This window comes from Hephaestia sp. MAHUQ-44 (genome assembly GCF_023806085.1).
Taxonomy (GTDB): domain Bacteria; phylum Pseudomonadota; class Alphaproteobacteria; order Sphingomonadales; family Sphingomonadaceae; genus Sphingomonas.
Map to the genome: position 1 here is coordinate 1 of NZ_JAMSLX010000013.1, position 90,989 is coordinate 90,989.

Consider the following 90,989-nt stretch of genomic DNA (forward strand, 5'->3'; position numbering starts at 1 on the left):
GTCGGGCCAGTTGGGCAGGCCTTCGTACATCAGCGTCGTCGCGCCGTTGGCGAGCGGGCCGTAGACGATATAGCTGTGCCCGGTGACCCAGCCGATATCGGCGCCGCACCAATAGACCTGCCCCGGCCGGTAATCGAACACCACTTCATGCGTGAGCGCGCACCACAGCAGATAGCCGCCGGTGGTGTGGAGCACGCCCTTGGGCTTGCCGGTCGAGCCCGAGGTATAGAGGATGAACAGCGGGTCTTCGGCGTTCATCGGCTCGGGCGGGCAATCGGCCGATACGCTGGCGGCGGCGTCATGATACCAGATGTCGCGCCCCGGCTGCATCGCGATCTCGCCGCCGGTCGCCTTGACGACGATCATCTTCCGGAGCGCGGGGGCATGATCGGCGGCGGCATCGGCATTGGCCTTCAAGGCGACGCGCTTGCCGCCACGGCGGCCCTCGTCGGCGGTGATCAGCACGCTCGAATCGCAATCGGTGATGCGCCCGGCCAGCGCCTCGGGCGAGAAGCCGCCGAACACCACCGAATGGATCGCCCCGATCCGCGCGCACGCGAGCAGCGCGAAGGTCGCCTCGGGGATCATCGGCAGATAGATCGTGACCCGATCGCCTTTCTTGACGCCCTCGGCCTTGAGCACGTTGGCGAAGCGGCACACTTCGGCATGAAGCTGGGCATAGGTGAAGCGGCGCGGTGCGTCGGCGGGGTCGTCGGGCTCCCAGATCAGCGCGATCGTGTCGCCATTCTTCTCCAGATGGCGGTCGAGGCAGTTGGCGGCGACGTTGAGCACGCCGTCGCGAAACCACGAAATCCGGAAATCCTGCTCGTCGAACGACCAGTCGCCCGCAATCTCGGGGCGCTTGATCCAGTCGAGCCGCTTCGCCTGCTCGAGCCAGAAACTCCCCGGATCAGCCAGGCTGCGCCCGTACATCTGTTCATAGCGTTCCGCATCGACGCGCGCGCCCTTCGCCCAATCAGCAGGAATCGGGAAAAAATCGGCGTCGGTCATGCAGGCTCTCCTCTTTTGCGGGCTCTTGTGCCCAAACACGGCGGCGATGCCAAGCCAACCAATCTTGAGCCGGCTACATCACTTCATAGGGCACGATCGCGCGGATCGCGGGATCGACGCGGATCGCGCGATCGGCGGGGGGGAAGGCGCGCTGGTCGCAGTCGCTGCGCGGGCACAGGCGGCACGAAATCCCGATCGGGGTGGGCGGCGCGGCGCGATCGATCGCATCGGCATAGACGAAATCGCGCGCCTGATCGGCCTCGCAGCCCAAGACGACGGCATAACGCCGCGGCGCACGCGTGAAACTGCCCGAGGGTTTGACCAGTCCCTTGGCCATCGAGACATAGCGCACGCCATCGGGGGTCTCGGCGTGCTGGACGAGGATGCGATCGGGGATCGCCACCGCCTCGTGGACCATCCACAGCGGGCAGGCGCCGCCGAAGCGCGCGAATTGCAGTCGCGTCGCCGAATGGCGCTTGGTGATGTTGCCCGCCATGTCGACCCGGCAGAAATAGAAGGGCACGCCCGCCGCGCCCGGGCGTTGCAGCGTCGAGAGGCGGTGGCATGCCTGCTCGAAACTGACCCCGAAGCGGCGCGACAGCCGGTCGATATCGTGGCGCAGGGCGCGGGCGGCGGCGCGGAAGCGCGTGTAGGGCATCATCAGCGCCCCCGCGGCATAATTGGCGAGGCCGACGCCGAGCAAGGTCCGTGCGGCGTCGCTGCCGACCTCCGCCCCCACAATGATCGCGGCGATCTGGTTGGCGAACACCGTCGCGGTCAATTGATGCGCGATCAGGAAGCGGCGGCTTTCGGCGGGGAGCGTGGCGTTGATCGTCAACAGCCCGCGCGCCGCATCGAAATCGCGCATCGGCGCTGCCTCGTCGGTGCTTTCGGCGATCGAGATGCCCTCGGCTGCGAGCCGGCGGGCGAGCGCGGCCTCGCTCACCGCCTCGGTGCCGGCGATCTCCCCGGCGAGCGCCTCGGCGGCACGATCGAGCGGATCGACATAATTGCCCGCCGCGTGAAACCAGTCGCGCACCGCTTCCCACGGCATCCGCGCGCCGACGCCCGAGGCAAGCACTTCCTCGACCATCTGGACGCGCGCATCGGCATCGCGCAGCGCGGCGTGGAGCGCGATCACGCGGTCGGCGACGTCGGGGCGCTCGGTCGCGAGCCGTGCAATGCCGTCGGGATCGAGCGGCGCATCGAGTACCGGATCGGTCAGCGCGTCGGTGAGCGCGCCCATCCGGCGCGCCGGCGCCTCGCCGTCGATCGCCGCGATCAGCGCCGGATAATGGCGGGTGAGCGCCGCGATCACCGCCGCCGTTAGCGGCCGCGCGTCGTTTTCGAGCTGCGACAGATAGCTGACCGACAGCCCGAGTCGTGCCGCCATCGCCGGCTGGCCGAGCCCGAGCCCGCGGCGCAGCGCACGCAGCCGTTCGCCGGCGTAAAGGCGGGTATGGACCATGGCGGCGTGGTACTTTGCAAGGTTCGTATTCGCAACTTTGCAAATTCACATTTGCAATCGGTGCGCCGAGGCTGAACAGAAGACCTGCGCCCAGGGAGAGAGTGATGCTGTCGACGATCGAGGAACTTGAACGCCGCCGCGCCGAGGCGCGCGCGGGCGGTGGCGAGAAGCGGGTCGCCGCGCAGCATTCCAAGGGCAAGCTGACCGCGCGCGAGCGGCTCGACGTGCTGCTCGACGAGGGCAGTTTCGAAGAACTCGATATGTTCGTCGAGCATAATTGCGTCGATTTCGGGATGCCCGACCAGATCGTGCCGGGCGACGGCGTCGTCACCGGATCGGGGACGATCAACGGTCGGCTGGTGTTCGTGTTCAGCCAGGATTTCACGGTGTTCGGCGGCTCACTGTCGGAGCGCCACGCGCAGAAGATCTGCAAGATCATGGATATGGCGCTGAAGGTCGGCGCGCCGGTGATCGGGCTGAACGATTCGGGCGGCGCGCGCATCCAGGAGGGTGTGGCCTCGCTCGGCGGCTATGCCGAAGTGTTCCAGCGCAACGTGCTGGCATCGGGCGTGGTGCCGCAATTGAGCCTCATCATGGGGCCGTGCGCGGGCGGCGCGGTCTATTCACCGGCGATGACGGACTTCATCTTCATGGTGAAGGATTCGTCCTATATGTTTGTAACCGGGCCCGATGTCGTCAAGACCGTCACCAACGAGGTGGTGACGCAGGAAGAGCTAGGCGGCGCAATCACGCACACCACCAAATCATCGGTCGCCGATATCGCGTTCGAGAACGACATCGAGGCATTGCTCGCGGCGCGCGATTTCATCGATTTCCTGCCCGCATCGAACCGCGCCGAGCTGCCCGAACGCCCGACCGCCGATCCGTGGGACCGGATCGAGCCGAGCCTCGATACGCTGATCCCGCCCTCGGCCAACCAGCCCTATGACATGCACGAAGCCGTGCGCAAGGTGCTCGACGAGAGCGATTTTTTCGAGGTCCAGCCCGCGCACGCGGGCAATATCCTGATCGGTTTCGGCCGGATCGAGGGGCGCACGGTGGGCGTGGTCGCGAACCAGCCGATGGTGCTCGCAGGGTGCCTCGACATCAATTCGTCGAAAAAAGGCGCGCGCTTCGTGCGCTTCTGCGATGCATTCGACATCCCGATCGTGACCTTCGTCGACGTGCCGGGCTTCCTGCCGGGGGTGGGGCAGGAGCATAACGGCATCATCAAGCACGGCGCCAAGCTGCTGTTCGCCTATGCCGAAGCGACCGTCCCCAAGATCACCATCATCACGCGCAAGGCCTATGGCGGTGCGTATGACGTGATGGCGTCGAAGCATCTGCGCGGCGATCTCAACTATGCCTGGCCGACCGCCGAGATCGCGGTGATGGGCGCGAAGGGCGCGGTCGAGATCATTTTCCGTGGCAAGACACCTGAGGAAATCGCTGAACGCACGGCGGAATATGAAGCGCGTTTCGCCAACCCGTTCGTCGCCGCGAGCAAGGGCTTTATCGACGAGGTGATCCAGCCGCATTCGACCCGCCGCCGCATCGCGCTGGGCCTGCGCAAATTGCGCGGCAAGGCGCTGGAGAATCCGTGGAAGAAACATGACAATATTCCGCTGTGAGCGCGCCGGGTCATGACTGACGCCCGGCCCCATCGTCTCGGCACGCTGATCGTGATCGCGCTGGGCGTGCTCGTCGTCATCGGCGTGATCGCGTGGGCGGTGTTCGGGCGTGCGACGCCGGGCGGGCCGGCGCCGGTCGTGCGCGCGTCGCCGGTGCCGCTGGTCTCGGCGAGCCCGCCGTCGCCGAGCGTCGCCTCGCCCGAGCAACTGGCCGCCGCGGTCAAGGCCGTATGGCCCGCCGGCACGACGCTGCAAGACGAAGATAGCAGCCGCTATGCGTTCGACACCCAAAAGCTGGTGCTGGCACCGTTCGGGCCGGTGCTGGTGAGCGAGGGGCAGGCGGATGATGCCCCGCACGCCGCCGCCGGGCGGCTCGACATTGCCTATCTGACGCCCGAAGACGACGGCTTTGCCGTGGCGCAGCGTTTCCCCAGGGCGATCGAGATCGGCAGCTTCGGCCACATGACCGACTGGTCGATCTCCGATGCGTTCGCCGACACCCCCGTGATCGTCGCCGAGGGCGGCTTTACCGGGCAGGGCTATACCTGCGGGGCCACGATCCTGACCCAGCTCACCGCTGCCGGGCCGGTCGAACTGGCGCAGGTGCGGATGGTCTATGACGATACCGGCGCGCGCGGTGAGGAAGGCCAGTCGTTCACGGGCCGTATCACGCAGATCGAGCGCGGGCAGGGCTTCACCGTCCATTACACCGGCGCGGCCAGCTTCGACGATCGCTATGTGATGAAGGACGGTGCCTATGTACTCGAAGGCGCCTCGCGGCTGCCGCAATGCTGAGGATGCGATGACACTGGGACGACTCAACCATATCGGCATCGCCACGCCGTCGATTCCGGCGGCGGTGGCGCGCTATCGCGATCTGCTCGGGGCCGAGGCGATCGGCGAGGCGTTCGATCTGCCCGCGCAGAAGGTGCGCGTGTGCTTCGTCGATGCGCCCAACAGCCAGATCGAGCTGCTCGAGCCGCTGGGGGAGGATTCGCCGATCGCGGCGTTCCTTGCGAAGAACCCGGCGGGCGGGCAGCACCATCTCTGCTTCGAGGTGCCCGACATCGACGCCGCCGCCGCCGCGCTGACCGCGAAGGGCGCGCGCGTGCTCGGCGAACCGCGGATCGGCGCGCATGGCACGCCGGTGGTGTTCGTCCACCCCAGGGACATGGGCGGCGTGTTGATCGAGCTGATGGAAACGCCTGAGGGTGGGCATTGATTCCTCTCGCACGACGAGAGGAAAGGAGATCAAATGGCTGATTATAAGCATATCCTGACCGAGCGACACGGCGATGTGCTGGTCGTGACGCTCAACCGGCCCGATCGGCTCAACGCCGCACTGCCCGCGATGTTCGACGAAATCGGCGTGGCGGTCGAGGCGCTCGAGGGCGCGCGGGCGGTGCTGATGACGGGGGCCGGCCGCGGCTTCTGTTCGGGTGCCGATGTCGCGGGCGGTGCGCGGAGCAGCGACGATCCCGGTCAGCAATTCTTCATCGGCCTCACCGAACATTATCACCCGCTGATCGCCAAGTTGGCGGCGCTTGCGGTGCCGGTCGTGTCGGCGGTGCGCGGGCCGGCGGCGGGGATCGGGTGCAGTCTCGCGCTCGCCGCCGATTTCTGCGTCGCGAGCGAGGCCGCCTATTTCCTCCAGGCGTTCGTCAATATCGGGCTGGTCCCCGATGGCGGTGCGAGCTGGATGCTGCCGCGGCTGGTGGGGCGCGCGCGCGCCGCCGAGATGATGATGCTGGGCGAGCGGATTCCGGCGGCCAAGGCGTTCGACTGGGGGCTGATCCACAAGGTCGTCGCCGACGACGCGCTCGATGCCGACGCGCTGGCGCTCGCCGCGCGGCTGGCGGCGGGGCCGACGGTGGCGCTCGGGCTGATCCGCCAGCAGATGCAGCAGGGCCTGCACGACGATTACGTCGCGGCGATGTGGCGCGAGGCGGAAAACCAGCGCCGCGCCGGTCGTACCGCAGATGCGATGGAGGGCGGCATGGCCTTTCTCCAGAAGCGCAAAGCCGCGTTCCGGGGGGCGTGATCCTGTCCTTCCGCCGCTTTCCCAACTGGACCCCGGCCTTCGCCGGTGACGTGAGTTCGTAAGATGACCGACAAGCCGACCCTGTCCGATTGGCAGGCCCTCGCCGACAAGGAGGTGAAGGGCGCCGACCTTGCGTGGCACACGCCCGAGGGGATCGCGGTCAAGCCGCTCTATACCGGCGCCGATGCGGATGCGGCCGATGCCTGGCCGGGCCTGCCGGGTTTCGCGCCCTATACGCGCGGCGTGAAGGCGACGATGTACGCAGGGCGGCCGTGGACGATCCGGCAATATGCGGGCTTTTCCACCGCCGAGGAATCGAACGCTTTCTACCGCCGCAACCTCGCGGCGGGGCAGAAGGGGCTGTCGGTCGCGTTCGATCTGGCGACCCACCGCGGCTATGACAGCGATCATCCGCGCGTCGCCGGCGATGTCGGCAAGGCGGGTGTCGCGATCGACACGATCGACGACATGAAGATCCTGTTCGACGGCATTCCGCTCGGCGAGATGAGCGTGTCGATGACGATGAACGGCGCGGTGCTGCCGTGCCTCGCTTTCTATATCGTCGCGGCCGAGGAACAGGGGGTGGCGCAGGATCGGCTGTCAGGCACGATCCAGAACGACATCCTCAAGGAGTTCATGGTCCGCAACACGTACATCTATCCGCCCGAGCCATCGATGCGGATCGTCGCGGACATCATCGCCTATACGTCCGAACACATGCCGCGCTTCAACAGCATCTCGATCAGCGGCTATCACATGCACGAAGCCGGGGCGACGGCGGTGCAGGAACTGGCTTTCACGCTTGCCGACGGCATGGCCTATGTCCGCGCCGCGCTGGATCGCGGACTTGAAGTGGATGCCTTCGCGGGAAGACTCAGTTTCTTCTTCGGCATCGGCATGAACTTCTTCATGGAAGTCGCCAAGCTGCGCGCGGCACGCACCCTCTGGTCGCGGATCATCGCCGGTTTCGGCGGCAATGCGCGCAGCCAGATGCTGCGCACGCATTGCCAGACCTCGGGCGTGTCGCTGACCGAACAGGACCCGTATAACAACGTCGTGCGCACCACGATCGAGGCGATGGCGGCGACCTTTGGCGGCACGCAGTCGCTCCACACCAACAGCCTCGATGAAGCGGTGGCGCTGCCGACCGATTTTTCGGCCCGGATCGCGCGCAACACCCAGCTCATCCTCCAGGAAGAAACCGGGATGACGCATGTCGTCGATCCGCTGGGCGGCAGCTATTATGTCGAGGCGCTGACCCGCGAGTTGGCCGACAAGGCCTGGGCGCTGATCGAGGAAGTCGAAGCCGCCGGCGGGATGACCCATGCCGTCGAACAGGGGCTCCCCAAGCAGCATATCGAGCGCGCCGCGGCGGCCCGGCAGGCGCGGATCGACAAGGGCGAGGACGTCATCGTCGGCGTCAACAAATACCGGCTCGCCGAGCAGGCCGAGATCGATATCCTCGATATCGACAATGCCAAGGTCCGCGCCGACCAGATCGGGCGGATCGCGCAGGTCAAAGCCGGGCGTGACGAAGATGCCGCGCAGGCGGCGCAGGCGGCGCTGCGCGCGGGCGCGGCTGGCGATGCCAATTTGCTCGCCTTGTGCGTTGCGGCCGCGCGCGCGCGCTGCACGCTGGGCGAGATGTCGGCGGCGATGGAGGAGGCGTTCGGGCGCCACGCCGTGGGGGTTACCCCGATCAAGGGCGTGTATGGCACCGCGTATCAGGATGATGCGGGCTGGTGCCGCGCGGTCGAGGGGATCGCCGCGGTCGGCCGGCGGATGGGCAGGAAGCCCCGCATCCTCGTCGCCAAGATGGGGCAGGACGGCCATGATCGCGGCGCCAATGTCGTCGCCTCCGCGTTCGTCGACATGGGATTCGAGGTGATTTCAGGCCCGTTGTTCCAGACGCCGGCCGAAGCGCGCGACCTCGCGCTGGCCGAAGACGTCGATGTCGTCGGCGCGTCGAGCCTTGCCGCCGGGCACAAAACGCTGATCCCCGAATTGATCGCGCTCTTGAAGGAATCGGGCCGGGCGGACATCAAGGTGGTCGCGGGGGGTGTGATTCCGCCGCAGGACTATGATTTTTTACGCAACGCAGGCGTGCAGGCCATTTTCGGCCCGGGCACCAATCTGGTCGACGCAGCGGGCGAGGTGCTCCGGCTGCTCGGCCATAACCTGCCGCCGATCGAGGAGAATGACGAGTGACGACGCAGAAGATTGACACGCTGGCGGTTCATGCAGGCACCGAAGCCGATCCGACCACCAAGGCGCGGGTCACGCCGATCTATCAGACGACGTCGTTCGTGTTCGACGATGTCGATCACGCCGCCGGGCTGTTCGATCTCGAAATTCCGGGGAATATCTACACCCGGCTGATGAACCCGACCAACGGCGCGCTCGAAGGCAAGATGGCCGCGCTCGAAGGTGGCGTGGCCGCGCTGGCGACCGCTTCGGGGCACGCCGCGCAGTTCCTCGCCTTTCACACGCTGATGGAGCCCGGCTGCCATATCGTCGCGTCGACGCGGCTCTATGGCGGGTCGCTCAACCAGATCGGCCACAGCTTCCGCAAGATGGATTGGCATGCGAGCTTCGTCGATACCGACGATCCCGCCAATGTCGCCGCCGCGATCACCGACAAGACGCGCTGCGTGTTCGTCGAAAGCCTCGCCAATCCCGGCGGCGTGGTGTCCGATCTCGCCGCGATCGCGAAGATCGCGCATGATGCGGGCGTGCCGCTGATCGTCGATAACACGCTGGCCAGCCCGGTCTTGTGCCGCCCGATCGAGCACGGCGCCGACATCGTCGTCCAGTCGACCACCAAATTCCTCAACGGCCACGGCAATTCGGTGGGCGGCGTGATCGTCGATTCGGGGAAGTTCGATTGGGCCAAGGCGGGCAAATATCCGTATCTCAGCGAGCCCAACCCCTCGTATCACGGTAAGGTCTTCACCGAGGCGTTCGGCAATCTCGCCTTCATTCTCGGCTGCCGGGCGCTGGGGATGCGCGATCTCGGCCCGCAGATGGCGCCGATGAACGCTTTCCTGACGCTCACCGGCATGGAAACGCTGCATCTGCGCATGGAGCGGCATTGTGCCAACGCGCTCGCGCTCGCCGAGTGGTTGCAGAAGCATCCCAAGGTCGAATGGGTGTCCTATGCGGGGCTGCCCGGCGATCGCTATCACGCGCTGGCCGAGCGCTATCTGGGCGGCAAGGGCGGCGCGGTGTTCACCTTCGGGCTCAAGGGCGGCTATGACGCCGGCGTCCGGCTGGTGAGCGCGGTCAAGCTGTTCAGCCACGTTGCCAATATGGGCGATACGCGCTCGCTCATCATTCATCCCAGCTCGACCACGCACCGCCAATTGTCGCTCGACGAACAGGAACTGGCGGGTGCCGGGCCCAAGGTCGTGCGCGTCTCGGTCGGCATCGAGCATATCGACGACATCATCGCCGATATCGCGCAGGCGCTCGACGCAGCATGAGTGTCGAGCCCCGCACCGACTGGACCCGCGACGAGATCGCCGCGCTGTTCGATCTGCCGTTTACCGAATTGGTGTTTCGCGCGGGCGAGGTCCACCGTGCCCACCATGCGGCGGGCGAGGTGCAATTGTGCACCTTGCTCTCGATCAAGACCGGCGGCTGCCCCGAGGATTGCGGCTATTGCTCGCAATCCGCGAGCGCCGACAGCGGGGTCAAGGCGACCAGGCTGATGGACGTGCGCAGCGTGCTGCAATCGGCCGCGCAGGCCAAGGACGCCGGCTCGCAGCGGTTCTGCATGGGCGCGGCGTGGCGCAATCCCAAGGACCGCGACATGCCCGCGATCGTCGAGATCGTGCAGGGCGTCGCGGCGATGGGGATGGAAACCTGCATGACGCTGGGGATGCTCACACCCGACCAGGCGGCGCAGCTCAAGGCGGCGGGGCTCGATTACTACAACCACAATATCGATACCGCGCCCGAGAATTACGGCAACGTCATCACCACGCGGACCTTCGAGGAGCGGATCGACACGCTTGCCCACGTCCGCGAGGCGGGGATCAACGTGTGTTCGGGCGGGATCGTCGGGATGGGCGAGACGCGCGCGCATCGCGTCGGCTTCGTCCATGCGCTGGCGACGCTGCCACGCCATCCCGAAAGCGTGCCGGTCAACGCGCTGGTGCCGGTCAAGGGCACGCCGCTCGGCGACATGCTCGCCGACACGCCGATGGCCAAGATCGACGATATCGAGTTCGTGCGCACCGTGGCGGTGGCGCGGATCACGATGCCGCGCTCGATGGTCCGCCTGTCGGCGGGCCGCGAGAGCATGTCGGAGGCGACGCAGGCGCTGTGCTTCCTCGCGGGCGCCAATTCGATCTTCACCGGCGACAAGCTCCTCACCGCCGCCAATGCCGGTGACGACAAGGACGCGGCGCTGTTCGCCAAGCTCGGTCTGACGCCGCTGTCGGGCGAGGAGCCGATGCGGGTGTGTGAGGCGGTGGCGTGAACTTCGCCCATCCTTGTCACCCCGGCCTTGAGCGGGGGGCTCACTTCTTCTTCGACGGTGGCGAAGGCAGCGGGATGCCGGATCAAGCCCGGCATGACGAAAGTTTTACAAGAGCGGTGACGGAGTGAACTGGCGCCGCGCCTTTGGTTTGGCCGTTGCCGTGCTTATCCTTCTTTTGGTGGCGATGTTCTATTTCGGCATGTTCATGCACGGCGACCCATAGTCCCCCTCCCGCTTGCGGGAGGGGTTAGGGGAGGGCCTGTCCCTCCAACGTGATCGAACGCTTGCGGACAGGCCCTCCCCCGGCCCCTCCCGCAGGCGGGAGGGGAGAAGAAGGTGTTCAAGAAAATCCTGGTCGCCAATCGTGGCGAGATCGCGTGTCGGGTGATGCGCACCGCCAAGAAGATGGGGATCGCCACCGTCGCGGTCTATTCGGATGCCGATGCGCGCAGCCCGCATGTGCGACAAGCCGACGAGAGCGTCCGGCTCGGCCCGCCGCCCGCCGCCGAGAGCTATCTGCTGGCCGATCTGATCCTCGCCGCCGCGAAGGAGACCGGCGCCGACGCGATCCATCCCGGCTATGGCTTCCTGTCCGAGCGTGAGAGCTTTGCACGCGCCTGTGCCGAGGCGGGGATCGCGTTCATCGGGCCTCCCCCGAAAGCCATCGCCGCGATGGGCGACAAGATCGAATCGAAGAAGCTCGCGAAGCAAGCGGGGGTCAACGTCGTGCCGGGGTATCTTGGCGAGATCGCCGATACCGACGAGGCGGTGAAGATTGCCGGCGACATCGGCTATCCGGTGATGATGAAGGCCTCGGCGGGCGGCGGCGGCAAGGGGATGCGGCTGGCCTGGTCCGAGGCCGATGTGCGCGAGGGCTTCGAGGCCACCAAGCGCGAAGGGCTCGCCAGCTTCGGCGATGACCGCGTGTTCATCGAGAAGTTCATCGAACACCCGCGCCATATCGAAATTCAGGTGCTCGGCGACCAGCATGGCAATGTCGTGTATCTCGGCGAGCGCGAATGCTCGATCCAGCGGCGTCACCAGAAAGTGGTCGAGGAAGCGCCGTCGCCGTTCGTGACGCCGGCGATGCGCAAGGCGATGGGCGAGCAGGCGGTCGCGCTGGCACAGGCGGTGGGCTATTATTCGGCCGGCACGGTCGAACTGATCGTCTCGGGCGCCGATCCCACCGGCGAGAGCTTCTACTTCCTCGAAATGAACACCCGGCTTCAGGTCGAGCATCCGGTGACCGAGGAGATCACCGGGCTCGATCTGGTCGAGCAGATGATCCGCGTCGCCGCGGGCGAAAAACTGGCGTTCGCGCAGGCCGACGTGGCGCTCGACGGCTGGGCGATCGAAACGCGCGTTTATGCCGAAGACCCCTATCGCGGCTTCCTGCCCAGCATCGGGCGTCTGGTGCGGTATAATCCGCCCATCGCGTCCCCCTCCCGCTTGCGGGAGGGGCTAGGGGAGGGCGTGTCGCAGAGCGCCTCCTCCGAAACAAGTCCTCCCCCGGCCCCTCCCGCAAGCGGGAGGGGAGTAGTGGTCCGCGTCGATGACGGCGTGGCCGAGGGCGGCGAGGTCAGCATGTTCTACGATCCGATGATCGCCAAGCTGATCACCTGGGCGCCGACGCGTGAGGCGGCGACCGACGCGCAGGTCGCCGCGCTCGATGCGTTCGAGATCGAGGGGCCGGGGCACAATATCGACTTCCTCTCGGCGCTGATGCAGCACCCGCGTTTCCGCGAGGGTGCGCTCACCACCGGGTTCATCGCCGAGGAATATGCCGACGGCTTCACCGGTGCGCCCGCCGCGCCCGAATTGCTGCGCACGCTCGGCGCGGTCGCGGCGTTTGCCGCCACCGCCGAGGCCGATCGCGCGCGCCGGATCGACGGCCAGCTCGGCCGCCGGCTGCGCCCGCCCGCCGATTGGTCGGTGACGATCGGGGGTGTCGACCACGCCGTCCGCGTCTCGGCCGATGGCATCGCGGTCGACGGCGTGGATCTGCCGCTGGCGATGGAATATACGCCCGGCGATCGGATGATCGAGGTCGAGCAGGGTGGGGAAACCCTGACCCTCCGCATCGCCCCGGTCCGCGCGGGCTTCCGCCTCACGACGCGCGGCGCCAGCCATGTCGTGCGCGTGCTGCCGGCACGCATCGCACCTTATGCCGCGCATATGATCGAGAAGGTGGCGCCCGACCTCTCGCGCTTCCTGCTCTGCCCGATGCCGGGGCTGCTGGTGCGGCTCGATGTCGATGCGGGCGACCGTGTCGAGCCGGGGCAGCCGCTCGCGGTGGTCGAGGCGATGAAGATGGAGAATATCCTGCGCGCCACCAAAGCGGGGACGGTCCGGCAGGTCAACGCCAAGGCGGGGGACAGTCTGGCGGTCGATGCGGTCATTCTGGAACTGGAATAACCGGCGATCGTTCGACGGCTCGTGGTCGAACCGTTACAAATTGCGACAATAAATCGGTGGACGCCTGACGACACGGCGGTCATCTGATTGGCATGGCTCGATTGCGCTCCCTGTTGCTGATGGTGCCGGCGGCGAGCCTTGCCGCCTGCGCGGTCGGCCCGAACTATCGCCCCGCCTCGCCGGGCGCGCTCGGCGTGCCCGATCGCTTCTCGGTCGCCGCCGATGCCCGCGCGCAGGAGGATCTGTCGGCATGGTGGACGCGCTTCGACGATCCGCTGCTCACCCGGCTGGTCGAACAGGCACGCGCCGGCAACCTTTCGGTCGCGCAGGCGGTGTCGCGGCTGCGGCAGGCGCATGAAGGGCTGATCCAGTCACGCGCGCAATGGCTGCCGCAGGTGTCGGGATCGGGCGGCTATTCGCGCTCGTTCGATATCGCCGGTGCCAGCACGGTGACATTGCCCGACGGCACCGTCACCACGATCTCGCGCACCGCCGGCGACAGTTTTTCGGTCGGCGGCAATGTGTCGTACCAACTCGGGCTGTTCGGCGAGGTGGGTCGCGGCGTTGCCGCCAGCCGCGCGCAATATGAAGGCGCGGGCTATGATTACGCGACCGTGCTGATTTCGACCGAGGCGGAGATCGCGCGCAATTACGTGCTTGCACGGGGTTATCAGGCGCAGCTTGCCAATGCCCGCCAGTCGCTTGCGATCCAGGACGACAATCTCGAGATCACGGGCTTCCGCGTGCAGGCCGGGCTGGTCTCGTCGCTCGATCAGGAACAGGCGCGCGCCGCCCGCGCGCAGACCGCCGCGTCGGTCCCGTCGATCGAGCAATCCTATAGTCAGGCGGTAGCGCGGCTCGGCGTGCTGACGGGGCAGGCCCCCGGCGCGCTGCGTGGCGAGATGGAAGCGGTCAAGCCGATCCCGGTGGCCGATGCGGCGGTCGCGATCGGCATTCCCGCCGATACGCTGCGCCAGCGGCCCGATGTGCGTGCCGCCGAACGCGCGCTCGCCGCGTCGGTCGAACAGATCGGCATCGCCGAGGCGCAACTCTATCCGGGGCTGTCGATCGGCGGCAGCGTGTCGACCAATGCGACCGCGATCGGCAATCTGTTCGACATCATCAGCGGGCAGATGTTCGCCAACCTCGCGCAGACGATCTTCGACGGCGGGCGGCGGCGGTCGCAGGTGCGCGCGAACGAGGCCGCGGCAGAGGCCGCGTTCGCCGCGTACAAAGGTACCGTGCTGACCAGCCTGGAGGATATCGAGAACGCCGTCGTCGCGATGAACACCGCCAGGGAGCGCGCGGCGCAATATGGAATCGCGCTCGATGCCGCCAACAATTCGGCGATCCTCGCGCGCGTGCAATATCGCGCCGGGCTGACCGATTTCACCACGCTCAACACCGCCGAAGGCCAGTTGCTGTCGGCCCGTAACGGGCTGACGCAGGCCAAGGCCGATCAGGCGACCGCGCTCGTCCAGCTCTATCTGGCGCTGGGTGGCGGCTGGGACAGCCAACAGGTGCCCGTCGCCCCCGATACGCCCGCAACCTTCCAGCCCGCCGAGGAACCGTGATGGCCGATCAGGCTTTTTCCCCCGCCGATGACATCGAGGATTTCCTTGGCGCCAAGCCGCAGCCGGCGTGGCGGCGGCGCGTGCTGTGGGCGGTGCTCGGGCTCGGTGCGATCCTGCTGGTGGTGCTCGCCGCGCACTTCCTCAAAAAGAGCGAGGGGCCGTCGTTCGCGACGCAGGACGTGACCCGCGGGGCGTTGACGACCAGCGTGTCGGCGACGGGCAAGCTCGCGCCGGTCAATCAGGTCACGGTGGGCTCGCAGCTTTCGGGGCTGGTCACGCAGGTACTGGTCGACGTCAACGATCGCGTCACCAAGGGGCAGGCGCTCGCGCAGATCGACCCCGAGCAGATCGACGACCAGATCCGCGCCGGCCGGGCGCAACTCGCCGCGAGCAATGCCTCGGTGGTGCAGGCGCGCGCGACGCTGGCGCAGGCCAACGCCACGCTCGCGCGCTATCAGGAGGTCAGCCGCCTGTCGGCCGGCCGCGTGCCCGCCAAAACCGAGATGGATAGCGCGATCGCCGATCGTGACCGCGCTGCGGGCGCGCTCAAGGTCGCCGAGGCCAATGTCACCGCGGCCGAGGCCAGCCTCGCGCAGAACCAGACCCAGCGGAACCGCGCGATCATCCGGTCGCCGGTGACGGGCGTGGTGCTCGCGCGGCAGGTCGATCCGGGCCAGACGGTCGCCGCGTCGTTCAACACCCCGACGCTGTTCGTGATCGCGGAAGATCTGTCCAAGATGAAGCTCGAGGTTTCGGTCGACGAAGCCGATGTCGGCCAGATCAAGCAAGGCCAGCGCGCGACCTTCACCGTCGATGCTTTTCCGGGCAAGACCTTCCCGGCTGAAATCACGCGCGTCGATCTCGGCTCCAACCTGACGGTGCAGGACGCGTCGTCGACGACCAGTTCGACGGCGAGTTCGACCGGGCAGGTGGTGTCCTATGCCGCCGATCTGTCGGTCAGCAACCCGACGCTCGAATTGCGCCCCGGGATGACGGCCACTGCCGATATCATCACCTCCGAACAGAAAGACGCATTGCTCGTCCCCAACGCCGCGCTGCGCTTTACCCCGCCGGTTGCCGCGACGCCTGCCGCGAGCGAGAGCGGCGGCATCACCAGCGCGCTGGTGCCGAACCGGCGCCGCCGTACCGTCGGCAACGGCGCGGGCGAAAGCCCGACCAATGCGGGCAAGGCGACCGTCTATGTGAAGGGCGACGACGGCACGCCGCGGCCGGTGCGGATCACGATCGGCAAGAGCAACGGTTCGCTGACGGTGGTGACGGGCGGCGATCTCAAGCCCGGCATGGCGGTGATCGTCGGCCAGCTTTCGGGCGAGGAAGGCGTGTCGGGCGGCGGCGCGCGGCGCGGCAATCGCGGCGCGGCGGGCGGGCGCTGATCCGCTGATGGCGACCGAGCCGATCATTCGCCTCAGCGGCGTCACCAAGGTCTACGGCACCGGGCCGACCGCGTTCGAGGCGCTGAAGGGCGTCGATCTCGATATCGATCAGGGCGATTTCGTCGCGGTGATGGGGCCGTCGGGCTCGGGCAAGTCGACGACGATGAACATCCTCGGCTGCCTCGACGTGCCCACCGCGGGCGAATTCCTGTTCCGCGGGCATCATATCGAACGGCTCGATCGCGATCAGCGCGCGCTGCTCCGGCGCAAGTACCTCGGTTTCGTGTTTCAGGGCTTCAACCTGCTGGCGCGTACCAGCGCGCTTGAAAATGTCGAACTGCCCTTGCTCTATCGCGGTGAGGCGCGCGCCGCGCGGCGCGATCTCGCGATGGCCGCGCTCGACAAGGTGGGGTTGAAGGATTGGTGGGATCATACCCCCGCCGAGCTGTCGGGCGGTCAGCAGCAACGCGTGGCGATCGCGCGCGCGATCGTCACCCATCCCGATGTGCTGCTCGCCGACGAGCCGACCGGCAATCTCGATTCGGAACGCTCGGTCGAGATCATGGAATTGCTCACCGATCTCAACCAGTCGAGCGGGATCACCGTGCTGATGGTGACCCATGAGCCCGACATGGCCGCGTTCGCGCGCACGATCGTCAATTTCAAGGACGGGCTGGTCGAAAGCATCGACACCCGCCACCGGCAGGGCGATCGGGTAAGGATGCACTGATGCTCGGCACCACCTTCGTCCTCGCGCTGCGCTCGATCCGCCGCCATCTGCTGCGCTCGTTCCTGACCATCCTCGGCATCGTCATCGGCGTCGGCGCGGTGGTGACGATGGTGACGCTCGGCAATGCGACCACGGCGGCGGTGCAGAAGCAGATCGCGAGCCTGGGCACCAACATCCTGCAGGTCCGGCCCGGTCAGGGGTTCGGTCGCGGCGGCGGCGGCCCGCGCCCGCCCGAGTTCAAGCCCGAAGATGTCGAGGCGATCGAAAAGCAGGTGACGGGGGTGACCAAGGTCGCCCCGCAGGCGCAGACCAGCGTCACCGCGATCTACAACGGCAACAATTGGTCGACGACGATCAACGGCACCACCGATGCCTATTTCGATGTCCAGCCGTGGCCGCTTGAGGAAGGGCGCCGCTTCACCCGGGCCGAAGAGGAAGCCGGCAAGGCGGTGTGCATCATCGGCGGCACGGTCGCGACCAATCTGTTCAAGGGTGCCGATCCGGTCGGCACGCGGATTCGCGTCGGCGATGTATCGTGCGACGTGATCGGGCTGCTCACCATCAAGGGGCAGGCGGGTTTCGGCGGCGATCAGGACGATGTCGTCATCATGCCGATCAAATCGGTCCAGCGCCGCTTCACCGGCAATCGCGATATCCGGCTGATGCTGGTCGGCACCGATCAGGCCTATGAGACCGCGCAGGTCCAGGCGTCGCTCACCAGCCTGCTGCGCGAACGCCGCAATCTGCAACCCGGGCAGGACGACAATTTCAACATCTTCGACACCAAACAGATATCAGACACGCTAACCGGCACGACGACCCTCCTCACCGGCATCGTCACCGCGGTGGCGGCGATCAGCCTTGTCGTCGGCGGGATCGGAATCATGAACATCATGCTGGTGTCGGTTACCGAGCGCACCCGCGAGATCGGCATCCGGCTCGCGATCGGTGCGGTCGCGCGCGAAGTGTTGATGCAATTCCTCGTCGAGGCGATCGTGCTGTCATGCCTTGGCGGACTCGTCGGGCTGGTGATCGCGCAGGCCGCGATCGCGGCGCTGGCGCCGGTGATGAAGGTCGATTGGGTCTTCTATCCGGGGATCAACCTGATCGCCTTTGCGATTTCCGCGGTGATCGGGGTGGTGTTCGGCTATTTCCCCGCCCGCCGCGCCGCCGCGCTCAACCCGATCGACGCGTTGCGGCACGAATAGGAGAGCGGGCCGGCGCCGCTTCGACAAAGGTAGCCTCACACCATCGCGCGCAGCGTCGCCAGATCTTCGGGCGTGTCGACGTCGAACAATTCGTTGGCGGCGGCAATGACGTGGTGCGCTTTGAGGATCATCTCGCGCGCGCCGCGATCGCCGGTGAGGCTCATCAGCCAGTCGAAGCGGTTTTTGCCGAACAGCGCCGGCGGACGTGGGCGCACGCCGTCGCTCGAGGCGAGGATCGTATCGAGGCCATCGGCATAATCGAGCAGGCGATAGATGTGCGTCGCGGTGACGCGCGGCATATCGGCAAGCGCGATCAGCACGGCTTCGGCATCGCGCGCGCGGGCCGCCGCGACCCCGAGCTTGATCGAACGCGACAGCCCTTCGGTCGGGGCCTCGTTTTCGATCACTTCATAGCCGCGCGCGGCGAAATCGAGCCGCGTGCCCGACACGATCGCGACGCGTTTGCGGAACGGCACGCCCTCCAGCGCGGTGACGACATGGAAAGCGAGCGGATGGCCCAGATATTCCTGTTCAAGCTTGTCGGCATCGCCGAACCGTTGCGACCGGCCGGCGGCAAGCATCAGCAGCACGGTATTCTGGGCCATGATCATGCGCTAACCTTCCTCCAGGGGATGATTGCCAACCATGCGTCACCTATCGACATTTCTGGCCGCGGTCATGGTGCCATGGCTGGTATCGGGCTGCGCGACGGGGCAGACTGACGCGATGACCACGCCCCGGCCGTCGCTCGATCCGCCTATCGTCATCGCGCACCGCGGCGCGAGCGGGCTCCGGCCCGAACATACGCTTGCGGCCTATGAACTGGCGATCGCGCAGGGTGCCGACGTGATCGAGCCCGATCTGGTGCCGACCAAGGACGACGTGCTCGTCGCGCGGCACGAGAATGACATTTCGGACACTACCGACGTTGTCGATCACCCCGAATTCGCGGGCCGCCGGACCACCAAGACGATCGACGGCAAGCGGATCACCGGCTGGTTCACCGAGGATTTCACGCTCGCCGAGCTCAAGACGCTGCGCGCCAGGGAACGCGTGCCGCTGCTCCGGCCTGACAACACCGCCTATAATGGCCGGTTCGAGGTGCCGACGCTGGGCGAGATCATCGCGCTTGCCAAGCGCGAGAGCATCGCGCGTGGGCGCAGAATCGCGATCTACCCCGAAACCAAACACTCGAGCTATTTCGCCGCAATCGGCCACCCGATCGAGGAACGGCTGGTCGCCGAACTGAAGCAGGCGGGGTGGGATTCGGCCGAGGCGCCGGTGTTCATCCAGTCGTTCGAGGTCGATAATCTGAAGGCGCTCCACGCGCTAACGGCGGTCCGGCTGATCCAGTTGCTCGACAAGGAGGGCGGTCCTGCCGATGGCGCGGTCGCGCGCTATGCCGCGATGACGACCCCCGCGGGGCTCAGGGCGGTCGCCGCTTATGCCTGGGGGATTGGCCCCAACAAGGCGATGGTGGTGGATAGGGGGACGCCGACCGATCTCGTTCGAGATGCCCATGCGGCGGGACTGCGTGTCCATCCCTGGACCTTCCGCGCGGAGAATTATTTCCTGCCCTCAGCGTATCGCAAGGGGATCAATCCACGCGGCCACGGCGATGTCGCGGCCGAGATTCGCGACCAGTTGCACGCCGGAATCGATGGATTTTTCACCGATTTTCCGGCGATCGGTGTACAGGAACGCGATGCAGCCCGCGCCGCTGCGCCCGCAAGGAGTGCCGAGTGATGCGGAAGATCCTGATCGTGCCGATCGCGCTGTTGCCGCTTTTCGCGGGCGGCTGCCTCGTCAAGACCGCCGCCAATGTCGTGACCGCGCCGGTGCGCGCAGGCAGCCAGGTGGTCGACTGGACGACGACGAGCCAGGACGAGGCCGACCGCAATTACGGCCGTGAGATGCGCAAGCAGGAGGCCAAGGAAGGCCGCGCGCGCAAGCAGCGCGAGAAGCAATGCCGCAAACGCCCCGAGACGTGTCAGGGCCCGTATGACGGCTATCGCGCCGGGTCTGGCGATTAGCGCGCCGCTGGCGCGCCCCCGGCCTTGCTGACCCGCCAGATCGCGTTGCCGACGTCGTCGGCGACCAGCAGGCCGCTGTCGCCCTCGATCACGCCGACCGGACGGCCATAAGCCTTGCTTTCGTCGGGGCTGAGGAAACCGGTGAGCACGTCGACCGGCTTGGCGTCCTTGGTCGGGAAGCCGTTATCGTCGAACGGGATGAAGATCAGCTTGTAGCCCGATTTGGGCTTGCGGTTCCACGAACCGTGCTGGCCGATGAACACCCCGCGCGCGAAATGATCGCCGAGCAGCGGCGCGCGAGCGAAGGCCAGCCCGAGGGCAGCGGTGTGGGCGCCCAGCGCGTAATCGGGGCGCTTCGAATATTCCTGCATCGCGGGATTTTGCGGCTCGACGCGGTTGTCGGGATAGCCGCCCCAATAGAACCACGGCCAGCCGAAGAAATCACCCGGCGACACCGTCGTCAGATAATCGGGCGGCAGATCCGAGCCCATCATGTCGCGTTCGTTGACGACCGCCCACATCTGCCCCGTGGCGGGATCGAAATCGACCCCGTTGGGGTTGCGCAATCCGGTCGCGTAGAGGCGCCAGTCTTTGCTCTCGGGATTGACCTCGATGATCGCGGCGCGGTTCTGTTCGGCGTCGAGGCCGTTCTCGGCGATATTGCTCGACGATCCGACCGTCACATAGAGGTGCTTGCCGTCGGGCGCGGCGACGACGTTGCGCGCCCAATGGTTGCCGCCGCCGGGCAGCGCCATGATCTTTTCGGGCTTGGCGGTAATGCGCGTCTGCCCTGCCTGATAGGGGAAGCGCAGCAAGGCGTCGGTATTGGCGACGTACAGGCTGTCGCCGACCAGCGTCATGCCGAACGGTGAGTTGAGGCCGGAGAGAAATACCGATCGTGCCTCGGCGACGCCATCGCCATCAGCATCGCGCAGCAACGTGATCCGGTTGGCCGACGGTACGCCCGCGCCGGCCTTGCCCATCAGATATTTCATCACCGTACCGGCGACCCCGCCGCCCTTACGTGGGGGCGAATTGGTTTCGGCGACCAGCACGTCGCCATTGGGCAGCCGATAGAGCCAGCGCGGATGATCGAGCCCGGTGGCGAAGGCGTTGACCGCGAGCCCCGGTGCGGCCGCCGGGGTTTTCCCGTCCTGCCAGCCGATCGCGGTGGCGACGTTCGCGGTCGGAACCCACTGATCGCGCGGCGCGGTGATGTCGGGCCGCGCGCCCATGACGGCGGCCTCGGTCACGCGCGCGACATCGGGGCGGCTGATCCAGAACCAGAAGCCTGCGGCCACGACCACGATCAGCGCGAGGACGATCAGGATATGTTTGCGCATGTTACGCCTCTTCCTCTTCCGCCTGTCGTATCGGCGGGTGCAGTCTCAGCCGCGTCACACGGCGCGGATCGGCTTCGATGATTTCGAGCATCCAGCCCGATTCGTGCGCGAGGCATTCGCCCGCCTGCGGCACATGGCCGGCAAGTGTTGCCGCCAACCCGCCGATCGTCTCGATATCGTCCTCGGTCTCGGCGAGGCGCGGATCGATCGTCGCGCCCACATCTTCCAGTTCGGCGCGCGCATCGGCTTCCCAGCCCCCGCCCTCGATCGGGATCATCAGCGCGGTCGGCGCCGCGTCATGTTCGTCCTCGATGTCGCCGACGATCTCTTCAACCAGATCCTCGATCGTCACCAGCCCTTCGGTACCCGAATATTCGTCGAGCACGACCGCGAGGTGGACACGGCGTTGGCGCATGTCGGCGAGCAGATCGAGCACACCGCGCGACTGCGGGACATAGACCGGCTCGCGGATCAGTGCGGCAATCGTCGGCGGAGGCGGCGCCCCGTTGGCGAGGATGTCGAACACGTCCTTGATGTGGACCATGCCGATGATAGTATCGAGCGCGTCGCGATAGACCGGCAGCCGGCTATGACCGGCGCGCGCGAAGGTTTTGACCAGATCGTCGAAGGCGATGTCTTCTTCGACCGCGATGATGTCGGCGCGCGGCACCCCGACATCGCCGGCGTCGCGTTGCCCGAAGTGCAGCAGATTGCGCACCATCTGGCGTTCGAGCGGCGTCAGATCGCCCTTGGCGTCAGGGCCGGGCTCGTCCTCATGCTCGTCGATCACTTCCTCGATCCGGGCCCGGAGCGTCGCGTCGGCCTCGTCGCCGAACAGGAGCGCGCGCAGGCCTCGCCATATCCCGCCGCTATCGGCGGGCGTCATACTCGAATCGTCGGGCATGGGTCGTCGTCATTTCCTTGTGTTGCACCCGCCATATAGGGCCGCGGCGGCGCTTTCGTTAAGAGGGTTTGGCGCCTGGCCTTAACCCTCGCGGACGAGATAGGGGTCGGCGAGGCCGAGATCGGCCATCGCCTGGCGTTCGATCTCCTCCATATCCTCCGCTTCCGCGTCGTCGATATGGTCGTAGCCCAGCAGGTGCAGCGTGCCGTGAACGATCAGATGGGTCGCGTGATCGGCGGTCGAAAGACCCTTCTCCGCGGCCTCGCGCGAGCACACCCCGAAAGCGAGCACGATGTCGCCGAGCAGCACCTCGCCATCGTCCGAATTCTCGCTGATCGCCTCGATCAGATCGGGCTGGACCATCGGAAAGGAGAGGACGTTGGTCGGCTTGTCCTTGCCGCGATAGGCACGGTTGAGCTCGCGGACTTCCTCGTCCGAGGTCAGCCGCACCGAAATCTCGATATGCGCTGGGGTGTCGACCAGCGGGCCGTCGGGGGTGCGCCGCACCGCCGCGATCGCCGCGCGGGTGGCCAGCGCGGTCCAGTCGGTGTCGGGCCAGGGGGCCTCGCGCGACAGTTCGATCGCGATCACGGTTCGATGCCCTCATAGGCTTCGACGATCCGGCCGACGATCGGGTGACGGACGATGTCGGCGGCGGTGAAGCGGACCATCGCGATGCTTTCGATCCCCTCGAGTCGGGCGGTGGCATCGGCGAGGCCCGATGCCGCGACACCGCCGGGCAGATCGACCTGACGCGGATCGCCGCAGATCACCATCCGGCTGTTCTGGCCGAAGCGGGTGAGAAACATCTTCATCTGCCCCGGCGTGGTATTCTGTGCTTCGTCGAGGATGACGAAGGCATCGGCCAGCGTGCGGCCGCGCATGAAGGCGATCGGCGCGATCTCGATCTCGCCCGATGCGATGCGGCGCTCGACCTGTTCGGGCGGCATGCAATCGTAGAGCGCGTCGTAGAGCGGGCGCAGATAGGGATCGACCTTTTCCTTCATGTCGCCGGGCAGGAAGCCGAGCCGTTCTCCAGCCTCGACCGCGGGGCGCGAGAGGATCAACCGCTGGACGCTGCCGGTCATCAACTGCGCCACCGCCTGCGCGACCGCGAGATAGGTCTTGCCCGTGCCCGCGGGGCCGAGCGCGAAGATCATGTCGTTGGCGACGAGCTCGTGCATGTAGCGCGCCTGCATCGGCGTGCGCGGGACGATCGTCTTCTTGCGCGTGCGGATCATGATCGATGGCGCGCGATCGCCCGCTTCGGCACGGACGATGCCGTCGAGTTCGGGTTCGGACGCCATCGCGATCGACGCGTCGACGAGCCCGATATCAATCTCTTCGCCGCGCTGGATGCGCTTGTAGAGGTCGCTCAGCACATCGCGCGCCAAGGCGACATTCTCGGCCGCGCCTTCGAGGCCGATGCGGTTGCCGCGCGCGGTAATATAGACCCCGAGCCGATTTTCGAGCGCGACGAGATTCTGGTCATATTGGCCGAAGAGCACGCTGAGCAGTTGCGGCTTGTCGAACGCCAGTTCGAGGCGGGAGCGATCGCCCGGCTGGGCGGGGACAGGCTTACGACTCATGCGGTCCTTTCAAGGCCGAAGTTGACAAAGTTGACGCGCTGGAGGGGGTATAGCACCGCCGCCGAACGGCTGCGACGGAAGCGGGTTCCGTTAGGACAGGGGAAGGGAATGACGAGACTCATCCGAAGCCGAGTGTGGCAGAGCGCGCGCGTGTAGGACAGGGGGTATGTATGTGATCGGGTCACGCTTTGGGTCGAAGCGTGGCGCGGGTGTCGCGGCAAGACCCGATCGATAACGGTGGATGGGTATGCGAGACGTCTGGGGTTCGCCCCGGCAAACCCATCCACCGGAAACACAACTCAAAGGGGGAGCCTTAGGGCTCTCTGAGGCGACCCTTCTCAGAGGCGTGTCTCTGCGCCTGACCTAAGCATTTGACTATTCCCGTCAAGTCCGGGCGAGACGAGTTGATACCGCGACGCAATTGAGCGCATACCCGCCACGCCCCACCGTACCGCTTCAAGGAAATCCGCGAAGTCGCTGATTAACAATTTCATTTTTCATATTGGCTGACAGCGCTGTCGGTGATCGATTCGTCGAGCGCGGCGATCGATTTTTTTTATTGTTGTGGCGCAAACGGAGATGCCGGCGGGCCGACCATGCCGAATCGGAGAAAGGGCGCGCCGCCGCCTGATCGTCGCGCCCTTCAGCGCGGCGACGATCAGGCAGCGGCGTGGCGCCGCGCGATGCCGCCGAGCGAATTGGGGCCGGCGCTGTCGAGCGTGACCTCGATCATGTCGCCGATCGCGGCGTCGGTGAGGAGATGCACCGATTGCAGCCAGGGCGATTTGCCGAGCATCTGGCCCGGCAATTTGCCTTTGCGTTCGATCAGGATCGGGCAGTGGCGCCCGAGGGTTGCCTGGTTGAACGCGAGTTGATCGCGGTTGACCGCGGCCTGAAGCGCCTGAAGGCGCTCGTCCATGATCTCCGGCGCGATCTGACCGGCCATATCGGCGGCGGGGGTGCCGGGCCGGGGCGAATATTTGAAGCTGAAGGCCTGCGCATAGCCGACCTCGCCGATCAGGCGCAGCGTGTCGTCGAAATCGGCGTCGGTTTCGCCGGGGAAGCCGACGATGAAATCGCCCGACAGCGCGATATCGGGGCGCGCGGCGCGCACCCTGTCGAGCACGCGCAGGTACGAATCGCGGCTGTGGCTGCGGTTCATCGCCTTGAGGATACGAGAACTGCCCGATTGCACCGGCAGATGGAGAAAGGGCATCAGCTTTTCGACGTCGCGGTGTGCGTCGATCAACCCCTGCGTCATGTCGTTGGGGTGGCTGGTGGTGTAACGGATGCGGTGCAGCCCCGCGATCCGATCGAGCGTGCGGATCAGATGATCGAGCCCGCGCCCGTCCTCGTCGGTCCACGCGTTGACGTTCTGCCCGAGCAGCGTGATTTCCTTCGCGCCCGCATCGACCAGCGCCTTCGCCTCGTCGACGATCGCGGCGAAGGCGCGCGATACCTCGGCGCCGCGGGTGTAGGGCACCACGCAATAGGTGCAGAATTTGTCGCAGCCTTCCTGCACCGTCAGGAACGCGCTGGGGCCGACCTTGCGCCGCGCGGGGAGCGCGCCGAATTTGGTCGCGACGGGCATGTCGGTATCGAGCGCGGGGCGGCCCGCGGCGGCCTCTGCCACGAGCCGGGGCAAATTATGATACGCCTGCGGGCCGACGACCACATCGACCGGCGCGCGCGCGAAAATCTCCTCGCCTTCGGCCTGCGCGACGCAGCCCGCGACCGCGATCATCGGATCGCCGTGCTTCCTGAGGCGGCCGATATCCGAATAGACCTTTTCGGTGGCGCGTTCGCGGATGTGGCAGGTGTTGAGCACGACGAGATCGGCCTCGGCGGCGTCGGCCGGCGTCATGCCCTGAGCCGTCATCAATTCGGCCATCCGTTCGCCGTCATAGACGTTCATCTGGCAGCCGAACGACTTGACGGCGAAGGTCTTTGGGGCGGGCTTTGACATGGGGGCGGCCTATACGCGCGTGTGGGCGCGGGGGCTAGGGTGGCGGTTAATTGTGGCTAGCCGCCGCTTGCGGGAAGCTCCATCGCTTCGACGATCCGGCGGCGCGCTTCGGCGGCGATGCCCTTGCGGTTGGTGTGATCGGCGGGGTCGAACGGGGTCAGATAGGTGACTCGCCCCTCGAAGCTGCCGCGGCGCGCGAGGATCTTGAGCGCGTTGGCGAGGCCGGGCTCGTCGCCCAGCCACGCAATGTCGTCACCCGCCGCGCCGTAATCGAGCAGCACGGGTTGCACCATTACCCTCGGCGGGGGCGGTTCGAGCACCGCGAGCAGCGCGCCTTTGAAGGGGAGCACCTCGTCGGGGCCGCTCGTCGTCCCTTCGGGGAACAGCGCGACCGGCCATGAGTGCGCGAGCGCATCGCGCAACTCGGCGACCTGGGCGGCGATCCCCATCCGGTCGGCACGCGCGACGAAGATCGTGTGGTTGAGCGTGCACAGCCAGCCGATGAGCGGCACTTGCTGCAGCTCCGCCTTGGCGACGAAGGCGGTGCCGGTGCCGCCGGCGAGCACGAGGATGTCGAGCCAGCTCGTATGGTTGGCGAGGAAGATGACGTCGCGCTTGATCGGTCGGCCGATATCGCGTCGCCGCGCCCCGCAGATGTGTCCGGCACTGCCGAGAAACCAGCGCGGCCAGCGCGAGGGCAGGCGAAACAGCCGCCACAGGCCATGCCCGGCAAGACAGACGACGAGAGCGAGGACGAGCCCCGCGACCCTGAGGCCGATCCGTAGCCGGCCGGCGAGGTTAATTTTTGCGGTCGAGCGCGACGCCGTAAAGCTCCATGCGGTGATCGACGAGGCGGAAGCCCAGCCGTTCGGCGATCTGCTTCTGGAGCTGCTCGAGCTCGGGGTCGACGAATTCGAGGACCTTGCCGGTCTCGACGTCGATCAGATGATCGTGATGCGATTCGGGCGCAGGTTCGTAGCGCGAGCGGCCGTCGCCGAAATCGTGGCGATCGAGGATGCCGGCCTCTTCGAACAGCCGCACCGTGCGATAGACGGTCGCGATCGAAATCCCCGGATCGATCGCCGCGGCGCGTTCATACACCTTTTCGACATCGGGATGGTCGTCGGCGTCAGAGAGCACGCGCGCGATGACGCGGCGCTGCTCGGTGATACGGAGGCCCTTCTCGTTGCAGAGGGCTTCAAGGTCGATCCTGCGAGGCATAGCCCCGATGTAGTGCCATATCGCGCGGGGGCCAAGACCCAGACACGCCCGATAACGCTATTAAGCGCGTTCTTCTTGCCAATTGACGGTACCAGCCCACATTCGCACGTATCGCGGCTCCGAAAATCCGGAGCCGCTTGGGGCGGGGCGTGGGCTGGCGCCGTGAAAATCAGCGCGTCTTGCGCCGCTTCGTCTTGGTGCCGAGGCCGATTTTCTTCGCGAGCGCGCGGCGCTGCTCCGCATAGCTCGGCGCGACCATCGGATAATCTGCGGGCAGATTCCACTTCTGGCGATACTGGTCGGGCGTCATCTGATAATGCGTCATCAGGTGGCGCTTGAGCATCTTGAGCTTTTTGCCGTCTTCAAGACAGACGATGAAATCGGGCTTCACCGAAGAACGGATCGAAACGGCAGGTTCCTGCTTCACCACGGGCTCTTCGGCAGGTTTGCCAAGCGCCGAGAGCGCCCCGTGGACGTTTTGAATGATCAGTGGAAGGTCGGAAACCGCGACGCTGTTGTTGCTGACGTGAGCGGCAACAATATCCGCGGTCAGCGTTATCAGTGTTTCTTCCATTTCGTTAACGGTATCCATTTCGTTCCTTTCAACCCGTATTGCGGCCGTCAAGGGGAACAGGCGCATGGGGCTCTATCGAGCGAACCCGCGCTCAGTGCAAGCGAAGTTTCGTCCTGAAATACCGAGTCAGCGCAGCATTCGCATAAACGTATGAGCGTCGAACAACTTGCCATTGTTACCACGGTAATAATCACGGCGTTCACCGATCTTCACGAATCCAGCTTGCTGATAGAGCGCGATCGCCCCGTTGTTTGACCGGACTTCGAGATGAATTTTGGCAATATGTTTTGCTTCACCATCGGCGATCGCCGCGCGAAGCAGCGCGCGGCCAATCCCGCGCCGCCGCCGCGCGGGATCGACCGCGAGCAGCAATAGCTCCGCTTCGTCCATGATCGTGCGGGTGATCGCAAAACCTGCGGGCCGGCCGTCGAGTTCGGCGATCGTCAGCGCGACGCCGGGCATCGCCATCACCCCCGCGCACTGGCTGCGCGTCCACGCCTCGCCATAGCGCGGGTCGAATGCCGCCTGCATGATCGGCTCGACGATCGCGAGATCGTCGATGCCGCCGCCGCGGAGCGTGACCTGAGTGAAGGTCGTGCTCATGCGCGCGGCGATTGCGGTACCGCGTCGGGAGGGCGGCCGTAGATCGGGGTCGGCGGCAGCGCGCGCAATTCTGGCGGCAGCAGCATCGCGTCGGCGGCGCGGGGCAGGGCGGGGCGGGCATCGGCGAGATCGCCCAGCCAGGCCGTGCCGCTGCCGATCGCGCGGCGCCCGTCGAGCAGCGCCCGCGCCGCCGCCGGGGCGCGCGACGACAGGGCCGTATCGGCGGCAAGCGGGCGCGAGAAGGACTGCATGAAGACCTCGCCATGCCCGCCCTCGAGCACGACCGCAAGCCGATCGAGCACGGGATCGCGCGCAAATTCGGTGGCTGCGAGGAGCGTGGTCGAGGCATAGCCCGCCACTGGCACCCCCCAGCCGATCGCGAGCCCGCGCGCCGCAGCGATGCCGACCCGCGTACCGGTGAAGCTCCCCGGCCCGACATCGACCAGGATGGCGGCGGCGCGTCCGCCGCCGGGCAGGTCGGCGATCATTGGCAGCAATCGTTCGGCATGACCGCGCCCGACGATCTCGTGGCGCTCGGCAACGGCGCGGCCGTCGTCGATCAGCGCAACCGAGCAGGCCGCGGTGGCAGTATCGATGACGAGGGTGAGGACCATGATCGTCATGCCAGCGAAGGCTGGCATCTCCAGTTGTCGAAAGACTCCAGCCTTCGCTGGAGTGGCGGATTGCGTCAATCGATGCGGTTGAATCGGTCGAAATCGGGCCGTGGGCTGCGGCCGAAGATCGTCGACGGATCGCCGTGGCCCAGCGTGGCGATGAAATTGGTCGTCACGTGCGGCTGATCGGCGAAAAAGGCCTTGTTCACCGCTTGCGCGTCGAACCCCGACATCGGGCCGGTATCGAGCCCGATCGCGCGCGCGGCGATCAGCAGATAGGCACCCTGAAGCGACGAATTGCGGAAGGCGTGGTCGTGGCGCATCGCGGCTTTGTCGTCGCCCGCGAACCAGCTTCTGGCGTCGGTATGCGGGAACAGAAACGGCAGATGCTCGTGGAAATGCGCGTCCATGCCGATCACGACCGCGGCGGGCGCTTTCCTGATCTTGTCGGGATTGGTGCCGGTCGCACAATCGGCGAGCTTGTCTTTCGCCGCCTGCGACAGCAACCACACGAACCGCGCGGGCTGCTGGTTGGCGGAGGTCGGGCCCATCTTGAGCAGATCGTAAATCTGCCGGATCTGCGCCTCGGTCACCGGCGCGTCGGTATAGCCGTTATAGGTGCGCGCGGTACGGAAAATCGTATCGAGCGCGGAATCGGAAAGCGTCTCGCCCATCGTCAGGTCTCTGTCGTGATTGGCAGGGAGGGGATTAGATCGAGCGGACTTCGGTGACTTCGGGCACGTAATATTTGAGCAGTTGTTCGATGCCGTTCTTCAGCGTTGCCGTCGAGGACGGGCAGCCCGAACAGGCGCCTTGCATCTGGAGAAACACCTTCCCCTTGTCGAAGCCGCGATAGATGATATCGCCGCCGTCATTGGCGACCGCGGGGCGCACGCGCGTGTTGATCAATTCCCGAATCTGATCGACGATGTCGGCATCGGCGGGATCGTCGCCATAGCTGACGTCGTCGCCGGGCACGCTGATCGCGGCAGCCGAACCCGGCTTGAACAGCGGCATATTGGCCGAAAAATGATCGAGCAGCAGCGCGAGCACATCGGGTTTGAGCTCAGGCCAGCTCACGCCTGGCGCGGCGGTGACCGACACGAAATCCTTGCCGAAGAACACGCCCGTCACGTCGCCAAGGCCGAACAGCGCCTCGGCGAGCGGCGAGGCTTCGCTTTCTTCGGGGCTCGCGAAATCGCGGGTGCCAGCCTCCATGACATTGCGGCCGGGGAGGAATTTCAGCGTCGCCGGATTCGGCGTGGTCTCGGTCTCGATCAGCATATATGCCATGTGGCTCCGGCAGCGCCGCGGATCAAGGGCGGAACCTGACCCCGGTCTCACGCGTCACCGTGCAGAGGGCTCGTAGCGAGCCCGACAGGAGGAAGATCATGGCAGAGGCGAAGAAACCCGGCGCGAAGAAATCCGGTGCAACGGGCCCCCGCGCAACGGGCAGGGCGAGCGCGACCGACCCCAGCGGCATCGCGGACAAGGTGCGTGCGGCAGGCGAGAAGATGCGCGCCTCGGGCGAACGGATCGCGGGGCACGGCAACGAACTGGGCATGAAGCTGCTCGATCAGGCCGAGCAGAACACACGCGAGGCATTCGAGGCGATGCGTCGCGCCGCCAAGGCGCACGATCTGTCCGAGGTGATGCACGTCCAGGGCGAATATCTGCGCGAACAGGGCAGTCGATCGCTGGCGCAGGCGCGCGAGATAGGCGAAATGATCGCCAATTTCGGCCGCGACGCGATCAACCGGGTCGCCGGGCGCGACGACACCAAATAGCCCGTTTTGCTTGATTTCGCTGACCGACGGGAGAAATTTTCTCAGCTATTCCTCTGCCGATCGGGTGTGATAGCAAGATGCATCACATTGATAAGAGAGGAATTGCGATGCGCATTCGGTTTTGGGAGGCGACGCTCGCTGCCGTGCTTGCCGGTGCGGGCACGGGGCTTGCGCTCGCGCAGCAGGCGCCGGCAAATACGCCGCAGGTGCCCGCCGACATCTGGCCGCCCAAGGGCGACATCCCTGAAAAATTCACGCCCCCCACCGACGCGCGCGATTATATCAAGCGCGAGGTGATGATGCCGATGCGCGACGGGGTGAAGCTGTACACCGTCATCGTCATCCCCAAGGGTGCCACCAACGCGCCGATCGTCCTCACCCGCACGCCGTATAACGCGGCGGGGCGCGCCGAGCGGATGGATTCGCCCTCGATGCTCTCGACCTTGCCGCTCGCCGACGAGGCCTTCGTCAAGGCGGGCTATATCCGCGTCTATCAGGACGTGCGCGGCAAATACGGGTCCGAAGGCGTCTATGTCGTCACGCGCCCGGTGAAGGGGCCGCTCAACCCGACCGACACCGATCATACGACCGATGCCTATGACACGATCGACTGGCTGGTGAACAAGGCCAATCTGCCGCAATCGAACGGCAAGGTCGGGATGATCGGATCGTCCTACGAAGGCTTCACCGTGGTGATGGCCTTGCTCCATCCGCACCCGGCGTTGAAGGCGGCGGTGCCCGAAAGCCCGATGATCGATGGCTGGATGGGGGACGACTGGTTCCATTACGGCGCCTTCCGGCTCGCCAATATCGGCTGGATCGGCGGCCAGACCGGCTACAAGGGGCCGGGTAAGGCGCCGCCCTCGGGTGGTTATGACGATTATGACAATTTCCGCGCGATCGGCTCGGCCGGCGCCTGGGCCAGGAAATCGGGCTACGATCAATTGCCTTTCTGGCAGCGCACCAGCGAGCACGCCGCCTATGACGAATATTGGCAAGGGCAGGCGCTCGACAAGCTGATCGCCGCCAACCCGTCCAACGTCCCCACGATCTGGGAACAGGGTCTGTGGGATCAGGAGGACATGTACGGCGCGATCACGAGCTGGGAGGCGCTCAAGGCCGCGGGGCATCTCGGCAACAACCATCTCGTCATGGGGCCGTGGCGGCACAGCCAGATCAACCGCGAGGGCAAGAGCCTTGGCCCGTTCATGTGGAATGGCGACACCGCCGCGCAATTCCGCGAGGAGATGGTGCTGCCCTTCTTCAACCAGTATCTGAACGACGGGCCCGCGGTGACGCTGCCCGCGGCGGCGATCTATAATACCGGCGAAAACCATTGGGACCGGTTCCGCGATTGGCCGCTCGCTTGCCTGCACGGCTGCGCAAACCCGCTCAAGCCGATTTACCTTCAGGCCGATGGCGGGCTTGGTTTCGATGTCGCGGCGGCGGGAGGCGACAGCTATGTCTCCGATCCCGCCAAGCCGGTGCCGCATCTGCCGCGCCCGATCAATTTCGGCGACGGGCGCTGGCCCGACTGGCTGGTGCAGGACCAGCGCAGCGTCGACGGGCGCACCGACGTGATGACTTATCAGACACCGGTGCTGACTGAGGCGGTGCGTGTCTCGGGCGCGCCGATCGCCGATCTGTTCGCCAGGACGACGGGCACCGACGGCGATTTCGTCGTCAAGGTGATCGATGTTTTCCCGGCCGAGAATGCCACCGATCCGAAGATGGGGGGGTATCAACTCGCGATCAGCCTCGACATCTTCCGCGGCCGCTATCGCAAGAGTTTTGCAAAACCCTCCGCGATTCCCGCCAATCGGGTGCAGGAATATAAATTCCGCCTGCCGACGGTGAACCATGTGTTCCAGCCGGGGCACCGGATCATGGTGCAGGTCCAGTCGAGCCTGTTTCCGCTCTACGATCGCAACCCGCAGAAATACGTGCCCAACATCTTCTTCGCCGAAAAAGGCGATTACCAGAAGGCGACGGTGACGCTGATGCGCGGCGGTGACGAGGGCAGCAAGGTGTGGTTGCCGGTGGTGCCGCTCGATCAAACGGCGGCGATGGCGCCGGCGACGCCCTGACCAACGGACGACCGTGTACGCCCGGCACGCGGCCTTGCTCTGCCTGACGCAGGGCTGAACGTTGCGTTCATGCAACCTTCTCATCCGCTCCAGCATTCAGGGCAGGTCATTTTGGAAGGAACGATGTCATGAAGAAGGCTTTGATCGCATTCGTCGCGCTGGCGGTGGCCGCGCCCGTTGCGATGCCCGCGCCGGCGGCGGCGCAGCATCACCAGCGCGATCGCCATAAGCAGCAGCGCGATTATCGCTGGCAGGGCGATCGCAACCAGAACTGGAATCCGTCCAAGAACTACAAGGCCCGCAGCAAGCGCTATGAGCGCCGTATGAACCGCAACGACCGCATCTATCGCGGCAATGACGGGCGCTATTATTGCAAGCGCGACGACGGCACGACGGGGCTCGTCATCGGTGCGGTCGCGGGCGGCGTGCTCGGCAATCTGTTCGGCGGCGACGTGGGGACGGGCAAGACGCTCGGCACCTTGCTGGGTGCCGGCGGTGGCGCGCTGCTGGGCCGCGAACTCGACCGTGGCGACATCAAGTGCCGCTGATCGGGGAGAATGTTTTTCTGTTTCAGTTGCACTGAAACAGAGGCCGCACCGGCGATCGACGAAAAAGCAAAAAGGGCGGCCCCCGCGTGGGAGCCGCCCTTTCTGTTGCTCCCGAAGCGCGGCGCGGGGCCGCGATCGGGCAAGCCTTGCGGCTTACTTGAGCTCGACGGTCGCGCCGGCGGCTTCGAGCTGGGCCTTGATCTTCTCGGCCTCGTCCTTCGAAACGCCTTCCTTGACGGCCTTCGGCGCGCCTTCGACCAGCGCCTTCGCTTCGGTCAGGCCGAGCTGCGTGATCGCGCGGACTTCCTTGATGACGTTGATCTTCTTGCCACCGTCGCCGGTGAGGATCACGTCGAACTCGGTCTGCGCTTCTTCGGCAGCGGCGCCAGCGCCACCAGCGGCAGGGCCGGCAACCGCAACCGCAGCGGCGGCCGAAACGCCCCACTTCTCTTCGAGCAGCTTGGCGAGGTCAGCAGCTTCGAGGACGGTCAGTTCCGAAAGCTGGTCGACGATCTTGTTAAGGTCAGCCATTTTAAATCTCCATGCGGGGGGAAAAGACCCCCTTGGTTCAGGTCGTTAAAGTCGATGTAAGCCTGCGATCGTTCAGGCGGCGTCCTTGTCGCCATAGGCGGCGAACACGCGCGCGAGCTTCGCTGCCGGAGCGTTCGTGAGCTGGGCCAGCTTGGTCGCGGGCGCCTGGACGAGGCCCACGATCTTGGCCCGCAGCTCGTCGAGCGACGGCAGCGCGGCGAGTGCGTTCACACCCTTGACGTCGAGGATCGTCGCCCCCATCGCCCCGCCGACGATTTCCAACTTGTCGTTGGTCTTCGCGAAATCGGCGACCACCTTGGCGGCGGCAACCGGATCGGCAGAGGTGGCAAGGCCGATCGGGCCGGTCAGCAGGTCGCTGATCCCGACATAATCGGTGTCCTTGAGCGCGATCTTGGCAAGCTTGTTCTTCGAGACCTTATAGGTCGCGCCAGCTTCACGCATCTTGTTACGAAGCTCGGTCGATTGCCCGACGGTGAGCCCGAGATTGCGGGTGACAACCACCACGCCGACCTCGTTGAAGGTGCGGTTCAGCTCGGCAACGGCCTCGGTCTTTTGAGCACGATCCATGCCATTCTCCACGTTTGGACATCCCGAAGGATGCCCGGTTACACGCCGGGCGAGGGCGAACCCGCACCCGGTTTTGTCCTGGCGATGGGGAAGGGCGCCGCATCGCTGCGGCAGATCGGCGCTTGAGCGACCGAACCGAAATCCATTTCCCCGTCTCGGCGGGAGATTAAGGGCCGAGGCCCACCCGCTGTCTCGGACGGCGACCGGGCCGAAGCCCGATCAAGCGCCGCGCTCTAGCGTGTCTGGCGCGAGAGTCAATTGCCGGGGGGGCGTGGGCCGCCGCCGCTTCCGAAACCGCGAACCAGTAGCGCTGATCCTGCCCCGTTCGCCCTGAGCTTGTCGAAGGGCCGTTCTTTGTCTCGACGCCGCCGCAAGAAGGGCGGTGCTTCGACAAGCTCAGCACGAACGGGCCATGGGGGGTAATCGTTCTTAGCGCTTGAGCCGCACCAGCGCGGTATCGAGCGCTTGCAGGAAGCGCGAGCGATCGGCCTTGGTGAAGGGCGCGGGGCCGCCGATCACGTCGCCGCCTGCGCGCAGATCGGCCATGATCGCGCGGGTCGCGATCGCGCTGCCGATCGAATTGGCGGTGAAGGGCTTGCCGGTCGGCGCGATCACGGTGGCACCCGCCTTCAAACACCGATCGGCGAGCAGGATGTCGGCGGTGACGACGATCGCGGTGGCATCGCTGCGCTCGGCGATCCAGTCGTCCGCCGCGTCGAACGCGTCGCCCACCACCACGCCGGCGATCAGCGGATGATCGGGCACGCGCAGGCGGCTGTTGCTGATGATCGACACGGGCACGCCGTGGCGCCACGCCACTTTGTAGATCTCGTCCTTGACCGGGCAGGCATCGGCATCGACGAGGATGCGCAGGCTCATTTGCGAGGACCGCCCCGATGTCCAGGGCCGCGATCGGCGGGTTTGCGGAACGGCTTGCCGCCCCGGCCGGGGCCGCCCGGACCGGCACCGTTCGGACGCGCCCGATATGGCGCCGCGCCGCTATGTGGTCGCGGACCGTGGGCGCGATGGGAGCGCGGGCTTTCGTGCGGGCCGGTTTCCGATGGCGCGATATGGATCGGCGCGTCGCCGTCTTCGGAGCCGATCGTCCGGGCGATCGCGGCGTTGAACTTGCCGGCGACCCCGCGCGGAATCTGGAAATAGGTCTCGTTTGCGTCGATCCGGATCGCCCCGACCTCGTTCTTGGTGATGTGTCCGCGACGGCACAGCAGCGGCAGCAGCCAGCGCGGATCGGCATTCTGGCGGCGGCCGATATCCATGCGGAACCACACCGTATCGTCGAACCCCGGGCGGTGGCGTTCCGCTTGCGCGGCGCGGCGAGCATCGGGGCTGTTGCCGATCAATTCTTCGGGGTGCGGCATCTGGGCGCGGTGCGCGCGCACCAGCGCGGCAGCGATGTCGGCGGCCGGGCGCTCGGCCATCAACCGCTCGGCGAGTGCGCGATCCTCGTCGTCGAAGGTCGCGGGTTCGAGCAGCGTTGCGATCAGGCGTTCGCGGTCCTGCTTGCGGATCGCCTCGGGGGTCGGGGCCTCGATCCACTCGGCGTTGACCTTTGCCGCGCGCAGCAGCGATTCGACGCGCCGGCGCCGCTGATAGGGGACGACGAGCACCGCCGTCCCCTTCTTGCCCGCGCGCCCGGTGCGGCCCGAGCGATGTTGCAGCGCTTCGGGATCGCGCGGGATTTCGACATGGATGACGAGCCCGAGGCTGGGCAGATCGATGCCGCGCGCGGCGACATCGGTGGCAACGCAAATCCGTGCGCGCCGATCGCGCAGCGCCTGGAGCGCGTGGTTGCGTTCGGATTGCGAATGTTCGCCCGACAGCGCGACGGCGGAGAAGCCGCGTTCCTGCAAGGTCGCGTGGAAGCGGCGGACGTTGTCGCGCGTCGCGCAGAACAGCAGCGCGGTTTCGGCTTCGTGGAAGCGCAGCAGGTTGATCACCGCGGCTTCGGTTTCGGACGGTGAAATCGTGACCGCCTGATAGGTGATGTCGCCATGCCCGCGCTCGTCGCTGACGGTCGAGATGCGCAGCGCGTCGCGCTGATAGCGTTTGGCGAGCGCGACGATCGGGCGCGGCATCGTCGCGGAGAACAGCAAGGTGCGGCGCCCGTCGGGGGTGGCATCGAGGATCTGCTCGAGATCCTCGCGGAAGCCCATGTCGAGCATCTCATCGGCTTCGTCGAGCACGGCGGCCTTGAGCGCCGACAGATCGAGCGCGCCGCGTTCGAGATGGTCGCGCAGCCGCCCCGGCGTGCCGACGACGACATGCGCGCCGCCGCGCAGCGACCGGCGTTCCTTCGAGGCGTCCATCCCGCCGACGCAGGTCGCGATCCGCGCGCCGGCCTTGCCGTACAGCCAGGCGAGTTCGCGGCTGACCTGAAGCGCCAGTTCGCGCGTCGGCGCGATCACCAGCGCGCGGGGGCTGTCCGCCGGGATCAGCGTGCCGTCGGCGTCGAGCAGATCGGTGGCAAGTGCGAGGCCGAACGCCACGGTCTTGCCCGACCCCGTCTGCGCGGAGACGACGAGATCACGCCCCGGTGCGTCGGGGGTGAGGACAGCCGCCTGGACGGGGGTGGGGGCGGCGTAACCGCGCTCGGTGAGCGCGTCGACAAGGATGGGGGCGAGATCGGAAAAGGGCATGGGACTCACGGGATTGGCCAGCCGCAGCGGCGACAGGCGGAACATTGGTCGGTTAGCGTTGCTGCCCACTCGCGGTGAGGGCACGGGCCGGGTTCGGCCTCGCGCGCTTTGCTCGCGGGTTTCGATGGCCGCCTATAATGCGGCCGTCGGACGGGACGCCATTTTTCCCCAATGCTTCTGAATCGACCGTTCGCGGTTCTTGGTCATCGCACGCTTAGCCGATAAGCATCTGGATCAAAGGCGGGCGGATAGTTGGTTCATGACGATCGATCAAGTCGCCATCATTGTTCTGCTGGTCGCGATGTTCATTGCCTATGCGCTCGACCGGTTTCGGATCGAACTGGTGGCGTTGGTCGGATTGGCGGCCGCATTCGCGCTCGGGCTGGTGCCTGCAATCGCCTTGTTCGACGGCTTTTCGAGCCCGGCGGTGGTCACCGTCGTCGAAATTCTGCTGATCGTTTCGGTGCTGGCACGGACCCGCGCGGTGGAATCGTTCGCGCGGCTGATCGTCGAACGGGCAGGCGGCGAACGCACCGCGCTGGCGGTGTTATGTGCAGCGGCGGCGTTCGTTTCAGTGTTCATGAATAATATCGGCGCGCTCGCGCTGATCTTCCCGGTGGCGCTGTCGGTGTGCACGCGGCTGGGGATCGCGCCCGCGCGGATGCTGATGCCGCTGTCGTTCGCGACGCTGATGGGCGGGATGTGCTCGCTCACCGGCACGCCCGCCAATCTGATCGTCAACGATTGGAAAGTGGCGCAGACCGGGGGTGGATTCGATTATTTCGCGCTCGGATCGGTCGGGGTGCCGATCGTGGTGCTGGGGATCGGCTGGATGGTCCTTGTCGCGCCGCGCCTGTTTCGCCGGTTCGAGCCTGATGCGACCGCGCCGCTCGGGGCGCCGGCTGCGTTCGTCACCGAACTGCGCGCGGCGGCCGGCTCGGGGTTGATCGGCCTGTCGGCGGCCGCGATCGAGCGCGACCATGCGGTGACGCTGCACGGCATCGTCCGCGACGGGCGCCACGTGTTCGCGCGCCGCGATGCGATGGTCGTCGCGCCGCAGGACGTGCTGCTGATCGAGGCGGGGATCGACGCGCTTGACGCGATCGACCGCCCGACCGGGCCGGGCGAGCGGATCGAGGTGGTCGTTACCCCCGACAGCTATCTGGTCGGATCGCGGATCGGCGCGCTCGACACGCTGGCCGAGCGCGGGGTGCGCGTGATCGGCATCGCCAGCCGGCGGCGGCGGATCGAGGGCGGGTTCGGCGATCTCCAGATCGGCCTGGGCGACGTGCTGCTGCTCGCGGGCGATCGCGAGGCGTTGCGCGAGGCGATCGTCGAGGCGGGGCTGCTCGCGCTGATGCCGCAAGCCCCGGCGGCGGCGCGGCCCGACGCGTTCCTGTCGGTGGCGGTGTTCGCGATCGGGGTGGTGGCAACCGCACTCGGGCTGGTGCCGCCCGAAATCGCGTTCGGCGGCGTCGTGCTGGCGATGGCGCTGACCGGATCGTTGCGGTTGCGCAGCGGGTTGCAGGACATCAACTGGACGATCGTGATCCTGCTCGCGTGCATGATCCCGCTGGGCATGGCGGTCGAGCAGACCGGCGCGGCGCGCGTCATCGCCGATGCGATCGTCGGGCATCTGCCGACGACCGAGCCGATCGTCGTCGTCGCCGCGACGCTGGGGCTGGCGGCGCTGCTCACGCCGTTTGTCGACAACGTCTCGGTCGCGGCAGTACTGAGCCCGGTCGCCGCCGGGGTCGCGACGCGATCGGGGATGCCGATCGAGCCGTTGCTGGTGGCGGTGGCGATCGGGGCGTCGCTCGACTTCCTGACGCCGTTCGGCCACCACAACAATGCCGTGGTGATGGGCGCGGCCGGCTATCGCTTTCGCGATTTTCCCAGGCTGGGGCTGCCCTTGCTGGCGGGGAGCCTGATCGTGGCGTTGCTGGCGATCCGATTGTTCTGGATATGACAGTACGACGAAACCTTGCTATATACCCTATGACTGCACTAGGATTTGTTTCATGATCTCCAACAAGGCTCGCTATGCGTTTCGGGCGCTGCTCGCGATTGCCGAGATGCCCGATGGCCAGCCGTTGGCGAGTGCCGAGATCGCGACGCGCCACGCCATTCCACACAAATTCCTCGAACAGATCCTCGTCGATCTCAGAAATGCCGGGCTGCTCGAAAGCCGGCGCGGGAAGCATGGCGGCTATGTGATGCTGCGCCCTGCCGATACGATCAGTTTCGGTGAAGTTCTGCGGTTGTTCGAGGGGCCGCTGGCGCCGTTGCCGTGCCTGTCGCGCCAGGCCTATCGGCGGTGCGAGGATTGCGTGAACGAGCAGGCGTGCGACATCCGGCGCGAATTCGGCCGCGCCTATGACGCGTATCGGTCGATTCTCGACAGCCGCACGCTCGGCGACGCACTGGGGCATGGCGAGGACCAGCGCCAGGACGATAGAAGCGCAAGCCGAAGCGGTTGAAAGCGAAACTTCAGTTGCTTTAGCCTACTACACAGGTAGGCTATAAGGGCTTTGTAGCTCTGGAGGCACTGATGACCGATCGCGACCACCGCCTTTCGACCGATACGGCGATATTGGGACGGCGCTGGTTCGGTGCGGCGCTGGGGGCGATCGCCCTCGTCGCGGTGGCCGGGTGCGGCTCGGGGACGGCGCCGCAAAACGCCGCGGGGGCCGCTGCCACGGTCGCATTGCTCAACGTGTCGTACGATCCCACGCGCGAGCTTTACAAGGACATCAATGCCGCCTTTGCCGCGCGGTGGAAGGCCGAGCACGATCAGGACGTGACGATCAACATGAGCCACGGCGGCTCGGGCAAGCAATCGCGCGCGGTGATCGACGGGCTCGAGGCCGATGTCGTCACGCTGGCGCTGGCCTATGATGTTGATGCGATCGCCCAGCACGGCAATGTGCTTGCCAGGGATTGGGAACAGCGCCTGCCCGACAGCAGCGCGCCCTACACCTCGACGATCGTGTTCCTCGTCCGCAAGGGCAATCCCAAGGGCATCCGTGACTGGGGCGATCTGGTGAAGCCCGGCGTGCAGGTCATCACCCCCAATCCCAAGACGAGCGGCGGCGCGCGCTGGAATTTCCTCGCGGCCTGGGCTTACGGCCGCAAGGCGGGCGGGTCGGACGCGGCGGCGCAGAAATATGTCAGCGATCTCTTTGCCCATGTGCCGGTGCTCGATTCGGGCGCGCGCGGATCGACCACGACCTTCGTCGAGCGCGGCATCGGCGACGTGCTGCTGGCCTGGGAGAATGAGGCGTTTCTGGCGCAGAAGGAGTTGGGCGCGGGCAAGTTCGACATCGTCGTGCCCTCGATCTCGATCCTTGCCGAGCCGTCGGTCGCGCTGGTCGACGCCAATACGACCAAGCACGGCACGACCGCGGTTGCGCAAGCCTATCTCAAATTCCTCTACACCCCCGAAGCACAGGAACTGATCGCCAAAAACTATTATCGTCCGCGCAACCCGGACGTCGCGGCCAAATATGCCGGCACCTTCCCGAAGCTCGATCTGGTGACGATCAAGGATTTCGGCGGCTGGCAGCAGGCCCAGACGATTTATTTCGCGGACGGCGGGGTGTTCGATCGTATCTTCTCCGGCATCAAGCGTTGAGCTCCCATGCAGGTGGCGGAGATGGCGATCGGCATGGGTGACGAGCGGCTTTGGCGGCGCTCGTCACCCAAACCCAGAATGCGCCGCGTGATCCCCGGCTTCGGGATCACGCTGGGGTTCACGATGATCTGGCTGTCGCTGATCGTCCTGATTCCGTTGAGCGCGATCTTCATCCGGGCTGCGGGGCTGGGATGGGACGATTTCGTGGCGGTCGGGCTCTCGACGCGCGCGCTCAAGGCGTATCAATTGAGCTTTGGTGCGGCGCTGGCGGCGGCGGCGATCAATGCCGTGTTCGGGATGCTCGTCGCCTGGGTGCTGGTGCGGCAGGATTTTCCCGGCAAGCGCATCGTCAACGCGCTGGTCGATCTGCCGTTCGCGCTGCCGACCGCGGTCGCCGGGATCGCGCTGACCGCGCTTTATGCCGAGAGCGGCTGGTTCGGCGGGCTGCTCGCGCCGCTCGGGATCAAGGTGGCGTTCACGCCCGTAGGCGTGGTGGTGGCGTTGATCTTCATCGGGTTGCCGTTCGTGGTGCGCTCGGTCGAGCCGGTGCTGGCGGACCTCGGCCACGATGTCGAGGAAGCCGCCGCAACGTTGGGCGCGAGCGGGTGGCAGACCTTCCACCGCATCATCCTGCCCGCGATCGGCCCCGCGCTGCTCACCGGCTTCGCGCTCGCCTTCGCGCGCGGGGTGGGCGAATATGGCTCGCTGATCTTCATCGCGGGCAACATGCCATATCGCAGCGAGATCGCGCCGCTGCTGATCGTCACCCAACTCGAACAGTTCGATTATGCCGGCGCGACCGCGATCGCCGCGGTGATGCTGGTCGGCTCGTTCGCGCTGCTGCTGCTGATCAACCTGATCCAGGTCTGGTCGCGCAAGCGGGGCGTGGCATGACGCGCGGCGCCGTCTCGACCCCGCTGGGGCGCGCGGTGTTGCTCGCCATTGCGCTCGCCTTTCTGGGGGTGTTCCTGGTCGCGCCGCTGGTGGCGGTGTTCGTCGAGGCCTTGTCCAAGGGCTTTGCCGCCTATACCGCCGCGTTGGTCGAGCGCGATGCGCTGTCGGCGGTGCGGCTGACCTTGCTGGTCGCGGCGATCAGCGTGCCGCTCAACATCATCTTCGGACTGGCCGCGAGCTGGGCGATCGCCAAGTTCGACTTTCGCGGCAAGAGCCTGCTGATCACGCTGATCGACCTGCCGTTCTCGGTTTCGCCGGTGGTCTCGGGGCTGATCTACGTGCTGCTGTTCGGCGCGCAGGGCTGGTTCGGCCCGTGGCTGCGCGCGCATGATGTCGAGATCATCTTCGCCGTCCCCGGCATCGTGCTGGCGACGATGTTCATCACCTTTCCCTTCGTCGCGCGCGAGCTGATCCCGCTGATGCAGGAACAGGGGCGCGACGACGAGGAGGCCGCGTTGTCGCTGGGGGCGAGCGGGTGGCAGACCTTTCGCCGCGTGACCTTGCCCAACATCCGCTGGGGGCTGCTCTACGGCGTATTGCTGTGCAACGCGCGGGCGATGGGCGAATTCGGTGCGGTGTCGGTCGTCTCGGGCCATATTCGCGGCAAGACCAACACGATGCCGCTCCATGTCGAGATTCTCTACAACGAATATAATTTCGTTGCCGCGTTCGCGGTGGCGTCGCTGCTGGCGCTGCTCGCGCTGGTTACGCTGACGCTCAAGAGCATCCTCGAATGGCGCTACGGCATCCATGGAAGGGCAGGACAATGAGCATCAGGCTGGCCGACATCTCGAAGCGGTTCGGCGCGTTCACCGCGTTGACCGACATCAACCTCACCGCACGGCCGGGCGAGTTTCTCGCGCTGCTGGGGCCCTCGGGGTCGGGCAAGACGACCTTGCTGCGGATCATCGCGGGGCTCGAATTTCCCGAGCGCGGGACGGTCCATTTCGAGGGCACGGATATTACCGGGCTGAGCGTCGCCGAGCGGCGGATCGGCTTCGTGTTCCAGCAATATGCGTTGTTCAAGCACATGACGGTGGCCGAGAATGTCGGCTTCGGCCTGTCGGTCAGGCCACGCCGCGAGCGGCCGTCGCGCCACGCGATCCGCGCGCGGGCGCAGGAATTGCTCGATCTCGTGCAACTGGGCGATCTGGGCAGGCGGCTGCCGGCGCAGCTTTCGGGCGGGCAGCGGCAACGCGTGGCGCTGGCACGCGCGCTGGCGGTCGATCCGACCCTGCTGCTGCTCGACGAGCCGTTCGGTGCGCTCGACGCCAAGGTGCGCAAGGAATTGCGCCATTGGCTGCGCGGCTTTCACGATCGTGTCGGGCTGACCTCGATCTTCGTGACCCACGATCAGGAGGAAGCGCTGGAGGTTGCCGACCGCGTCGTCGTGATGAGCAACGGCGCGATCGAACAGGTCGGCACCCCCGCCGAGGTCTATGACACGCCCGCCAATGCCTTCGTGTTCGACTTTGTTGGCGAATCGAACCGCATCCCGGTGACGGCCGTCGACGGCAAGGTGATCTTCCACGGCGTCGCGCTCGACGTCGATACCGCGCGCGCGCGCGGCCCGGCCGAATTGTTCTTCCGGCCGCACGATGCGCGGATCGGCAGCGCCCACGAGGCCGGGATCGACGCCATCGTCGCGCTTGTCCGCCCGCGCGAAGGGCGGGTCCGTGTCGAGAGCGCGATCGCAGGGGTCGCCGGGCCGATCGAGCTTGATGTCGCGCCCGAGGCGGCGCCGACACCCGGACAGGCGATCCGCATCGTGCCGACACGCGCGCGCGTGTTTCCTTTGTCGCTTGCCGAGGAACGGGCCGCATGAGCGTAGCGCCGCAGCGCCTCGCCGTCGCGAACGCCGACGATGCGCAGATCGAACGCGCGGTCACGGCGGTGCGCGACGCGCTGCGCCGGCTGCGCTTCGGCTGCGTCGCGCTCACCGTTCACGACGGTCAGGTGACCCAGATCGAGATCAGCGAGAAGCATCGTTTGGGCAATTGACCACCATCCCTGATGCCGACCGGACCACCGGAGGCGTCGCGATCCACCCGGAGGATTTATGATCGCACGCCCCGTTTTGATATTTGCCCTGCTCGCGTCGGCGAGTGCTGCCGTGCCCGCCTGGGCGCAGGACAAGCAGGCAAAGAAAGACGCGCCCTTCACGCTTCAGCAGGCGCTGGGCGATCCCGACAATCTGACCATTTCGGGCAGCGTTCGCCTTCGCTACGAGGCGGTCGATAACCAGTTCCGCCCGGCCGCCGACCGATCGGGCGACGATTTCCTGATCCGCACGACGCTTGCGGTCGATTATGATGCGGGCCCGGTCAGGATCGGCGGCGAATTATGGGACAGCCGCGCTTATGGCCTCGATCCGAATAGTCCGATCGGTGCCAGCGACGTCAACGCGGTCGAACTGGTCCAGGCCTATGTCGGGCTGAGCGCCGGCGACGCGTTGGGCGCGGGATCGAAGACGCGCGTCACCGGCGGCCGGTTCCTGCTCGATCTGGGATCGCGGCGGTTCGTCGGCATCAACAATTTCGGCAACACGACCAATGCCTTCACCGGCGTGCGCGCCGATTTTCAGGCGGCTGACAAGACGAGCGTCACGCTGTTCTACACCCTGCCGCAGGTCCATCTGCCGAGCGATGCGGCCAGCGTGCGTCGCAACCGTGTCGAATGGGATCGCGAGAGCGGCGATCTGCGCTTCTGGGGCGGGTTCGTCAGCAAGCCCGACCTTGCGTCGGGCCTGTCCGCGGAAGTCTATGTGTTCGGGCTCGACGAGCGCGATCGGCCCGACCTCGCCACCACCAACCGTCATCTGGTTACGCCGGGCCTGCGGCTCTATCGCGATCCCGAGCCCGGCCGCTGGGATTACGAGGTCGAAGGCGCCTATCAGATTGGTCGCGTGCGGACGAGCACGGCTGCCAACGCCCCCGAGGCGGATGTTTCGGCTTATTTCGTCCATGCCGAATTGGGGCGTCAATTCGCCGGTGGCTGGAAACCGCGCGTGGCGCTCGAATATGATCGCGCCAGCGGCGATGGCAGCAACCCCAAGACCTATCATCGCTTCGATTCGCTATTCGGCCCGCGCCGCGGCGATTGGGGGCCAAGCGGGCTGTACGGGGCGCTGGGGCGCAGCAACATCAGCTCGCCCGGCATCCGGCTCGACGTCACCCCGGACAAGACATGGGATGCGTTCGTCTTCTATCGCGCGCTGTGGCTCGACAGCGCGGTCGACAGCTTCGCGAGCACCGGGATCAAGGATGCAAGCGGGCAATCGGGCCGTTTTGCCGGGCATCAGATCGAGGCGCGGGTGCGCCGGTGGATCATACCCAAATTGTTGCGGCTCGATACCGGGGCCGCGGTGCTGATCAACGGCGGCTTTCTCCAGAATGCCCCCAACCCGGCGGGGCGGGGCGATCCGGTGTACGGCTATCTCGACCTGACGGCGACCTTCTGATCGGGGCGGCGGCCCTCACGCGGACGCGCGGTGGCGGCGCAGGTGCCGGGCGTAGAGCGCCGCGCCGTAGCCGGGTTCGTGGCGCGGCTCGATCTGTAGCGCACCATCAGCCGCCGGCTTTCCAGCCGTCGAGATAGATGACCGGGCACAAGGTGGCGCCGCCGCCGGCAAGGATGGCCATGAAGGTGCAGGCGCGGGCATCGGTGACATAGGCGCGATCGCCATTGGCGGGCGATGCGGGCAGCGTTGCCACGGTATAGCCCGACGTACCGATCGCCGGCGCGGTCGTCCTGGTGTCGAAGATCGTCGCCGAATCGAACATCGCGGCGACCTGCGTGCCGTTGACCTTGAATTGCAGCACGCCCGGCCCGGCTTGGTCGAGCACGGTGAAGCCGCCCTGCTTGGTGTTGCTCAGGAAGAAATTGCCGCCGGGATCGGCGTTGAGGTTGGTCGTATGCGCCGCCGAGGTGAGCGCCAGCGTCGCGGCGCCCGAGGGATTGCGTGTGGTGACCGAGGAGGAAAAGGTCGGCGCGTTGGTCAGCGCGACGGTGTCGTTGGTCCAGCGCGCGGCGAAGGCGGTCGAGCCGGGTGCCATGAATCGGGAGGCGTCGGCGTTGATGTTGGGGTTGATCGCGACGAAGCTGCCCGTCGACGCATCGACGCCGTGGCCGTAATTGGAATAAGCGTAGGTGCCGCCGAGGCTGGTGTTGCGCACCGCGTTGAAGCTGTCGATCTTGTAGCAGGTCGCGACGATCTCGCAGTCGGGCGAGATGAAGGTGTTGCCGTACGAATAGGTGTCGGTGAGGTGGACGAAGTTCCAGCCGCTCGAGCCGCCGATCTTGTAGCTGGTGAACGCCGATTGCTTGATGCGGTAGATATCATTGGGCACGTTGATGACGGCGGTGACCGGCGCTGAGAACCCGGTGCCGCGGCCGCCGACGCTGGCGGCGGGGATCGTCACGACATCGCCGACATTATAGATGACGCCGCCCGAGGTGATTTTGACGCTCGTCACCGCACCACGCGTGACGGTGACCTCGGCCTTTGCAAGCGATCCCTGGACCGAGCCGGTCAGCGGCACATCGACATAGGTGCCGTCGACATAGCCGCTGCCGCCGGTGATCTTGCCCAGCGTGGCGATCCGGCCCGGCGAGGCGCCGGTCGAGCCATTGGCATAGACATAGCCCGAGAAGACCGCGTTGAACTCGTAGGCGGTGCTGCCCGCGGTAGCGTTGGCATTCTGCACCGACAGGCGCCAGAGCGTGAATTCGTTGATCTGGTCCGCATAATCGGGCCGGCCGATCGTGACGCACGGCCCGGCATAATTGCAGCGGAACGACAGCCCGCTGAGATAGGCATAGGTCGCGCTGACAGGTTCCGCGGGGGTGCCGCCCGATGCCTGGAGAAGGAAGGGCAGGCCGTCGGTATAGCTGCTGTCGAAAATCGTCTGGCCGGGGGATTCGGAATAGACGGTGAGCCCGGTGGTGAGGTTGCCGGCCTGTTCAAAGACGATCGGGCCGCTGATCCGGTAGAGGCCGGGCATGGCGCGGCACGCGCGATGCTCGGCAACGCACGCCGCGAGCCAGTTCTGCACCGCTTGCGTGACGTCGAGCGTCTTGGTGCCGGCGATCACGTCCGCCACCTGTTCGGCGGTCATATAATTAGCGACGTCGATCGGTGCATTCGGCCGGGTGCCGAGCGTGTCACCGGGGGGCAACGGTGCGACATTGTCGTCGACCATGACGAGCGGTCGTTTTTGCTCCGCCAGGGCTGGCGCGGCAACCGCGAGCGCGGCGGTGAGCAAAAAGGCGAAGGGCATCCCCCTCAATTGGTTCGCCATCGTCTTCCTCCCCATTGTCACGCGCAGCCGGGATTACCCCGGTCCGATTTGGTGGGTGTCATATGTGATACGATGTGTCAATTATGAAACACATCCTCCGCGCGTACCGAAGGGGCCGCCGGAAAGCGTTGCGGAGTTTCAAGCACTATGAGCGGCGCGGCACGACCGAAATCGCGACCGCGGAGCGTGCTGATTTGTGGGGGTAGGCTTAGCGTGCCGTGGTGGCGGTCATCTCTCGTGGGGCGGGCAATCAGGTGCGATTGGCCTGATTGGTGGAGCCGAGGGGAATCGAACCCCTGACCTCTGCAGTGCGATTGCAGCGCTCTCCCATCTGAGCTACGGCCCCGCCCCTCACGTGCCCCGGTTGGGCCGGGGACGCACGCCTGTAGCTTCATGTGCCGGGCGATGCAACACGCCTTCTGCGATGATTGTGCCGATGCGCCGATCGGCACGGTCAACCAAGTTGCACAATGCAACTAATGGGCCTAGATCAGAGACGAAATATGAGCAGGAGAGAGCCGATGGCGACCGCGTGGGCATTGAAATCGCGACCGCAGGGAATGCCGGTCATGGCGGATTTCGAATCGATCGATCTGCCGCAGCGCGCGCTGGCCGAGGGCGAGGTTCGCGTTGCCAATCGCTGGCTGTCGGTCGACCCGTACATGCGCGGGCGGATGAACGACGTGAAGAGCTACGTTCCGCCCTATGCGCTGGGTGAAGCGATGCAGGGCGGCGCGGTGGGCGAGGTGATCGAGAGTCGCGCCGAGGGGCTCGCCGTTGGCGATCGCGTGCTCCACATCGAAGGCTGGCGCGACGAAGCGATCGTGCCTGCTGCCGGCATCCAGAAGCTGCCGCAACTCGGGGTTCCCGATCAGGCGTTTCTCGGCCAGCTCGGGATGCCGGGAATGACCGCCTATTTCGGGCTGCTCGCGGTTGCCGAGGCCAAGGCGGGCGATACCGTGTTCGTCTCCGCCGCCGCGGGGGCGGTGGGCTCCACCGTGGTGCAGGTCGCCAAGGCCAAGGGGATGACGGTGATCGGCTCGGCGGGCGGCGCGGAGAAATGCGCCTGGGTCAAATCGCTCGGGGCCGATGCGGTGGTCGATTACAAGGCCGGGAATCTCGTGAAGGCGCTCGGCGCCGCGGCGCCGCGGGGCATCGACGTCTATTTCGACAATGTCGGCGGCGATCATCTCGATGCCGCGCTGGCGGTGGCGAACGAGCGCGCGCGCTTTGCGCTGTGCGGCATGATCGAAATCTATAACGACATGCGGCCGACCGAATTGCGCTATCTTGCGCGCGCGATCGGCGCCCGCATCCGGATGCAGGGCTTTATCGTCGTCGATTATTTCGCGCGGATGGACGAATTCTACGCCGACATGGCAGGGCTGCTCCAGGCGGGCAAGCTCCACGCGCGTGAGACCGTTCATGACGGGCTGGCGGCGATGCCGGGGGCGTTTCTGGACCTGTTCAGCGGCGGCAATACCGGCAAGATGCTCGTCCGCGTCTGAGGGCGAAGCCGCGCATCGTTCAGGGGCGTGGCGGTGCGATCGCCATGCTCGTATATTGCGCGAGCGGCTTCCAGCCGAGCGCGGTGTAGAGCGCGCGACCGGGTTCGGTCGCGACCAGCAGTCCGCGCCGGGCGCCGCGCGCGACCGCCGCGTGGTCGAGCGCGGCCACCAGCGCGCGGCCGATCCCCAGGCGACGGTGGTCCTCATGCGTGGCGATGCGATCGTAGATCGCCGCGCGGTCGATAACGACGACATGGCCGGTCGCGATGACGCTGTCGTCGGCGGCGAGCACGCATATGCTATCGATGCCCTCCGCCGTCTCGCGTTCGAGCCGATAGCCATCGGGCAGCGGGATCGCCTCGGGCGCAATGTCGTCGCGCTGCATGAAGGTGCCCGGCGGATCGAGGCGCCAGCGGCGCGGCACCAGCACGCGCACCGTTTCCGGCGGCGCGCAGACCTTGAGGCAGATGCCGGGCAGCCGGATGTCCTCCGCCAGCCGGGTCAGCGTCGCCGATACCGCGGGGAAGACATAGCGCGTGCGCTGATCGGGCGCGCCGACTTCGATGCGGAAGCCGTCGCGGTGCCGTTCGGGTGGCGGTGTGCCACGGATGCGCGCCCATCCGCTGACCCAGGTTTCGACGAGATGAGGGGGAGCGCCGGCCATATCGGGGCCGTATCGTTCGTGGCGAGCGTAAGCAACCACCGCGATCGTGGGTTATAGTAGGCCGCACCGGCCCGCTCCCCCACCCCACCTCCCAAGTCATTATACTGCATGGGAGGTGGGGTGGGGGAGCGGGCCGGTGCGGTTTCCACGTAAGCGGAATGAATTCCGACGCGAACAATGCGGCCGCGACGGGATAAAAAAGGGCGGCGCCGCTGCCGGCACCGCCCCATTTTTCCAAAGCCTTGGGTTTAGCGCTTCGAGAACTGGAAGCTGCGACGCGCCTTGGCGCGGCCGTACTTCTTGCGCTCGACGGTGCGGCTGTCGCGGGTCAGGAAGCCCGCCGCCTTGACCGGGGCGCGCAGCGCCGGCTCGTAGCGGGCCAGCGCCTGGCTGATGCCGTGCTTGACCGCGCCGGCCTGCCCCGAAAGCCCGCCGCCCTTGACGGTGCAGATCACGTCATACTGGCCCTGCCGTGCCGCCACGTCGAACGGCTGGTTGATGACGAGACGCAGCGTCGGCCGCGCGAAATAGACTTCCTGGTCGCGACCGTTGATCACGATCTTGCCCGAACCCGGCTTGAGCCAGACGCGGGCAACCGCATCCTTGCGGCGGCCGGTGGCATAGGCGCGGCCCTGCTTGTCGATCTCCTGCTCGCGCAGGGGTGTGACCGGCTGGGCAGCGACGGGGGCGGGCGCCTCGGCAGCGGCAGCGGCGTCAGCCGTGGGCTGCTGTGCCTGGTCGCCCGCAATGGCGCCCAGATCGGAAAGCGATTGACGATTGTCGGACATTATTTGCCCACCTTGTTCTTGCGATTCATGCTCGCGATATCGAGCACTTCGGGGTTCTGCGCGACGTGCGGATGCTCGGTCCCGGCATAGATGCGCAGGTTGCGCATCTGCTGGCGGCCCAGCGGCCCGCGCGGAATCATGCGCTCGATCGCCTTTTCGAGCACGCGCTCGGGGAAGCGGCCCTCGAGGACCTTCCCGGCGGTGATGCTCTTGATCCCGCCTGCATAACCGGTGTGCCGGTAATAGACCTTGTCGGCGAGCTTGTTGCCGGTGAAGCGCACCTTGTCCGCATTGATGACGATGACATTGTCACCGCAATCGACATGGGGGGTGAAGCTCACCTTGTGCTTGCCGCGCAGGACATTGGCGATGATCGTCGCCGCGCGTCCGACCACCAGGCCGTCGGCATCGACGATATGCCATTTTTTATCCACCTCATGCGGCTTGGCCGACTTGGTGGTCTTCATCAGCGCCTTCATGGGGCCTAGACCTCTTGCTTGAAATAACGCACGCCGCCCGGCAGGGACGGCGCGAACGGGCGGCCTATTGCGGGCCGGACATCGAAAGTCAAGCGTGCGTGCGGGTTAGCGCGCGGGTATTGGAATACCATGAGGTCGGTGTGCGCGGGTTTAGGCCCGTGCTTCACCCAAGAAATCAGGCGTGGGTGGCGTCGTCGATCCACTGCGCGACGGCATCGTCGACCGCCACCGGCCAGCGTTCGATCACCGGCAAATCGTAGCTGTGGAGCGCGGCGATCCGGGTGGCGAGCATCGCCGCGAGCGCGATCGTCGTCGTGAAGGTCGCGGTGACTTCTTCGGCGGTATCGACCGCGCCGTTCCAGCGGAAGATCGCGGTGCAGGGACGGTCGATCGTGACGCAGGCGGCGATACGCTGGTCGATCATCAGGCGTGCGATCCGATCGGCCTCGTCGGCGCCGCCGAAGGTGACGCGAACGAGCGCGATGTCGGTCAAGCGCGCCGCCCGATCGCGTGCGCGGCGCTGACGGTGGCAATCAACAGCAGCGCGGCGTTCGCCTGATGCGCGACCGCGATGTCGATCGCGACCCCGCTCAGCAGCGTCGCGACGCCGAGCGCGATCTGCAGCACGACCAGCCCGAGCACTGCCGCGCCCGACAGCCGCGCACCCGCCGCGCGCGCCTTGAGCGCGAGGAGGAGAAGCGCGGCGGCCGCGACAAAGGCGAGCCAGCGGTGGATGAACTGGACCACGACCGGGTTGTCGATCGTGTTGGTCCAGGCCGGATCGAGCATCGGTACGCCCGCAGGGAACAGGCTGTCGCCCATCAGCGGCCAGCTTGCAAAGGCATAGCCGGCGCTGAGCCCGGCGGTGAAGGCGCCGTAGATGATCTGCGCGAACAGCAGCAACAGCGCGACGATCGCGATCGGGCGCAGCGCGGCGGGGCGGGTGAGGCGGTTCGCGTTGAACGCCATCAGATCGAGCGCGGTCCAGACGATGCCGGCGAGAATCACGAGCGCGGTGACGAGGTGCACCGCAAGCCGGATATGGCTGACGTCGGTGCGGACCGACAGGCCCGAGGTCACCATCCACCAGCCGATCGCGCCCTGCAGCCCGCCCAGCGCCAGCAACCCGACGAGCCGCCAGCTATAGCCCGCGGGAATACGGTTGCGGAGCCAGAAATAGAGCAACGGCAACGCGAAGGCGAGGCCGATCACCCGTGCGAGTACACGGTGGATATATTCCCAGAAGAAGATCGTCTTGAACCCGTCCAGCGTCATGCCGTGGTTGAGTTCGATATATTCGGGAATGCGTTTGTAATTCTCGAACTCGGCGACCCATTGCGCGTGGGTGAGCGGTGGAATGATACCGCTGATCGGTTTCCATTCGGTGATCGACAGCCCCGATTCGGTGAGCCGGGTGATGCCGCCGACGATCACCATCAGAACGATCAGCGCGGCGACCGCGAACAACCAGGTAGCAAGCGCGCGCGGGCGCGACTCGGCGACGGCGGAGGACATTTGGAGCATAATGTGGGGTGGCCTAGCCGCTTTGGCGCGCGGCGTCATGGCCGTTCGTTGAGGCTGTTCGTCCCAGCTCGGCCCAACACGTTCTCAAAATGTTATATTGTAACGTCACCGGCATCGTGCCATATCGCCCGCGATGACTCAGGTAGCGCGCTCCTGGACGCAGTGGCTGTCCTTGCACATCGATCGGCTGGCGATCGGTTTGTCGGGGCTGTGCGTTGTCCATTGCATCGCAAGCGCGGTGTTGCTGGCGTTGCTCGCGTCGGCGGGCGGCATGCTGCTCGATCCGATCTATCATGAAGTCGGGCTGTCGCTCGCGATCGGGTTGGGCGTGATCGCGCTGGGCCGCGGCGCGCTGATCCATGGCTATATGATGCCGCTGGCGATCGGATCGCTGGGGCTCGGCATGATGGCAGGCGCGCTGACGCTGCCGCATGACGGCGGGATGGAAGCGATCTGGACGATCATCGGCGTCGGCGTGCTGGCGCTGGGCCACGACCTCAATCGCCGCGCGGTGATCTGAGCCGCTGGCCCCGGTCGGCCTGCCCAGGGCGGTCGCGCCGCTTCGGCTTGTCGTGGGCGCCGCGACTCCCTAGCTTCAGCCCATGGTTGGGCATGATCATCATGAGCATCATGGCGCGGCGCTGGCCAAGGCGGCGCAGGCGACGCTCGAACGTTCGGGCGAGCAATGGACCGCGATGCGCGCGCAGATTTTCGATGCGCTGGCCGGGTTCGACAAACCCGCCAGCGCCTATGACATCGCCGAGGCGGTATCGAAAGCCCAAGGACGGCGCGTCGCCGCGAACAGCGTCTATCGCATCCTCGACCTGTTCGTGACGACGAATCTGGTGCTGCGCGTCGAAAGTGCGAATGCCTTTATCGCCAACGCGCACCCCGGATGCCTGCACGATTGTATCTTCCTGGTGTGTGATCTGTGTGGGCAGACGACGCATATCGACGACGATTCGGTGACCGCAGGTGTACGCCACGCGGCCGAAGCGGCGGGATTCCTGCCGGTGCGCCCGGTTATCGAAGTGCGCGGCAAATGTGCGGATTGCACCAAGGCCGATCGGTCCTAGGCCAGGACCTTTCCCATCCTGACCAGCGGCACGGCGATGCCGTCGATCGGCGAGGCGGTGGTGCGTTCGATCACCGCGTAGCCGCAGGCGCGGTAGAGCGGTTCGCCCGCCAGCGTCGCCATCATTTCGGCCCGGGCGAATCCGGCGGCGCGCGCCTCGGCCTCGCAGCGGGCGAGGATCGCGCGGCCGACGCCACGGCGGGGGAAACCGGGATCGGTGAACATCGCGCGGATTCGCGCGGGCTCGCGTGCCGGATCGAGGAGGCGCGCGTCGCGCAGCCCGGTCGAATGGTCGCCGCCATAAAGCGTGGCGCGCCGGCTCCAGCCCCCACAGCCGGCGATCGTGCCGTCGATGATCGCGAGCCAATAGGTGCGGTCGGCAATCAGCGTGGTATCGAGCCCCATCACCGCCCGGCTCGCCGCGATTTCGGCGGGCGACAGGAAGGCCTGCTGAAGGATCGCGATCGAGCGCGCCATCACCGCGCGGATCGCGGCAATATCCTTATCGTCGGCGAGGCGGAGCGCGATCATCTGCTGCGCTTTCGGTTGCGATCGCGCCGCGGTCAAGAAACGGTGCAGCTTCTTTGTCCCAATCGACACCTCGATCGGACTGGTCTAGACGCCTCATAATGACCGATCTTCCCGAAACGCCGTTGCTCGATACGGTATCGACACCCGCGGATTTGCGTGGGTTGAAGCCCGGCCAGCTCCGGCAGCTCGCCGACGAACTGCGCGCCGAGACGATTTCCGCCGTTGGGGCGACGGGCGGGCATCTCGGCTCGGGGCTGGGCGTGGTCGAACTGACAGTGGCCATCCATTACGTCTTCGATACGCCGCGCGACCGGTTGATCTGGGACGTCGGCCACCAATGCTATCCGCACAAGATCCTGACCGGCCGCCGCGACCGTATCCGCACGCTCAGGCAGGGCGGGGGGCTGTCTGGCTTCACCAAGCGCAGCGAGAGCGAATACGACCCGTTCGGCGCGGCGCATTCGTCGACCTCGATCTCGGCGGCGCTGGGCTTCGCGGTGGCGAACAAGCTCGCTGACCGGCCGGGCAAGGGCATCGCCGTCATCGGTGACGGCGCGATGTCGGCGGGCATGGCCTACGAAGCGATGAACAATGCCGAGCAGGCGGGCAACCGGCTGATCGTGATCCTCAACGACAACGATATGTCGATCGCGCCGCCGGTGGGCGCGCTCTCGGCCTATCTCGCGCGGTTGATCTCGTCGTCCGAATATCTGGGGCTGCGCAGCCTTGCGAGCCGGGTCGTCAAGAAGGTGTCGCGCCGCGTCCACCAGTCGCTCGGCAAGGCCGAGGAATATACGCGCGGGATGGTGACCGGCGGCACGCTGTTCGAGGAACTGGGCTTTTATTATGTCGGCCCGATCGACGGCCATAATCTCGATCACCTGATCCCTGTGCTCGAAAATGTGCGCGACACCGAGGAAGGGCCGATCCTCGTCCATGTCGTGACCAAGAAGGGCAAGGGCTATGCCCCGGCCGAGAATGCGGCGGACAAATATCACGGCGTCCAGCGGTTCGACGTCATCACCGGCGCGCAGGCCAAAGCGCCGCCGGGGCCGCCGAGCTATCAGAATGTGTTCGGCGAAACGCTCGCGAAACTCGCCGATGCCGACGAACGGATCTGCGCGATCACCGCGGCGATGCCGTCGGGGACAGGCGTGGACAAGTTCGCGAAGGCGCATCCGGATCGCGCGTTCGACGTCGGGATCGCCGAGCAGCACGCGGTGACCTTCGCTGCCGGGCTCGCCGCGCAGGGGATGCGGCCGTTCTGCGCGATCTATTCGACCTTCCTCCAGCGCGCCTACGATCAGGTGGTCCACGATGTTGCGATCCAGAATCTGCCGGTACGGTTCGCGATCGACCGCGCCGGGCTGGTCGGCGCCGATGGCGCGACCCACGCGGGCAGTTTCGACATCACCTATCTGGCGACACTCCCCAATTTCGTGGTGATGGCGGCCGCCGACGAGGCCGAACTCGTCCACATGACCTATACCGCCGCCGAGCATGACAGCGGCCCCATCGCGCTACGCTATCCGCGCGGCGCGGGAACCGGCGTGGCCTTGCCCGCGACGCCGCACTTGCTCGAGATCGGCAAGGGACGGATCGTGCGCGAGGGCAAGAAGGTCGCGATCCTGTCGCTCGGCACGCGGCTCGCCGAGGCGCTCAAGGCGGCCGACGTGCTCGATGCCAAGGGACTGTCGACGACGGTCGCCGATCTGCGCTTCGCCAAGCCGCTCGATCAGGCGCTGATCCGCAAGTTGCTGACCACGCACGAGGTGGCGGTGACGATCGAGGAAGCTGCCGTCGGTGGTCTGGGTGCGCACGTCCTCACCTATGCCAGCGACGAGGGGCTGATCGATTCGGGGCTCAAGCTGCGGACGATGCGGCTGCCCGACCGCTTTCAGGATCAGGACAAGCCCGAGAAGCAATATGCCGAAGCCGGGCTGGACGCCGATCACATCGTCGCGACGGTGCTGGCGGCGCTGCGCCACAATTCGGGTGGCGTCGCGGAGGGCGCGCGGGCATAGCCGTGCCGAAACAACGCATCGATCAGTTGCTCGTCGATCGCGGACTCGCCGAATCGCGGACGCGGGCGCAGGCGCTGGTGATGGCGGGGCTCGTCTTCGTGGGCGAGCGCAAGATCGAGAAAGCGGGGCAGCAGGTCGCGGCCGATGCGGCGGTCGAGGTGCGCGGGCGCGATCATCCCTGGGTGTCGCGCGGCGGCATCAAGCTTGCGCACGGGCTCGACCATTTCGGCTGGGAGGTGGCGGGGGCGGTCGCGCTCGATGTCGGGTCGTCGACCGGCGGCTTTACCGATGTGCTGCTCAGCCGCGGTGCGGCACGCGTCTATGCGGTCGACAGCGGCACCAACCAGCTCGCGTGGAAGCTGCGGCAGGACGCGCGCGTGATCGTCCACGAACAGACCAGCGCACGTATCCTGACGCCGACGCATATCCCCGAGCCCATCGACCTGATCGTGTGCGACGCGAGCTTCATCGGGCTCGCCAAGGTGCTCGAGGTGCCGCTCGGTTTTGCGGGCGAGCAGGCGCGCGCGATGGTGCTGGTCAAGCCGCAGTTCGAGGCGGGGCGCGGCGAAGTCGGCAAGGGCGGGGTAGTGCGCGATCCTGCCATTCACGCGCGCGTTTGCGAGGAGGTCGCGGCGTGGTTTGCCGGGCAGGGCTGGCGCGTCGAGGGCGTGACGCAAAGTCCCATTACGGGACCGGAAGGCAATATCGAGTTCCTGCTCGCCGCAGGCCGTTGAACGCGGCGGGTTTTCGCGCGTCGTGGTTTCAGTGTAAGCGCAGGCCGAAGCGGGGCGTGGCTCCGGCGAACCGAAAGAGCGTGCATGACCGAGATCGCGTCCAGGGCACAATTGCGCCTGTCGTTCCTGCGTTGGGCGGTGGTGACGGTGCCGCTGATATTGTTTCTCGGCTTTTTCTCAGGCCGCCTCGTACCGGCCGGATCGGAGAATGGGTGGTATGCTGCGCTCGCCAAGCCGTCGTTGACCCCACCTGACTGGCTGTTCCCGGTCGCGTGGACGATCCTTTATGTGCTGGAAGGCGTGGCGCTGGCGATCATCCTGCATGCGCGTGGCGCGCGCGGGCGGGGGCTGGCGATCGCGCTGTTCGTGGTCCAGTTCGCGCTCAGCCTTGCCTGGACGCCGATCTTCTTCGGCGCGCACAAGGTGGTGCTCGCGCTGGCGATCATCGTGGTGATGGCGCTGCTCGCGATCGCGACGACGCTGTTGTTCGGGCGCATCCGGCGCGGTGCGGCGTGGCTGATGGTGCCGTATATCGCGTGGATATGCTTCGCCGGGATGCTCACGTTCGGCATCCATCAGCTCAATCCCGACGCACAGGGGCTTGTGCCGTCGTCCTCGACCACCCAGATCGAGCTTTGATGGCTGACGGCACCGCGCTGGTGCCACGATAGTTAAGGAACGACGATGCAGGCCGACAACAAGATATTCGACGATTTCGCGAAATTCGTGAACGGCGCCGCGGGCACCTTTGCGGGCATGGGACGTGAGGCCGAGGCCGGGATGCGCGCGCGCGCCAAGGAATGGATCGGCGGACTCGATTTCGTCAGCCGCGAGGAATTCGATGCGGTCAAGGCGATGGCAGCGGCCGCACGCGACGAGGCCGATGCGCTCAAGGTGCGGCTCGATGCGCTCGAAGCGGGCAGCGCCGCCCCCAGGAAGCCGGCCCCCAAGGCGCCGCGCAAGAAAGCCTGAGCCATCACTTTTCAACCGGAATATTGGGTTTTCCAACAGCCATATCGGGCTTTCCACAGGAATATTCGGCCGAAGGTGATTCCGCGGGTTGAAGCCCGCGGGTTCGCTTGGCACCGTTGGCTGATGGAGGCCCATTGATGCTGGATGAGAGCGATTTCGAACGCGATGATGTCGCGGCGCCGATCGACATGCTCGAAAGCTATGTCGCGGCACATGGCTGGTCGTATGAACGCCAGGACGATGAGATCATCGTCGAGGTTAAGGGAAGCTGGACTCAATATGAGCTCCGCGCGCTGTGGCGCGAGGAGGACAGCGTCCTCCAGTTCCTCGCTTTCCCGGATATCCGCGTTCCAGATGAGCGTCGCGCTGCGCTGTATGAGACGATCGGGCTGGTCAACGAGCAGCTCTGGATCGGGCATTTCGAATTGTGGTCGTCGAGCGGCATCCTGCTGTACCGCCACGCCGCGCTGATCGACGGCGTCGAAGAGGGGACGCTGTCGCTCGCCGCCGCCGAATTGCTGATCGAATCGGCGATCGACGAATGCGAGCGCTTCTACCCCGTCTTCCAGTTCGTGCTGTGGGGCGGAAAGACGCCACGCGAGGCGATCGCGGCGGCGCTGATCGAAACCCAGGGAGAAGCCTGATTTCCGGTGTTCCCACGAGTATCTGGCTGATCGGATGCGGTAATATGGCGGGCGCGATGCTGCGCCAATGGGTTGCGAGCGGGGTGGTTGATCCTGCGCGCGTGACGGTGATCGATCCGGGCGCGCCGACGCTTCCCGATGGCGTTCGTCATGTGACCGAATTGCCCGCGCAAGGATTGCCCGAGGCGGTGATGCTGGGCGTCAAGCCGCAGATGCTCGACGATGTCGCCGCCGGGCTCGCACCGCGCATCAAGGGCGTGAAGCTGCTGCTGTCGATCCTCGCCGGGGTCGAGGTGGCGGCGCTCGGCAAGCGTTTCGAGGCCGAGGCGATCGTGCGCGTGATGCCCAATCTGCCGGTCGGATTGGGCAAGGGCGTGGTCGCGCTCCACGGTGTCGACCCCGATCGTGACGCGGGGCGCACGGCAAGCGCGCTGATGGTGCCGCTCGGCCTCGTCGAGTGGATCGCGAAGGAAGACCTGTTCGACGCCGTCACCGCGTTGTCGGGCTGTGGGCCGGGCTTCGTCTATCGCTTCATCGACGCGCTTGCCGAAGCGGGCGCCGCACTGGGCCTGCCCGAGGATCAGGCGCGCCGCCTTGCGACCGCGACCGTCAACGGAGCGGCTGAACTTGCCGCGCAATCGGATGAAACCCCCGCAACACTCGCCGATCGCGTCGCCAGCCCCGGCGGCTCGACGCGCGAGGGGATGAATGTGCTCGATAAGGACGATGCGCTCAAGGTGCTGATGAAAGCCACGCTGGCGGCGGCTGAGCGGCGCAACGCGGAGATGGCGGCGGCGGCGCGCTAGTCTCGGGATTCCGGCACCGGCTCGCTCCCCACCTCCCAGTCGGCATCATGCCTTGAGAGGTGGGGGTGGAGGAGCGGGCCGGTGCCGCTTCCACCAATGTCGATCAACCTCAGTCCCTGAGCGCCTCGACGCGGGCTTTCTCGCTTTCCGGGATCAGTCCTTCCAGAACCTCCCAGAAGCCGCCCACGGCGCTTTGCCCGGCGCTGGCATAAGCGGCCGACAACCGCGCACGCATCGCTTCATACAGTTCGGATTCGAGCGCCACGCCGGTTGGGGTCAGTCGCAGCAGGCGTTGGCGGCGGTCGCGTTCGCCGGGGCGCGATTCGATCAGGTCGCGTTCCCCGAGGTCGTTGAGCACACGCCCCAGCGACTGTTTGGTGATCGCCAGCAGCGCGAGCAACTGGCTCACCGTCAGATCGGGCTGGCGGGCGATGAAATAGAGCGCGCGGTGGTGCGCGCGGCCGAGCCCTTGCGCGGCCAGCCCGCGATCGATCGATCGCGTCATGTGGCTGTAGCCGAAATAGAGCAGCTCGATTCCACGACGGATTTCGGGTTCGCGCAGGAAGAGCGGCGAGGCGGACTGAGTTGGGGCAGCCATGTTGACCGGTTTTGCCGTGATCCGTAGAAGGCTTCAACCCAAAATCATGCCCGGACGAGGACGATGCCACACGACTCACCGAGCGCGCCGATGGCGTCGCCGGCCTTTACTTTCGATCCGCATCCTTCGCCGGTCGACGCCAATGAGCGGTCGCGTCTCATCGCCGATCCGGGTTTCGGGCGTGTTTTCACCGATCACATGGTCACGATCCGCTACAGCGCCGCCAAGGGCTGGCACGATGCGCGGATCGGCCCGCGCGAGCCGCTGACGGTCGATACCGCGACCGCGGTGCTCCATTACGCGCAGGAGATTTTCGAAGGTCTCAAGGCATATCGCCTCGCCGATGGCGGTACCGCGTTGTTCCGGCCCGAACGCAACGCCGCGCGGTTCCGCGATTCGGCGCAGCGGATGGCGATGGCCGAACTGCCCGAGGCGTTGTTTCTCGAGTCGATTCGCAAGCTCGTGCAGACCGAGCGGGCGTGGATCCCGTCGCTTGATGGCGGCGCGCTGTATCTGCGGCCGTTCATGATCGCGAGCGAGGTGTTCCTCGGCGTGAAGCCATCGGCCGAATATTTGTATGCGGTGATCGCCTCGTCGGTGGGCGCCTATTTCAAGAGCGGTGCGCCCGCGGTCTCGCTGTGGATTTCCGACAAATATACCCGCGCTGCGCCCGGTGGCACGGGCGCTGCCAAATGCGGTGGCAATTACGCCGCAAGCCTCGTGGCGCAGGCCGAGGCGATCCGCCAGGGCTGCGATCAGGTGCTGTTCCTCGATGCGGCCGAACGCCGTTGGATCGAGGAACTGGGCGGCATGAACATTTTCTTCGTGTTCGATGACGGCACGATGGCGACGCCGCCGCTGACTGGTACGATCCTGCCCGGCATCACGCGCGATTCGGTGTTGCAGATCGCGCGCGACATGGGGCTCGAGGTTCGCGAGGAGCCCTATGCGATCGATCAGTGCCGCGCCGATGCCGAGAGCGGCCGCCTGCGCGAGGCGTTTGCGTGCGGCACCGCGGCGGTGATCACGCCGATCGGCAAGATGTTGTCCCGACAGGGAGAATTCACGATCGGCGGCGGTGGCCCCGGCCAGACGACGCAGCGGTTGCGCCAGAATTTGGTCGGTATCCAGACGGGAATTGTCGAGGATCGGCACGGTTGGCTCGAACGGCTCGATTGAGGCGGGGGTAAAAAGGACGAAACGCCCCTTTCCAGCCGCGCTTCATCCGACTACAGCCACCCGCTCCGTTGGGGCGTCGCCAAGTGGTAAGGCAGCGGCTTTTGGTGCCGCCATTCGCAGGTTCGAATCCTGCCGCCCCAGCCAAATCTCAGTTTGCGATTTTTGCCCCTTTTTCACCCCTTCGGGAAGGGGGTCAGGGTTGGTATTTTCAACAAGCAAATCAAAGGGTTCGTTGAAATCGGCGCGCAACTCGCCGTGAGCCCATTTGCAGTTCGAAAGTAGGAATCCGAGAAGCTCTTTTTTCTCGGACGGACGCTTCAAATCCATGATTCGATGGGCGTTCTGCGCCAGATTGAGCAGCGCGATTCCGGTTTCCAGATAACCGTCGTCTGCGGCATCCTGACGCTCGATGTCGCGCAGGCACCGATCACGCTCCTCGCGCCACTGGTGAGTCAGTCGATGGTGGAAGTCCGCGTCGATCTTGCCGTCGAGATGATCGACGTACGCCGCCTCAATCCGGGCCCTCAGGCGATCGGCCTCCGCTTGCAGCCGCGTGATCGCTTCAGATCGATCGCGAACTTCATCCGCGTGACTTTCTTTCAGCGCACGTTGGATGACAGCGAACACCTCATCATCGAAGCGAAGCTTGCCGACAAAGGCTGCGAAGTGCTCTTCCAGCACTTCCTCACGCACATAGGGTTCGCCACATTTTCCCTTGTAGCCCGTGCAGTGATAATAGACGTATTTCTTCTTCTTGACCTCACCCACCAGCGCACAGCCGCAGTGGCCGCAGGTGACCAAGCCGGTGAAGGGGAAGTCGTGCGCGCTGCCACGCACGTTGGAGGCGTTGCGGCCGTCGAGAACGTCCTGAACCGCATGCCAAAGCTCGGGCGAGACGAGCGCCTCGTGCGATCCCTTATAGGTGCGGCCCCGCCAGTCGAAACTGCCGCTATACAGGCGCGTTCGAAGGATCTTGTGGGCGGTCCCGACGCTAACGGGCGCGCCGCTCTTGCGATAAGTGAGGCCAGCAGCGCGAGCCTTTCGGACGACTTCTTTCAACGAATAGCGTCCCGTCGAATACCATTCGTACAATTGCTGCACGAGCGGGCCGAGGTTCGGGTCGATCACGATGATCTTCTTGCCGTCAGCGCCGACCGTGTTGAGGTAGCCGAGTGGTGCGGCGCTTGGCCAATACCCCTGCTCGGCCTTTTCGATCATGCCTTTGCGGACTTCTTCGGAAAGGTTGTCGATGTAGTTTTTCGCCATCAGCACCTTGATGCCGTGCATGAACTTTTCGGACGAACGAGATTCCTGGGAAAGGACGACCCCTTCCTTCGCGAAATGGATCTCCAGATTGAGCTCGTCGATCGTCACCCAATCTTTGAGGTTGCGGTACAGCCGGTCGGTCTTCTCGACGAGAATCGTGTGCACGGCCGGGTGCTTCTTGAGGTATTGGAGCATGGCGTTGAAACTGGCGCGGCCGCTCTCTTTCGCGGTTTCGATGTCGACAAATTCTTCCATGACCGTGAGGCCGTTGAGCGCCGCGTAATCGGCGAGAAGTTTTAGTTGGGCGGGGATGGAAAACCCTTCGCGGTCCTGCTCTTTCGACGACACTCGTGCATAGATGAGCGCCCGCGGCGGACCGGATTGGACGATCGGTTTGGCGTTGCTCTTTCTGCGGCCGCGACGTGAACCCATGGCGATGACTCCCAAGCTGGTTGGCGCATCGTGGGGTTTCGGCTGCTGCAGCCGAGGTGAACCGGTGAACGCGCCTGTCAAAGTTCGCCGACCCGGTTTGATCGGGCGGCGACACCGGTGGAATCATCCCCGCTCGCGGCGGGCAGGTCAATTGCGGTTGTGCGGCCGGCAAAGAATGATCCGGCAGACGTCGGTCAGATCGGCCAACATCCGTCTGGTCTCCGCCTCGGACACCTCGCGACCGTAGCGCTTGGAGAGCAATTGACGGGCGTCGTGGATCAAGGCCTCCGAGAAATGACCGCCCCGCATTCCCGGCCGCCCTGGCGCTTGTTGAGGAAGGGAGGCCTCCATCACCGCGGCTCCCGTGACGGAAGACGCCAGACCAGTTCCGCCGTCAGCCCGTCCTGCGAAGGGAATAAGGCGGCGCGCAGCGGGGTCCGCCAGGTCGGATCATAGAATTGGACCCGCAGATAGTCGCGCGGCGGATCGCCCTGTGCTCGTCCTTTCCAGGCTTGGCCCACACGGCGCCAACCCATCAGCGCAATATAGTCGGGCGATCGCTCGCTCTGGCGGTCGTCATTCGGAACCAGCCTGACCTTGCGGTCGATGGCGAGGGTGAGGATGCGGCCTTCCCATCCGCCCTGTTTGGTCAACGTGAAAAGGTTGGACATCGCTAAGCCTCCTTGCGCGCCTTGGCGAAGGCGCGGTCGCTTGAAAGGAAGGCGTCGAGCATGAAGGGGATCAGTTCGGAGACATCGACTTTCTCGCCATAGGCTTCGCGGTAAAGGTCGGCGTAGTCGGCCAACCCCCGACTGAGGTCGGGCATGACCGTGATGGTGATCTTTACCGGCGTCCGATCGGGCAGCTTTCCGAGCTTGAGCATGACGTATCTCCCGTCAGGCCGCCCACGGCCGCAGCACGAGATCCTTGTGAACGATCACGCGCAGCGGCCAGCCGGGCCGGACCCGGATGGTGGGCTGGAGGTTGAGGTTTCGGGTGACGATCTGCTGGCCGGCCTGGCTGGCCGACTGCTGGCTGGACTCGCGCACCGCGCGGACCAGGTCGCTTTCGTCGTCGAGCGTCAGCTCGGTGCCGATCCCCAGAAGGGTCGCCAGACCGACGCCCTTGAGCAGGCGCCAGGTGTGATAATCGACGCGATCCTGCAGGCCGGCGTAACCGGCGGCGTCCGTGGCCGGCAGATTGTCGATCTGGATCGAAGAGCCGTCGGGTAGGACGATTCTCTGCCAGATCAGGAGCGCCCGGCTCTGACCGAACGCGACGACGCTGTTGTAGCTGCCGATCAGCCGTGACCCCTGCGGGATCAACACGGTGCGGCCGGTGACGGTGTCGTAGACATTCTCGGTCACCTGGGCCGTCACCAGTCCCGGCAAGTCCGAGTTGAGGCCGGTGATCAGGCTGGCGGCGATGACGCTGCCCGCCATGACCTGATAGGGCGAGATCGGCGCCTGCAATCCATGGCCGTTGTAGATGTCGTCGCCCGTCCGCTGCCCAAGCACGTCCAGCTTGCGTTGCTGGTGGTTCGGGTCACGCTCGGGATCGAGGGTGAGACGGGGCCCCGCCTCGGACGGTGACGGCGGCATCTGCGTCGGTCCAGCCATCGCATCGGCCGCCGGGGCGATGGGCGCCGGCGTTCTGGCCGCCGACTGGGCGATCACGCCGGCCTCGCGCGCCTGATGGACCTGGGCGGCAAGCCGCTGACGCTCGGCCTCCGCGGCCTGTTCCTGCGGCGTCATCGCCGTCGCAGGGCTCTCCTGACTCGGTCCGCCTTCGGCTTCGAGCTGCCGTTGTCGATCGAGGACCGCCCGTCCGAGATCGCCGGGAAGCGGCGGTCCCAACGGCGGGACCGCGCCGTAGTCGCCCGGCAGCTCTGCGACGGCATCGGCGGGCGAAGGACGGATGGCGGTCGCGCGATCGTCGGCTTGATCCGCGATGCGGATGGCGCTCGTTCCCAGCGCCATCCAGGCGACGCCGGCGATCGCCAGCGCGCCGGCGGCCGCGCCGCCGATGACGACGCCGCGCTTGAACCGCACGATGCGGCGTGGTGCTGCGCGAAGGGTCAAGGTTTCGGGCCGGGCCTTAGGCGGCGGCGGAGTGTCCGATCCCGGCGGATCGACGGACGGGTCGCTCATCGCCGCGCCCTCGCGTACTGGCTGTCCGTGCGGCTGATCCGCACCACCTGCTGCGGGGCCTCGCCCAACCTCAGTTCGGCGGCCGAGAACAGCCGGTCGACGATGTAGTGGTGGCCGCTGACGCGGTAGTTCACCAGTTGGGCCTCGCCTAGCGGCCCGACCACGAACAGCGGCGGGGCCTCGCCCTGATCGAGCCGGTCGGGAAACTCGATATAGACCTTCGCGCCGTCATCAAAGGCGCGCACCGGCCGCCACGGCGGCGTATCGCCCGTGATGGCGTAGCGGAACCGCAGATTGGTCAGCGCTACATGGTCGGCGACCGCACGGCCCTCGTCAGCGCGGACGTTCTGCCGCTGGAGCGCGAGAAGGCGGTCGGCGGGGTAGGTCCACGACACCGCCGCCATCGCGGTGGCGTCAGTGCTTTCCAGCGCCAGATGATAGGCGCGCCTGTTCGTGGTGATCACCATGTTGGTGGCGAGGCCCGGCGCGACAGGTTTTACCAGCACATGGACGCGGGCGTCGGCGCCCGATCCGCTGCTGGTGTCGCCGATGATCCAGCGGACGGTGTCGCCCGCCGAGACCGCGATGAGCGTTTCCCCGGGTTGAAGGGCGATGTCACTGACCCGTTCGGGCGCTGCGTAAAGCCGATAGAGCGCCCCTTCGGTCCAGGGATAGATCTGCACCGCGTTGACGTAACCGGCGCTCGATGGCTCCTGGGTAGCAGCGCGGTTGGCCGCTTCAACGCGCGCGGTCGGCGGCCTCGTGTCCGGCCGCACCGACGGGGGCGGTTGAAGCTGACCCGGCAGCGGCAAGGGCACGGGGGTCTCGACGATTTCCACGGCGGCAGGCGGCTCGTGCGTGATGATGGCCTGTCTGAATTCGGCGGTGTCGTAGGTGACGGCGGGGGGCCGGGCGTTGGCGGCGCAGGCGGCGAGCGTCAGCGCGGAGGCGCCGGCCACAAGCGGACGGATCATGGTGTGTCTCCTTCAGGCTCAGGGATGACGGTGGTCGAGATCTCCGGATCGGCCGTCGGTCCGCGCGGCCGCTGAGGGGCGGCAGGCGGGGCGGCGTCGAGCTCGCGCGACCAGTCGACGGCCTCGACGAACAGGCCGAGCGGGTTTCGGCGCAGGGCGTCGGCGGTACGGGGCGGCTGGATCATGACCGTCAGCATGGCGGTCCAGCGCTCGGTTCGGGCGAGGCTGCCGCGCTCATAGGTCTTCTCGATCCATTTTACCTGGAAGCTGCGGTCCGAGGCGCGCACCACGCTCGTCACCTGAACAGACACGCTGCGGCGGCCGATCCCGGCGAACGGGTCGTTGGCGCGAGCGTAGTCGTTGAGGAAGATCGCAGCCCGGTCGGTCGCGAAGTCATAGGCGTCGAGCCAGCTCTTCTTCACCAGCACCGGATCGGTGGAGACCGACCGGACGTTGATGACGAAGCGACCGAGATGCCAGGCGATCTGGCCGTCGGTCGGCCTGTAGTTCTGGATCGCCGGCGCGACGGCCCGGGCTTCTCCCAGCCGGTCGACCTCGATGACGTAGGGCGTGACGCGGCTCTGCATCGATTGCCAGACATTGCCGACGGCGAGGCCGCCCGCCAGCGCGACGCAGCCGAACGCGATCAGCCGCCAGCTGCGCGCCTGGACCCGAGCCGAGCCGATGCGCTCGTCCCAGAGCTGGCCCGCGCGCTGGTAAGGCGTCTCCGGTTCGGGCGTCCGGCCGTACCGTTGGAGCGATCGTTTGAAGAGCATCTAATCCTCCTTGAGGCTGGGATTGACGCCCGCGCCGCCGCGGTCGCCGTCCTTGAGGGTTTGAAGCGCGAGATGGCGGCGGTGCCGGGCGATCTGGTCGGCGTGGAGACGACGCGCCCAGGCCGGAGCGGCACTCGATGCGTCCGAGCCGCCGCCTGCGGCCGGCGCGGCTTGACCGCCGGAGGGCGTCGCGCTGGCGCTTGGCGATGATTTGGGCGACGCGCCGCCGGTCGCCTTCCAGGCCGCCTCGCGACCATGCTGTGCGCTCTGGCGAAGCGACGCCATTCCACGACCGGCCATGCCGCGCACGCGCTGGCCCGCCGCCCCCCTGGCGGCGCGCGCGACGCCGCCCAAGCCGGCGGCGGCCCGGGACGCGCCGGTCGCGCCCGATGTCGCCGCGCCAAGTTGATAGGAGGCGCTCGCCGCCGATCCCATCGCGGTGCCGGCGCGCAGCGCCGCCATGCCGCCCGATGCGGCCGCGCCGAGCGCGCGGGCGCCCAGCGCCGCGCCGCCCATGCCCATGATCGCCGCGCCGGCCATGGTGCCGACGGCGGCGCCCGCGCCAAGCTGCGGTGCGCCTGAGACCAGGCCTGCGGCGATGCCAGGGCCGAAAATGCCCAGGCCCAGCAGGGAGAGAGCGCCGAGGACCAGCGTCATGGAGGAGGCGATGTCGGGCTCGCCGCCGCCAGCGGCGATGAAGCTGTCGAAAAAGCCGGCGCCGATGCCGACGATGACCGCCAGCACCATGACCTTGAGGCCGGAGGAGATGACGTTCCCGAGCACCCGTTCGGCCAGGAAGCTCGTCTTGTTGAACAAGGCGAACGGCACCAGCACGAACCCGGCGAGGGTCGTCAGCTTGAACTCGATGATCGTGACGAAGAGCTGGATCGCCAGGACGAAGAAGGCGAGCACCACCAGCAGCCAAGCGATCAGCAGGACCAGGATGGTCAGCAGATGGCCGAACACCTGCGGGAAGCCGAGCATGTCGGAAATGGCCTCGACCAGCGGCCAGGCGGCTTCGAAGCCGATGCTGGCCAGCTTGCCGGGCCGAAGCAGGTCGTCGGCCGAGAGCCCGCCGCCGCCCGCGGTGATCCCGAGGCCGGCGAAACTGCGATAGACGGCGTCGCTCAGGTACTGGAAATTGCCCAGGATCAGGGCGAAGACCCCGACGTAGAGGATCTTCTTGAGGAAACGGCCGAGGACGTCGCGCTCGCCGTCCATCGCCCACCACAGACCGGCCAGGGTGATGTCGATGCCGATCAGGATGGTGGTGAGGAAGGCGACATCGCCGCCCAGGAGGCCGAACCCGCTGTCGATATAGGCGGTGAAGGCGGCCATGAAGCGGTCGATGATGTTGAGGTCTGGGACCGGGTCCATGACGGGCGCCTATTCCGGCGTGTAGGCGTGGGCGGAGCCGAGGAACCGGCGTGTGCGCTCGCGGGCCGCTGCCATCGCCTGCGCCTGACGGGCGCGCTCCAGGCTCTCGGCCCGGTATTGCGCGGCCATCATCGACTGGATCTGAAGCGACTGGCGCGCGGACAGGGCGAGAAGCTGGTTGGCTGCCTGCTGCGCCTGCAGGCCGCCGTCGGTCGCCTGGCTTCGCTCGACCAGCTCGGTCAGCAACGGCCCGTCGGAGCGGATGTTCTCGGCGACCTGAGCCTGAACCCGCATGGCCTGCCGGTACGCCTTCATCGCCGCCTGCATCTGTTGCTGGGCGTGACGGACCATGTCGTTGGTCGACATCGCGGCGTCGAACACTTCCGGGTATTGCGCGGCGAGCGCGGCGTCGGTTCCGGCCACGTCGAAGGCGACGCCCTGGGCCTGGGTCATCAGCGTGTCGATGCGCTGCATCGACCGGGTGATCTGGTTCACCGACGAGAAATCGAGCCGCTGCAGGTCGTGCGCCATGTTCTGAAGCATGGTCGCCTGGTTCTGCAGACTGGTGATCTGGTTGTTGATCTGCTGGAGCGTGCGCGCCGCCGTCAGCACGTTCTGGGAATAGTTGGTGGGATCGAACACCGTCCATTGCGCGGCGGCCGGTGTCGCAGGGAGCGCGGCCGCGCCGCCGGTGAGGATCAGTGCGATGAGCGCGAGTCTGCGATTCATGAGAACAACTCCTTCTGTTCGGGGGTGAAGGGCGCAGCCGCGGCTGCACCGGGGTAATCACGCAGGAGCGCCGCGGCCCAGGACAGGTCCCGCGCTTCGAGAAAGGCGGCGGTGAAGCCGTCCGGGCCTTCCTCGCGCCAGAGGTCGTCGATGAGGATCTGGGTCGCGGGATCGGCGGCGCCGGCGAACGCCAGGGTGATCGCGCCGAGCGCCAGTTCGAACAGACGGTTTCCGCGTCGGGACTGGAGGTAATAGTGGCGCTTCGGCGTGGCGCGGGCGATCAGCTCGATCTGGCGGTCGTTGAGGCCGAACCGCTCATAGGCGGCGCGCGCCTGCGGTTCGATGGCGCGGTCGTTGGCGAGGAAGATGCGCTGCGGACAGCTCTCGATGATGGCGGGCGCAATGGCGCTGTCGGCGATGTCGGCGAGGCTCTGGGTGGCGAAGACGACGCCGACGTTCTTTTTTCTGAGCACCTTGAGCCATTCGCGGATGCGCGCCGCGAACAGAGGATTGTCGAGAAAGACCCAGGCTTCGTCGAGGATCAACAACGTCGGCCGGCCGTCGAACCGCGCCTCCAGCCGATGGAACAGATAGGTCAGCACAGGCGGGACGACGCTGACGGTGTTCATCAGGGCTTCGGTCTCGAAACACTGCACGTCCGAAAGCGTCAGGCGGTCCTCGGCTGCATCGAGCAACCGGCCGAACGGCCCCTCCAGTGTCCAGGGCGCCAGCGCCGCTTTCAGCGCATGCGACTGGAGCAGCACCGACAGGCCGGTGAGCGTGCGTTCCTCGGGCGGGGCGCCGGCCAGGCTGGTCAGCGCCGACCACAGCGCATCCTTGACCTCGGGCGTGACGGCCGCCTTTTCATGGGCCAGCAAGCCGGTGATCCAGTCGGCGGCCCAGGCCCGTTCGGCCTCATGGTCGATGTCGCGAAGCGGCTGGAAGGCCAGCGCCTTGCCGCCCGTTCGCTGCTCACCCAGTGCGTGATGGCCTCCGCCCATGGCCAGGGTGGCCGCGCGGGCGGAAAATCCCTTGTCGAAAATATAGACCTGGGCGCCGGCGTAGCGGCGGAACTGCAGCGCGAGCAGCGCCAGGAGAACGGACTTGCCCGCTCCGGTCGGCCCTACGACCAGCATGTGACCGACATCGCTGACATGGGCCGACAGGCGGAACGGCGTCGCCCCGCTGGTTTCCGCGTGCAGCAACGGCGGTCCGTCCAGATGAGCGTCCTGCGCCGGCCCCGCCCACGCTGCGGACAGCGGCACGAGATGGGCCAGGTTCAGGGTGTGGACCAAAGGCTGGCGGACATTGGCGTAGACATGACCGGGCAAGCTGCCGAGCCAAGCTTCGACGGCGTTGACCGATTCCCTCAGGCAGGTGAATCCGAGCCCGTTGACGATCCGCTCGACGATGCGGACCTTTTCGTCGGCCGCCGCCCGGTCGTCGTCCGATACGGTGATGGTGGTGGTGAGATAGCCGAAGGCGACATGGTCGCCGCCAAGCGCCTGCAACGCCAGGTCGGCGTCAGCCACTTTGTTGTCCGCGTCGCTGTCGGTGAGCGGAACCGGTTCGTTGGTCATCACCTCGCGCATGAGCTGGACGATCGACTTGCGCTTGTTGAACCACTGCCGCCGGACGCGTGTCAGCGCCTTGTTGGCGGCGGTCTTGTCGAGGCAGATGAATCGTGTCGCCCAGCGATAGGCGAAGGCCTGGTGGTTGAGCGCGTCGAGGAGGCCCGGCCGGGTGGTATTGGGAAAGCCCAGGATCGTCACCGTCCTCAGATGCCGATCGCCGAGCATCGGCTCGATCCCGCCGGACAAGGGCGTGTCGACCAGCAGGCCGTCGAGATGCATCGGCGTCTCGGGCACGGCGACGAGATGCCGGCGGGTCGATATGCAGCCGTGCAGAAAGGTCAGGGTCTCAGCGTCGTCGAGCGCGCAGATCTCGGGCATGAAGCCGCTGAGGAGATCCAGCACGCGGTCGGTTTCGGCGATGAAGGCTCGCAACTCCTGACGCCAGTCGCGCCCGGCTTGCGCATCCTCACGCTCCAGTAGAGCGCGCTCGGCCCGGCTGACCTGATCGGCGGGCGGCAAATAGTAGAGCGTCAGATGATAGCGGCTCTCGAAATGCTGGCCGCGTCGTCCGTCGAAATGGCCGCGCCGCTCCTCATCGACCAGCCACGAGGCCGGATCGGGGAAGACACTGTCGGGATAGCCCAGCGCCTCGAGGCGTTCGGCGTCGAAGAACAGGGCCCAGCCCGAGCCCAGGCGACGCAGCGCATTGTTGGCGCGCGCGCAAACCGACACCAGCTCGGCTTCGGTCGCCGATTCGAGATCTGGTCCCCGAAACCGGAAGGTCCGCTGGAAGCCGCCGTCTTTGTTGAGGACGACACCCGGCGCGACCAAGGCGGCCCAGGGAAGATAATCGGCGAGCCGATCGGCGCCGGCGCGATATTCCCGCAGCGCTAGCATGACAGCCACCCCTTCTGGCGCAGGTGGCGCACGCCGACGGCGGCGAAGTCGGGATCGCGTCGCGCCGCGAAGACCGCCAAGCTGTGTCCCGCCAGCCAAATCACCAGTCCGGCGATCCATTGCTGGAGGCCCAGACCCATGGCTGCGGCGAGCGTGCCGTTGAGGATGGCCACGCCGCGCGGCGCGCCGCCGAGCAGGATCGGCTCGGTGAGAGCCCGGTGCAGCGGGACGTCGAAGCCTTGGATGCTCATGCGACCAGCGCCCCGCCGCCGAACGAGAAGAACGACAGGAAGAAGCTCGACGCGGCGAAGGCGATCGACAGCCCGAACACGATCTGGATCAGCTTCCTAAATCCGCCGGAGGTTTCGCCGAAGGCGAGCGCCAGACCGGTGGTGATGATGATCAACACCGCAACGATCTTGGCGACCGGCCCCTGGACGGACTCAAGAACCTGCTGGAGCGGTTCCTCCCAGGGCATGCCGGAACCAGCCGCCAGAGCGGCGGCGGGAAGGCACGCGGCAGTGATCGCGAGCGCGAAGACGACGGAACCGGACAGGCGGGTCTTGAAACGAGCGGTCATGAAAGGTCTCCTTTAAGCAGGGCTTTGAGCTGGGGGGGATTGAGGTCGGTGACGGCGTACCCGTCGTCGCCGTCGAGGCCGGTGACTTCGGCGACGGTCTCGATCCGGCGTCCGGCGCCGCGGCCGCGTATGAACACGACCAGGTCGATCGCCTCGGCGATCAGCCGGCGGGGAACGGTGAGGACGCCCTCCGCGACGAGCTGTTCGAGCCGGTAGAGCGCGGCGTGCGCGGAGTTGGCGTGGAGCGTGGCGATCCCGCCGGGATGACCGGTGTTCCACGCCTTGAGCATTTCCAGCGCCTCGGCGCCGCGCACCTCGCCGATGACGATGCGGTCCGGGCGCAGGCGCAGCGTCGACCGCACCAGATCGGCCATGCCGACCACGCCCGGGCGGGTTCTCAGCGCGACGGTATCGGCCGCCGCACATTGCAGTTCGCGTGTGTCCTCGATCAGGATGATGCGCTCGTCGAGGTCCGCCATTTCGGCGAGCAGCGCATTAGCGAACGTGGTCTTGCCCGAGGACGTGCCGCCGGCGATCAGGATGTTCTTCCGATCGGTCACCGCGCGGCGCAGGACATCGGCCTGAACCGGGGCCAACAAGCCATCGGCGATGTAGTCGTTCAGCAGGTGGATTTTCATCGCGGGCTTGCGGATCGCGAAGCACGGCGCGGCTGCAACAGGCGGCAGCAGGCCTTCGAAGCGTTCGCCGCCGCCAGGCAGTTCGGCGCTGACGATGGGTGCGCCGGCGTGCACCTCGGCACGGACGTGGTCGGCCACCAGGCGAACGATCCGCTCGACGACCGTCGGCGCGAGAACCACGCCCGTATCGACGCGGCCTTCACCCAAACGATCCAGCCTGAGCGCGCCGTCGGGATTGACCATGATTTCGATGACCGCGGGATCGGCCAGCGCGCGTTCGATGGCGGGCCCCATGGCCGTGCGCAGCATGGCGCGGCGGCGGTCGAAGGTGATAGGATTGGCGCTCGTCATACGGCGCTCTCCCCGAGTGACAAGCTGGCGTCGCCACCGGTTCCGGCCATCCTCCGACCGACCTTATCGATGAATTTCTGGAAACGGTCGCGGCCGACCGCGCGCGCGGCGGCGTCGGGTTCGGGCAAGCGCGCGTTGAGGCAAAATTGGTCGTGTATGAACAGCGACAGGCTTTCGAGCAGGACCTGGAGGTCCTGATCGGTTCGACCGAGCTGATGGCTGATCCGATCCAGGCGCCGCCCGAACCGGTCGTCGAGGTCGTGTCCGCCTTGTCGGGAGAGCCAGGCGTCCAACGCCTCGACCAGGATATCGGACCGGGCGACGCCGGGGCGGGCGGCGAGTTCTTCCAGACGGTCGGCGAGCCGGGGCTCGAGAAACAGCTGGTAGCGGACCTTGTGGCGATTGAGCATCGACCGGACCTTCAAAAGTTGGGGAGGAGTTGATCGTCGCGGTCGCCGCCTTCGCTGATGGCGTAGGCGCGAGCGATGTTGGTGAGCGTGGTCATGGCGCGTCGTTCCGTCGCGGGATCGCCGTCATCGTCGTCTCCGGGCGTGTGTTCGGCTTCAGCCGCTTCGTTCGGCATGGCTGCGTCTTCAGGCTGGAGGCCGGGATGACGCTGCTGCTGGAGCCCGCCGTCTTCCTCGCTGAGCGCCTCGGCGGCTTCGTCAGCCTGGGCGGCGAGGCCGGCGTGCGGCGCGCGCACCTGACCGCCCCAATCATCGGGCCGCGGTTGGGGCCGATCGACGTAGACGCCGTCCATCAGCGTGGGCGGCCGCATCACCCGCGATGCGAAGTTGCGATCTTCATAGTAGCGCAGCTTTTTAGCCCGGATCGGCGCGAGCCCCGAGACCATCACCAGTTCGTCGGCGGGCGGAAGCTGCATCACCTCGCCGGGCGTCAGCAGCGGACGGGCGGTCTCCTGGCGGCTGACCATGACGTGGCTGAGCCAGGGCGCGAGCCGATGTCCGGCGTAGTTGCGTTGCGCACGCAATTCGGTGGCGGTGCCCAGCGCGTCGGAGATGCGCTTCGCGGTGCGCTCATCGTTTGAGCTGAACGCGATCCTGACGTGGCAATTGTCGAGAATGGCGTTGTTCTCGCCATAGGCCTTGGAGATCTGGTTCAGCGATTGGGCGATCAGATAGGCGCGGATGCCGTAGCCGGCGATGAAGGCGAGGGCGGTCTCGAAGAAGTCGAGCCGGCCGAGCGCCGGAAATTCGTCAAGCATCATCAGCAGCTGATGCTTGCGGCTCTTCCTAGGGTCGCCTTCCAGCCGCTCGGTGAGGCGACGGCCGATCTGGTTCAGCACGAGCCGCACCAGCGGCTTGGTGCGGCTGATGTCGGACGGCGGAATGACCAAATAGAGCGAGACCGGCGACGCTGCGTCGACCAGATCGGCGATGCGCCAATCGCAGGCCGCGGTGGTGATCGCCACGGTTGGATCGCGATACAAGCCGAGGAAGGACATCGCCGTGGACAACACCCCTGAGCGTTCGTTTTCCGACTTGTTCAGCACCTCGCGGGCGGCCGAGGCGACCACGGGGTGAACCTGCGGTTTTTCCTTTGTGCCAAGGTGGTTGGTCGCCATCATCCGGCGCAGAGTGTGCGCGAAGCTGCGCTGCGGATCGGATAGGAAGGTGGCGACGCGCGCGAGGGTTTTGTCCTCCTCGGCGTACAGCACGTGCAGAATGGCGCCGACCAGGAGGCTGTGCGACGTCTTCTCCCAGTGGGAGCGCCGTTCCAGCGCGCCTTCGGGATCGACCAGAATGTCGGCGATGTTTTGAACATCGCGGACCTCGTCGGCGCCTTTGCGCACCTCCAGCAGCGGATTGTAGCGGGCCGAACGGGCGTCGGTCGGATTGAACAGCAGGCAGTGCGAGAAGCGCGCGCGCCACCCTGCGGTCAGCGTCCAGTTCTCGCCTTTGATGTCATGGATGACGGCGCTGCCGGTCCAGGAGAGGAGGGTCGGCACGACCAGGCCGACGCCTTTGCCCGAACGTGTCGGTGCGAAGGCCATGATGTGTTCGGGGCCGTCATGGCGCAGGTAGCGTGATCCCTTGCGGCCGAGGAAGACGCCGGCGTCCTGAAACAGGCCGACCTTCTCGATTTCCGCTCGCGTCGCCCAGCGCGAGGACCCGTAGGTCGTGACGTGTCGGTTCTGCCGCGCCCGCCACAGCGAGCCCGCGACCGCCGCGCCGCAGGCGGCGAATCCGCTCGCACCGGCCAGAAGTCCGGCCTTGTCGAACACCGTCGGCGCATAGGCTTCATAGTGATACCACCAGTCGAACAGCGCCCAGGGGCGATAGACCGGCCAATCGAAGACGATGATCCACGGCGCGCCGAGCTGCGGTTGATAGCCGAGCATGGCGGCGGCCCATTGTGTTGCGGCCCACACGCCCAGGATCACCATGCCGAAGCAGATGACGATCTGGCCGATGAGCAGCTTTGTGGAGGTCACGCGCGGTCTCCCGACTCACGCGCGGCGGGATGCGGCGCGGGTCGGGTAGAGGATTCAGTCCGTCTGGTCCTCGACCGTTATCTTGGTTTCGCCCGAGTTCGTCCGGGTTCGCGTGGGTTGGCGGAGCCGGCCTCGCGTGAGGCTTGAATGTGTCAGAAACTCGGTTATATTTCTAACACTGGAGCCGCTATGTCTCACTTGTCCGAATCCATTCTTCACCACGCGGCGAGTCTGCCGGAAGGCGGAGCCTTGTCCGCCAAGGGGCTCCTGCACCTCGGTGCGCGGCCTGCAGTCGATCAAGCGCTTTCACGTCTCGTGCGCCGGGGTCATCTCCTGCGCGCGGGCCGGGGGCTTTACACACGACCCATCCGGACGCGTTTCGGCTCCAGACCGCCGACGCTCGAGACCTTGGTTGAAGGCCTCGCCAGGGCCAAGGGTGAAACCTTGGTCCCGCACGGCGCCGCTGCGGCCAACGCGTTGGGTCTCACGACGCAAGTGCCCGTTCGAACGGTCTATTTGACGTCGGGACGAACCCGGACCTTGCAGCTGGGCGCGCAGCAGATTGAACTTCGTCACGCGCCGGCATGGCAGTTGATGTTCCCTGGAGCCCCGGCTGGCGAGGCGGTTCGCGCGCTGGCGTGGTTGGGCGAAGCGAAGGCAGGCGAAGCCATGCGGCATCTGCGACGCGTGCTCCCGCCGAGCGCGCTGGCCCAGATCGCAGACGCCCGCACCCGCATGCCGACGTGGCTGGCCGCGCAGGTGAGCCGGTTGATTGCCCATGCCTGACCGCTTTCTCGCGCTCTCCCGGCAGGACCGCGCGGACGCTCTGGCTGTCGTCGCCGGCGTATCGGGCAGGCCCGTCCATCTGCTTGAAAAGGATGTGTGGGTGGTCTGGGCGTTGCAGGCGCTGTTCGCCTCGCCCTTCGGCACCCATCTGGTGTTCAAGGGCGGCACGTCGTTGTCCAAAGGCTATGGTGCTATCCGGCGGTTCTCTGAAGACGTCGACCTCACCTATGACATTCGCGCGATCGCTCCAGATCTCGTGGCCAACACGCCCGACGGACTGCCGGCGAACCGCAGCCAGGAAAAGCGTTGGTCGAAAGACATCCGCGCGCGCCTGGTGAGCTGGACGCATGATGAGGTGCTTCCCGTATTGGCCGAGGCGATCGCCGTTGAGCGGTTGTCAGTCCAGGCGCGGGTTGAAGACGATGTGGTCTATCTCGATTACGATCCGCTTGCCGTAGGCACCGGCTATGTCCGGCCTTCGGTCATGCTGGAGTTCGGCGGACGGGCGACGGGCGAGCCTTGGAAAGCCTTGGCGGTCTCCGCCGACGCCGCAGCCCATCTCCCGCAACTTCAGTTTCCAAGCACGGTGGCCCAGGTGATGCGCGCCGAACGCACCTTCTGGGAGAAGGCGACGGCGATCCATGTCTACTGCGCCCAGGGGCGCTTCCGCGGCGCCGCCCGGTTTGCACGTCACTGGCACGACCTCACGCGGCTCGATGCGGCCGGCTATGCAGCCGCGGCGCTGGCGGATCGCGCGCTCGCAGAGGCGGTCGCCATCCATAAGGGGCCTTCTTCGCGGAGAAGGACGCCGATGGGCGGGCCATCGACTATGCGGCGGCGGTCTCCGGAAAACTTCACCTTGTGCCGACAGGCGAGGCACTGGCGAGGTTGGCGGATGATTACCGCCATATGGTCGAAGACGGGCTGCTGCTTGATGACGCTGAATCCTTCGATGCGTTGATGGAGCGTTGCCGTGTGATTGAAGCGCTGGCCAATCAATGACGCCGATGGGTCGATCGGACGCCGTCGCTCACGACACCGAAGGACCGCCCCGGTCGCGCCCGATCGTCCAACTGACGCCGCCGCGGCGCATGATGCCGGATACAGGTTCGCCGGCATGGCCCTCCAGGACCGGACGCCACGGCACGAGGGTGAACTCGCGAGCCTTCTCGATGACCGCGTAGCGGCCCGACGCCAGTTCGATCGGCCGGCGATAGACGCCTTGAATGCGGTCGCCCATGCGCGCCTCGGCGTAACCCAGACCCAGCTCCTTCGCGAGGCCACCGGCGACGCGGCGCAATTCACGCTGACGCAGCACCGTCAGAAGGTCTTCGCGATAGACGATGCGGTCTTGATCCTGCGCCGCCAGACCCTGGTTGATCAGCCATTGCTGACGCCGTGCACGAGCGGCGACGACGTCCGCCCCAAAACCGCTGTCGTGCCTCGCCTCCGGGCTGGTCGCCAGCAATTCGCGATCCAGCCATGTCGCGCCGTCAGCGGTGATCTGCTGTTCCAGAGGGATTGACGACAGAAGGTCCACTGCGACCGGCGCGGCGCGGGCGCGCTTGAGTTCGTAGGCGGCGGCGCGTTCGAGATGGTCCGGAGCAATGATCCACGTCCCGTCGGACTCGCGTTCGACCCCGCCGGTCATTCGTCGTATCGCCTCGAGGCGTCGCACATGGGATTGGGCGAAGCGTTCGGTGGCGGACGGTTCGTGGCGCAGATGCAGGTCGATGCTGTATCGGCCGCCGTTCGCTGCTGCGATCTCGATCACCGCGCGATCCGAGGCGCGAGGTTCCGTCGGCGTCGGCGAGAGCTTCACGACAGCGTCTCTGGAGATCAACCCGGTCGCCGTTCCGCGTCCGATGTCGACATAGTGGGTCCGGCCATCGGTCGCATCTATGATCAGGTAGTGGCGGTCATGGGCTTCCTCCGACAGACCGCGTTCGACGACCCGCCCGACGAGCGGCGACATGGTGGTCGGATCGGCGATGGCGATGTCGCGCGGGGCCCGCACCATCGCTTGTCGGGTGAAGGCGCGTTGCAGGGTGCGGATGATGTCGCCGCGCTCGCCCATGCGCCGCAACGTGTCCTCGATCCCCTCGGCGAGCCTCCAGCGCCCCGTTCCTGCGTCTTGGGCCAGGCCAAGCGCGGCAAGCTTGCGCAGCCGTCCCGCGCGCAGTGTCTGGTGAAACGGGTTGTGGTCAACGGAAGACACGGTTCGGGTGTCGTCCATATCGCGCAGGAGGCGGCGGTCGATGCTGGTCAGCCGTTCCTGGTCCATCTCGCGCCGCAGTCGGTCCTCGATTTGAATGTCCGTCCGCGGCCCCAGATCGACTTTCACCAGCTCGGCGGCGCGTTCGCGCAGGCCGGCTGTCAGATACTCCGGCGCGATGATCAGATCCGCGCCACGCTCCGTCTTTCCCCGCAGGAGAATATGGGTGTGCGGATGGCCGGTGTTGAAGTGATCAACCGCGACCCAGTCAAGCCGCGTGCCGAGGTCCGTCTCCATCTGCGCCATGACGCGCCGGGTCAGCGATTTCAGGTCCTGATATTCGGCGCCGTCCTCGGGGGAGACGATGAACCTGAACTGGTGGCGATCGCCGGCCTGGCGATCGAGGAAGGTCCGGCCGTCAGTCTTGTCGTGTTCCGCGCCGTAGAGCTGACCGGGCTGGCCGTCGCGCGTGACGCCTTCGCGGCGGATGTAGCTGAGATGCGCGCGGGCTGCATCCATGGCTTTGGAAGTTCCCATGGCGATGATGCGCGTCTTCACCATCACGCGGCGTTGTCGGTAGGCGGCGAAGCGGTCGCGGCTTCCCAACAGCCGTGCGGCCACCGCGCCGCGTCCGATGCGGCTGCCGTTGAAGCCCTTGCGGTGCGGCTTTCGGCCGCCAGCTCGAGCCCGCGCGTGCAGCACCTGCTTGAGGTAGCGCCGCCCGGCCTGACCGGGCTGCGCCCGCAGGCGTCCGAGGCGAGGCTCGAAATCGTCGTCCACGGCCACGTCGCCGACTCCTCGTGAAAAAGGCCCTTCTCTCCAGAGCCTTGTCCACATCGATCACGCAGATCAACGAGTCTCGCGACACCCTCTGCGGCATCAACGACTTACGGGCCGCCTGTCTCGCTAATTCGAGGGTTCGCTCGACTTGTCTCGCGAAAAAACGATGTGCAGACAATGTCTTGGGCTCGCTTGCGAGACCAAGCTTCAATCTTGCCCTAGCCGATTTGCCGCTCATCCGACATCCGCCGGCAGCCATCCGGTGTTCGCAAATCCCCACCGGCGACCGGCCCTGATCATTTCACGCCGTGGAGTGAGCCGGGGCGTTTCTCAGCGTCGCTCAGCCGCCGCCACCCGGGCTGCGCGCCATTTCGCGCGGCGTTCCGCAGCCGCCCAGGCGGCGCGATTTCGGGACAAACTCCGCCGATTGAAAAAGGCGCGGATGGTGTCCTCGGACAGGTGCGAGACCTCGAGACGCACCCACCACGCTTCGCTTCCAATCGGGCCGTTCGTTCCGCGTCGATATCACCCATCCGTACGCCTTCCAGCGTCTTGTCGGTGCTCACTGCGGTCATAATCGGAGGACGGGACATCGTCGACAAGGACGAAACGGTGCGCTGACGTCGCCGTTTCGTCCTCGACGGCGCTCATTCGAGCGCCTTCAGCCAGGCCTCGAACGCGTCGTCTTGCGCCGCCAGCGCCCGCTTGGCCGTGGCTAGTTCGCTTTCGATCTGGCGGCATTCCTCTGCATTGTTGCAGTTCCCAAGCTCCGCCCGCAGTTCTTGAACCTGCTGATAAATGGTCATCGTCGCCTCCTGATTTTCCGGAAAGGATGGCGTCGCAATTCGGGATGGATCCGACCGGGTCAGGGATCGCGAAGCGACCGCGGAGCGGCGATGGGGGTCACGATTTTTCTCGGCGGCGCACCGTGCTTGGGGTGAGCGACGACCGTGATCCGCCGGGAAAAATGGTGGGGCCCCGTCGTCCTTGAGGCGGTCGGAGCCGTCCCGAATACTGGTTCGATCCGAGCAGACAGCCTGCCTCTCGCTCGCTTCGACTTCCTCCCGCATTCTGGTGATCAGGTGTCCTTCGACGGCCTTGGTCCGACGTTCAATCAGGTGTTCTGGCCCCAGGCGTGATCGCCTTGCGAATGACGAACAAGCTGCCCGGTAGTGGTGCTTGCGCCAGCGGATTCACGGGCGACGCGAGGGGCTGAAGCGCGAAGAATAGCCGCTCCCCAGAGACGACAGCGGGCGGCATGGACGGGGCGGACGGTGGTGGCGCGATCTGGGCGATGTAGGCCCGGGTTTCTAGAGGAAGTGGGCGGCCCGTCGCCAAGTGATCGGCGTAGCGGCCCGGTCCAGCGTTGTAGGCGGCGAACAGGCCGGGATAACCGAAGCGGTCGTACATGAGCCGCAGATAGGCGGTTCCGGCCATGATGTTGTCGCGAGGATCGTGCGGATCGGGTCCGAGGCTGTATCGCCGCCGCAACGCCGCATAGGTGTCCGGCATGAGCTGCATGAGGCCCATTGCGCCGGCGGACGAGGTGGTCGGACGCCCGTTGAGGCGGGTGCGACCGGCGCTTTCGGCCTGCATCACGGCGATGATCCAGGTCTCCGGAACGGCGAACCGCCGCGAGGCTTCGGTGATCAAAGGATCCCAGCGGGCGAGAGTGGGCGTCGCCGGAGCGGCCGCCGAGGCCGGCTCAACAGCGTCGTCGGCATGAACGGGGGCAGTCATCATCGCCAAAAGAAGGGTGGCGGCGATGGGCTTCAGCGCAGCCACAGCGGGGTCGCCTCGCCGATCACCACGGTGGTTGGAAGCGGCCCGAAATAGCGTCCGTCGAACGATTCCGTTGCATCGTTCAGGAGCAGGACTTCGTCACGACCGAGACGACGGCAACCGCGCCACCACGGCAGAGAACGGCCTTTCCAATCGGCGGCGAGGCGCGTCGCTGCGGCCCGTTCGTTGATGTAAAGCGTGGCGCCAAGCGTGCAAACCTTGTCGCCGTTGGCCGCGGCGATGCGCTTCAGCAGCGGCACGTTCATCGGCAGGTACCGGCGTTCCGCTGCGAGACGACGGACGGGCAGGGGCGGTCGCACCAGCACCATGTCGCCAACATCGACCGCGGCGTGCGGATCGATGCGCCAGAACCCGATCGGGGCGCTGGCGCTGGGATTCCAGATCACGCGCGGCGCGGTGTCGTGGGCCTCGAGATCGGCGGTGACCGCAATCAGCAGCAATCCACCTGCTGAGGCGGCGAGCCAGCGGCGCCTCTGCGCGCGGCGGCGCCGGTTCGTCGGCGCGCGCCAATCGACCAGGTTGATCCGAGGGTCAGCCATGGCGGCCGCTGCGGCAGGCGGGCTTGTGATTGGTCAGCGACCAGTGATCGAGATCATCGATGTGGTAGCGAATGAAGCGGCCATGACGACGATAGCGCGGGCCGCCGCCCTGGCTGCGCATGAGCTCCAGGGTCGATTTGTTGAGGCCGATATAGAAGGCGGCCTGGGCCGTGTTGAGGAACGGACTGCCGCGTCGGGCGCGTTCGGCGCGTGTGTTGGCGTCTTCATCCACCGTGAACCTCCCGTCGCTGTGTCCACGAGCGATCGGTCGGATCGCCCGTGGACGGTGTGATTTGAGCGGGGAGGGGGCGCGGATGGCAGGCCCGATTCCGGCTCCCCCGGAAATCGGGCGGGGGCGTAAAGCGAACGAAAAGGCCCCCGCGCCCTTGGGGCGCGGGGGTAGAGCGACGCCTTAGTCGACCGGATTCCAGATCAGGGCGAAGGCGTCGTCGTCATCCTGACCGGCGGCGCGGCCGAGGTTGACGTAGATGCGGCGCGGCCCGAATTCCGGCGCGGCGAGGCTAAGGGAGACGTAGTCCTTGCCCGACACTTCGCCGGTCCGGATCCAGCCGGCGCCCAGTTCGACGCCGCCGCTCAACACCCGGTAGTCTGGCTGGCTGGGCGCTGATTTCTCGTGATTGGGCGTGATGTCGATGTCGGCGCGGATCGAAAGCGTCTTGATCTGACCCTTGAAGCCGCCGACGTCGGTGCGGGTGACATAGCCGATTGCAGACATGGGAATGGTCCTTTCTTCACTTCGTCGGGGCTGATCCCCGGCGATGTGCGGACCGTGTTGGGCGGGCTGGCGCGGCTGAACCCGAAGGGGCGAAGCACCGGAGCGAAGGGCTGTTTTGCAGCGAAGCGGCCGCGAGGAGCCGCGTCTTGCGCGGCGGGGAAAACAGTCTGTACGCGATGGTTTGCGGCCGGGCCGGACCGCCCATAGGTCGTCACGCACCGCCGGGTGTCGTGCCCTGGCATGTCGAAAGCGGATTACGACCATCCCCGGAAGTGGCGGTCGCCCCTCGCGTCGAAGCCAGGGGCGGAGCGCGGAAGAGGCAGGAACAACCGCAGACATGCGCACCAGCGCGGTGAGGGCGAACCCTCGACCGGCGAGCCAGCGCCGTGTTCGGCGCGGCTAATGGCGCAGTCTGACGATCGCTAAGGGCGGGGTCGCTTCACCGGACGCTTGGCCGGCTTAGTTGGTTTGACGGGTTTGGTGGCGGTGGTCTTTCGCCCCAGGCCGATCGCCTTAGCCATATCGCGCCGCATCTCAGAATAGCCTGGCGCGATCATCGGATAGTCGGCCGGGAGCCTGTAACGGCTGCGATATTCATCGGACGTCAGACCGTGGGCGCGCAGATGCCGTTTGAGGCTAGCATAGGGCTGGCCGTCGATCATGGAGAGGATGCGGTCGCGGTTCGCCAGCGACTTGCGCGCGCTGACTGCTGCGACAGGCGCCGGTTCGAAAATCGCGTCGTCTATCGTCCCCAGTCCGGCGAAGGCGGCGTGGGCTGCGGCGATCAAGCCGGGTAGATCGGCGGCGGCGAGGGTGTTGTTGGCGACAAAGGCGGCGACAACATCGGCAGTGAGGCCGATCAGATCAGACGATGGCGTGGTGTCTTGGGACATGCGAAACCCCGAACAAGATAAGGCCCGGGACGCTAGCGCATCGTCCGTCCATATCAACCCGGCGCTCATTGGAATCGCGGCGGACCGTCGCGCCTTCGTTTCCACGGCGTGCGTCCATTGAAGGAGGGCGATCATGCGGTCTGGGTCGGACTCGTATCAACCTCACGTTGCGGGCCGTGCTCTAAATGGCCGTCCAGCCGCTGATCCCGTCGTCCAGCCCGGATACGCTCAGGGCCTTGGTCATCGAGCATATCGGCGATTTGGCTCGCGCCGGGCGCGCCGTCTGGCATGGTCACAACGACGGCGCCATCGAGGTCTGGTTCATGACCGGCGAGATTTTTCTCTTGGAGAAACATGCCGTCACTCGCCTCGCTTGAGCGCCGGTCAGAAAAATATCGATTCCAAAGCAAGGATCGGAGTTCGAGGACGCAAGGGTGCGCGTACCAAAGGTGCAGGAACCAGGAGTATCGACATGCCCTTTATCAATCCCGCACCGCATCGCCCGAATTCAGGACGAGAGACAGAGTCGGCCGAGGCGATCACGTTCCGCGTCATCGACACCGAGCTTGGCCAGATTCTGGTCGCTCGAAGCGCGTTGGGGGTTTGTGCGCTCCTGATCGGTTCTGGCGCCGACACCTTGGCAGGCGATCTCGAAAGCCGCTTCCCCAGCGACCAAGCCGTACGAAGCGAGGACAGTGTCCGCGCGGATTTCGACAAAGTCTTGGCATTCCTCGATGCACCAGCCGAGGGCCTTGATCTGGATCTCGACCTGCGCGGCACGTCGTTCCCACAACAGATATGGAAGGTTCTTCGCAGCGTACCGGCCAGCGTGACCCTCAGCTATGCTGAACTTGCGCGGCGGGTCGGCGCGCCGAAGGCGGTTCGGGCCGTGGCCAGCGCGTGTACGGCCAACGTCGTCGCGCTCGCCATTCCCTGCCACCGGGTCGTTCGCTCGGATGGCGCTCTTTCGGGCTATGCCTGGGGCGTCGAGCGAAAACGCGCGCTGCTCGACCGGGAAGCACGGGCATGAGCGACCTCGGAACCGTTGAAGGGCCACCTGTAGAGGCCAAATCCATCGCGGATCGCGTCAACTCCTGTGACTGGACCGGTTTGCACGCACAGTTGGATAGCGGCGGGTGCGCCATCCTGGAGACACTGCTGAGGCCAGAGGAGTGCGGGAGCATCGCCGCGCTTTATCCGCATGAAGAGCATTTCCGCAGTCATGTTCACATGGCGCGACATGGGTTGGGCAAGGGTGAATATCGTTATTTTCGATATCCGTTGCCCGATCTGATCGGCGGTTTACGCATCGCGCTCTATCCTCATCTCGCGGAAATCGCGAACGCGTGGAACACCCGTATGGGGATGGAGCGGCGATACCCGGCAGACCATGCGGAATTGCTTCGGCAGTGCCGCGACGGGGGCCAGACGCGGCCGACGCCGCTGCTGCTCCAGTATGTGCCTGGAGACTATAATTGTCTGCATCAGGACCTTTACGGCGACCTCGCATTTCCGCTGCAGGTCGCCATCTTGCTCTCGGAACCGGGCGAGGATTTCACAGGTGGGGAGTTCGTGTTGACCGAGCAACGGCCACGCATGCAAAGCCGCGCCGAGGTCGTGCCGCTCAAGCGAGGTGACGCTGTGGTGTTCGCTGTCCACCACCGTCCAGTTCAGGGTGCCAGGGGAACCTATCGAGTCAATCTTCGACACGGCGTGAGCCGTCTGCGCTCCGGCATGCGCCATGCGGTGGGAATCATTTTCCATGATGCGCGATGAAACGCCCAGTCGTTGGGCGTTTCGACACCGCCGGGCAAGATTGCGGGCGTCGCCTGGCTGAGAGAGATGGACGCAGCAGCGAAAGAGGGGCGGGCGGCGGAAAACCGCCGCCCGCCCCTTAGGCGTCACACCGTAAGGGTGGCGTCCGGCTGGGCGGCGTCCGGGGGTCGCGCGGCCTCGGATGCGACCGAATCTTGGGCCGGTTCAGGCGCGGGCAAGCGCCGGGCGACGGCCTTGACCCGGCTCCACCGGTCCAGCGGCGCGAAGGGCCGGTCGGTGTAGCGGGCCGGGGGAAAGGACAGCCAGCGCGGCGTCCACCCCTCGACCTTGGGCCGGTCGTTCGCGCCGTCGAGGAAGTCGCAGACGATGGCCTTTTGCGTCTTTACCTTGCCCGAAAGATTGGCGTCGGCGATGCGTTTGCCGCCGACCTCCTTGAGGAGGGCGTTGGCGACGGGGCGGTCGCGGATCAGGTCGAAGAAGACCGGATCAGGGCTCCACCATGCGCTCATGTTCACCTTGAGCGCTGCGCCGAGGATTTCGACCAGCGCGCCGCCTGCATGGAGGGTCTCCCCCATGACCACGGCGGCGACCGCGCCCACCTCGTCATCAGACAGACGGCTGAGGCGGGCGAACACCTGCGCCGTCACCGTCTCGTCGCAGCCGCCGCGCGTTACGGTCGGGTCGTCCGGGCCGAAGCCCAGTTGCGCGAGCACGACGCGGCGTTTGGCGTCGAAGGCGGTTTCACCCGCACAGGTCTCGACGCTTTCGGCCACGGCGTCGTTGCGCACCGACTGGTCCTCGATCTTGACCGACCATAAAGGCGACCCGGCGACCGCGTGGGCGACGAGAAGGCGAAGGGCGACGCCGGGATGATCGGTCAGCACGGCGCGCGCCGCCGCATGGCGATGCAGGTCGATATAGGTCTGCATCGTGCTGGAGACCTCGGACCGGCCTGAGGCCGGGTCCAGACCGGCGGCCTGCGCCTCGGTCCTGGCGGCGGCGGCGCGGGCGCGCCGGGCCTCCTTGCCCGAGACATAGCCTTCGTGGACCGTGACCTCTCCGCGTGCGCTGACGGCGATGAAGACCTTGCCGCCGTTCGCCTTGGCAGTTTTCTCATGGTCATAGGCGTGGAAATAGTCGCCTGCGTCCATCACCTCGACCGCCGTCCAGCCGTCCTCCAGATAGCGGTCGCGCAGCGCGGCCACCGCCTTGTTCTGCTCGGTCCAGAACAGGTCGGCGTCCTCGAAACAGCCGTCATCACCGAACAGGTCGGTGACGATGCGGCCCGGATAGGTCGCCAGGTCGAACAGGGCGGCCTTAGTCGAGATCGACTGTCCGCCGAATAGCCACGCCTTAAGCTGCGCGCCGGTCGGGGCGTATTGATCAGGATCGTCATAAAGGGCGAGCCAGTCCTTCTGCCGGGTTTTCGAGGCCAGCGTCAGGTGGCGGACGGTGCGCGCGTCGAGAGCGTCGGCGGCGTAGAGGGCGCGGACGCGCGGCAGGAGACCGCCGAGCGCGAGGATACGCCGGACATAGAGGTCGGTCAGGCCGAAGGTGCGTCCGATGTCCTCAAGGGTCCGACCTTGCCGGACCAGACGGGTGAAGGTCTCCCACTGGTTGACCTCGTCGGGATCAAGCCGCGCGAGGTTTTCGATGAGCGAGGCCTCCAGCGCCGCTGCATCGTCGCCCGGCTCCATCACGGCGCAAGGCAGCGGGTCGGTTTCGCCGCTGTCTTCAAGAAGGGTGCGCGCCGCGAAATAGCGGCGTCGTCCGGCGACGATTTCGAAGGTCTCGCCTTCGCCGGAGGGGCACACGAGCAGGGGCACGAGGACCCCGCGCGCGCGGACCGACGGCAGGATGTCGGAGACGTCCGGGGCCTGCCGGTGGTGGCGCATGTTCAGCTTGGAAATGCTGAGCTTGCCCAAATCGATGTTTGCGAGTTGCATGACAGTCTGCTCCTTGGGGAGTGGACCGGTCCCGTCCGTTCAATCGTTCCTGCGGGTGACGGGCGGGGCCAGATTTTGCGCGGAAAGAGCCGCGCGCTCGTCCGTCGCCGGGTTCGGCGTTCGGATCGGGATTTCCGCCGGACGCCTCGGTCCGACAGGAGACGGGTTCGGTCCATGGGCGGACCCCGGCGCGCTGCGCCGCAAGGGGATGACGGGACCGGCGGTCACGCCGCGATCCCTTCGGCCTGCGCCGCCAGCGCGAGCGGATCGGGCGGGGCGAAGGCGAGCAGGAAGTCTGCGGCCTTCGACGCCTGAGAGGCGGCGCGGAACAGGGCGCGGTTGTCCTCGCGCAGAACGCTCAGCCAAGAACCGAGATAATCGGCGTGACGGACGGTCGGAACAACGCCGAGGGCGGCGCACAGGAAGGCGCTGCCCATTTCCGCCGCCAGTTCCTCGCGGGCGTAGGCGGGGGTTGCGAACCCGCCCGACTGGTCCCGTCCGAGCCGGGTCGGATGACCGGTCCAGTGGGTCAGTTCGTGGAGCGCGGTGCGGTAATAGTCGACGGGTGCGAAGAAGGCGGCTTGCGGCGGCACCCGGATGAAATCGGGGCCGGGGGCGTAGAAGGCGCGGTCGCCGCCGATGCGCAGGTCTGCGCCGCTGGCCGCGATCAGCGCCTCGGCGCTGGGGATGATGTCACGTTCGGTACGTGGCGCGGGGGCGGGCGCAAGCCGGTCCAGTCCCTCGCACTGGTCGAGATTGAAGACGGTGAAGCGCTTGAGGAAGGGCACGACGCGGGCGTCTTCGCCGGTCTCGCGGGCGCGCGCCTTTTCGGCTTCGGGCGTGAAATGGTGGGCGTAGACGACGGTGGTCCCGCGTTCGCCCTTGCGGACGGCCCCGCCCGCCGCGAGTGCCTGACGGAAGGTCAGCCAGTCGTGTGAGGCATGGCCTCCCGCGAAGGTCGCGCCCCACAGGAGCAGGATGTTGACGCCGGAATAGCGGCGTCCGGTCACAGCGTTGCGGGGAAGGGCGGGGGCGTCGGTTCCGGTAGGGCCCCAAGGCTGCGCCCATGGAAAAACGCCTGCCTCAAGCTGGGCGATGATGGCGTCGGTCACTGCATCATAGAGATTGGCGCGAGGGTTCGGGGCGGGCGATGCCCGTCCCGTCTTTCTTCCCCCTGTCCGAGGGGGCTGCGGCTGGCTGGTCGGGCGCATGACGGTCCTCCATCCCCGCCCCAAAACCCCAGGGCCTCCCCCGGAAGCGGGGGTGGGCGGCGACTTGCGACCGGCAGGACCCGCAAGAGCGGGCGGCGGAACCCACCGGCGGCGTGGAGCGCAGCGGAAGGCCGGCCAGGGCCGCCCTGCGGAGCCGGCTCGCCGGCTTGCAGCCGCCTGCTGCGGGTCCAGAAGGGAGCGCCGCCCACTTCCGCGCCACCGGGAGAGGCCCCAACAGACATGCCGCCGCGCGGCGCGCAGCGACCGTAACGGGGGCGTTGCGGGGGCTCGCCCCCGCATGAAGGGGTGGCGGGAGACCGTTTTCGGGCTCACGCCCAGGGGAAGGCCTTCCCCTCTTTGAACCTTCGATTTTCGAACGCGACCGTGCGCAGCGCTGGCTGAGACGGTGCAATTCGCCATGGCGGGCTTGAATCGACGATCCCGCCAGACCGCTGTTGTCGGTCATCTGTCGGACCGTCGGAATCGTAAAGCCGGGCTTGCGGGCAAGGCATAGGCTTGATGCGCACCGCTGCGAGCGGTGCGCGCTGACATGGCGCAAAAGCGGTAATGAGGAGGTGGCCGTGGGTGCGTTGGCGGTCCTCAGGAGCCTGATCGGCCTCATGGCGCAGCCGGCGCTCGGCCTGCGGCGCGACCTTGTGCTCGGGACGCTGATCGAACTGGTGGGAATCGGCCTGACGACGATGGGGCCGTTCGTGCTCAAGATACTGGTGGACCGGCTGGCGGACGGCGACTTGTCCATGCCGGTCGCCGCGGCATTGGTGACCGCTTTCGTGCTCACCTGGTCGGGGGCGACCTTCACCGCCGCGCTCAAATTCCGGCACACGATGCGGCTGATCGACGGCTTGTCGCGAGCGTTGATCGGACGGGCGATGGCGTCGCGGCTTCCCGACGCCGCGTCGCGGCGTGACGGCGACAGCGGGCGCACGCTTGGCCAGCTCGAGCGGCTCCCGTATAGCCTTCAATTGGTGGTCGACGGTCTGATCGGCCGGGTCGCGCCGATGACGGTACAGCTGGTCGTCAGCCTCGCGGCGGCCGCGACGGCGGTGCCGATCGGTTATGTGCTGATCCTGGCGGTGGTTCTGCTGGCCTATGCCGGCGCGACGCAGGGCGGCGCAGGCCGTTTTCACATTCAGGCGAAGGCGACCAATGCGGCGGCGACGGGCGTCTCGCAGCGGATCGGCGACGTGTTACGCAATGCGCGCCGTGTCGTGCTGAACGGCACGACGGCGCAGGAGCTGGCGGCGATCGACGACGAGGTCGGCGTCAAGCGCGCGGCGACCGAACGACTGTCGTCGATGCTGATCGGCACGGCGGCGGTCCAGTATCTGGTGATCGGCGCGGGGTTGGTCGTGTTGCTCGTCCTGGCGGCGAACGACGTCGGGCGAGGGCGGATCACGGTCGGCGATTTCGTGCTGCTCCAGGCCTATGCCTTCCGGCTCGCGGTCCCGCTCGGCGGGATCGGCTTCATCGTGCGCCAGGCCGGGGTGTCGCTCGCCAATGTCGGGGAGGTGCTGGCGATCGGCGGCGGCGGGACCAACGGGGCCGTGCCGCGCCATCCTGCATCGCCGGCGACGTCGATCCGGCTTGAGGGCGTCGGCTTCCGCTACGGCGGACCCGAAGCGCCCGACGTGCTGAGCGGGGTCGATGCCGCCATCGCCCCCGGCGCGTTCGTGGTGATCGCCGGCGCGAACGGCTCGGGCAAGTCGACTTTGGCGCAATTGACGGCCGGTTTGATGGAGCCCAGCGAGGGCCGCATTCTGATCGACGGCCAACCGGCGCAGGCCGATGACCGGCTGCGTCGGCTGCTTTACGTTCCCCAGCTCGTCGGCCTGTTCAACCGCACGCTGCGCGACAACGCCCTTTATCCGCCGACGCGGCTTGACGATGTCGGGCTGGCGGCGCTGCTCGACGCCTGGCGGTTCCATCCCGACGGCCGCGCAGCTGATCTCGACCTGATCGTCGGCGAGCAGGGCGAGCGTTTGTCGGGCGGCCAGATCCAGAAGCTGGAGCTGGCGCGCCTGACCGGCGTGGAGGCGCCGGCAGTGTTGCTCGACGAGACCACGTCGGCGCTTGACCGGCCGAGCGAGGCGGCCGCGATCGCCGCGTTGCGCGACGCCTATCGCGGCCACACCACGCTGATCCTGGTCAGCCACCGGCTGTGGCTGGCGGAAGCGGCTGACATGGTGGTCTTTCTCGAGGCCGGGCGGGCCGTGGCCGGCGATCACGCAACACTCGCGGCGACATCGCCGGGCTACCGGGCCTTCTGGGCGATGAAGGGCGGATGACCGCATGAACTCATCCGCGCAGAAGGCCGCGCCATTCGCCGTCGACGAGGCGTTCGCCGGTGCGCAGGAGGCGCAGAACGGTCTTTCTGAGGTCGTTGTTGCCTTCGTACCATTCGCGCTCGACGCGCGCGCGGCCGAACAGGGCGATGGCGATTTCACGCTGGCTGGCGCCGGCGCGTCGCCCGTCATGGGCGCGCAGGGCGTCGGCCCAGCGGCGGGCGCGACGCACGGGAGGATAGAGGTTGGCGGGAATGCGGCTGAGGCGCTTGAGCGCGAGCAGGCGGCGCAGGGTCATGACGCGCGGCTCGGCGCTGTCGAAACCGGCGATGCGGTAGCGCAGCCGCACCGGGCCATCGGCGAGGCTCGCACCGGCGGCCGTCAGCGCCAGGCGTCGGGCCCCATCGACGATCAACAGCTCCTCGCGGCCGCGGGCCGCCCGCCGCAGCCAGGCCGGGCAGGGGAGGCTGGCCAGGTCGAAGGCGTCGGGATCGTCGGCCCGGCAGGTTTCCGCATCGGCTTCGAGGACGGCGGCGTGCCGTTCAGGCGACCAGAAGACCAGGGGCGGCGCATGGACGTCGTTGTCCGGGTTGAAATCGCCAGCCCCACAGACCCTCCCTGGCGTCGTCGAGCGGCGTGTCTGCGATCATGAGCCGGACCATCGGCGCGCGCTCGAGCATTTCGAGCGTTCGACACCGCAGCAGCCGGGGCGCGTCGCGCGCGGCCCGCATTGCGGCCTGCCAGGCCCATCCGGCGCGATCGAGGGTCAGCAGGCGATCGTAAGGCTGCCGGTCTTCCCAAGCCAGCACCGCTGCGTCGACATCGTCCTCTCGCATGGGCGTCCTTTCCATGCAGCCGTGCGGCCGGGACGCGCCTTGGATGGAAGCGGCGAGCCCGGCGCAATGCTAGGGAAGCGGAGGCGCGGCAATCTTCACGAATATGGCGGCGGTTTCACCTATCCGACTGAATTGACGAGGAATCGCGAGAATTGTTTCGGTAGCGGCTGGTGCAGTCACGTCAAATGGATGAACCATTGCCCGGCAAATGCGGATTTGCGAAAATTGCAGGGCCACCGCGCTAATTGCAATGATGGTCTTGCGCTCTATCCCTGTCGTTCAGGGGCCGATCACGACCTGAAAGCGGTCGCTCTCGAAATTGTTTGCGACATGGGCGCATGGCAGCAATGTTCGACGATCCGGAATGTCCGCTTCCGGGCGGCGAGCTAGTGAAGCTGCCCTTTGTTCATGAAGTCGGACCAAGAGTAAGCGTGGCCTGGAGGCCGCGGTTCAGGCGGCTTGAGCGATGGGCTGATCGACAGGTGGCTGCCAATTCCATGGGAGCAGTTCGTCCCAGCGGGTGGCGGGCCAATCGGCTGCGATCTTGCTGAT

Annotated in this window: 93 protein-coding genes, 2 tRNA genes and 1 pseudogene; 42 read left to right on the forward strand and 54 right to left on the reverse strand. The window is 66.5% G+C overall.

Annotation, left to right across the window (positions count from 1 at the left end):
* Together NFE57_RS13095 and NFE57_RS13100 are read right to left on the reverse strand one after the other, a co-directional pair.
* On the reverse strand, positions 1–1,011 hold a 1,011-nt coding region (locus NFE57_RS13095), incomplete at its 3' end, for an AMP-binding protein (RefSeq protein WP_252136038.1).
* A 73-nt stretch (positions 1,012–1,084) separates the two neighbouring features.
* Complete coding sequence (locus NFE57_RS13100; protein ID WP_252136039.1) at positions 1,085–2,479, reverse strand: helix-turn-helix domain-containing protein; 1,395 nt, start codon at positions 2,477–2,479, stop codon at positions 1,085–1,087.
* Positions 2,480–2,583: 104 nt separating this feature from the next.
* Here NFE57_RS13100 and NFE57_RS13105 point away from each other — a divergent pair, with 104 nt between their 5' ends.
* The 12 genes from NFE57_RS13105 to NFE57_RS13160 all read left to right on the forward strand — a co-directional run bounded on the left by NFE57_RS13105 (position 2,584) and on the right by NFE57_RS13160 (position 17,955).
* Positions 2,584–4,110, forward strand: coding sequence for an acyl-CoA carboxylase subunit beta (locus NFE57_RS13105; protein ID WP_252136040.1), 1,527 nt, complete (start codon positions 2,584–2,586; stop codon positions 4,108–4,110).
* A gap of 12 nt (positions 4,111–4,122) precedes the next feature.
* Positions 4,123–4,905 (forward strand): hypothetical protein, encoded by a 783-nt coding sequence (locus tag NFE57_RS13110; protein ID WP_252136041.1) that lies wholly within the window; start codon positions 4,123–4,125, stop codon positions 4,903–4,905.
* A gap of 7 nt (positions 4,906–4,912) precedes the next feature.
* Complete coding sequence (gene mce / locus NFE57_RS13115) at positions 4,913–5,332, forward strand: methylmalonyl-CoA epimerase (protein WP_252136042.1); 420 nt, start codon at positions 4,913–4,915, stop codon at positions 5,330–5,332.
* A 33-nt stretch (positions 5,333–5,365) separates the two neighbouring features.
* Positions 5,366–6,151 carry an enoyl-CoA hydratase-related protein gene (locus NFE57_RS13120; RefSeq protein ID WP_252136043.1) on the forward strand — a complete coding sequence of 262 codons (786 nt, stop codon included), beginning with the start codon at positions 5,366–5,368 and terminating at the stop codon, positions 6,149–6,151.
* 63 nt (positions 6,152–6,214) lie between these two features.
* Entirely contained in the window at positions 6,215–8,359 is a 2,145-nt protein-coding gene (gene scpA / locus NFE57_RS13125; RefSeq protein WP_252136044.1) for a methylmalonyl-CoA mutase, read from the forward strand.
* The gene (locus tag NFE57_RS13130) at positions 8,356–9,633 is read left to right on the forward strand and encodes an O-acetylhomoserine aminocarboxypropyltransferase (RefSeq protein WP_252136045.1); all 1,278 of its coding nucleotides are present in this window, start codon (positions 8,356–8,358) and stop codon (positions 9,631–9,633) included. The genes scpA and NFE57_RS13130 overlap by 4 nt, the downstream gene beginning before the upstream one ends.
* A complete protein-coding gene (bioB, locus tag NFE57_RS13135; RefSeq protein ID WP_252136046.1) occupies positions 9,630–10,634 on the forward strand; it encodes a biotin synthase BioB in 1,005 nt (334 codons plus the stop codon). The genes NFE57_RS13130 and bioB overlap by 4 nt, the downstream gene beginning before the upstream one ends.
* A 387-nt stretch (positions 10,635–11,021) precedes the next feature.
* Positions 11,022–13,049: an ATP-binding protein gene (locus tag NFE57_RS13140; RefSeq protein WP_252136124.1), complete on the forward strand. Its 2,028-nt coding sequence runs from the start codon at positions 11,022–11,024 to the stop codon at positions 13,047–13,049.
* Between the two features lie 92 nt (positions 13,050–13,141).
* The gene (locus NFE57_RS13145) at positions 13,142–14,623 is read left to right on the forward strand and encodes an efflux transporter outer membrane subunit (protein WP_252136047.1); all 1,482 of its coding nucleotides are present in this window, start codon (positions 13,142–13,144) and stop codon (positions 14,621–14,623) included.
* Positions 14,623–16,017 (forward strand): efflux RND transporter periplasmic adaptor subunit, encoded by a 1,395-nt coding sequence (locus NFE57_RS13150; protein WP_252136048.1) that lies wholly within the window; start codon positions 14,623–14,625, stop codon positions 16,015–16,017. The genes NFE57_RS13145 and NFE57_RS13150 overlap by 1 nt, the downstream gene beginning before the upstream one ends.
* Positions 16,018–16,024: 7 nt before the next feature.
* On the forward strand, positions 16,025–16,747 hold the full coding sequence (locus NFE57_RS13155; RefSeq protein ID WP_252136049.1) for an ABC transporter ATP-binding protein: 723 nt from the start codon (positions 16,025–16,027) through the stop codon (positions 16,745–16,747).
* Complete coding sequence (locus tag NFE57_RS13160) at positions 16,747–17,955, forward strand: ABC transporter permease (RefSeq protein ID WP_252136050.1); 1,209 nt, start codon at positions 16,747–16,749, stop codon at positions 17,953–17,955. Before NFE57_RS13155 ends, NFE57_RS13160 begins: the two co-directional genes overlap by 1 nt.
* A gap of 35 nt (positions 17,956–17,990) precedes the next feature.
* On the opposite strand, the gene NFE57_RS13165 is transcribed toward NFE57_RS13160, so the two are convergent.
* Positions 17,991–18,566 (reverse strand): nucleotidyltransferase family protein, encoded by a 576-nt coding sequence (locus NFE57_RS13165; RefSeq protein ID WP_252136051.1) that lies wholly within the window; start codon positions 18,564–18,566, stop codon positions 17,991–17,993.
* A 34-nt stretch (positions 18,567–18,600) separates the two neighbouring features.
* On the opposite strand from NFE57_RS13165, the gene NFE57_RS13170 reads away from it, so the two are divergent.
* Both NFE57_RS13170 and NFE57_RS13175 read left to right on the forward strand, forming a co-directional pair.
* Entirely contained in the window at positions 18,601–19,701 is a 1,101-nt protein-coding gene (locus tag NFE57_RS13170; protein WP_382280643.1) for a glycerophosphodiester phosphodiesterase, read from the forward strand.
* Positions 19,701–19,988: a hypothetical protein gene (locus tag NFE57_RS13175; RefSeq protein WP_252136126.1), complete on the forward strand. Its 288-nt coding sequence runs from the start codon at positions 19,701–19,703 to the stop codon at positions 19,986–19,988. Before NFE57_RS13170 ends, NFE57_RS13175 begins: the two co-directional genes overlap by 1 nt.
* Here the strand turns inward: NFE57_RS13175 and NFE57_RS13180 are convergent.
* The 12 genes from NFE57_RS13180 to NFE57_RS13235 all read right to left on the reverse strand — a co-directional run bounded on the left by NFE57_RS13180 (position 19,985) and on the right by NFE57_RS13235 (position 30,086).
* On the reverse strand, positions 19,985–21,331 hold the full coding sequence (locus tag NFE57_RS13180; RefSeq protein ID WP_252136052.1) for a PQQ-dependent sugar dehydrogenase: 1,347 nt from the start codon (positions 21,329–21,331) through the stop codon (positions 19,985–19,987). The two genes, NFE57_RS13175 and NFE57_RS13180, sit on opposite strands and share 4 nt — an antisense overlap.
* Before the next feature lies 1 nt (position 21,332).
* The gene (locus NFE57_RS13185) at positions 21,333–22,235 is read right to left on the reverse strand and encodes a hemolysin family protein (protein ID WP_252136053.1); all 903 of its coding nucleotides are present in this window, start codon (positions 22,233–22,235) and stop codon (positions 21,333–21,335) included.
* A gap of 81 nt (positions 22,236–22,316) precedes the next feature.
* Positions 22,317–22,826, reverse strand: a complete 510-nt coding sequence (ybeY, locus tag NFE57_RS13190; RefSeq protein ID WP_252136054.1) for an rRNA maturation RNase YbeY — start codon at positions 22,824–22,826, stop codon at positions 22,317–22,319.
* Entirely contained in the window at positions 22,823–23,824 is a 1,002-nt protein-coding gene (locus NFE57_RS13195) for a PhoH family protein (protein WP_252136055.1), read from the reverse strand. The genes ybeY and NFE57_RS13195 overlap by 4 nt, the downstream gene beginning before the upstream one ends.
* 658 nt (positions 23,825–24,482) lie before the next feature.
* Positions 24,483–25,790, reverse strand: coding sequence for a tRNA (N6-isopentenyl adenosine(37)-C2)-methylthiotransferase MiaB (miaB, locus tag NFE57_RS13200; RefSeq protein ID WP_286207831.1), 1,308 nt, complete (start codon positions 25,788–25,790; stop codon positions 24,483–24,485).
* A gap of 56 nt (positions 25,791–25,846) precedes the next feature.
* The gene (locus NFE57_RS13205; RefSeq protein WP_353653928.1) at positions 25,847–26,635 is read right to left on the reverse strand and encodes a lysophospholipid acyltransferase family protein; all 789 of its coding nucleotides are present in this window, start codon (positions 26,633–26,635) and stop codon (positions 25,847–25,849) included.
* Positions 26,589–27,011 carry a Fur family transcriptional regulator gene (locus tag NFE57_RS13210; RefSeq protein ID WP_252136057.1) on the reverse strand — a complete coding sequence of 141 codons (423 nt, stop codon included), beginning with the start codon at positions 27,009–27,011 and terminating at the stop codon, positions 26,589–26,591. The genes NFE57_RS13205 and NFE57_RS13210 overlap by 47 nt, the downstream gene beginning before the upstream one ends.
* 169 nt (positions 27,012–27,180) lie before the next feature.
* Entirely contained in the window at positions 27,181–27,603 is a 423-nt protein-coding gene (locus NFE57_RS13215; RefSeq protein ID WP_252136058.1) for a Ros/MucR family transcriptional regulator, read from the reverse strand.
* Positions 27,604–27,711: 108 nt separating this feature from the next.
* Positions 27,712–28,188, reverse strand: coding sequence for a ribosomal protein S18-alanine N-acetyltransferase (gene rimI, locus NFE57_RS13220; RefSeq protein ID WP_252136059.1), 477 nt, complete (start codon positions 28,186–28,188; stop codon positions 27,712–27,714).
* Positions 28,185–28,802 carry a tRNA (adenosine(37)-N6)-threonylcarbamoyltransferase complex dimerization subunit type 1 TsaB gene (gene tsaB / locus NFE57_RS13225; protein WP_252136128.1) on the reverse strand — a complete coding sequence of 206 codons (618 nt, stop codon included), beginning with the start codon at positions 28,800–28,802 and terminating at the stop codon, positions 28,185–28,187. The genes rimI and tsaB overlap by 4 nt, the downstream gene beginning before the upstream one ends.
* Before the next feature lie 74 nt (positions 28,803–28,876).
* Positions 28,877–29,476 carry a malonic semialdehyde reductase gene (locus NFE57_RS13230; protein WP_252136060.1) on the reverse strand — a complete coding sequence of 200 codons (600 nt, stop codon included), beginning with the start codon at positions 29,474–29,476 and terminating at the stop codon, positions 28,877–28,879.
* A gap of 34 nt (positions 29,477–29,510) precedes the next feature.
* Positions 29,511–30,086: a NifU family protein gene (locus NFE57_RS13235; RefSeq protein ID WP_252136129.1), complete on the reverse strand. Its 576-nt coding sequence runs from the start codon at positions 30,084–30,086 to the stop codon at positions 29,511–29,513.
* Positions 30,087–30,193: 107 nt separating this feature from the next.
* Here NFE57_RS13235 and phaP point away from each other — a divergent pair, with 107 nt between their 5' ends.
* From phaP to NFE57_RS13250, 3 genes are all read left to right on the forward strand, one after another.
* Complete coding sequence (gene phaP, locus NFE57_RS13240) at positions 30,194–30,589, forward strand: TIGR01841 family phasin (protein ID WP_252136061.1); 396 nt, start codon at positions 30,194–30,196, stop codon at positions 30,587–30,589.
* 107 nt (positions 30,590–30,696) lie between these two features.
* Entirely contained in the window at positions 30,697–32,676 is a 1,980-nt protein-coding gene (locus tag NFE57_RS13245; protein WP_252136062.1) for a CocE/NonD family hydrolase, read from the forward strand.
* 128 nt (positions 32,677–32,804) lie between these two features.
* The gene (locus NFE57_RS13250; protein WP_252136063.1) at positions 32,805–33,224 is read left to right on the forward strand and encodes a glycine zipper 2TM domain-containing protein; all 420 of its coding nucleotides are present in this window, start codon (positions 32,805–32,807) and stop codon (positions 33,222–33,224) included.
* A 153-nt stretch (positions 33,225–33,377) separates the two neighbouring features.
* Here the strand turns inward: NFE57_RS13250 and rplL are convergent, their stop codons facing one another.
* From rplL to NFE57_RS13270, 4 genes are all read right to left on the reverse strand, one after another.
* Complete coding sequence (rplL, locus tag NFE57_RS13255; protein ID WP_252136064.1) at positions 33,378–33,755, reverse strand: 50S ribosomal protein L7/L12; 378 nt, start codon at positions 33,753–33,755, stop codon at positions 33,378–33,380.
* A 72-nt stretch (positions 33,756–33,827) separates the two neighbouring features.
* Entirely contained in the window at positions 33,828–34,343 is a 516-nt protein-coding gene (gene rplJ, locus NFE57_RS13260) for a 50S ribosomal protein L10 (RefSeq protein ID WP_252136065.1), read from the reverse strand.
* Positions 34,344–34,772: 429 nt separating this feature from the next.
* On the reverse strand, positions 34,773–35,222 hold the full coding sequence (locus NFE57_RS13265) for a YaiI/YqxD family protein (protein ID WP_252136066.1): 450 nt from the start codon (positions 35,220–35,222) through the stop codon (positions 34,773–34,775).
* On the reverse strand, positions 35,219–37,000 hold the full coding sequence (locus tag NFE57_RS13270) for a DEAD/DEAH box helicase (protein WP_252136130.1): 1,782 nt from the start codon (positions 36,998–37,000) through the stop codon (positions 35,219–35,221). Before NFE57_RS13270 ends, NFE57_RS13265 begins: the two co-directional genes overlap by 4 nt.
* A 259-nt stretch (positions 37,001–37,259) precedes the next feature.
* Here NFE57_RS13270 and NFE57_RS13275 point away from each other — a divergent pair, with 259 nt between their 5' ends.
* The 8 genes from NFE57_RS13275 (at position 37,260) to NFE57_RS13310 (ending at position 45,048) form a co-directional block, all read left to right on the forward strand.
* Positions 37,260–38,969 carry an SLC13 family permease gene (locus NFE57_RS13275; RefSeq protein WP_252136067.1) on the forward strand — a complete coding sequence of 570 codons (1,710 nt, stop codon included), beginning with the start codon at positions 37,260–37,262 and terminating at the stop codon, positions 38,967–38,969.
* A gap of 52 nt (positions 38,970–39,021) precedes the next feature.
* Positions 39,022–39,480 carry an RrF2 family transcriptional regulator gene (locus NFE57_RS13280; protein ID WP_252136068.1) on the forward strand — a complete coding sequence of 153 codons (459 nt, stop codon included), beginning with the start codon at positions 39,022–39,024 and terminating at the stop codon, positions 39,478–39,480.
* Between the two features lie 71 nt (positions 39,481–39,551).
* Entirely contained in the window at positions 39,552–40,634 is a 1,083-nt protein-coding gene (locus NFE57_RS13285; protein ID WP_252136069.1) for a sulfate ABC transporter substrate-binding protein, read from the forward strand.
* Positions 40,635–40,640: 6 nt separating this feature from the next.
* The gene (gene cysT, locus NFE57_RS13290) at positions 40,641–41,528 is read left to right on the forward strand and encodes a sulfate ABC transporter permease subunit CysT (RefSeq protein WP_252136070.1); all 888 of its coding nucleotides are present in this window, start codon (positions 40,641–40,643) and stop codon (positions 41,526–41,528) included.
* Entirely contained in the window at positions 41,525–42,358 is an 834-nt protein-coding gene (gene cysW / locus NFE57_RS13295; protein ID WP_252136071.1) for a sulfate ABC transporter permease subunit CysW, read from the forward strand. Before cysT ends, cysW begins: the two co-directional genes overlap by 4 nt.
* Complete coding sequence (locus NFE57_RS13300; RefSeq protein ID WP_252136072.1) at positions 42,355–43,413, forward strand: sulfate/molybdate ABC transporter ATP-binding protein; 1,059 nt, start codon at positions 42,355–42,357, stop codon at positions 43,411–43,413. Before cysW ends, NFE57_RS13300 begins: the two co-directional genes overlap by 4 nt.
* The gene (locus NFE57_RS13305) at positions 43,410–43,589 is read left to right on the forward strand and encodes a YezD family protein (RefSeq protein WP_252136073.1); all 180 of its coding nucleotides are present in this window, start codon (positions 43,410–43,412) and stop codon (positions 43,587–43,589) included. The genes NFE57_RS13300 and NFE57_RS13305 overlap by 4 nt, the downstream gene beginning before the upstream one ends.
* A 58-nt stretch (positions 43,590–43,647) precedes the next feature.
* Positions 43,648–45,048, forward strand: a complete 1,401-nt coding sequence (locus NFE57_RS13310) for an alginate export family protein (protein ID WP_252136074.1) — start codon at positions 43,648–43,650, stop codon at positions 45,046–45,048.
* 106 nt (positions 45,049–45,154) lie between these two features.
* Here NFE57_RS13310 and NFE57_RS13315 read toward each other — a convergent pair whose 3' ends face one another.
* Positions 45,155–46,888: a hypothetical protein gene (locus NFE57_RS13315; protein WP_252136075.1), complete on the reverse strand. Its 1,734-nt coding sequence runs from the start codon at positions 46,886–46,888 to the stop codon at positions 45,155–45,157.
* A gap of 270 nt (positions 46,889–47,158) precedes the next feature.
* Positions 47,159–47,234: transfer RNA gene (locus NFE57_RS13320), tRNA-Ala, on the reverse strand.
* A gap of 175 nt (positions 47,235–47,409) precedes the next feature.
* Here NFE57_RS13320 and NFE57_RS13325 point away from each other — a divergent pair.
* On the forward strand, positions 47,410–48,396 hold the full coding sequence (locus tag NFE57_RS13325) for an NADP-dependent oxidoreductase (RefSeq protein ID WP_286207832.1): 987 nt from the start codon (positions 47,410–47,412) through the stop codon (positions 48,394–48,396).
* Between the two features lie 19 nt (positions 48,397–48,415).
* On the opposite strand, the gene NFE57_RS16795 is transcribed toward NFE57_RS13325, so the two are convergent.
* From NFE57_RS16795 to NFE57_RS13350, 5 genes are all read right to left on the reverse strand, one after another.
* Positions 48,416–49,099, reverse strand: a complete 684-nt coding sequence (locus tag NFE57_RS16795) for a GNAT family N-acetyltransferase (RefSeq protein ID WP_252136076.1) — start codon at positions 49,097–49,099, stop codon at positions 48,416–48,418.
* Between the two features lie 209 nt (positions 49,100–49,308).
* Positions 49,309–49,848 carry a 30S ribosomal protein S9 gene (gene rpsI / locus NFE57_RS13335; protein ID WP_252136077.1) on the reverse strand — a complete coding sequence of 180 codons (540 nt, stop codon included), beginning with the start codon at positions 49,846–49,848 and terminating at the stop codon, positions 49,309–49,311.
* Complete coding sequence (gene rplM / locus NFE57_RS13340) at positions 49,848–50,327, reverse strand: 50S ribosomal protein L13 (RefSeq protein WP_252136078.1); 480 nt, start codon at positions 50,325–50,327, stop codon at positions 49,848–49,850. The genes rpsI and rplM overlap by 1 nt, the downstream gene beginning before the upstream one ends.
* 175 nt (positions 50,328–50,502) lie before the next feature.
* Positions 50,503–50,820: a divalent-cation tolerance protein CutA gene (cutA, locus tag NFE57_RS13345; RefSeq protein WP_252136079.1), complete on the reverse strand. Its 318-nt coding sequence runs from the start codon at positions 50,818–50,820 to the stop codon at positions 50,503–50,505.
* On the reverse strand, positions 50,817–51,851 hold the full coding sequence (locus tag NFE57_RS13350; RefSeq protein WP_252136080.1) for a COX15/CtaA family protein: 1,035 nt from the start codon (positions 51,849–51,851) through the stop codon (positions 50,817–50,819). Before NFE57_RS13350 ends, cutA begins: the two co-directional genes overlap by 4 nt.
* A 133-nt stretch (positions 51,852–51,984) precedes the next feature.
* Between NFE57_RS13350 and NFE57_RS13355 the strand changes: the two genes are divergently transcribed.
* Positions 51,985–52,371: a MerC domain-containing protein gene (locus NFE57_RS13355; RefSeq protein ID WP_252136081.1), complete on the forward strand. Its 387-nt coding sequence runs from the start codon at positions 51,985–51,987 to the stop codon at positions 52,369–52,371.
* A gap of 82 nt (positions 52,372–52,453) precedes the next feature.
* Positions 52,454–52,927 (forward strand): Fur family transcriptional regulator, encoded by a 474-nt coding sequence (locus NFE57_RS13360; protein WP_252136082.1) that lies wholly within the window; start codon positions 52,454–52,456, stop codon positions 52,925–52,927.
* Here the strand turns inward: NFE57_RS13360 and NFE57_RS13365 are convergent.
* Positions 52,924–53,457, reverse strand: coding sequence for a GNAT family N-acetyltransferase (locus NFE57_RS13365; protein WP_252136083.1), 534 nt, complete (start codon positions 53,455–53,457; stop codon positions 52,924–52,926). The two genes, NFE57_RS13360 and NFE57_RS13365, sit on opposite strands and share 4 nt — an antisense overlap.
* Positions 53,458–53,555: 98 nt before the next feature.
* On the opposite strand from NFE57_RS13365, the gene dxs reads away from it, so the two are divergent.
* From dxs to proC, 6 genes are all read left to right on the forward strand, one after another.
* A complete protein-coding gene (gene dxs, locus NFE57_RS13370) occupies positions 53,556–55,481 on the forward strand; it encodes a 1-deoxy-D-xylulose-5-phosphate synthase (protein WP_252136084.1) in 1,926 nt (641 codons plus the stop codon).
* A 2-nt stretch (positions 55,482–55,483) separates the two neighbouring features.
* The gene (locus NFE57_RS13375) at positions 55,484–56,215 is read left to right on the forward strand and encodes a TlyA family RNA methyltransferase (RefSeq protein ID WP_252136085.1); all 732 of its coding nucleotides are present in this window, start codon (positions 55,484–55,486) and stop codon (positions 56,213–56,215) included.
* 84 nt (positions 56,216–56,299) lie between these two features.
* Positions 56,300–56,854, forward strand: coding sequence for a TspO/MBR family protein (locus NFE57_RS13380; protein WP_252136086.1), 555 nt, complete (start codon positions 56,300–56,302; stop codon positions 56,852–56,854).
* Positions 56,855–56,899: 45 nt separating this feature from the next.
* Positions 56,900–57,187, forward strand: a complete 288-nt coding sequence (locus NFE57_RS13385; RefSeq protein WP_252136087.1) for an accessory factor UbiK family protein — start codon at positions 56,900–56,902, stop codon at positions 57,185–57,187.
* Between the two features lie 137 nt (positions 57,188–57,324).
* Complete coding sequence (locus tag NFE57_RS13390; RefSeq protein WP_252136088.1) at positions 57,325–57,831, forward strand: type III secretion system chaperone family protein; 507 nt, start codon at positions 57,325–57,327, stop codon at positions 57,829–57,831.
* The gene (gene proC, locus NFE57_RS13395) at positions 57,831–58,637 is read left to right on the forward strand and encodes a pyrroline-5-carboxylate reductase (protein ID WP_353653930.1); all 807 of its coding nucleotides are present in this window, start codon (positions 57,831–57,833) and stop codon (positions 58,635–58,637) included. Before NFE57_RS13390 ends, proC begins: the two co-directional genes overlap by 1 nt.
* Before the next feature lie 109 nt (positions 58,638–58,746).
* Here proC and NFE57_RS13400 read toward each other — a convergent pair whose 3' ends face one another.
* Entirely contained in the window at positions 58,747–59,235 is a 489-nt protein-coding gene (locus tag NFE57_RS13400; RefSeq protein WP_252136090.1) for a MarR family winged helix-turn-helix transcriptional regulator, read from the reverse strand.
* Between the two features lie 90 nt (positions 59,236–59,325).
* On the opposite strand from NFE57_RS13400, the gene NFE57_RS13405 reads away from it, so the two are divergent.
* Entirely contained in the window at positions 59,326–60,414 is a 1,089-nt protein-coding gene (locus tag NFE57_RS13405; protein WP_252136091.1) for a branched-chain amino acid aminotransferase, read from the forward strand.
* A 69-nt stretch (positions 60,415–60,483) separates the two neighbouring features.
* Positions 60,484–60,558: transfer RNA gene (locus NFE57_RS13410), tRNA-Gln, on the forward strand.
* A 570-nt stretch (positions 60,559–61,128) separates the two neighbouring features.
* Here the strand turns inward: NFE57_RS13410 and NFE57_RS16800 are convergent.
* The 15 genes and pseudogenes from NFE57_RS16800 to NFE57_RS13485 all read right to left on the reverse strand — a co-directional run.
* Positions 61,129–62,112: pseudogene (locus tag NFE57_RS16800) on the reverse strand (recombinase family protein); the annotation flags it as partial.
* Between the two features lie 147 nt (positions 62,113–62,259).
* Positions 62,260–62,463, reverse strand: coding sequence for a hypothetical protein (locus NFE57_RS13420; RefSeq protein ID WP_252136093.1), 204 nt, complete (start codon positions 62,461–62,463; stop codon positions 62,260–62,262).
* Positions 62,463–62,783, reverse strand: a complete 321-nt coding sequence (locus tag NFE57_RS13425) for a DUF736 domain-containing protein (protein WP_252136094.1) — start codon at positions 62,781–62,783, stop codon at positions 62,463–62,465. Before NFE57_RS13425 ends, NFE57_RS13420 begins: the two co-directional genes overlap by 1 nt.
* A 2-nt stretch (positions 62,784–62,785) precedes the next feature.
* Positions 62,786–62,995 (reverse strand): DUF2274 domain-containing protein, encoded by a 210-nt coding sequence (locus NFE57_RS13430; RefSeq protein WP_252136095.1) that lies wholly within the window; start codon positions 62,993–62,995, stop codon positions 62,786–62,788.
* A 13-nt stretch (positions 62,996–63,008) separates the two neighbouring features.
* The gene (locus NFE57_RS13435; protein ID WP_252136096.1) at positions 63,009–64,262 is read right to left on the reverse strand and encodes a TraB/TrbI/VirB10 family type IV secretion system protein; all 1,254 of its coding nucleotides are present in this window, start codon (positions 64,260–64,262) and stop codon (positions 63,009–63,011) included.
* A complete protein-coding gene (trbG, locus tag NFE57_RS13440) occupies positions 64,259–65,236 on the reverse strand; it encodes a P-type conjugative transfer protein TrbG (RefSeq protein ID WP_252136097.1) in 978 nt (325 codons plus the stop codon). The genes NFE57_RS13435 and trbG overlap by 4 nt, the downstream gene beginning before the upstream one ends.
* Positions 65,233–66,012: a conjugal transfer protein TrbF gene (trbF, locus tag NFE57_RS13445; RefSeq protein ID WP_252136098.1), complete on the reverse strand. Its 780-nt coding sequence runs from the start codon at positions 66,010–66,012 to the stop codon at positions 65,233–65,235. Before trbF ends, trbG begins: the two co-directional genes overlap by 4 nt.
* A complete protein-coding gene (gene trbL / locus NFE57_RS13450; protein ID WP_252136099.1) occupies positions 66,013–67,389 on the reverse strand; it encodes a P-type conjugative transfer protein TrbL in 1,377 nt (458 codons plus the stop codon).
* Positions 67,390–67,398: 9 nt separating this feature from the next.
* Positions 67,399–68,118: a P-type conjugative transfer protein TrbJ gene (gene trbJ / locus NFE57_RS13455; protein ID WP_252136100.1), complete on the reverse strand. Its 720-nt coding sequence runs from the start codon at positions 68,116–68,118 to the stop codon at positions 67,399–67,401.
* Positions 68,115–70,589 (reverse strand): conjugal transfer protein TrbE, encoded by a 2,475-nt coding sequence (trbE, locus tag NFE57_RS13460; protein WP_252136101.1) that lies wholly within the window; start codon positions 70,587–70,589, stop codon positions 68,115–68,117. The genes trbJ and trbE overlap by 4 nt, the downstream gene beginning before the upstream one ends.
* Complete coding sequence (locus NFE57_RS13465; protein WP_252136102.1) at positions 70,583–70,840, reverse strand: VirB3 family type IV secretion system protein; 258 nt, start codon at positions 70,838–70,840, stop codon at positions 70,583–70,585. Before NFE57_RS13465 ends, trbE begins: the two co-directional genes overlap by 7 nt.
* Positions 70,837–71,169 (reverse strand): TrbC/VirB2 family type IV secretion system protein, encoded by a 333-nt coding sequence (locus NFE57_RS13470; protein ID WP_252136103.1) that lies wholly within the window; start codon positions 71,167–71,169, stop codon positions 70,837–70,839. The genes NFE57_RS13465 and NFE57_RS13470 overlap by 4 nt, the downstream gene beginning before the upstream one ends.
* Positions 71,166–72,158, reverse strand: a complete 993-nt coding sequence (gene trbB, locus NFE57_RS13475) for a P-type conjugative transfer ATPase TrbB (protein WP_252136104.1) — start codon at positions 72,156–72,158, stop codon at positions 71,166–71,168. Before trbB ends, NFE57_RS13470 begins: the two co-directional genes overlap by 4 nt.
* A complete protein-coding gene (locus NFE57_RS13480) occupies positions 72,155–72,568 on the reverse strand; it encodes a ribbon-helix-helix domain-containing protein (RefSeq protein WP_252136105.1) in 414 nt (137 codons plus the stop codon). The genes trbB and NFE57_RS13480 overlap by 4 nt, the downstream gene beginning before the upstream one ends.
* A gap of 11 nt (positions 72,569–72,579) precedes the next feature.
* The gene (locus NFE57_RS13485; protein WP_252136106.1) at positions 72,580–74,613 is read right to left on the reverse strand and encodes a conjugal transfer protein TraG; all 2,034 of its coding nucleotides are present in this window, start codon (positions 74,611–74,613) and stop codon (positions 72,580–72,582) included.
* A 189-nt stretch (positions 74,614–74,802) separates the two neighbouring features.
* On the opposite strand from NFE57_RS13485, the gene NFE57_RS13490 reads away from it, so the two are divergent.
* Positions 74,803–75,399 carry a DUF6088 family protein gene (locus NFE57_RS13490; RefSeq protein ID WP_252136107.1) on the forward strand — a complete coding sequence of 199 codons (597 nt, stop codon included), beginning with the start codon at positions 74,803–74,805 and terminating at the stop codon, positions 75,397–75,399.
* Positions 75,392–76,360, forward strand: coding sequence for a nucleotidyl transferase AbiEii/AbiGii toxin family protein (locus NFE57_RS13495; protein ID WP_252136108.1), 969 nt, complete (start codon positions 75,392–75,394; stop codon positions 76,358–76,360). The genes NFE57_RS13490 and NFE57_RS13495 overlap by 8 nt, the downstream gene beginning before the upstream one ends.
* Positions 76,361–76,429: 69 nt before the next feature.
* On the opposite strand, the gene rlxS is transcribed toward NFE57_RS13495, so the two are convergent.
* The 7 genes from rlxS to NFE57_RS13530 form a co-directional block, all read right to left on the reverse strand.
* Entirely contained in the window at positions 76,430–78,400 is a 1,971-nt protein-coding gene (gene rlxS / locus NFE57_RS13500) for a relaxase/mobilization nuclease RlxS (protein WP_252136109.1), read from the reverse strand.
* Positions 78,401–79,041: 641 nt separating this feature from the next.
* Complete coding sequence (locus NFE57_RS13505) at positions 79,042–79,200, reverse strand: hypothetical protein (protein WP_252136110.1); 159 nt, start codon at positions 79,198–79,200, stop codon at positions 79,042–79,044.
* 304 nt (positions 79,201–79,504) lie between these two features.
* On the reverse strand, positions 79,505–80,179 hold the full coding sequence (locus tag NFE57_RS13510) for a lytic transglycosylase domain-containing protein (RefSeq protein WP_252136111.1): 675 nt from the start codon (positions 80,177–80,179) through the stop codon (positions 79,505–79,507).
* Positions 80,167–80,637, reverse strand: coding sequence for a S26 family signal peptidase (locus tag NFE57_RS13515; protein WP_252136112.1), 471 nt, complete (start codon positions 80,635–80,637; stop codon positions 80,167–80,169). The genes NFE57_RS13510 and NFE57_RS13515 overlap by 13 nt, the downstream gene beginning before the upstream one ends.
* Before the next feature lie 91 nt (positions 80,638–80,728).
* The gene (locus tag NFE57_RS13520; protein WP_252136113.1) at positions 80,729–80,968 is read right to left on the reverse strand and encodes a helix-turn-helix transcriptional regulator; all 240 of its coding nucleotides are present in this window, start codon (positions 80,966–80,968) and stop codon (positions 80,729–80,731) included.
* Between the two features lie 180 nt (positions 80,969–81,148).
* On the reverse strand, positions 81,149–81,472 hold the full coding sequence (locus NFE57_RS13525) for a DUF736 domain-containing protein (RefSeq protein WP_252136114.1): 324 nt from the start codon (positions 81,470–81,472) through the stop codon (positions 81,149–81,151).
* Positions 81,473–81,894: 422 nt separating this feature from the next.
* Positions 81,895–82,365 carry a Ros/MucR family transcriptional regulator gene (locus NFE57_RS13530; protein ID WP_252136115.1) on the reverse strand — a complete coding sequence of 157 codons (471 nt, stop codon included), beginning with the start codon at positions 82,363–82,365 and terminating at the stop codon, positions 81,895–81,897.
* Positions 82,366–82,550: 185 nt separating this feature from the next.
* Between NFE57_RS13530 and NFE57_RS13535 the strand changes: the two genes are divergently transcribed.
* The 3 genes from NFE57_RS13535 to NFE57_RS13545 all read left to right on the forward strand — a co-directional run bounded on the left by NFE57_RS13535 (position 82,551) and on the right by NFE57_RS13545 (position 84,141).
* Positions 82,551–82,742, forward strand: coding sequence for a hypothetical protein (locus NFE57_RS13535; protein ID WP_252136116.1), 192 nt, complete (start codon positions 82,551–82,553; stop codon positions 82,740–82,742).
* Between the two features lie 95 nt (positions 82,743–82,837).
* A complete protein-coding gene (locus tag NFE57_RS13540) occupies positions 82,838–83,395 on the forward strand; it encodes a methylated-DNA--[protein]-cysteine S-methyltransferase (protein WP_252136117.1) in 558 nt (185 codons plus the stop codon).
* On the forward strand, positions 83,392–84,141 hold the full coding sequence (locus NFE57_RS13545) for a 2OG-Fe(II) oxygenase (protein ID WP_252136118.1): 750 nt from the start codon (positions 83,392–83,394) through the stop codon (positions 84,139–84,141). The genes NFE57_RS13540 and NFE57_RS13545 overlap by 4 nt, the downstream gene beginning before the upstream one ends.
* A gap of 125 nt (positions 84,142–84,266) precedes the next feature.
* Here NFE57_RS13545 and NFE57_RS13550 read toward each other — a convergent pair whose 3' ends face one another.
* Entirely contained in the window at positions 84,267–86,087 is a 1,821-nt protein-coding gene (locus NFE57_RS13550; protein WP_252136119.1) for a ParB/RepB/Spo0J family partition protein, read from the reverse strand.
* A 224-nt stretch (positions 86,088–86,311) separates the two neighbouring features.
* On the reverse strand, positions 86,312–87,298 hold the full coding sequence (locus NFE57_RS13555) for an ArdC family protein (protein WP_252136120.1): 987 nt from the start codon (positions 87,296–87,298) through the stop codon (positions 86,312–86,314).
* A gap of 581 nt (positions 87,299–87,879) precedes the next feature.
* Here NFE57_RS13555 and NFE57_RS13560 point away from each other — a divergent pair.
* The gene (locus NFE57_RS13560) at positions 87,880–89,604 is read left to right on the forward strand and encodes an ATP-binding cassette domain-containing protein (protein ID WP_252136121.1); all 1,725 of its coding nucleotides are present in this window, start codon (positions 87,880–87,882) and stop codon (positions 89,602–89,604) included.
* A 10-nt stretch (positions 89,605–89,614) separates the two neighbouring features.
* Here the strand turns inward: NFE57_RS13560 and NFE57_RS13565 are convergent, their stop codons facing one another.
* Entirely contained in the window at positions 89,615–90,016 is a 402-nt protein-coding gene (locus tag NFE57_RS13565) for a DNA -binding domain-containing protein (RefSeq protein WP_252136122.1), read from the reverse strand.
* Positions 90,017–90,143: 127 nt separating this feature from the next.
* The gene (locus NFE57_RS13570) at positions 90,144–90,437 is read right to left on the reverse strand and encodes a hypothetical protein (protein WP_252136123.1); all 294 of its coding nucleotides are present in this window, start codon (positions 90,435–90,437) and stop codon (positions 90,144–90,146) included.
* Positions 90,438–90,989 lie beyond the last annotated feature (552 nt).

Coding starts and splice junctions, on each gene's coding strand:
- NFE57_RS13230 (WP_252136060.1), bottom strand. CDS start 29,476: ATGGGCGAGACGCTTTCCGATTCCGCGCTCGATACGATTTTCCGTACC.
- NFE57_RS13435 (WP_252136096.1), bottom strand. CDS start 64,262: ATGAGCGACCCGTCCGTCGATCCGCCGGGATCGGACACTCCGCCGCCG.
- NFE57_RS13425 (WP_252136094.1), bottom strand. CDS start 62,783: ATGTCCAACCTTTTCACGTTGACCAAACAGGGCGGATGGGAAGGCCGC.
- rimI (WP_252136059.1), bottom strand. CDS start 28,188: ATGAGCACGACCTTCACTCAGGTCACGCTCCGCGGCGGCGGCATCGAC.
- NFE57_RS13165 (WP_252136051.1), bottom strand. CDS start 18,566: ATGATCATGGCCCAGAATACCGTGCTGCTGATGCTTGCCGCCGGCCGG.
- NFE57_RS13100 (WP_252136039.1), bottom strand. CDS start 2,479: ATGGTCCATACCCGCCTTTACGCCGGCGAACGGCTGCGTGCGCTGCGC.
- NFE57_RS13365 (WP_252136083.1), bottom strand. CDS start 53,457: ATGATCGCGCTCCGCCTCGCCGACGATAAGGATATTGCCGCGATCCGC.
- trbG (WP_252136097.1), bottom strand. CDS start 65,236: ATGATCCGTCCGCTTGTGGCCGGCGCCTCCGCGCTGACGCTCGCCGCC.
- NFE57_RS13215 (WP_252136058.1), bottom strand. CDS start 27,603: ATGGATACCGTTAACGAAATGGAAGAAACACTGATAACGCTGACCGCG.
- NFE57_RS13355 (WP_252136081.1), top strand. CDS start 51,985: ATGACTCAGGTAGCGCGCTCCTGGACGCAGTGGCTGTCCTTGCACATC.
- NFE57_RS13430 (WP_252136095.1), bottom strand. CDS start 62,995: ATGCTCAAGCTCGGAAAGCTGCCCGATCGGACGCCGGTAAAGATCACC.
- phaP (WP_252136061.1), top strand. CDS start 30,194: ATGGCAGAGGCGAAGAAACCCGGCGCGAAGAAATCCGGTGCAACGGGC.
- NFE57_RS13480 (WP_252136105.1), bottom strand. CDS start 72,568: ATGCTCAATCGCCACAAGGTCCGCTACCAGCTGTTTCTCGAGCCCCGG.
- mce (WP_252136042.1), top strand. CDS start 4,913: ATGACACTGGGACGACTCAACCATATCGGCATCGCCACGCCGTCGATT.
- NFE57_RS13175 (WP_252136126.1), top strand. CDS start 19,701: ATGCGGAAGATCCTGATCGTGCCGATCGCGCTGTTGCCGCTTTTCGCG.
- NFE57_RS13185 (WP_252136053.1), bottom strand. CDS start 22,235: ATGCCCGACGATTCGAGTATGACGCCCGCCGATAGCGGCGGGATATGG.
- NFE57_RS13350 (WP_252136080.1), bottom strand. CDS start 51,851: ATGCTCCAAATGTCCTCCGCCGTCGCCGAGTCGCGCCCGCGCGCGCTT.
- NFE57_RS13180 (WP_252136052.1), bottom strand. CDS start 21,331: ATGCGCAAACATATCCTGATCGTCCTCGCGCTGATCGTGGTCGTGGCC.
- NFE57_RS13280 (WP_252136068.1), top strand. CDS start 39,022: ATGATCTCCAACAAGGCTCGCTATGCGTTTCGGGCGCTGCTCGCGATT.
- NFE57_RS13270 (WP_252136130.1), bottom strand. CDS start 37,000: ATGCCCTTTTCCGATCTCGCCCCCATCCTTGTCGACGCGCTCACCGAG.
- NFE57_RS13245 (WP_252136062.1), top strand. CDS start 30,697: ATGCGCATTCGGTTTTGGGAGGCGACGCTCGCTGCCGTGCTTGCCGGT.
- rplJ (WP_252136065.1), bottom strand. CDS start 34,343: ATGGATCGTGCTCAAAAGACCGAGGCCGTTGCCGAGCTGAACCGCACC.
- NFE57_RS13315 (WP_252136075.1), bottom strand. CDS start 46,888: ATGGCGAACCAATTGAGGGGGATGCCCTTCGCCTTTTTGCTCACCGCC.
- NFE57_RS13250 (WP_252136063.1), top strand. CDS start 32,805: ATGAAGAAGGCTTTGATCGCATTCGTCGCGCTGGCGGTGGCCGCGCCC.
- trbE (WP_252136101.1), bottom strand. CDS start 70,589: ATGCTAGCGCTGCGGGAATATCGCGCCGGCGCCGATCGGCTCGCCGAT.
- NFE57_RS13490 (WP_252136107.1), top strand. CDS start 74,803: ATGTCTCACTTGTCCGAATCCATTCTTCACCACGCGGCGAGTCTGCCG.
- NFE57_RS13150 (WP_252136048.1), top strand. CDS start 14,623: ATGGCCGATCAGGCTTTTTCCCCCGCCGATGACATCGAGGATTTCCTT.
- NFE57_RS13170 (WP_382280643.1), top strand. CDS start 18,601: ATGCGTCACCTATCGACATTTCTGGCCGCGGTCATGGTGCCATGGCTG.
- scpA (WP_252136044.1), top strand. CDS start 6,215: ATGACCGACAAGCCGACCCTGTCCGATTGGCAGGCCCTCGCCGACAAG.
- NFE57_RS13285 (WP_252136069.1), top strand. CDS start 39,552: ATGACCGATCGCGACCACCGCCTTTCGACCGATACGGCGATATTGGGA.
- NFE57_RS13525 (WP_252136114.1), bottom strand. CDS start 81,472: ATGTCTGCAATCGGCTATGTCACCCGCACCGACGTCGGCGGCTTCAAG.
- NFE57_RS13120 (WP_252136043.1), top strand. CDS start 5,366: ATGGCTGATTATAAGCATATCCTGACCGAGCGACACGGCGATGTGCTG.
- NFE57_RS13110 (WP_252136041.1), top strand. CDS start 4,123: ATGACTGACGCCCGGCCCCATCGTCTCGGCACGCTGATCGTGATCGCG.
- NFE57_RS13160 (WP_252136050.1), top strand. CDS start 16,747: ATGCTCGGCACCACCTTCGTCCTCGCGCTGCGCTCGATCCGCCGCCAT.
- rplM (WP_252136078.1), bottom strand. CDS start 50,327: ATGAAGGCGCTGATGAAGACCACCAAGTCGGCCAAGCCGCATGAGGTG.
- NFE57_RS13105 (WP_252136040.1), top strand. CDS start 2,584: ATGCTGTCGACGATCGAGGAACTTGAACGCCGCCGCGCCGAGGCGCGC.
- cysW (WP_252136071.1), top strand. CDS start 41,525: ATGACGCGCGGCGCCGTCTCGACCCCGCTGGGGCGCGCGGTGTTGCTC.
- NFE57_RS13535 (WP_252136116.1), top strand. CDS start 82,551: ATGGCCGTCCAGCCGCTGATCCCGTCGTCCAGCCCGGATACGCTCAGG.
- NFE57_RS13390 (WP_252136088.1), top strand. CDS start 57,325: ATGCTGGATGAGAGCGATTTCGAACGCGATGATGTCGCGGCGCCGATC.
- NFE57_RS13465 (WP_252136102.1), bottom strand. CDS start 70,840: ATGAGCATCCAAGGCTTCGACGTCCCGCTGCACCGGGCTCTCACCGAG.
- NFE57_RS13570 (WP_252136123.1), bottom strand. CDS start 90,437: ATGCGAGAGGACGATGTCGACGCAGCGGTGCTGGCTTGGGAAGACCGG.
- NFE57_RS13360 (WP_252136082.1), top strand. CDS start 52,454: ATGGTTGGGCATGATCATCATGAGCATCATGGCGCGGCGCTGGCCAAG.
- NFE57_RS13380 (WP_252136086.1), top strand. CDS start 56,300: ATGACCGAGATCGCGTCCAGGGCACAATTGCGCCTGTCGTTCCTGCGT.
- NFE57_RS13145 (WP_252136047.1), top strand. CDS start 13,142: ATGGCTCGATTGCGCTCCCTGTTGCTGATGGTGCCGGCGGCGAGCCTT.
- NFE57_RS13275 (WP_252136067.1), top strand. CDS start 37,260: ATGACGATCGATCAAGTCGCCATCATTGTTCTGCTGGTCGCGATGTTC.
- NFE57_RS13405 (WP_252136091.1), top strand. CDS start 59,326: ATGGCGTCGCCGGCCTTTACTTTCGATCCGCATCCTTCGCCGGTCGAC.
- trbF (WP_252136098.1), bottom strand. CDS start 66,012: ATGCTCTTCAAACGATCGCTCCAACGGTACGGCCGGACGCCCGAACCG.
- rplL (WP_252136064.1), bottom strand. CDS start 33,755: ATGGCTGACCTTAACAAGATCGTCGACCAGCTTTCGGAACTGACCGTC.
- cysT (WP_252136070.1), top strand. CDS start 40,641: ATGCAGGTGGCGGAGATGGCGATCGGCATGGGTGACGAGCGGCTTTGG.
- trbJ (WP_252136100.1), bottom strand. CDS start 68,118: ATGAATCGCAGACTCGCGCTCATCGCACTGATCCTCACCGGCGGCGCG.
- NFE57_RS13420 (WP_252136093.1), bottom strand. CDS start 62,463: ATGGAGGCCTCCCTTCCTCAACAAGCGCCAGGGCGGCCGGGAATGCGG.
- NFE57_RS13505 (WP_252136110.1), bottom strand. CDS start 79,200: ATGACCATTTATCAGCAGGTTCAAGAACTGCGGGCGGAGCTTGGGAAC.
- rpsI (WP_252136077.1), bottom strand. CDS start 49,848: ATGTCCGACAATCGTCAATCGCTTTCCGATCTGGGCGCCATTGCGGGC.
- NFE57_RS13235 (WP_252136129.1), bottom strand. CDS start 30,086: ATGCTGATCGAGACCGAGACCACGCCGAATCCGGCGACGCTGAAATTC.
- NFE57_RS13540 (WP_252136117.1), top strand. CDS start 82,838: ATGCCCTTTATCAATCCCGCACCGCATCGCCCGAATTCAGGACGAGAG.
- trbL (WP_252136099.1), bottom strand. CDS start 67,389: ATGGACCCGGTCCCAGACCTCAACATCATCGACCGCTTCATGGCCGCC.
- NFE57_RS13310 (WP_252136074.1), top strand. CDS start 43,648: ATGATCGCACGCCCCGTTTTGATATTTGCCCTGCTCGCGTCGGCGAGT.
- NFE57_RS13385 (WP_252136087.1), top strand. CDS start 56,900: ATGCAGGCCGACAACAAGATATTCGACGATTTCGCGAAATTCGTGAAC.
- NFE57_RS13325 (WP_286207832.1), top strand. CDS start 47,410: ATGGCGACCGCGTGGGCATTGAAATCGCGACCGCAGGGAATGCCGGTC.
- NFE57_RS13400 (WP_252136090.1), bottom strand. CDS start 59,235: ATGGCTGCCCCAACTCAGTCCGCCTCGCCGCTCTTCCTGCGCGAACCC.
- NFE57_RS13555 (WP_252136120.1), bottom strand. CDS start 87,298: ATGCGCCCGACCAGCCAGCCGCAGCCCCCTCGGACAGGGGGAAGAAAG.
- NFE57_RS13195 (WP_252136055.1), bottom strand. CDS start 23,824: ATGAGTCGTAAGCCTGTCCCCGCCCAGCCGGGCGATCGCTCCCGCCTC.
- tsaB (WP_252136128.1), bottom strand. CDS start 28,802: ATGGTCCTCACCCTCGTCATCGATACTGCCACCGCGGCCTGCTCGGTT.
- miaB (WP_286207831.1), bottom strand. CDS start 25,790: ATGTCAAAGCCCGCCCCAAAGACCTTCGCCGTCAAGTCGTTCGGCTGC.
- NFE57_RS13155 (WP_252136049.1), top strand. CDS start 16,025: ATGGCGACCGAGCCGATCATTCGCCTCAGCGGCGTCACCAAGGTCTAC.
- NFE57_RS13305 (WP_252136073.1), top strand. CDS start 43,410: ATGAGCGTAGCGCCGCAGCGCCTCGCCGTCGCGAACGCCGACGATGCG.
- bioB (WP_252136046.1), top strand. CDS start 9,630: ATGAGTGTCGAGCCCCGCACCGACTGGACCCGCGACGAGATCGCCGCG.
- NFE57_RS13265 (WP_252136066.1), bottom strand. CDS start 35,222: ATGAGCCTGCGCATCCTCGTCGATGCCGATGCCTGCCCGGTCAAGGAC.
- dxs (WP_252136084.1), top strand. CDS start 53,556: ATGACCGATCTTCCCGAAACGCCGTTGCTCGATACGGTATCGACACCC.
- NFE57_RS13495 (WP_252136108.1), top strand. CDS start 75,392: ATGCCTGACCGCTTTCTCGCGCTCTCCCGGCAGGACCGCGCGGACGCT.
- trbB (WP_252136104.1), bottom strand. CDS start 72,158: ATGACGAGCGCCAATCCTATCACCTTCGACCGCCGCCGCGCCATGCTG.
- NFE57_RS13210 (WP_252136057.1), bottom strand. CDS start 27,011: ATGCCTCGCAGGATCGACCTTGAAGCCCTCTGCAACGAGAAGGGCCTC.
- NFE57_RS13545 (WP_252136118.1), top strand. CDS start 83,392: ATGAGCGACCTCGGAACCGTTGAAGGGCCACCTGTAGAGGCCAAATCC.
- NFE57_RS13300 (WP_252136072.1), top strand. CDS start 42,355: ATGAGCATCAGGCTGGCCGACATCTCGAAGCGGTTCGGCGCGTTCACC.
- NFE57_RS13550 (WP_252136119.1), bottom strand. CDS start 86,087: ATGCAACTCGCAAACATCGATTTGGGCAAGCTCAGCATTTCCAAGCTG.
- NFE57_RS13530 (WP_252136115.1), bottom strand. CDS start 82,365: ATGTCCCAAGACACCACGCCATCGTCTGATCTGATCGGCCTCACTGCC.
- NFE57_RS13470 (WP_252136103.1), bottom strand. CDS start 71,169: ATGACCGCTCGTTTCAAGACCCGCCTGTCCGGTTCCGTCGTCTTCGCG.
- NFE57_RS13140 (WP_252136124.1), top strand. CDS start 11,022: ATGCGCACCGCCAAGAAGATGGGGATCGCCACCGTCGCGGTCTATTCG.